The sequence below is a fragment of the Propionispira raffinosivorans DSM 20765 genome (assembly GCF_000381065.1).
Classification (GTDB): Bacteria; Bacillota; Negativicutes; order Selenomonadales; family Selenomonadaceae; genus Propionispira; species Propionispira raffinosivorans.
Genome location: NZ_KB905839.1, coordinates 230,686 through 346,028, shown reverse-complemented (window position 1 = coordinate 346,028; position 115,343 = coordinate 230,686). Strand labels below are relative to the sequence as shown.

The window sequence follows — 115,343 nt, the reverse complement described above, 5'->3', positions numbered from 1 at the left end:
TGTGGAACCCATTGCCGATGAAGCTGCCAGTATGGCATTCATCAATAAAATTAAAAAGCAATATTTTGATGCCAGACACAACTGCTCGGCTTATGTCATTGGGCAAAGCACTTTACAAAAAGCAGATGATGATGGTGAACCTAGCGGGACTGCTGGCAAACCTATTCTGGAAGTCATCAAAAAAAATGAACTCAGTGATGTGGTCATTGTTGTAACTCGTTATTTTGGCGGCATAAAACTCGGTGCTGGCGGTCTCATTCGAGCTTATGGAAAAGCCGCTACTCTAGGTTTAGAAACTTGCGATATTGTCCTTCGTACCCTATTCATTCGTATTCGCATCGATATCGACTACACATTACTTGGTATATTAGAAAATAATTTTTACAAAAAAGATATCTTTATTGAAGATAAAATTTTTACTGACCAAGTCCAACTTTTTATTCTTATAAAAAAAGAAGAAACCGACACGTTGATTCAAGACATTACAAATTGGACTGCAGCTGCTTGCAAAATAACGAAACTCAATGAAACCTACAAAAACATGCCAATCTAAAAAAGGCTGCATTCCCTTAGCAAAAGGAAATGCAGCCTTTTTTAGACCAAGCAGTTTTAGCGTGCTTCTTTAAATGGCGAATACAATGTTTTATATTCATCGGTCTGCTCAATTAATTTATATACATAAACGTGCACACCATTCGGATCATCCACTACAAAGCTCCGTTCTCCCCATGGTTTATCCTGTAAAACCTGGCAGATCGTAATTTCTTCGTCTTGAAATTTTTCATACTCAGCATCGACATCTTCAACTTCAAAGGATAATATCATACCCCTGCCACCAAAAATTTCGCCTTCCTCTCGCTGCGGTAACGTAAAACTAATACCAGCATCTTCTGTCTGCGTGGTCAATTCAATATACCAATCGCTTTCATAAGCGAGTTTGAAACCAAAATATTTCATGTAAAAATCCTTCGATTCTTGCATTCGGTCCGTACTAAATGTTGTATCTATACGCTTTATTTTCATTTTATCTGCCTCCAAAAGTAAATCAACTATCAATTTTCTAAGTTTATTCAATAATTTTCTCGCAAACCTACACAAAATTTTTTCGTGCACATGAGACTTCATTTTATTTTTTTATATTAAGTGATTTGAAATTTATTTTTTAAATAATCGCCGATAGTTTGTCCAATAATTTTTTTACCTTCCATGTCTGGATGTAGTCCATCCGTCGTCAAGGATTCAGATAACCAGCCCCGCCAGTCCGTAAGCCGAGGTGTCACATCCACGTAAGCTGGTTGCTGCCTAACCCAGTTATTGATTTGCATTTGTTGATACTCCCATCCCGTGGTTGGAATCAGACCAGCAACAGTTGTCATAAGTCGAGGGTTAATTGGGGTAACCGTAACAAAAACTGGTGTAATCTTATTGATTAAACATTTATCACGAATTTGGCTCAACGCCTGTATAACCTGTCCTGCCGAATCTCCAGCACGAATGTTGTTAACCCCTCCCATAATGACAAGGAATTGTGGTTTAAATGGAAGGACGTCGGCGTCAAAGCGGGCCAGCATTGACTCAACGGTATTTCCGCTAAACCCAAGGTTCAAAATCGGCACACCAGTATACGTTTCCCAATTGTACATTGTATAGCTCGGTGGATTTGATACAGCTCCGCCGCCATGTGTAATGCTATCGCCTAAAGCAGCTATTTTTATATTTGTATTCGTAACTATAAAATAGCTTGCCGTTGACCAATCGCTAATCGGCTGAGATACTGCATTTTCAGCACGCACTCGCCACCAATATGTACCAGGTTTCGCATAGGCTGTATCATCATAGTAATCATATTTTTTAGGATCCGTCACCCAATCCGTCTTAAGTAATTGATCCGGTGTTTTGGGATTATTATCATCATCAAAAAAAACCTGTATTTCATATGCATTGGCCTTCAGATAAGGTATCCATGAATATACTGGATACAATGGTGTATAAGCCATTTTATCAAATTGTGTAGTTACTTTCGGTGCCGTAGGATTTACTTCCTGCAGGACCAACGGTTTTAATTCTGTAAACCGTGAAATAGGAATTCCATTGACATCCATCGCACGTACCTGCCAATGCAGGTCGTCCCCCGCTACATTAAAAACAGCTGTAGCTAGTTCATAACCATTTGTATAAATTTCATCTTTCGTTGTTACTATATGATCTTGTACTGGTGATTTCCCCTTGGTAATCACCAGTTGATACATAACTGCATCAGCAACCTGGTTCCAAGTAATGCGGACTTTATCAATCATTTGTGGTTCACTCACTGGACTGTTTATTACCAAAGTTTTAGCAGAAGGCTTCGCCGTCTCTGCTAAAGCCTCGCTGTGTTTAAGTGTAACTTTATAAGCTTGAACCGTTGTACTTTTGAGTTTCACTGCTGATTCTGTCTGCACTACAGATTTCATTTCACTATGTCGTGCCTGTGCTTCTTGTAAAAAGCCGCCTTCTATGCATATACAAATAAGCAGACAGCTCCACGCACAGTATACTCTTTTCATCATAAACAATACCTCTATAAATAAGAATGTGGAATAAGTCTATAACCCATTCCACATTATACCACAATCTTATACAATTATATCTCAAGTTTAAATATTTTTCACGCTGCATTTTCGGCTTGTTTATTCTTTTGTAATAATTCTGCCCAAACGAGTGCCTGAAAAGAAATTCCACATCCATTTTAAAGCAACGGTAATATTCGTATGTGTACCCGCCAAACGCATCAAATGAACCACCATCCAAGCACACCAAGCAAAAAAGCCTTTCATCTGCCATGTACCTTTAAACATAACCGCATCGCCACGACCAATTGTTGCCATACTTCCTACATCTTTATAGGAAAATTCATCCAATACAGTTTCTCCACGAATCAGTTTTATGATATTACCAGCTGTAAGAAGTGCTGCCTGCGTCGCCACCGGAGCAATGGTCGGCAAAGGGCTTCCATCCTGTATAAAACAAGCATTATCACCAATAGCAAAAACTTCTGGATGATGGATTAACTGTAGTGTTTTTTGTACGACAACCCGCCCAGATCGATCCAAGTCCTCACCTAGCTTAGCAACAATCGGTACCGCTTTTACACCCGCAGCCCAGATAACTGTCTGTGTCGGAATCACTTCACCATCTTTTAAAGTCAGTTTTTGACCATCATAGTCTAGCACCTGTGAATTAAGACGTACATCCACTTTTTTGCGTTGCAGAACATGGATCGTTTCTTCTCGAAGATTATTTGGCATCATCGGTAACACTTTATCAGTAGCTTCAATTAATTTAATATCGACTTGCGAAAAATCAAGATTATGATATTCTTTCGCCATCACATGGTAGATAAGTTCCGATAAAGACCCCGCCTCTTCAATGCCAGTAGGACCACCACCTACACAAATAAATGTCAATAACTGCTTGCGTTTTTGCGAATCTTCTTCTTTATTCGCTTCTTCAAATATATTCAAAATATGATTACGAATTCGCACGGACTCTTCCAATGTTTTCATACCCATACAATGTTTTTCCAGCGTATCCATGCCAAAATAGTTTGTCATCGACCCAGCTGCTATCAGTAAATAATCATAAAAAACAGGGCCATGATCCGTGATAATTTTTTTTGCGCCAAGATCAAAATCAATAACTTCACCTAAAAAAAACTCTACATTGTTATTTTTTTGAAAAAACGCCCGAACCGGATAGGCAATCTCAGCCTCTGCTAAAATTGCTGTTGATACTTGATATAAAAGCGGCTGAAACAAATGAAAATTATTTCGATCTACGATTGTAATGTCTACGTTTTCATTTGCTAAACTGCGTGCTGCTTTCACACCACCAAATCCAGCCCCAATTATAACCACATGTTTTCTTTGCTTGTTATCATCCTGACTCATATAGATCCCCTCGCCATCCTATAGAATCTGGCCTTATAAAAAATTTTATAAGGATAAACAAAAGCTCCTGTACTCTAAATATTCTTATTTTTCCATTTATTAAAACGATATCCACTAAGAAACAATATACGTACAAAGCATGGAGCTTGCCTCTATTATATGTGAAAGTTCAAAAAATAACAATTGTTTTTTAATATACTCTATATAGGAATTAATACCTTTTTCGTTTCACAGATGACAGAAATCCAAGCTGTTCCCGATACTTCATCACGGTCCGTCTTGATATATTCATATTTTTCGCTTTCAGCATATCACTAAGCTGCTGATCACTAAATGGCTTTTTACAATCCTCTTCTTCAATCATTTGTTTTAGCATCATTTTCACTTGACTGGCAATAAGTTCTTCGCCTTCCATCACACTACCCAAATTTGCGGTAAAAAACTTTTTCAGCGGAACCACACCATGCGGTGTCTCAACATATTTATTGGCAACCGCTCTGCTAACCGTCGATTCATGGACATTAACATTTTCCGCAATCGTCTTCATCAGCATGGGGCGTAAATAATTTGTTCCTTTATCGAAAAATTCTTTTTGCAGTCGTACAATCTCAGTAACTACATTAAATAAAGTCATCCGGCGCTGCTCGATGCTCTTTATGAGCCAGGCTGCTGAATTCACTCTCTGTTCAATATATTTTTTCGTATCATGATCAAAATTCACACCATTTTTATAGGTTGAACTAATATTCAGTTTAGGTGTTCCATATTGATTCACTAAAACAATATATTCATCATCTATTTTTCGAACCACAACATCCGGCACAATATAATCCGATTGTCTCCCGCCATAGGAGCTCCCTGGTTTAGGGTTAAGTTTACGAATAATATCAACTGCTGCCTGCACATCATTTGGTGAACAATTTTCTTTTTCAGCAATCATTTTAAACTGTGCACTTGCAACTGCATCAAGATGTTTATCGATAACAGCCGCGATAAGACCTTGATATATATCTTGCTGTTTCGCTTGTATCATTAAACATTCTTTTAGATCACGCGCCCCTACACCTGCTGGGTCAAAAGTTTGAATTATTTCTAATATAATCTCCACCGCTGCTTCATTCACTTGCATAGCTATGGCAATTTCAGCGCATGAAATACGCAAATACCCACAGTCATCAATTGAGCCTACAATATACTCTGCAATTTGATGTTCTTCTTTTTTCGAAAAAGTAAAATTTACTTGCTCAATCAATATGTCCACCAGTGAATTTTGTGAAACCTCCATCACTTCAAAACTTTGGTTGGTATCATCACGTATAACTTTTCCTGGTCGCTCATCACCTAAATAATTTGCTAAATTTGCTATATCTTCAATGCTATACCGATCTGTCGTTTTTTCATCTACATCCGTTTCAGAAAACGATTCATCCATTTCTAATGCCGGATTTTCTAAATATTCATTTTCTATCATGGTACATAAGTCTTGTGACGAAAGCTGCAAAATCTGAATAGCTTGTTGTAACTTCGCTGTCATTGCTAACTTTTGTCCAAGATTCAGACTTAAACTCTGTTCCATACTAACAACCTCAATCAATCCTTATACTATAAGAACCGGCCCGATAAAACCAAGCCGGTCCGCTTATAATTTTTAGTCTTAGAAAATTTAAGTCACGGGTTCAATGGCACTTGCAATAGCTGCCCCGAGACCTGATCCTCCATTTTCCAGCACCGTATCCAATGCCGAAGCCTGTTCACCAAGTATATCATATAAAGCTTTTTGAATCGACTCAACACATAAAGGCATCTTTTCATAAAGAGAACCATCAACCGCTATGTGCTGCTTTCGAACTGTATCACCATCAAGATGCCAAATGATACCAGCGAAAGTAGCCGCCACAAGTCTGGCAGATCGAACCACAATTGCTTCGGCGAGTGCTTTAACCCATTCACACTCTTCTTGCAGAATGGTTCGTTCCAGTTTGACTTCCATAATTTTTTTTACATCATCTAATGCGGTCGTTTTGTCAGACAAAATCGCCGACAAATCAATACTCGTAAAATCATAAGATTTATTACTTGCTCCAAAACCATTGGCAATCACCAACCCAAACAAGACTCCAAGATAGCGTCCTGATACCATTTTTTCCAAACGCTGCTCATTCGGTTTTTCTGACTGCTCATCTAAAATCTTATCATATGTATTCGGCGCAATTTTATTGAATGCTCCTGATTCCAAATTAATGATCATCCGAGCCTTCGCTTCACCTTTATAAGGTTCCAAATAACAGGTATTATGACCTGTTGCATAAATCGAACCAATATAAGTCGAACTTTGTTTATAGGCCGCCGCTAAAAGCACGGCAACCGTATCATTGATCACAGCCGTCGGGCGAACATTGCCCACACCATTTCGCACGAGTGCCTCACGCAAAAGATCATTGACAACTTGACCTTCTACACCTTGCGTGGCAAACTCTTTGGTCCAAATAATTAACTTGGCATTGTATAAATTGGTTTGTTCAGACGGAAAAGAAAAGGTATGTCCAAGCAAAAATTCTTGCTCATGATTTTCATCGATAGCCTCATCCACAAGTCCTGCAATAAAATCAAATAAATCTTCAGCTTTTGCCTGGGCATCAATAAAATCATAAATACCCTGAACGCGCAAAGGTTTAGCGACCTTTTTCAATATTTCAAATTGACCATGTCCATGCAGCTTAATCCGTAAAACACGAATATTCGTCCCCCCAAAATCAAGTGCCAAAAATTCACCTTGTTCAGTGCCTGCTGGCAGACCCACATAAGATTTAAGCATACGCAATGAAGATGTCTGCTCATCAACCAATCCCATTTCTATATCACGTCTAAAAGCAGCCGAAATTTGCTGAAGTTCTTCTTGATTAACCGTAAATTCATCAATCATGCACTGGAATTTTTGTTTGTTCAAAATAATAACCCCCTCCTTATCATGCAACCATTAAAAATAAAAAATCTTCTTATATTGTACCATAAAAAAGTCCGATGGATAAGTATTATCCATCGGAAAATCAATGCTGCTAAAAATACTAACTCTGTGACGCATGATCCTTCGGTATCACTTCTAACCAATATCCATCTGGATCAGCAATAAAATAAATCCCCATTTTTTTATTTTCATAGCAAATACAGCCCATTTTTTCATGCAAGGCGTGAGCAGCTGCAAAATCATCCACAGAAAATGCCAAATGAACTTCATTTTCACCCAAATTATATTTTTCCGTACGTCCATGAATATAGGTTAATTCCAATTCATGCGACGTAGCACCATGATCACCTAAATACACTAAAGTAAAACCCTCACGATCAAGCCGTCTCACCTCTTCAAGTTCCAAAGCTTTTTTATAAAAATTGAGTGACTTATCTAAGTCCAATATATTAAGATTATTATGCAAAAATTTAAACTTCACGTATCCCGCCTCCAAGTTAATTTTAATTCGATTTTCTCTATAAAATAATTTCGCTGCCAAATGTATTTATCCTGCTTATTTTTGTTGTTCTGCTATATCTTCTAAATACGCCCAACGCTCCATAAGTGCATCTAGCTTGGTCTGCAAAAGCTGTTGCGTTTTTGTAAGTTCATTTAATTTTCCATAATCAGCACCAGCTGCATTGATTTGCTGTACCACAACGGACAGTTCACCTTCAGCACTTGCAATAACTGCTTCAATTTCAGCATATTCACGTTGTTCTTTAAAAGTCAGTTTCCGGCTACAGATTACAGGCTGTTCTTTAACAAACTTCTCCTTCGCATCGGACAGTTTGTTTTTTTCTTCATGAACTGCGGCCGTCTCCATCGCAGCTTTATAATAAGAATATCCGCCCAAGTACTGTGTCAATTTACCACCTTCACCGTAAACAAAAACTTTATCGGCTAAACGATCAACAAAAAAACGATCATGTGACACGAAAATAATTGCACCATTAAAATTATCAATAAAATCTTCCAATATAGTCAATGTCTGCAAATCCAGATCATTCGTCGGTTCATCAAGTAAAAGCACATTTGGCTCACTCATTAAGATCCGAAGCAAAAACAATCTTCTTTTTTCACCTCCAGATAATTTGGCAATTGGCGACCATTGCAAATCACTGGGAAATAAAAATTTTTCCATAAGCTGTGTCGCACTAATCTTACTGCCATCGGCCATTGTAATAAAATTAGCCACTTCACGTATATATTCTACGGCTCGCAGTTTTTCATCCATTTCGATATTCGTTTGAGCAAAATAACCAATTTTCACAGTCTGACCAATGATTAAAGTACCAGTTGTAGGGATCAGTCTACCCGCAATTAAATTTAAAAGTGTTGTTTTACCTGAGCCATTTGGTCCTAAAATACCAACACGGTCATTACGCAGCAAAATATAAGAAAAATCATCTAAAATTGTTTGATCATCTATCCTATAACCTGCATGTTCAATCTCAATGATTGTCCGTCCAAGCCGGCTGCCACCAAGACCAATTTCCACTTTGCCCTGATCCAGGTCCACTTTATTATTTTTCAATTCTTCAAAACGATCAATTCGCGCTTTTTGTTTCGTTGAGCGAGCTTTTGCTCCACGCTGCATCCAGGCAAGTTCTGTCCGCAGCAAATTTTGCCGTTTACGCTCAGAAGCACCTTCACGATCTTCGCGTTCAGCTTTGAGTTCAAGAAACGCTGTATAATTACCTTGGTACGTATAAGCTTTTCCCTTGTCCAGTTCCAAAATTTTAGTAGCCACACGATCAAGAAAATACCGATCATGCGTTACCATCAAAAGAGCACCCTTCACTTTATGCAGATATTCTTCCAGCCAGCCAATCGTCTCACTATCAAGGTGATTGGTCGGTTCATCCAATATCAATAAATCACAGGGATGGATCAGTGCCGATGCCAAGGCCACTCTTTTTTGCTGCCCGCCTGATAATTCGCCAATTTTCAACGTGAAATCAAAAATGCCAAGTTTCGTTAAAATAGCCTTTGCATCACTCTCGATCTGCCAACCATCCAATTCATCGATCCTTTGCGTAAGATTCATAAGCTTCGTTTGAACTGCAGTATCTTCCTGATTCTCCATTAAAACAATTTCATACTCTCGTAAAACTTCCATAATCGGCTGTGTTCCTTTGAATACTTCCATCAGAACTGTATGATCCAGTGCAAGATCATGATCTTGCGACAAATATTCCACCTGAATGTTTTTCATTGTAATAATATTACCCGAATCCGGTGTAACTAAACCAGCAACCGTTTTAATAAAGGTTGATTTTCCTGTACCATTTACGCCAACGATACCAATTTTATCACCATCGTCGATACCAAAACTGATCTTTTCAAAAAGTGTTTTTTCACCATATGTTTTCGTTAAATTTTCTATTGATAAAATCATAAAATATTAACCCCTAATTTCAATCTTTAAGCTTTAATTATACCTTGTTTCACACAAAAAAAACAGTCTGCTCAATATTTATCAAGCAAACTGTTCAATCTATGAATTTAGTTGGTTGTTTCTACAGGTTCAATATCTTCATTGACCCATAATTCATTATGATGTTTGGCATCATTTACCCGCATGGTTCCATCACCAAACATACAAACGCACTCTTTCCAATTATAGATACTAAGGACAATATGTCCACAAACAACACAAACCGTTAGTCCTAAGCCCACAATTAAATGAATTAAATCCGCATAAAAAGCAATTTCTTTTGGTACCATCGGAAGTGCTGCATATAAGATCCAGCCAGTTACAACAACAAGAATTGTACCAATAAACACCATAATACCCATCATCTTTTGTCCTGAATTCATTTTGCGCATAGGTGGAACCGGAACAATTTTACCCAAAAATATTTTTTGCGGATAACCACCGGAAACTTTCATCCACGCAACATCATCCTTCGTCCAAGTGAATATTTCTCGCCAAAAAGCCACAACACGTTTATGTCTAAAGATAAAAAAGAGTACGCAAGCTAACGATAAAACCCATGCACCGGCAATATGAACCATCATCAATACATTCATCATATCTCCACTAAACGGCTTCAGCCATATTGCGATGCCTGTAAACGCTGTCGGCAAAAAGCCTAAGATTAGCCCCCAATGGAATAACCTTGTACCTGCTTCATGTTTTAACACGACTGCATTGTCATCATATTTTGTCATCTATATATCCTCCTTTTAGCCTAATTTCGTCCGATCAACATATTTGGTATGAAATAACTCTTCTGCTACTGGACTCAATGGCTTATTTGCTAACTTCGCATACATATCCATTAAACTTTTATTTTTATGACTTTGACGAAGCGCACTTTCTTCATCATCTTTATAAAGACCGGCTGTACGCAATTTAATATATTTATTGCGATCTTCGACCACATCTGTAATTGCATAAGCACCAGACCAAAGAATCGCAGCTGCCACACCTGTCAACGCGACAAACTCACGCCGCGTTACTTGAATTGCTTTTTCAATATAATTATAAGTTGCCATGTTCATTTAACCTCCTATTAAGACCAAGGGAATATAGCTTTGGTTTTACCAAGCCATGACGTTCCCATTGGATTGATGGGCTGACCACCGCCATTGACACAGCCCGCTGGACAATTCATCACTTCGATAAAATGATAAGGTGAGGTTCCTGCTTTAATATCAGGAAGAAGTGCTTCAACATTTTTAGTACCATGCACCACAGCGACTTTGAGAGTGATTTCTTTATCCGTTCCTTTGACTTTCATCAAAACATCTGCATATTTCACAAACTCCAGACCACGTACTGGTTTATAGGAAAGATCTGCCATCTCTTCACCAGTAACCACAAAATAAGCCGTTCGAAGCGCAGCTTCCATAACGCCGCCAGTTGCACCAAAAATTGTTCCTGCACCAGTATATTCCGCTAAAGGATTGTCTTTTTCTGTAGCTGGTTCAACCGTTTGCAAATCAATGCCTTTTTTCTTGAGCAGACGTGCCAAATCGCGTGTCGTTAAAACAACATCCGTATCCGGATAATCAGCACTATGACCATGTTCTTTCCAATACTTTGCCGCCGAATGAAATTCGGGACGTGAAGCCTCTAATTTTTTGGCCGTACAAGGATACACTCCAACCACATAAATTTTTTCTGGTTCGGTATGCCAAACTTCTGTAGCACCATATGTTTTCACCACTGGACCTGCCATCCCTTGCGGTGATTTAGCTGTTGATAAATGATCCAAAAGATCCGGATGATTTAATTCTATGTAACGTACCCAAGCTGAACAACAAGATGTGAACTGTGGTAGTGCTCCCAGATGATGCGTAGTAGGAAAACCCAGTACATAATGCTTGATTTTTTCAACCAGCTCCATGCCTTCTTCCATGATCGTATTATCCGCAGCAAAATTTACATCCATAATTTTAAAACCTGCTTTTTTTAGTGCCCCATACATTTTTTCAGTCACCAAAGATCCCGGTTCCATACCGAATTCTTCACCCAAGGCAACACGTACTGCTGGTGCAATCGTTGCGACAACAGTAATATTAGGATCATCGAGTTTTTTCATGACTTCATCAACTGCATCCACTTGATCTTTGATGGACCCAAACGGACAATTCACTAAACACTGACCACACTGCAGACATTTTGTTGAATCAATATGATGTATTGCACCATATTTACCATCAATCGCATCGGCTGGACAAAATGATTTACAAGAGTCGCAGCCCTTGCAAATTTTTGGATCAATTTGAATGATTTCAGTTAATTCATGTTCTTGATAAGATTTTATAATAATCTCCCCCAGTCTTAATAAGGACAGACATCAATAAAAAAATCACTTTAATAATCAACAATTCTATCAACAATCAAAAAATTTTATTACTTTAATATGCCCTAACACCTTGAAATAGGTAGCACAATTCACAATAAAATGCAGTTTACACTATAAATCCATCTCATTCCAATAAATACACATATTAGTAGAAGGATATCATCACTAAAATATCCCTTAACATATCCATTAAAAATCAACACGCTCTCAGCAAGCTGCATAAATCATATGAATTGATATGATAAATTTTATCTTTTATACTGAAATATAAAAGAATGTTTTCATTTTTGAAAAAACACATGCCACCTCTATCAAATCAATGATCATTCGATTATGCACTACACTATTTATATTTATTATACACTACGATACCTTAGAAAGTACAGTGTTATATATAAATATGATGCATAATTTTCCCAATAATCATTAATAATATTTATCATATTATAATTAAAAATAAAACATGTACTACTTTTTTTACTTTTGTACAAAAATCCGCCTATCATGTAAACTTTCACCAATTATTTGCTTTTAATGAAAATTACCTACGCAAAAACAGACAGCAACAATCTGCTAAAAAGCGGACTGTGCTGTCTGTAAAAAAATCATTTATTATTCAATATCATCGGAGTCTCGTTCCAATATATAATGCAATTTAATCAAAACACGCGTAATTCGCATGTGATCAACCTCTTCAACAAAAAACTGATCACCATGATAGATAACTTTATGACCCACTTGAGGTGGTATTTCTATTCTTGAATAAAGCCATCCGCCAATCGTATCAACATTGTCTGGATCAAGATCCATTTTCAACTCATCATTAAGCTCTTCAATAAGCAGCCGTGCATCAACAGAATACGTATCACTTGATCGCTGTTCAATCATCGGTCGATCTTCATCAAATTCATCTTGAATCTCACCGACAATTTCTTCAACAATATCTTCAATCGTTACAAGTCCAGCAGTTCCTCCATATTCATCAACCACAATAGCAAGCTGCGAACGAGTCTTTTGCATGAGTTTTAAAAGATTACTAAGTGACATGGATTCCGGCACCACGGATGCTGGTCTAACTAATGTACGAAGTTCTGGTTTTTCGCCGACATAAAGTCCGCGAAGCAAGTCTTTAATATGCAAAAAGCCAATAATGTTATCTTTATCTTCTTCGCAGATTGGATAACGCGTTAACTTTTCTTCCAAGGCAATTTTTACATTTTCTTCAAAAGAATCCTCTGTATAAAGACAAATCATATCTGTACGCGGAATCATAACTTCACGTACATTACGCTCCGAAAAATCAAAAACATTATCCACAAAAGTAAGTTCCGTTTTATCAATATAACCTTGCCTATGGCTTTCTTCCATTAATATACGTATTTCATCTTCAGTATGGGCAGCATCACCCGCATTCGAAACTTCAATACCAATGATTTTCCGCAGAACCCAGTTTGCCACATGATTCAACATCCAAACGATTGGGTACATCACTTTATGAAACAGAATCATTGGTAAGGCCACACCTAAAACAACAGCCTCCACTTTTTGAATGGCCAACGATTTTGGAGCTAACTCTCCTAAAACAATATGTAACGCTGTAATAAAAGAAAAGGCTATCACAAACGCTACTGTGTGCCCAACTTCAGCCGGAATTCCGATAAATACAAGCAGTGGATTAATAATTACTGCCACTGCTGGTTCACCTACCCAGCCAAGGCCAAGTGAGGCCAGCGTTATACCAAGCTGCGTCACTGAAAGGGATGCATCTAAATGATCGACCAGTTCTTTTGCATATTTTGCCTTTGTATTTCCTTCTTGTATCAACATTTCAATTTTGGAAGAACGCACCTTTACAATAGCAAACTCTGCTGCCACAAAAAATCCGTTCAAAAACACCAAAAAGAAAACAATTGCCAAATTAAATACAGCCGTCAAAAAATCCAACCACGTCCTATTCGCTCCCTAAAATAGCTAGGGAGTAATAGGTTCACCTCCTAAAAATTCTCTCATACTTTATTTCCAATGTTTTGGTTTCACCATAAAATCAACAATTTTTCCATTCAGCATTTTTTTTGGCACAAATTGTAAATTTAGTTTTTTACCAATTTCTACAAAATGAGTAACTTCTTTCGAATCCACAAGTGACACTGCAATGCCAGTGGCCCCTGCTCTACCGGTTCTACCAGCCCGATGCAGATAAATCCCCTCATTTTCCGGTATATCTAAATTAATAACATAATCAATATCCGGTATATCCAGACCTCTTGCCGCTAAATCTGTTGCTAGCAGCAATGTGACTTTGCCCTTTGTAAAATCGTCAATTGCCTTTTTACGAGATAATTTATCAGCATCTCCCGTAAGAGCAGCAACTTTAATATCATTATATGTTAGATTTTCCATAGTTTTCCCAAGATCATACATTTTATTAACAAAAACCAAACCGCGCTTCACTGGGAAAAGTTTCGTTAATTTACGTAATACTTCTATTTTATCACGAAATGTTGTAATAAAATAGAAATTTTCAATCTGTGGCTGCAAAATCAAATCATCGCCTAATTTTACGATCGTTGGATTTAGAACAAAACTTGCCCGTTTCATTGTTTTAGCAGCAATCGTTGCTGAAAAAAGAAAATGCTGGCAATCTTTTCCGATACATTTCAAAACCTGCTCAATTGACTCTTGATTTTGATCATCCAGCAAACGATCCACTTCATCCAAAACCAAAAACTTAACTTGCTGCATTTTCAGTTTTCCTTTTCTTTGCAGCTCATTAATACGTCCCGCTGACCCAATAACAATTTGTGGCTTTTTTTTCAGTTTTTCAATTTGTCTGGTAACATTCGCACCACCAATCAAAGATAAAGATGTAATCTTCATTTCCGCTTTCTGAACCACCAACTGAACCTGATGAGAAATTTGCATAGCAAGTTCATAGGTTGGTGCCAAAATAACCGCCTGCACGGCGGAAGATTCCAGATCGATTTTTTGCAGAATTGGTAATAAGTAAGCTAAGGTTTTACCAGTGCCTGTAGCTGAGCGCCCCACAATATTATCACCTTTTAATGCAGCTGGAATCGTTTGTTCTTGAATTGGTGTCGGCTGCAGAAAATTCATTTCATCTAATGCCTTAACTAAATCAGGTTGTAATCCCAACGCCAAAAATTTTTCACTCATATGAATGATCCCCCTTATATATAAGTATCTTCTTTTATCTGTTACGTATTAAGCTTCGGTTTCCCATTTTCATCATCAAAAGTAGCGGTACAGCGAGGATACTGATTACATCCCCAAAAAAATCCATTGCGCCCATTCATACGCCGCAAATTTCCCGTTTGACAGCTAGGACAATGCACAGAGCTGACTGGTGCGGATTTTTCCATATGTTCTAGCACGTTGGCTGATTTTCCTCTTTTTCCCGGTTCATTCTTCATCTGTGCAATCATCGCCTGCGCGGATAACATAGACGGCAAACCAACTGTTGAATTATTCGAATTCACACTATAACTCTGCCGAACGAGTTTTGGTTTCCCATTTTCGTCATCACAGCTCATATGGCAGCTTGGATAATTTGAACAGCCCCAAAAAGAACCATTTTTCCCCGTACGCTGTATCAGTACTCCTTTTTTACAACGCGGACAAGGATGCTCTCCTTTTATGGGCAAATGAATATCATTTGCCTTTAAGCAAAGCAATTTTGTAAACTCAATCTGTGCCGTTAAAAAGTCATTTAATTCGCCATCACCATCCGCCATCGAATGTAAATGGTCCTCCCAAATTGCCGTTGAATCGGGGTAGGTCATTTCATCTGGTAAAGCATCAACCAAAAGATAAGCAGCAGCCGTGGGAAACAAATATTTTTTTTTGCCCTCTGAGTTTAAAAAACCACGTTTGATTAAATCATCAATAATCGTAGCTCTTGTTGCCTCGGTACCAATACCATAAACATCTTTAAGTTTTTTCTTTGCTTCTTGATCTTTCACATATTTATGGATTTCCTTCATACCAGCCAATAAAGTCGCCGCTGTAAAGCGTACTGGTGGTTTCGTGGCTCGATTATCGATTTTAGCATCAATATATTCTACCACGTCTTTTTTTTGCATAGCTGGTAGGGCTGAAACAGCATCCTCGCTTTTATCATCATCTTCTACCATCGAAGAATACAAGGTTTTCCACCCCACTTGTTTGATGACACGCCCGCTGACAGCAAAAATTTCTTTTTTATATAGAACCTCAACTCTTGTCTGATCATAAACATGCAACGGAAAAAACTGTGCAATATAAACTTGTGCAATGAGAAAATACAAATTTCGTTCCGTTTCACTTAAAGAAGCCAATTTAACCTTTACTTGGGTTGGTATAATCGCATGATGGGCTGATATTTTTTTATCATTCCAAGCACGACTCTTGATTTTCAGATCCGTACCTTTAGCCCACTGCGCTAAAGCAGAATCATCGATCTGAGCTAAATTAGCCAAAATAATTTTCGCATCACTCAACTGATTTTGCGGCAAATAATCACAGTCGGAACGAGGATATGTCGTCATCTTTTTTTCATAAAGTTTCTGCGCTGTATCTAAGACAAGCTGGGGTTCATAACCAAAGCGTTTTCCTGCCAGCACTTGCAGTGACGAAAGAGAGAACGGTAAACGTTGTGCTTCTTTTTTTTCGGTTGTTTGATACAGTGAAACCTGTCCAATTGTTTCCGGCTGCGCAAAATCCTCCACGAGTTTTTGCGCGACTTTCTCATCCAATAAGCGTCCTTCTGCATCAAGTCCAGCCTGCTCATCATTCGGTTTCCACACAGCTGAAAAGTTTCCATTTTCATGGGAGAACTCTGCTTTTATTGTAAAATAATCCACAGGAACAAATGCCTTTAGTTCACGTTCCCGTCGAACTACTAAAGCCAGTGTTGGTGTTTTCACCCTTCCAATCGGCAAAACCACTTTATGTCCAGCCCGTCGTGCCGCTAAAGTATAAGCGCGTGACAAATTCATACCAATCAACCAATCCGCTCTCGCTCTTGCCAACGCGGATTGTTTGAGATTGAAAAAATCACGATTATCGCGCAGCGTTGCATTCGCTTTTTTGATACTTTTTTCATCAAGCGCATTCAGCAAAATGCGCTTAACAGGCTTATTATTTTCTACATAATCCAAAACTTCATCAATCAAAAGCTGCCCTTCACGATCCGGATCTCCAGCATGAATGATTTCATCCGCTTTGTCAATCAGGTTTTTAATAATGTAAAACTGTTTTTCACATGATTTATCAATCAATAATTTCCATTTTTGCGGAATAATCGGTAAATCTTCCGTTTTCCACATTTTATATTTCGCATCATATTCATCTGGTTCGGCCTGTCGTAAAATATGGCCGAACCCCCACGTAACCACGCCGTCTTTCGTAACAAGGTACCCGTCATGCCTTGCAATTGGACCAGTAAGGCACTTTGCAATCTCAGCTCCCATGCTCGGTTTTTCGGCAATATATAATCTCACTAAATTTACACCTCATCAAAATCCCCTATTGTTTCATTAGCAATGAATATATGACCCAGAAAATAAATACCATCCAAGTCACCAGAAAAACAGCCAAAGCAAAAAAAATATAGGGTAACTTCCGTCCTAAGCGCTGCGCCTTCATTTCACTATCGTGCCGCACACCAGGTGGAAGTATTCTCATAATAAAATAAAGCAAGGCTGGAACAATAACTATATCATCCATAAGCCCTACTACAGGTATTGTATCAGGAATAAAATCAATCGGACTAATCAAATAGCCAACTGCCAATAAAAATAAAACTTTTATGCTTCTTGAAGTTGCCGGATTTCGCACTGCAATAAATAAAACCAACAAATCTTCACGAAACATTTGTACCCAGCGCCAAATTCTCATCCACATAAAAATTTTCTCCTTATAACAATAAATATTACTTTTATTTTATCACAAAAAAACGCCTAACCCTAATTATTTCGTTAAAAATCAATGTTTCTTCAATTAAGAAGTCGAAAAAGATCCGCTATGAAGCAAAAAAAACGTACATATTTTTCACAATGAAGATTGATTCTAATTTTCAATTGACACTTATCTTGAATATTGTTATAATACATACCAATATAATATTTACATATTTACAGATAGAGGTGCGATAAATCAATAGTACCTATGCAGAGTTACCAACGTTGATGTATAGGAAAAGGGATTATCGCCGAAATAATTTTCGAATGGTAAAGGAGAATTATTGGTCTTGGGTTGAATAAACACCAGACTGTCATACAAACGTATGGAGTGCTATCTTGCATGCTATAAATACGTAGCGATTTGCGAGAAGCTTTCTTTCGAATCGCTTTTTTGTTTCCGATAAGTATGTAAAATCAATTGGAGGTATTATTAATTTATGGCTGAAAAAATCTTCCCAATTTCACAATCTCAACTTGAAAAAATTATTCAAAAATATCCAACACCTTTTCATATTTATGATGAAAAGGCTATTCGCCTCAATATGCGCCGCTTATTCAAAGCTTTTTCCTGGGCACCTTCTTTTCGTGAACATTATGCCGTAAAGGCAGCACCGAATCCGCGTTTATTGCAAATTCTTGCTGAAGAAGGCGCTGGTGCTGATTGCAGTTCCCTAGCGGAACTAATCTTATCCGATAAAGCCGGAATCAACGGTGAAAAAATCATGCTCACATCCAATGATACACCAGCGGATGAATTTCAAAAAGCAATCTCTTTGGGTGCAATTATCAATCTTGATGATATTACCCATATTGAATATTTAGAAAAAAATGCCGGGTTTCCAGAAGTATTATCCTTCCGTTACAACCCTGGATCATTAATTGAAGGAAATGACATTATTGGTAAACCTGAAGAAGCGAAATATGGTTTGACAAAAAATCAATTGTTTGAAGCCTACCAAATCTGCAAAGATAAAGGCATAAAACGTTTTGGTCTGCACACTATGGTTATTTCGAATGAATTAAACCCCAATTCCTTTATTGCAACAGCGGAGCTTATGTTCAACCTCGCTGTTGAAATTAAAGAAAAGCTTGCCATTAATCTGGAATTTGTAAATTTAGGCGGCGGTGTTGGAATTCCCTACCGCCCAGAAGAAACTGCTATTGATTTAGAATATATTGGTGCTGGCATTCATACAGCATACGACAAAATCATCCGCCCGGCAGGTTTGGACCTGGCCATTGCCATGGAACTTGGTCGTGCCATTACAGGACCTTATGGGTATCTTGTTTCTACAGCACTTCATGAAAAGAAAACCTACAAGAACTATATGGGGCTTGATTCTTGTATGGCGAATCTGATGCGTCCGGCACTCTACGGTGCTTATCATCATATTACCGTAGTTGGCAAAGAAAACGCTCCTTTAGACCATACTTATGATATTACAGGTTCACTTTGTGAAAATAATGATAAATTTGCAATTGACCGTCAATTGCCAGCCATTGACATCGGCGATCGTATTGTGATTCATGATGCTGGTGCCCATGGCCATGCTATGGGATTTAATTATAATGGAAAACTTCGTTCGGCTGAACTCTTATGGAAAGAAAACGGTGATGTAGAACTGATTCGCCGGGCCGAAACACTGGATGATTATTTTGCTACACTTCACTATGATGGTTCCGTATTTTAAATACGAACTATAAAAACTCAACCAAAACTCCTACTACAAGAAAGCCCCCGCTGCGTTTTACGCAGCGGGGGCTTTCTTTTTCTTTTATGCTAATACACGAGCTAAACGAATCAATTCCGGATCCAGGGTCTTTTGATTATGTACCGCATCGTTGAGATCAATACTAACCACTTTCCCTGCATCAAAACCAAATACTACATTTGATAACCCAGAAATTAATGCCAAAGCAGCTTTTTCACCGAGCATGCTTGCTTTAATGCGGTCTTCAACACTTGGTGATCCACCGCGCTGGATATGTCCTAAAACCGACACTCTTGTATCAATGCCTGTCTTTTCGCCAACTTCTTTCCCAATTTCAATAGCACTGCCAGCGCCTTCAGCAACAACAACGATGCTGTAACGTTTACCACGATCATAAGCTTCCTTAAGTTCCTGGCACATATCATCAATATTATATTTTACTTCTGGAACCAGAACATATTCTGCCCCACCGGCAATCCCAGTTGTCATTGCGAGCCAGCCAGATTTACGTCCCATAACTTCAATAAGGATAATGCGACGATGTGCTGAAGCTGTATCTCTAAGTTTATTGATGGCATCCACAATCGTATTGGCAGCTGTATCAGCACCAATCGTGTAATCCGTTCCCCATACATCATTATCAATGGTACCAGGAAGACCGACAATCGGCATCCCCAATTTGCTCAACAACGCACCGCCCGTTAAGCTTCCATCACCGCCGATAATAACCAAACCCTGAATCCCATGTTTTTTAAAATTGGCCATGGCTTGCTTACGGCCTTCTTCTGTTTTGAATTCAGGACTGCGCGCTGTCCCCAAAAAAGTACCGCCTCTCTGAATGATATCTCCTACGGAACGAGATTCCAGTTTATACATATCATCTTCGATAGCACCTTTATACCCATTGTTAATTCCCCAAACCTCAACACCTTCATAAAGTGCCGTACGAACAACGGCCCGTGCTGCCGCATTCATCCCTGGACTGTCTCCGCCGCTTGTCATAACTGCAATACATTTTAGCATAGAATAATTCTCCTTATCTTTTGAAAAATATTTGTCCGTTTCCATTTTAACTGAAACAATTTACAAATAAAAAACTTATTTTTACTTAGTTATAAGGATTGAATATTTTATTTTGACTTATATTTGCTTAAAATTTATTAAACAATCCCCTACATTTATTTTAAAGACTCTAGTGAAAAATGTAAACCCCTTAGGGTGCAAAGTATATTTATTTTTTTACATCTTTAAATTTAAATAGACAAAAAAGGCTATTATAAATAGCCTTTTTTGTGGATTGATTATTTTAAAATACCTAACCCATAACCAATGATACCAACAGCAAATAAGCCGAAGATAATCCAAATTGCATTTACTTTATTTTTCATCAATCTCATGCAGATGAAAGTTAAAATCAATGGAATCAAACCTGGCATTAACTGATCTAAAATCGTTTGAACCGTAGTCGTAACTACTTTTCCATCCTGCATCGTAATCTGCGATACAACTAGAGGAACATTTACCGATGTCCATTTATTAACCAAAGCACCCATTACAAACAAACCTAAGATCGAAGCACCTTCTGTAAGTTTCTGCAATTTATTGCCGGCAACATCTTGTACCACATCTGTACCTTTTGTATAGCCATATTTAATACCATACCATCTAACTGCTAAGCGAACTGCATTAAATAAGACAAAAAACAGAATTGGTCCACCAACACTGCCAGTAAGTGCCAAAGATGCACCAAGAGCCGCGGTAATTGGTCTTAAAGTACCCCAGAATATAGGATCACCAACACCAGCTAAAGGTCCCATCATACCAACTTTAATACCGTTGATAACACCATCTGGAATGTCTTTACCATTGGCTCTTTGTTCTTCCATTGCAGCGGTAATGCCAATGATTGGTGCAGTTACAAACGGCTGTGTATTATAAAATTCAAGATGTCTTTTAATTGCCTGTTTAAGTTCATCACCTTCATACAGTCTTTTAAGAATTGGCACCATCCCAAAGCAATATCCTAAAGCCTGCATTCTTTCCATGTTCCAAGAACCCTGTGCAAAATTGGAACGGACAAACGCCCAGAAAAAATCACTTTTCGTAAGCTTTTTCATTATTAATCTTCCTCCCTTAAATTCTTCTTAAATTAATCGTCCAAATCGTCATCTGAATCACTGGATCCACCAGCTGCCGAAGCTGCTGCCATTACCTGATATTTAGGATTTAATTGGATGTATACAATAGCGATTACAAGACCAATTACACCAAATGCTACCAGGTTGAAGTTTGTGAAGGCTGCGAATACGAAACCCAAGAAGAAGAAAGGCATCAAATAAGATACGCCCATCATATTAATAACCATTGCGTACCCAACTACTACGATAAATCCGCCGGCTACCTGAAGCCCGCCAGTGATAACTTGTGGAATTGCCGCAAGCAAATCCTGTACAACTCCAGTGCCAATATACATAGCAACAAGTGTAGAAGGAATAGCCACACGAAGTGCCTGAATACCGAGAGCGCCAAGATGGCAAATATCAATTCCTCTTAAATTCCCCTGTTCACCATAACTATCCGCTTTATGCTGAAAAAACACGGTAAGTGTCCGGCAGATAATTGTCAGAACCTGACCTGCTGCTGCAAGCGGCATAGCAATTGCTATCCCGGCACCAACACTCTGATGACCTGCAACTACCAGAATGGTTGAAATAACCGAAGCAAGTGCTGCATCCGGAGCCATCGCGGCACCGATATTCATCCAGCCCAAAGCGATCATTTCAAGTGTACCACCAATAATAATACCTGTTGTCATATCTCCAAGAATAAGGCCTGTAACTGTGCAGGCGATCAAAGGTCTATGTGTTTGAAATTCATCCAAAACACTACCCATACCAGCCACACAAGATACAATGAAGATCGCAATAATTTGCATACTACTAAGATCCATTATGTTTCCCTCCATTTTATGATATATATTTTTTGTGAAACCATTTTGAGAAAACTTGCCTAATCATGAAACGAATGCATTTTATTATTTTAAAACATCCATCAGCATTACCTTTTTATCTGTATCTACTTTTCTGATTTCAAGTTCAATCCCTTTTTCATTTAATTTTTTAAAGGATTCAACATCCTGATCATTGACAGAAACAGCACCCGTAATCTGACGTTTGCCTTCTTTGAAACTCATCCCGCCGATATTGATTGTTTTGATATCAACACCGCCTTCAACCATTTGCAGTACACTGGTTGGATTGGTAAATAGAAGCAAACATTTCACCGCTTCGTATTTAGGATTATTATAAACACGAATCGCTTTTTCAATATCTACTACACTCGATTTAACGCCCGGTGGTGCTACTTGTTTTAATAAGGTAGCACGAATCGAATCTGCCGCTACATCATCATCACAGACGATAATACGTTCACATTCAGTTCGTTTAGCCCAAACAGTTGCAACCTGACCATGGATTAAACGGTCATCAATTCTTGCTAATACGATATTCATTATAAATCATCCTCCTCATCTTCTTTGATTGCACTGGCATGAAATGTCTGTGCGCCGGCTTTTCCAGCTTCCACTGCTTTATCCATAACTTCTTTAATGTCTAAATGCTCATCCGTAAGCTGTATACCAACCAGTTCAATAAGCATTGGCAGACTAACACCTGTAACAATACCATATTTTTCATTGTTGATTACAAGCCGACAAGCTGCATTATATGGACTACCGCCAAATAAATCATTTAAGAAGATTACCCCTTCTTCTGTATCCATTTCAGCGATTGCAGTTTCATATTTTTTTACTACATCATCCGGACTTTCTCCCGGTACTAAAGTAATTGCTCGAACATTGGTTGTCGCACCGCAAATCATTTCGCAAGTTTTAACAAGTTCTGTTGCAAAATTACCATGTGTCCCTACTAAAATTGCTAGCATGTGAACCCTCCTCAATATAAGTTCCGTTATTGGTGAATAAAATATATAAATGCTAAAACACTTTTTTCTCCACGCCAATATATAATGCAAGCCCCGTGCCAACATTGTGTATCAAAACGAAAGTGATTGATTATGCTTGCTTTTGCTTTTATTTTTTAGTATATAATACTCTACTGGCGTAAAAAATACTCTATATTTTTTTATTAGATACACTCTTTCCATTTATAAAAAAATACACTACTTCGATTTTTAGCCAAAATAGTGTATTTTTAATACTATATCATATCTGTCATATAATATATTTCATCCTCTGTAAGCTTGATTTTTAAGCTTCTTTCAAATACGCTAGCGGCTTCTGTGATACAATTAAACTTTTGTGTATCAACATTTTGCCGATTTCCGGTATAAACAAGTCCATTATGGATTACCATCCGTTCCAATGCACAACCACAATGGACAATAAGACGGATTTTAATTGGATTGCTAAACTTCTTACCCATTTTCTTTTCCAATACACTGTCAAATTCAAGTAATACACTCATTACCTTAATTGGATTTAAATACGTTAAGAATTTTTGCAAACTTTCTTCACAAAGTTTCTGTACCACAACATTCTTCTTTTCTTTTTCCACAAATTTAACATTGCTTTTTAGTAAGCGACGTAAAATCGTTTCACCATCACCTTCAATTAATTTTTCCAAAGGAATAAATGGTATATTATAATTTGGTTTGATCATACCGATAGCAGCAACGATTTTATAGTTAATAGCAAGTTCGCGAATGACATGATCCAAGTTTTTTATCCCCACCGGAATCACCTCAACCTTGCGGTCTACTATATGTAAGAGTATTTCTTCTATCATCTCTTTCAACTTAACAGCAGCCCCGGCACCAGATGTACAAATTGTTACAATCACCTCGCGTCCACCCTCATCTTTATTCCGATTAAACTCTACTACCTCATACCCTTTAAAATTCAATAACGACTCATAAATACTGCTTAAATCCATTCCTACAATATCAGCTTTACGCATCGCTTCCAATATAAGTGGAGTAGATACCATATCAATCGTCTTGACTTGTACTTTAAGGCGTTCCATAATCATAGAACCGAGATTACATAGTGAACCCATATCTGCCAATACTAATACACCCTGTTGATAATTCATTTCCTGCAGCCTTGAGATCATTTTCTCCAAAGTTTCCTGTGGTTTTACCTCTAGCGGCATATCAATCGCAATCAGATTCGGATCATTCGTACTAAAAAGTTTCTGTGCCACTTCCACCATGGATGTGGCTGTACTTTTTCCATGAGTCGCAACCATAATAATTACTTTTTCTTCTTTGTCCTCATCTTCCACCGACTCTAACAGAAGAGCAAAATATTCTATCTCCGCCCTGGGTACTTCAATATGATAATGTTCTTCAATTTTCTCTTTGATCTCCACAGCTACTTGAAATGCCAGCGAATCACGTGGAATAGCACCTTCTATTTCACTGTAGGCCAAATCATCTTTAGATTTAACTCGTTTTAAAAAAGCACTTAAATGAAGGCTGAAGGCATATAAGAACCGATCTTTAAACCCACGATTCATCCTATTTTGCACTAGAAGGCTGATTTCTTCCGTAAAATCAACCAGCGTCTTATCGACAATCTTAAGCAGACGTTCTCTCGTTGACATATGTACATCCTGTTTATTATAGAAAGATTTGATATACACATTCACATCGGTTGCCACAATTTGCTTGATTAAGTCATCACTAATGCCTTCACCTTTCAAAAGATCCACTTTATCCTCCACTATTTGATACAGATTAAATGGTTCTTTCTCCAAATCTTCCGTTCCCAGAATAACTTTCTCCCCTGGCGGTGTAAGCAGCAGTGGTTCATTAATATATTTACTTAGTTCTGCAAGATCTTTACGATTGGCACTGAGCGTTAAGAGTCCATTTTTTATTTTGGGTGGCAGCATCTTGAAATCAATCTCAATATAGTTTGGATTGTCGATCCCATTTAAAAAAGCTTTGGCACAAAGTAATTTGATATTCGATTTAAGCTGACCAACATTGCCATTACTAATACTACCAAGAAGGGCTTTAATTGATTCCACACTAATCTTTACTGGTTTATTAATTCGCTGAACTTCGTCCGTCAACAACAATTTAATAATATCGACTTTTTCTTCCAAAGAACGTTCCATCAGCGGACGAATGGTAATGATATTCGGAATACGCCGCACAAAAGTCTTCGTAAGGGCGGAATTCGGATCTTCGGTCGTAGCACCAATTAACAGTACCTTGGCCTTTCGTTCCCGCGTAGTTTCCCCTAGCCGGTTAAAGGTTCCTGTGTCTATAAAGTAGAAAATCATTTCCTGCCCTTCCGGCGGCAAACGATGAATTTCATCTAAAAATAAAACACCTTTATCAGCAGCTTCCACCAAGCCTTCTTTTGCTGTATCAGCACCAGTAAAAGCTCCTTTAATATGTCCGAATATATGTGAAATCAAAAGCTGCGGGTTATTATAATAATCAGCACAATTAAACGTAATAAATGGGCCACCTGTGGGGAACCGATTCATCGTTTTCCCATATTCATACATCATATGCGCAAATAATGTTTTACCTACCCCCGTCTGACCAACAATAAGTGTATGCAAGCCATCCGGCGGATATAAAATAGCCGCCTTGGCTTGCTCGACTTGTTTTTTCAGACTCCGATCCGCGCCAATCAAACGGTCAAAGGGACCTTGCCCTTTGACACCAGTCATTTTTACACACTCTTCAATTGTATTAAATTGGCAAGGCCCCTCAATTACAGCCCCACAAAGTGATTCTACCGTCTGTTTATCAAAATATAGTACGGGACGTCCAATAATTTTAATGATTTTGTCCTGCCGATGCAGTGCATTGAGTTCCATGCTGACATTATTCCTCAATATTCCCAGTTCATCGGCAATTTCTGTTGCATCTACACCAATTCGTCCCTTAAGATTTTCTAAGGTATAAACACTCGATTTCTGTTTAATATATTCATAAATCTTATCAATTCGTTTCACCAGGATCAATCCTCACATTTTTTATCTACTTTCAAGCTTCACTTTTTTGGTATCCATACTATGTTCAAAGTCTGTTTTTATACTTGTTAAATTATGAAGCGTTGCTTGAATCGGTGTAAAATCGCTTGTATTCGTTGAACATATAAAGCTTCCTTGTAAATTTCCGTCAACTGAATAAACATCTTCTTGCAGGTTCACATGAAAAGTATAATGTTCTTTTTGCAGCTGTTTCACACTAACAGCTGCAAATACAATACGATCACACCCCGCAGCGGCGGCTTTTACAATTTCTTCTTCAAACGATCCGCGTTTTCCCAGACCAAAGACACATCCCGGCAGCCGATGCCGAAAAACGTCTTTCACTGACTCTTCCATATAATGTCTATCCCCTAAAACATAATCATCTAAAGTCATAGAAAGCGGTGCAATATAAGCCTTTGATTTTGATGTTTTTTGTGTTGGCTGAGCTTCCACATCAAATCCCGCTTGCTGTGCCGCTTCTTTTTTATCATAAAAATTGCGTAAAGCTGCATCAAGATAAACTACCATAGCATGTTTGAACTTATCTGAATTTCGATTTTCCTGCCATATTTTCGCCTCACCAAATTGAGTGTAACCACCCGCCAGACCTTGTAAAGAACTTTTCACCGGATCACCTTTTATAACAATACGATCTAGTGAAATTGATTTTCCATAAAGGTCAGCAAAAGCTTGATTTCCAATGGCAGGCGCACCAAATGTGATGACTGCTATTTGCGCAGGATTCACTCCCATAGACTGAAGCCGTGCTGCAGCAATCGTTACCGCTGCCCCGCCCAGACTATGGCCAATTAAATAAACTTTGCGATTTGACTTTTGCTTAAGTAGTTCCGCCAAATATTCACCGAATGTATTACCGCCTTTACCTGGCGTAAAAAATATCGATTGTGTATATTGATGAAACCCTCGATGAATCATCGGATCTGAACTAACCAAATCTGTTTTTTTTGCCGCTTCCTGAAACGATTCCGGTGAATTTCCACCAAAAAAAGCTTTATTAATATTCAAATCCATCGCAATATCTTTTTTTGATTCCGTTCCAGTAACGGCAACTAAATAAACCTCTTTGCCCGCTTCAAAATCATTATTTTCAATAAAAAAAACCTTTTCCACATCCTGCCTAGACTGTTCATTGATAACCTTCATATCCCAACCGGCATCACTCAATTCACTCTGAACGATTCGTCCGATACGATCATTATACGTTCCTAAAGCTACCCAGGCACTAATATATTCGACCCTTGCTGTTTGATATGCTTCTAAGTCATTCGCATATGCAGGTGCCGTATAAAATATCATGGTTAATAAAATAAGACCCGCCAATAGGCTTTTTTTCATTTTGCACCTCTTTCAATTATAGTAATACAGTTTATTCTTAATTATACAAGAGTGTATTAATATCCTGCCTGAAAACATAAGTCTTGCTAAACCCAGCCAAAAAGTTTTAGTTTTATTTTACCAAATTCCAGCTATCAATCAACGTTCCATCTTGTTGATACACGTTCACAGTAAACGTATTGCCATTAACTTTTACTACATTGAAAGTCGGCTGTGCCGGGTCCAGATAAACAGCATCCCAATCTTTTGCCTCCATCGTATTATAAGATTTTGTCCCACTGCGTCCAGCTGTCATATAAACCGTTCCAGGAGCTTGTACCATACCAGCTTTTAATCCCAGTGTATGTTTATTCACATGATCATGACCGGAAAAAACGACATCTACACCATACTGATCAAAAATTGGTACAAAGGCTACCGTTTTCGGATCAGGCAGTGACTCTGCCTGGCGATTGTGATATGCCGGGCGATGAATAAAAACAAATTTCCACAACTTATCTGTTGCAGCCAAATCTTTAGCCAGCCAAGCCTGCTGTCGTTCTAATGAATCTGGTAAAAACTTACGTTCTTCACCGATTTGGCTATCTAATATGACAAAATGTGCATTCCCATAATCAAAAGAATAGACTTGTCCCTTTAATCCTTCCGGCCCATTTTGCCCGACCTTGAATTGCTGCGTAAAATAAATTGGTAAAGAAAAATTTTTTTCAGGAATCAGTGTATATGTTTCATGATTCCCTACAACCGGAACGACAGGAATTTGATTTGAATATCCTGAAATCGCAGCAAACCACGACTTCCACTGTGCATATTGTTGACCATTATCGACTAAATCACCTACATTGATAAAAAATTTAGCATCCGATGTTTGCAATACTGCCTGTCCAAATGTTTTGCTCCATTCATTATAATCACTGCTTTGTGAATCACCAAATAATAAAAAAGTAAAAACATTCGTCATAGCAGTTTCTGTTTGGAAGCTGCCTTCTTTATTCCAATTATCACCATCACCTATATGATAAACATATTTATGACCCGGAATGAGATTGTCCAGCGTTACACTATGGATATAATACAAGCCCTCATCTGTATAAAAAGGATCCACTGTCCCCCGCACTTTATGCAGCATACTGGCTGTTTCTAAAACATCTTTATATTCTAAAAATTGCTTGTCATCCACAGTTCCTGTCTGCCATGTAATCGTCTGTGTAGTCATCGGATCCTGACTCCACGTTAAATGCAAAGCTTCCACCGTCTCAGACTCTGCTCCCTCGGCTAAATTACAGGAAAAAAATAAAACCAAGCTCAAAATCAACCACCAGGGAATATTGATTTTTCTCATTTGATTACATTTTGCAAAGAACCGAAACATCATATACCTTTGCAACTCCCTTACATTCAAAATTTTTGATACGTTCATTTCCTTCATTATACACTATCTGAATCGTTCAACTTATATATGCACACAAAAAAAGAACTGCACTCCATTTTGGAATTTACAGTTCTTTCTGCCAACCCTATATAAGTTTAATGTGCTGTAATAATTCTTCCCAAACGAGTCCCTGAGAAGAAATTCCACATCCATTTCAAAACAACCGTAACATTCGCATGAGTTCCTGCTAAACGCATTAAATGAACGACCATCCAAGCAGCCCAAGCAATAAACCCTTTGCTCTTCATAATCCCTTTAAACATTACAGCATCGCCAGCACCAATTGTCGCCATACTGCCGACATCATGATATTCAAAATACTCGAGATCTTTCCCTTCAATCGAGTTCAAAATGTTATTAACACAAACAACAGCCTGCTGCGTTGCTACTGGTGCAATCGTTGCCAAGGGTCTTTCTCCCTGCATGAAATGAGCATTATCACCAATTGCATAAACTTCAGGATGATTTGGCACCTGTAATGTTTTTTCCACAATTACGCGGCCAGCACGATCCATTGCAACACCTAGTTTAGCCATAACCGGAACAGCTTTCACGCCCGCCGCCCAAATAACAGTTTCCGTCGGTACGACTTCACCATCTTTAAAGGTGATTTTCTCACCATCATAATCCATGACCTGCGTATTTAAACGAACATCTACTTTTTTACTGCGCAGTACGTTCACTGTTTCATCACGCAAATCTTCTGGCATCATTGGGAGCACCCGATCCGTTGCTTCAATTAATTTAATATCAACATCCGAAAAATCAAGTTTATGATATTCCTGCTTGAGCACAGAATAAATGAGTTCTGAAAGGGCTCCAGATTCTTCAACACCGGTCGGACCGCCACCTACACAAACAAAAGTCAACAATGCCTTGCGTTTTGCCGCATCGGTTTCTTTATCGGCTCTTTCAAATAATTGTAAAATATGATTTCGAATTACAACCGATTCATCTAATGTTTTCATTGCAAAAGAATTTTTTTCTACGGACTCCATGCCAAAATAATTCGTTGTTGCGCCTGCAGCCACCACCAAATAATCATAGCTTACCGACCCTTGATCGGTAATAACCTTTTTCTGTTCAAGGTCAAAATCTGTAACAGCACCTAAGAAAAAATCTACATTTTTATTTTTACGAAAAAAAGCCCGTACTGGGTAGGCGATTTCTGCTTCGGCTAATACCGCTGTAGATACTTGATATAAAAGCGGCTGAAATAAATGATAATTATTGCGGTCAATTAAAGTAACATCCACATTCTTATTCGTAAAAGATTTAGCTACCTTAACACCACCAAATCCTGCTCCAATAACAACTACATGAGGTCTTTTTTCACTCTTTACATTTTTCATCTTAACTCTTCCTCTCCCCTGGATGTACCTTATAATACATCAACACAACGTTCCATAATATGTGAACTAATTCACGTTTCTATCTAAACTTAGACCAATCAAATTGCCTCTAAGTATAACTTTCACCTCTAATATTATATAAGTCTTGAATTTAACTAAATTTTCGATAAATTAAAAAAACTTTTCATTATAAAAATATACTATCATTTTCCCATTATTTCTTTTTTCAAGACTGTTTAAGTGATTCATTTCACATATATTAAGTTACTACTTTCACGTTCATTTGTCAAGTGAATTTTTTATCAATCTAAAAAAAAAACTACATATTGTTACAATATATAGTCCGTTGACTTGCAAAGAAAAATATAAGTCAATCACCATCTCGTGTAGACGTACTTACATTCTTTTAAGCAGGTCTATTGTTTTTTATTTGCCATTCGTATAATGATTCAATTACACTTAGCAATACCTAAAAACACTATAGTGAAAACTTTTTTCAATTCTAACCAGCCAGTTTTCTTTGCACCAAACGAAGCCTAAAGCCTAATAATACTGCTCCCACTGCAATTCCAATTATAAGTCCCATCCAATAGCCGTATGGACCATATGAAAAATAATTTGCTAAAATATAACCAGCGGGCAGGCCAATAACCCAATATGATAAAACCGCCAAGAAAAACGTGATTTTTACATCTTTATAACCACGCAGCGTTCCTTGTATCGGTGCACTCACTCCATCTGAAACCTGCAAAAAAATAGCATAAACTATAAAACTTTGTACGAGCTGATTCACCACTTCATCATTTGTATAAAGCATTGCAATCGCTCCCTTAAACTGAATTAAAACAATTGCCAGCGTTGATGCCACAAGCATCGACAATACCACCCCCATATAACTGTATCTTTTGGCATCTTTAAGGCGCTTCGCACCGATTTCAAAACCAACCAGAATGGTCAATGTCATACTAATGCTAAGCGGAATCATATATACCATCGTTGTAAAATTTAGTGCCGCCTGATGCGCTGCAATAACACCTGTACCATAAACCGTCATAAAAATCCCGACTGCACCAAAAATACTCTGTTCGCAAAACATCGCACTGCCAATCGGCAGGCCAATACATAATTGTCTTTTCCACTGGGTCAACGATGGTTTACAAAATTGAGAAAATATATGATATTCTTTAAATGGACTGAGTCTACGCACCACCAAAACATTAAGTCCAAGGACTACATAAAATGTAATTGCCGTTCCAACCCCTGCACCAATTCCACCAAGCTCCGGAAAACCAAATTTGCCAAACATAAATAAATAATTCATAAAAATATTACATGGTACTGCACAAATTGTTATGAGCATCGTAAAACGTGTATACCCAAAAGCATCCATGAAGTTACGAAAAACACCCGCAGCAAAAATAGGACAAACACCAAACGCCATCGCCGTCAAATACATTTTCGCTATATAATCAACCCTTGGTTCCAAATTCAAAAGTTCAAAAATAGGCTGTATAAAAGCCGCTGCCAGCAAAATCAAAACAATCCCAATAATTACGGATAAATACAGCCCCTGGATAATGACAAATGGAATTTCTTCTTTCTTTCTTGCACCATACAACTGAGAAATAACGGGGGTTAACCCCGAAATCACTCCTAGGATACTGCCAAATACAGGCATAAACAAATTTGCCCCCACAGCTACTCCTGCTAAATCCTGTTCACTCACGTGACCTGCCATAACCGTATCAAAAAAGCCAGTGGATATTAATGATATTTGTGTGATGAAAATTGGCAGCAGCACAATAAAAAATTGCTTTATTTTTTCCAACGAAGAATGTGTCTGTTTCATAAAATCTATAAATTTCCTTTCTCTAACAACATTATATACCAATAGCTTAAAATATAATTTGTTCAAATCCGAATAAAGAAAGAGACTGCTTTTATACAGTCCCTTGTTTAGAATAATTTCTATATTTCTTTATTTAAACAACACTTTTTATATTTTTTTCCACTGCCGCAAGGACAAAGATCATTTCTCCCTACGACTGAGCTGCGCGGCACAAATTTCACTACATTATTCGGCAGCTGCTTGGCAACAATAGATGCTGCGGTTTTTTTCCCTACGGCAAGTTCACTCGAAACATGTCCTTTCAACAGCCACTGACGAGATGAACTATTAAAATCCACTAAAAGCTTTAATAGAACCTCTGCCATCTTTTTGTCTTCCATCGTTATAACGGACTCAATATACTCAATCATCTCACCGATTTTTCCACCATTTTGCAAAATAATATAAATTTCGCCAACAACATCGGCGGCTTCTAAAACTGGTAAGGAATGTACCGTCATAAAAAACTGTGCTAAAGCTTTGTATTGATCCGTAGCTTCAATATAATTCATTTCACCGGCTTCATAAACCTCTGTATAAGACAACTCCACAAAATCAATATCCTTACGCATAATCTGCTCACTTGCCAACTTTTCAGGATCCATAACTGTATAATAATGCATTCCTGCTTCAACGTTAATGACATTTCCCTGCCAGCAGCCTGCATTGATCATTACCCCCATAAAATCGACAAATTCAAGGTGATCTTCTTTATCCATAAGAGCCATAACTTTATCATAAAGCTGCTCATACGTTAAATAACCATAATAAAATAAATAACCTGTTGCTAATCGTGAAACTTCATCATTAAGCGAAACTGCTTTCTTATATTCTGCATTATCCAATTTTGTATAAACAGACAATAATTCATCCGGCAGATACCACGCTTGTTTGCCCTCATGTTCGCCATTGAAGATGATTCCTAAACAGCGCATATAATCCATACGAATATCATTTTCATCAATATTCGTAGCAAGTCCATAATTTTTACTCAAATTCGTCAAAATATTATATTGTTCGATTCCAATCGTAACAAACCACTTATGCGAAAACTCTTCAATCACAGGAGCCAAAGCTTTGGTAAGTTCATCTTTTTTTAAAGAACTGATACCCTGCACACATAAATTATAACGAATATCATCGAGTTCAGCCTTCGTCATCGTTGCCAAAGCATCAACCATCCTGCGGTTTTGGGGAATCTGGTGACGCAAAATTGATTTACGACGCTTTTCCAGCTGCCCTTTCCATTCATGATTCATTTGTTGATTGAGTTGATCTCTTTCATTCATTTTACCATCATTCATCTTCTGCATACCTCACAATTTTACAAAACAAAGCCTTATTTGTGCATATTGCGACAAATAAGGCTCTTACTCATCAAAGTATATCTTTTCTTATTCTAATACGAAGTGTCCTCAATCGTCAAGGTCTTCATCCTATACTTTTTAATTATGATTCATTGAAAATAACGACAAATTCCATTATAAATTCCCTGTGCCGCTTTTTTAACACCATCTATAGAATTTAGCAGCTGGCCTTCCCCCGGGTTTGATACAAAAGCAACCTCTGCCAGAGCCGCAGGCATAGTTGTATGTTTGACGACATAAAAATTGCAAGTTTTCGTTCCACGATCCTCCGTACCAAGCTGTTCAATAATTCCGGATCTGACAAGATTCGCCAAGCGTTGGCTCGCTGGCGTGCCTTTTGCGTAATAATACGTTGATGTTCCTTTTGCGTCACTACTAGAAAAAGAGTCCATATGTATACTCAAAAACAGATCCGCCCTAGCCCGATTCGCTACATCGACTCGTGCCTGCAATTCTTCCACCGCCTCTGCCGACGGACGAGCCACGTCAACATCACTCGTCCGTGTCATAATGACTTTGGCTCCAGCATCCGTGAGTAGCCCCTGCAACTGTTTCGAAATGGCTAAAGTTATATTTTTCTCCATAATACCTTTGGTACCAACCGCCCCCGAATCACTGCCCCCATGTCCAGGGTCAATAACAATCGTCTTGCCTCTTATTCCCTTCATTGCATTGGGTATAGGTATTATCGGTGGTTGGACACTATTGGGTATCGCTACCGTTGGAACTATCGGTGTTGATGGAGATTCTTCGACCACTGCGGGTAAATTTTTCTGCCCATCACCAAAATCAAACACAATTCGATAAATAGATGTATTTGCATTTGCTGGTAGAGAAAAAATCTCATAGCCATTTTGGCTAACGTTTGTCTCAATAACAACTCGCACTGTATCTGCATCAAACTGTCGCACCCGAATTTTCCCCACACAGGAACTATCAACCAGTGTTTCTTTGATAATATCGGGACTAAGCCAGGCTCCTTTAATGTCAATCGCCACCCGATTTGGATTTGAAAGAACAAATGTTTTATAAGAAACCGGCTTTGATGCATCTAAGACAATGCGAACTTTTTCATCCGCCGTACTGATACGAATTTGTTCAATTTTCGACATCGTATTCACTCGATCACCAAAACTCGCCGCCTGACCGATCACCGGGAATACAATGAAAATCAACAAACTCAAAAAGACAAATATACTTTTTTGCATAATATCCTCCATGCATTTCAGGTATCGCATCATATTTCTTTATATTATTATCACCGCTGCAGAAAAAAAATGCAAGTCCCAAGCAAATAATGAGCGAAAATCGATCTAAAAAAGAATGCCGTCATAGAGCAATGACTCCACAACGGCATTCTTTTATATCTCTAATTTACTGGTGACATTCCCAAAACTCTTCCATCTCTTTACGCGTTGGATAAGAAATTTGAGTACCACGTTTCATAACACTAAGTGCCGAAAAAGCACTCGCTTTTCGGATAGATTCCATTACATCTTTAGTCTTTACATAATTGTCAGCAAAACAGCCAATAAAAGCATCCCCAGCTCCAGTTGTATCGACTGCATTCACTTTATAGGCAGGTATACACTCTGTCTGTTCTTTCGTCAGCCACATAGCCCCACGCTGTCCCATCGTAACAATTACATTTTTCAATCCCTGCTCTAACAAAACATTGGCTGCTTGTTGAATTTCTGCTTCTGTTTTGACCTGCATTCCTGTAAGAATAGCCAATTCCGTTTCATTTGGTACAAAAAAATCGCATTTACAAGCCATGGCAATATCTAGATCTTTTGTCGCTGGTGCCGGATTTAAAAGGACCGGAATCTGATGGGTATTCGCGAATTGAATCGCATAATATACTGTTTCCAAATTGATTTCTAACTGCAAAACAAATAAAGAACACTCTTTCAATGAATCTGCTGCCTTATCTATATCTGCTGGCAGCAAACATTTATTAGCACCTTTTATAATAAGAATACTATTTTGTGAAGATTTATCAACAAAAATTGGTGCTACACCACTAGACATATGTGAAACTTTTTCCACAAACGTCGTATCCACTTTATATTTTTTAAAATTTTGAATCGTATTGTCACCAAACATATCATCACCGACTTTCGTCAGCATAAGAACATCCGCACCAAGAGTAGCTGCTGCGACCGCTTGATTTGCCCCTTTGCCGCCACAACCAATTGAAAAATCTGGAGCTTCTAAGGTCTCTCCTGGTGCTGGCATTTTGTCAATATATGAAATCAAATCAACCATATTGGAACCAATTACTGCTATTTTCATAAAAATACATCTCCTATTTCTTGCCAGTTATTACTAAAAATACACGCTGTTCACCAGGTTCGAGTAAAATCAGCGACTTTGCTTTTTGTGCGGCTGTAAAGCCTTCGGGACGACAAGTCCCTGGCAGAACAAATGCTGCGACCTGCTGATCGCCATTATATAAAATCCATCGCGTTGCATACTTAAATTCTTGCGTTGAAAACTTCGTAAAAAAAGTATAACCTTCAGGTGAGGCAATTTCAAACTCTGCCAAATCTCCATACTGCTCGATTTTATCAGCCATAAATACAATTTCAGGATCATACATATACGGCTGATCAAGTTTGCTTAACGTCTTGCCTGCTAGCTGCATTTTTTTAATTTCTTCATTATATTCCAGCCACAATTCTGTAGGTTTGACATGAGCTGGGATGCTTTCCCGCAGTTTAAAAGCCATATCAGGCAAATTTGATGAAATTATACCATCTGCTACATAAGCATAATTCATATGACACATATATTGAAGCGGCATAGGAACGGAAGCTAAATTTTTGACTTTCATCCCGATCTGAATATTTGCCATCTTACTTGCTAAACGAACGGATGGGCTGGCAATATAATGATGACCAAAACCTTGTGCATACTCAACATCACCACCAATAACAACTGCATCATCTTCAAGTTCCAGCCAAGCATGGTCCATCGTTTCACAAGGCATTTCACCATGCAGCGGATGTGTATCTTCTGGAGATGGACAACCATTGGCCAGTAACCCTGAATGAAAAGCAAAACAGCCGTACGTATCAACGATACATTCTACTGGTTTAGGCTGACGAAACATATTTTTCATTTTCAGATTAACTGCATCAAATTCCACATCCCAAATCATCTGTCCCATAAAGGGAAGCACGATTACCTTGCCACGTGAATTCTTGATTTCAAGCCCCTCTATGTTCGATTCGTACTTGAAAAGAGTTACCGTAAATTCATTGTTTTTTAAAATAACAAATGGTTTTTCCGAAAAAAAACTACGTTCCAAATTTATTTTGTAGTTCATGATACGTCCTCCTCAAAATTTGCTTCTCATACTACTTTTTCACGTTTCACTTCATCATAGAAATATTTACCAACTGCCAAGAAACAGAAAAAATTAACCATAAAGGAAAGCTGCATAGATCCTGTCAAATCAGAAACAAGCCCTTGAATTGCTGGAATACATGCACCACCAATAATTGACATTACAATCATAGCACCGGCAGTTTCCGTATATTGTTCATCCACTGATTCCAATGTTTTTGCATAAATAGTTGCCCAGCAAGGACCAAACAAAATACTGACAGCAACCGCTAGATACACAGCACTGATATCAGGAACAAACGAAATATAAAGTAATAGCAGACTACCAATTACGGAGTAAACGAATAATACTTTGTTTGGTGAAAACTTTGCCATTAAGAAATTTGCCACAAATTTCCCAACAAAGAAACAAATAAAGCTATAAATCATAAAGTTTGCTGCCAAACGTTCATTGATATTCGGATCAATCGTAAGCGCAAGCCGAATCGTAAACGACCAAACCGCTACTTGCATCCCAACATATAAAAACTGCGTAAGAATGCCTTTTTTAAAATGCAGATTTCCTACCAAATAAGACAACGTTTCACTAAACCCTGGAGTCTTGATAGCAGACTCTTCTGAATTTTCTTGCGCTGCAACTTTACATTTTGGAAACTTTGTAATCGCAAATAATATAAACACCGCTGCTAATACATAAATGATCATATGATACGGTTCTAATGTATGCTGCAGCATCTCAAGCTTAAATGCTTTAGCCTCTTCGATTGTCATTTGGGCTAACTGCGAAGCTAAGCTTCCACCATCTTGAAAGACTAAATATTTACCTAAAAGAATACCTGACATAGCGCCAATCGGATAAAATGTCTGGCTAATATTCAACCGCAGCGTCGCATGTTTACGAGGACCAAGCATCGTACTATAGGTATTTGCTGCGGTTTCTAAAAAGCCTAACCCAATGGCAATAGAAAATATTGCAAGCAAAAACATATTATAAGTTGCCATATGAGATGCCGGGAAAAATAGAGAACAACCCACTATATAGAATAAGAGGCCCGCTAAAATAGCTGTTTTGTAAGTTGTTTTGCGGATAACCATAGATGCTGGAATAGAAATTAAAAAATAACCGCCGTAAAAGGCACTTTGCACCAAGGCACTGGCAAAATCACTTAACGTAAATACACTTTTAAATTGTGTAATTAAAATGTCATTTAAGCTGGCAGCTGCTCCCCATAAAGGAAAAAGACACGATAATAAAATAAATTGCATAATTGGCGTTCGGCTCAAATAGCCATCAGAATATTGTTCGATAGCACCCGTAGCAGACTTTGTCTCTTCACACACAATTTCACCAACTAAATCTGCTTTATCTATTTTTTCCATAACACTGCCCCCTATATTTCTGATTATTTCAATTATTTAAAATATTTTTATAGTACATACATAAAACTAACGTATGTACTATATTTTTATTATCCATTTACAATTTCAATGCCATGACTTGTTCCGATACGAGTTGCCCCAGCATTAACCATCGCAGCTGCATCTTTTTCTGAACCAATACCGCCAGAAGCCTTGACCCCCACCTGACTACCAACTGCTTGGCGCATTAAAGCAACATCATGTACTGTCGCACCACCAGTAGAAAAACCAGTCGAAGTCTTAACAAAATCAGCCCCTGCTTTAACAGCAAGTTTACAAACCCTTACTTTTTCCTCATCCGTAAGCAAGCAAGTTTCAATGATAACTTTTGTCAATGCTTTTCCTTTCGCAGCATTCACAACACTACGAATATCATTTTCTACCGCAGCATCTTCACCACTTTTTAATAAACCAACTGGAATAACCATATCTACTTCCGTTGCCCCATTTTCGATTGCATTTTTGGTTTCAAATATTTTCACGGCTGTTGGAGTAGCACCTTGAGGAAATCCAATAACTGTACAAACGGCAACTTCTGTACCTGACAATTGTTCAGCTGCATATTTTACCCACAAAGGGCTAACGCAAACAGAAGCAAATTTATACTGCTTGGCTTCTTGGCATAATTTCGTCAGCTCTGCTTTCTGTGCATTTGTTTTCAATAAAGTATGATCAATAATACTGGCATAATCCATAATTTTTCCCTCCATATATTTTAATTAAATTGTCTAATTATTCTTAGAATCTGACATGTCATTTCATGTTTTAAGAATAACACCTCTATGAACATTTGTAAATAGTATTTTGAGAAAATGTTCATAGGGGTGTTATTTTTTTAATATTTAATTTTCAAGCAGAAAAACAGGCTGTCTATTTAAAATAAACAACCTGTTTTAGAAAATCAAAGCAAGGCACGACCTGTATATTGATCCGTAATCAATACATTCGCATACTTACCAGCTAATGCTGCCTTAATTCCTTCAATTTTTCGTTCTCCACCAGCAACCAAGATACTTCTTTCTTTTTTTCTCAGTTCTTCTAATTTTATACCAACGGTACGGTCATCCAATTCTTGATTACAAATTGTTCCTTTTGCATCAAAAAAACGTGAACAAATGTCACCGATTCCCGTTCGCTGAATTTTTATTTTATCTGCCGGACTTATATAACCTAAGCGAAACAATAACGCATCATCTTTTACTGAACCAACTGTAAACATAGCAATATTAGCCTGTTTGCCTAATTCCATAATTCGATTCATATGGCGATCCTGATCTACCATTTCCTTGATTTCTTTCGATTCAAAAATAACCGGAAGCGGCAGATACCTGGCAATTGTTGAAAAGGCATTCGCAAAGCGTTCTACGATTTCATCGGCATAGGTATTGCTTTTAGAATGTGTCACCCCTCCCTTAAGCTGAACAATCTGTGCACCCTTCAATGGTTTTGCTTTTAGCTGGCAGGCAACTTTGTACATTGTCGTCCCCCAGCTAATTCCAATGATATCACCATCTTTCGTTATATCATTTAGATACTCAGCACCTTTTACTCCCAACTGCTTCTTTATTTCTTCCGATGCGTTCAATGGTGAATAAGCGATCCGTACTTCTTGCAGACCATATTTTTCTATTAAATGTTCTTCTAAATCGCTCATATCATCAATCGGATCCGCAATTTGGATCTTCACATACCCTTGTTCTTTTGCATACTGCAAAAGTCTGGAGACTGTAGGACGCGAAATACCTAACTGTGTAGCAATCTGCTGCTGGCTATAATCAGATTTATAATATAAGCGTGCTACATCAATACACAACCGCTGCTTATCTTGCTCCATAAATACGTTTTCCTCCTAAATATAACCTATCAATTCTATATATATGAACATTCGCCATAAAAATATAATCTTCCTGCACATTTGTTCATGATAAAAATAGCATCGAATCATAATCACGTTTATTGATTGTACTATATAAGTTGCATTAAATATTCTATATGTCAATCGTCAGAAATGGGGTATAGGGTATAGGGTATAGAAAAAGTCCCCGATGGGACTTTTTTATAACATGTTTTGTAAAAATGACTTGGTACGCAGTTCTTGCGGATTAGCAAAAAGCGACTGAGGATTACCTTGTTCGACAATCTCACCGTCTGCCATAAATATGACTTTGTTGGCAACTTCTCTGGCAAAAGCCATTTCATGGGTTACAACAATCATCGTCATATGTTCTTCGGCTAATTGACGCATAGTTTTTAATACTTCACCTGTCAACTCTGGATCAAGGGCTGATGTAGGTTCATCAAAAAGCATGATATCCGGCTTCATAGTCAGTGCTCTTGCAATCGCTACACGCTGTTTTTGTCCGCCTGACAGTCGTGAAGGATACACATCTCTTTTATCCAAAAGGCCTACTTTCGCCAAAAGCTGTTCCGCTACCGGAATAATATCTCCCGACTTCATATTTTTAACCAGAATTGGAGCTTCAATCAGATTTTCCAACACTGTCATATGCGGAAATAAATTGAACTGCTGAAAAACCATTCCCATTTTCCCTAAGATCATTTTAGCCGTTACTGCATCCGTATAGGTAGTAATACTATTTTTTTCTTGAACTAAAAACTCACCTTCGACTTCAATCGTGCCCTTTTCAATCGTTTCCAGACGATTTAAGCACCGCAGCAACGTCGATTTTCCAGATCCGCTTGGTCCAATAATAGCCAAAACTTCGCCCCGTTTAACTTCAAGATCAATCCCTTTCAATACTTCTAGCTGATTGAATTTTTTATAAATCTGATTCATACGAATCATTACATCATCACTCATCGTAAATCTCTCCTACTCATCATATTTGGCATAACGCGCTTCTAATGTATTAAACAGCCACGTTAAAACAAATGTCATCGCTAAATAAAATACCCCAGCAATAACAAATGGTGTCATATCGAATTCACGCTGCACAATCGTCCGAGCTACACGCAAAAGATCATTCATTGCCAAAATATAGATAAGAGAAGTATCTTTAACCAAGTTAATGGTTTCATTGCTGATTGGCGGTAAAACTCGTTTTAACATCTGCGGAATAATAATGCGCCGCATGGTTTGTATATACGTCATTCCCAAAGTCTTTGCTGCTTCATATTGACCGCGTTCAATGGATTGAATACCCGAGCGAAAAATCTCGGCAAAATACGCAGCATAATTTAATGTAAAAGCCAATAAAGCGGCTGCTAAATCAGGCAGCAAAATCCCCACCATTGGCAAAGCAAAATAAACAAATAAAAGCTGTAACATAAGCGGTGTACCACGCATCAGCCAAATATAAACCTCCATCGCAAATCTCAAAGGACGAATCCCAGATATGCGTGCCAATGCTACCAAAAGCCCCAATGGCAGTGATAGTGCCAGCGTAATAAAAAAGATCTGTAACGTTATACCGCTGCCATCTAACATCGGCATAACCATTCCTATAATTTTCTCCATAAATCCCTCTCCTAAACCTGCTCTTACTAAAAATACACGAAACTCATTATATTAGTGTAGCAAGTACACCTGTATTCTGCAATACATTTATAAAAACTCAATATTATATACATTCTATTTGTGATCACAACAAAGGATAAGACCGATTTTTCACCCTCAGCCTTATCCTTCATAGAAACATACGTTTATTTTATAATATTTTTACCAAACCATTTTTCCGATATTTTTCCGCTTGTTCCATCAGTTTTCATGTCATCCATTACTTTTTGTACTTCATCGCGAAGTGCCTGATCGTCTTTACGGAAACCAATACCAAATGAACTAACCGGTCCAACGGGTGCTTCTAAAGCAATAAACTTATCTGGGTGTTTACTCATATAATAACGGCCGGTAATTTCATCAGCAATAATCGCTTCTAGACGACCATTTTCCAAATCCATGAAAGCTGAAATATAATCGGAATATTTTTTCACTTCTTTCATACTGGATTTAAAAGTATCATTACCATCGATATATTCTTCGGCAGAACTGCCGCTTTGTGTACCAACAACTTTGCCCTTTAAATCAGCATCGCCCTTAATAACCGACCCCACTGGAATGAAAATAAGCTGTTTGTTATCCATATATGGATCACTGAATAAAATGTTTTCTTTACGCTTATCGGTAATATCCAAACCATTCCATAAAACATCAATACGTCCGCTTTTAAGTTCGGCTTCTTTGCTCGACCAGTCAATTGCCTTAAATTCCACTTCACGACCCAAGCGTTTTGATGCTTCTTTTGCTAAATCAATATCAAAACCAACAATTTCATTTTTATCATCTTTAAACCCCATTGGTGGGTAATTATCATCCAGCCCAACAATAATCTTTTTCGCAGCACCATCTTTTTTTGCCATATCACTGCCACAACCGGCAAAAACTACACTGAACATCAAAACCAGCAAAACAGCTGCTATGATTCTCTTCATCATAAAAAGCCTCCATCCGTCATTGTAATTCTTTAAAATATTATAAATATGATTATACTTTAGTTCGTTAAAATAGGAAACCTTTAAAATGGTGCATTTATAAATTATAAATTGATATTTAGCTTTATTTTCTCGTCAGATCACTGTTTTTCGCTTAAATGCAGACTTTTTCATAAAATGAACTTGCTATGAAAAAAACCAATTCTATTTGACTGAAAAACCAGCTACTGGTATATTTAAAGAAAGAGGTGTTTTGATGAAAAAATTTTTTATAATAACACTATTTAGTCTGCTTCTTTTAACTAGCCCTTGTTATGCAACAATCATTAAAGGATACGACACCTTCCACGAGGGAATATCTATTGCAAGCGCTGTTAATATTGAAAATGAAAGCATCTTAAAAAAACTGTATTTTCAAAAAACAATTCAATTTGATTCTACTCTTTATGCGATATTAGCCTATAATGCAAATTTCAAAACCATTTTAACGCCAGACACAAAATTAACTTTAACCTTCAACAATACCGACGTAATCGAACTAACAACAACCGTTGTTTCCAAAAGATTGAATAACTATCCATTTGACCATTCGACGGTCAGACTCACCGAAATCCTTATTCCTCAAGAATTAGTTCCAACCATTGAAGATGCCTCCTCCATTTGTCTCACTTTTTATTTAAACGACCAAACGATTGCTGTCTATAACCTGCCTGCTTCTGCTTTAGCAGAATGGAAAAAAGTAATCCTTTTAAACAATTAAATATACCAATTCATCATTCCTTCTATGCCACAAGTCCTTTTTTCCTAGGCATATTGTTTCATATTACGTAACTTAAAACAATTTGGTAGGAAAATCTTTTCACTGTGGAGAACATAAGATATATTGTCAAAATCTCGCTGCGTGAAATTTTGCATTTTTAATTTTCTTATAAAAAATTCTAGTACTTTAGAGGAGGGTCACGATGAAGAAACTCAATATTAGCAAATTACAGCCAGGAATGGTTTTGGCTCGGACAATTATCAATAGTCAACTAATTGTTGTACTCGCAGAAAATACGATGCTAACCAAAGCACATATTACCCGCTTAACATTTTTGGGTATTGATTCAGTCTTTGTTAAGGATGAATATGAACTTGATTCAACCTATCAGCATGTCGCATCTATTCTAAATCGCAGCAATGCGTTTGTGTCTGAATATGAAGAAGTCTTGCATGTCGCAAGTGAAATTTTTAATGCAGCCGCCAAAACAAAAGACATCCCCGTCGAAAAAGTTGAAAAAATGGTTAAAACATCTGTTGTTCCGCTTGTTAAAGAAAGCGGCGTCATAGATTATCTTTACAAATTAAAACATATGGATAATGAAGCCTATAACCATTCGTTACGTGTTTCAGTCTTATCAGGTGTATTAGGCAAATGGATGAATTTTTCTAAAAATAAAATTGAAGATCTTGTGCTCGCTGGTTTCTTACATGACATCGGAAAAACACAAATGGAACAACGCGTCCTCGATAAGCAAATTGAAAACTTAACCGAAGAAGAATTCGATATTTATATTCAACATACTTTAAATGGCTATCATTTGCTCTCAAAAAAAGCTGAACTTTCCGAAGGAGTAAAATCGGCCGCCTTGCAGCATCATGAACGGATGGACGGATCTGGTTTTCCATTTAATGTAGCAGCAAACGATATCCATGAGTACGCCAAAATTGTTGCTGTGGCTGATTTATATGATACAATCACGACAGAACGTGAAGGATTCCTGAAGCAAACACCATTTTCTGCTATCGAAAAAATAACCCATGAAATGTTTTCCACACTAGATCCCCAAATCTGTATTCCTTTTCTAAATAATATACAGCAAGTATTCATCGGATCTCAGGTTTTATTGTCAGATCAGCGTAAAGGTAAAATCATTCAATATCCAAAAGATTTTGCCGCCTTACCGCTCATTGAAATGGAAGACGGTGAAATCCTCAATATGAATCTTCATCCTAAAATTAAGGTAATTGAATATAATCCTGAATAAAAGCATATTCAAACAAACATAGCAATTATATAGACTATTCGTCTCAAATTAGTTGTTTTCTAATGCAATTCAAAGAAAGATGGTTTATAATGGTGAGTAATCAAAAAATAGGAGGATTCTTCATGAAAAAAAGTATTTTAACACTCACCGCGCTACTTGCTTTAAGTGCAGGTACGACTGTATTTGCTGCTCCAATCAATAATCTGAGTCCAACTGGCACAGCTATTGGAATCGGTACAAATGAGTCTTACATTGAACATAAGGTTTCTGATAATTTTACACTTGGTTATCAATACGTCGATCGTGATGAATATGGTGGTATGAACGACATTTACGGTCAGGTCAATGTCGTTGATCATGTTCGTGTTATTGTTGGGGATCGCAGCAAATTGCCGGGTGATAAGAGTAATTTTTATGGCGGTTTAGCTGTTAATACACCAAATGTAATGGGTGCTGAAGGTTATGTATCTTATGTAGCTGGTTCTGATTTTAACGAAACTCAAGTCGGTGTCAATGTTGCTTTAGTTGCGAATGTTGATCTTAACATCAACTATCATTCTTTCAATCCAGACCATGCCCATAATGAAAATGGTATCGGTATTGGTGCTACCATGAAATTTTAATAACTACATAACAAAAGAAGCCGACCTATGAAGGTCGGCTTCTTTTTGTATCTATTATAAGTTGTTGCATGAAATAGGCTAGATGTATCGGCCTATAAACCATTCTTATTCATAACGAAGTGCATCAATTGGATCTAAAAGAGCTGCTTTTCTGGCCGGATAAATGCCGAAAAACAAACCAATTCCAACCGAAAAACCAAACGATAACAAAATTGGAGCAACTGTAATTACCGTTGTAAAGCCGCCAAATTTAGAGATTGCCATCGCCGCCAGGCAGCCAAAAACAATGCCAATGATTCCGCCAATTACTCCGATAACTACCGATTCAATCAAAAACTGCATCATAATATTTTGAAATGTAGCCCCTAAAGCTTTACGTATACCGATTTCTCTCGTTCTTTCAGTAACCGACACCATCATGATATTCATAATGCCAATTCCGCCCACAAGCAGTGAAATAGCAGCAACACTCCCCAGAAGCAGTGTAATCATCGTAGTAGTCTGCGTCATAGTTTCCATAAGACTAGTTAAGTTTCGCACAGTAAAGTCATCGTCTTTATCACTAAGAATACGATGTCGTTGTCGCAGCAGTGTTTCAATTTCACTTTGTACCTGATCCATTTTCTCCGGATCAGATACCTGAATATTAATTGACTTCACATACGTAATTCCCATAAGACGCTCCTGCCCCGTAGTAAGTGGAACAATCACAATATCATCCTGATCCTGTCCCATGGAAGACTGCCCCTTGCTTTCGAGAACACCAATAATTTTATAAGGTGTATTGTTAATGCGGACATTTTGCCCGACAGGATTCATATCGCTGAATAAATTTGAAGCAACTGTTTTTCCAATCACGGCAACTCGATTTCTAGAAGTTAAATCCGCATTTGTAATAAAGGACCCCGATCCAACTGTCAAGGAACGAATCAGCAAAAACTCCGGTGTAACCCCCTGTACAGTCGTGTTCCAATTCTGATTACCATTTACCACCTGATAAGAACTGCTTACCGTTGGCGATACATAATCTATATTTTTAATTTTATTTTTAATCGCATCTGAATCATCTAATTTAAGTTTTACATTTGACCCCGCAGCACCTCGAACCCCACCCGAAGAAGAAGATCCTGGTGAGACAATCAACATATTGCTGCCCAAACTGGCAATGGAAGTCTGAACTTGCTGCCGGACTCCCATGCCAATCGATACCATGGCAATGACTGCACCAACGCCAATAATAATCCCCAGCATGGTCAATATAGACCGTAATTTATTCGCCAAAAGAGCCGTAATTGCTATCCGGATACTTTCACTAAACAACATCCATAACAACCCCCTTACCCTCATCGCGTGTAATTTTACCATCACGCACTAATAGCTGACGACTTGCATAGGTTGCTATTTCTGGTTCATGTGTAACTAAAATAATCGTTTTCCCCTCTGCATGAAGCTTGCGAAATATCTCCATGATTTCCGTACTGGATTTCGTATCCAAATTCCCTGTTGGTTCATCTGCCATAATAATCCGCGGATCATTTACCAACGCCCGAGCAATTGCTACCCGCTGTCGCTGCCCCCCCGAAAGCTCATTTGGTTGATGATCGCGCCGCGACCCAAGACCAACCGCATCTAAAAAATAAGCTGCCTTCTCCATGCGTTCTTTTTTGGGAACGCCTGCATAAACGAGTGGTAACGCAACATTTTCCCAAGCACTAATTCTCGATAAGAGATTGAAATTTTGAAATACAAATCCGATTTTTTTATTACGCGTCACAGCCAGTTCATCATCACCAAGTTTAGCAACTTCTTCCCCGTCGAGTTCATACGAGCCAACCGTTGGACGATCAAGACAGCCTAATATATTCATCAGCGTTGATTTACCAGAACCAGACGGTCCCATTAAAGCGGAAAATTCACCTTTTTTTATATGCAGATCAATGCCATCGAGCGCAGCTACAGTCTGATCGCCAATTTGATAAATCTTTTTGATGCCAGAAAGACGAATTGTCATAATTTATTTCTCCCCCCTACTACATTGGCGGCGGTCCTTGGCTTGATGACTTTTTTGTCGTTGTTGCTGCGCCTGCTTTATATTCGATCGACACCTGGTCGCCCTCATCGAGCCCATCGACAATTTCAACAAATTCATCGCTGTAAATGCCCGTTGTTACCGTTCTATTTTCAGTTGAGCCATCTGGCTTTACCAAAACAACATACGAGCCGCTATTGTTTGTTTTCAATGCGGTTAATGGTACAGCCAATGTATTTTCTTTGTCTGCTGTATTAATTTCAACTCTGGCAGTCATCGCCGGTTTTAATAAATTATCTGAATCATCCACATCCAAAGTAACACTGTAATAAATTACACTGGCTGTAGTCGAAGATGACGAGGTTGTTGTACTACTTGATTCCGTATCCCAAGTATCACTCGTATCGGTTTGTGAAATTTTAGCCACCGTACCCGTGAATGTTTTTCCACTATACGCGTCTACGGTAAAAGTTGCCTTTTGCCCAATTTTTATATTACCGATATCTGTTTCATCAACTTTAGCATTGATTTGTTTCTGTGACAAATCAGCAATCCGCATAATCACAGTTGGGCTGCTATTGCCCTGAACAGCCATCGTACCTGGCGTTTTTGGCTGACCGACTACCATCCCATCCATCGGTGCTACAATAATCGTTTCATCAATATTATATTGAACACCCTCCAGAGCGCTTTGTGCCGTCTGATAATTATATAGGGCATCTTCGAGATCCTCATCAGACTTTGCACCAATCGATTGTAGATAAGAAATACGTTTATATTTTGCTCTTGTATTTGTCACTTTATATTCCGCTTCGGCTTTTTCTGTTTCGAGTTCTTTATCTTCCAGTATTGCTACCGTCTGTCCAGCGGTTACTGAATCATTTTCTTTGACCGGAACCGACTTGATACGAGCCGTAATCTTGGGACTAACCTCTACTGATTGAACTGGCTTTATAGTGCCGGTTGCCGAAACCACGGACTTCATATTCATTCGTGCAACAGCTACCGTTTCAACTGCCAAACTATTTTTAGCTGCCAGCTGCTGTTGATAATAATAATACCCGCCAGCACTTATTATAAGCAAAATCAAAACAAGAATAACAATCCACTTCAACTTTATTTTTTTCATCATTTTGTCACCCCATCACGTAATCCCATAACATTTTCCAACGTTGCTTTATATCGTGCATAATCATATTGGGCACTTATATAGTTGAGTTGTGCTGTTGATAATGCCAGCTGCGCATCAATGATATCCAGCATTAAACCTTCACCAGCTTTATATTTTTCATTAGCAATATAATTGTCTTCTTGGGCCTGTTTTATTGCATTCGCAGTAGACGTGAAACGTTTTTCAGCTTCTTTCATATTTAGGTATGCCTGCCGAACGGCAAGATCCACATCATCTTGTTCTTTTTCCAGTTCAAGTGTTGCTTCTTCCACCGCAACTTTTGCTGCTTTTATATTTGAATTGGTTACGTTGCTATCAAATAAATTCCAGCTTGCTGATACACCAGCTGTATAATTATAATCACTAGAACTCGGCAGAACCTGTTTATCCCAGCTCGTGCTAACCGATACGTCAACTTGCGGCTTTTTATCCGCTGCGGCGATATCAATATCCCGTTCAGCTACACTAACTGCAAGCTTCGCCGCTTGCAGATCTTTACGATTTACCATAGCATAATCCAAACAACTATACAGGTCTTTATCAAAAACACGATACGAAAAGTCATCCGTAAGACTTAGCGGTTCATCGCGATCCATCTTGATTATATTTTTTAATGTACTTACAGCAATGTCATAAGAATTTTGGGCCTTGATCAAAGTTTGCCTGGCATTAGACAATTCTACATCCGAACGAAGTACTTCCACCCGCGCTTTACTGCCAGCCGCATAAAGCTGCTGTACATTCGTTAGATGAGCTTGATAATTGTCGACAGATTCTTGATCCACATCTACTGTTTTTTTTGCTTCAAGAATATCATAGTATGCCTTAATCGTATCAAGTACGATATTTTCTTGAGTACGCGCCGTATTTAGTTCACTGGTCGTAATCGCATCTTTCTTGCTATCAATATTTAGTTCATTTTTCCCGCCTGTATAAAGCGGCATAGATGCGGTAATACCATTGCTATTTCCATTGGTATAAATTTGATCAGCACCATCACTGATGCTAAATTTACTGCTGGCTGAAATAGAAAATCCATTCGCCCCTTTGGCAGCATTCAGATTAGCCGCTGCTTTTTCTTCCCCTTTGGCGGCAATCTTAATTTGTGGATTTTGATTCAATGCCATGGCTACCGCTTCATCTAATGACAAAGCTGCACATGCACCTAATGATATATTCCACAAAAAACAACCCGCAAATAAAAGCACGACTCGTTTTAAACATGATTTCCTCATCATCTTTTCTTACACCCCTTCACTTCCCGTTTACAATTACCAATACGCTACTATTTTAAAGCGTATTTCTTTGAAACGCCTTTGAGCGTTATTAGAAATACTCATAAAAATTGCAATGTAAACTGAACGGATTACATTGCCTGTTAAAAATATTTGTTCTGCTCTTATCTACTCTTTCTTACAGTATAATACAAAATCAAGCATCCGGCTACAAATTAGAAGGTTTCTGCTATACTAATAAAGAAATAGATACTATAGAATACATTTTAAAAAAAATTGTGGCTAGCTTATCAGTCTGCCAAGAATGGGATATAGGTATGCCCCCTTCCTGACGATTGCCATATATAATATTTAATGTAACTTGTATATATACATAAAATAGAAAGGATGTTTTTTACATCTATGCTTAAACAAGCTCTTACAATCTTAAAGAAATTCTATGGTTATGACGCCTTTCGTCCCGGTCAGGAAAATATTATAGTCAATTTGCTGCAAGGTAAAGATACTGTAGCGATCATGCCTACCGGAGCGGGAAAATCAATTTGTTTTCAGATACCAGCCCTGATCCTGCCCGGTATTACACTCGTTGTATCACCTCTCATCTCACTAATGAAAGATCAGGTAGATGCACTCGCTCAGCAGGGAATCCCGGCAACCTATATTAACAGTTCCCTTGCCAGCAGCGAAGTCAGCCGCCGGCTTTACGATATCAGTGAAAATAGATACAAACTGGTTTATGTAGCCCCGGAACGCCTTTCTACTGATTATTTCCAATCCATTTTAAATAAAATAACAATCAGCATGCTGGCAATCGACGAAGCGCATTGTCTTTCGCAATGGGGCCATGATTTCCGGCCCAGTTATCAACAAATCACCCCCTTTATCCATTCCCTCAAAAGTCGACCAATCATCAGTGCTTTTACAGCGACAGCTACCCCTGAAGTAAAAGACGATATTATTATGCTGCTGGGTTTGGATCACCCTAACGTACAAGTTAATGGTTTTGATCGCCCCAATCTGTATTTCAGCGTATTGCGCGGTGAAGATAAAAAGAAATATATTATTAACTATGTCAAAAACCATGCCGATCAATCCGGCATCATTTACGCGGCTACTCGCAAAGAGGTCGACTCTATCTATGAACTTTTGACGCAAAAAGGATTAAAAGCCGGTCATTACCATGCCGGAATTTCCGATATGGAACGGACTCGCCAGCAAGATGATTATCTCTATGATAACATCCAGGTTATGGTTGCGACCAACGCCTTTGGTATGGGCATTGATAAATCAAATGTGCGCTATGTCATTCATTATAATATGCCAAAAAATATTGAGGCCTATTATCAAGAAGCAGGGCGCAGTGGGCGTGACGGTGAACCTGGCGAATGCATCCTGCTATTTAGTTCCCAAGATACGATGACACAAAAATTTCTTATTGATGTCTCAACTGAAAACGAAGAACGTAAGGCACATGAATTTGGCAAGCTGCAAACCATGGTGGATTATTGTCATACCCCTGACTGCTTGCGTAAATTCATAGTCCAGTATTTTGGCGAAACAAAAGCACCTGACACTTGTGATAATTGCAGCAATTGTAATGATGAATCAGAACTCGTAGACATCACCGTTGATGCCCAAAAAATTTTCTCTTGTATCTATCGGATGAATGAACGTTTTGGTATCACCATGATTGCAGATGTATTAAAAGGATCACAAAATAAAAATGTATTAAAATTCCACTTTGATGCAATCTCCACATACGGGATTCTCAGTGAACGCACCGTAAAAGATATCAAACTCATTATTCAGCGCCTCGCTGCCACACAATATTTAACCTTAACAGAAAGCGAATACCCTGTTGTCAAATTGACACAAAATGCCTATGCTGTCATGAAAGGTCAATCCTCGGTATGGCAAAAAATCAGTAAAGAACGCAAAGCCAATATTGATTCTTCTTTATTTCAAACCCTGCGTACACTGCGTAAAGAACTGGCTTCCAAAGACAATGTTCCACCTTATCTTGTATTTTCTGATGCTACATTGCAGGACATGTGCAGCCAGCTTCCCCTTACCTTACAAGATATGCGTCAAGTAAAAGGGATTGGCGAACGTAAATTAGAAAAATACGGCGACCTTTTTTTACGGGTTATTATAGAACAAACATCGGCTGAAACAGTTTCCAATTTGCAGCTTCCCCGCCACAATGAAATTAACACCGAAACAAAAAAGGAAAAGACCGCCACGAACAAACAGGAAAAAATATCTACGTATGAACAGACTTATGCTTTATATAAACAAGGCTTCACGGCTGAAGAAATAGCCGCTTCCCGTAAGCTAAAACTCGACACAATCATCCAGCATTTTTGTCGATTATCGCTTGAAAGACCCGAAGAAAACATCAATCTCGATCAATTTATTCCTGAAGGATCAGAAATAAATATCCTCAATGCCATCAAAAAAATCGGCTCAATAAAAGCCGTATCCGCTATTAAAACTGCTTTACCCGATACATCGTATGGTGCGATTCAAGCAGTTATCGCAAAGTATAAAATCCATTAAAATACAGGTATCAAATGTTTAATGAAGCTTATATATGGCATTAAACATTTGATATGGCAGTCGTCAGGAATGGGATTAGGCCTCCGTGGCGTTACGTAGGAAGCAAACGATGCCTTAACCCCATTTCTGGCAGACTGATAGACTGGATGTAATTTCTTTAATGCGTTTTCTATACAGTAAAAATGAGACGCGATATTCTTATTCGCGCCTCATTTTTATATGATTTTTTAATTTTCAATCCCCAGGCGAGCCTGTATCCCTTTTGTATAATAATGCTTAATCTCCTGCATTTCGGTAACGAGATCGGCTCTAGCTATCAGCCATGCTGGAGCATTACGCCCCGTCATGACAATCTCTATTTTCGGCGGACAAATTAGTAAGAACTGCTCTACCGCTTTACGTGAAAGAAGCTTGAAAAAAAGAGCTACATTGATTTCATCCAGAATTAACATGTCATATTTCTTTGCCAGTGCTGCTTCAACTACTTCTTGAAAGCCTGCTTCCATTAATGCAATATAATCAGCTGGCGGTTTTCCTGCCGGGAAAATGACCACTTCATCACCCCAGTCCTTTTTTTGTTTCTCTGACAGCATGCCTTCCTCGGCAATAAAAAAAGGTTTTCCCGTTGTCTTCAATACCAGATTTTTCGAAAGATTTTTTAGTATATTCTGTTCACTATAAGCCAGACCCTTCATGAACTGCATAAAAAAAATCCGTTTATCAGCTCCAAGAGCACGAATTGTAAGACCAATAGCAGCAGTCGTCTTCCCCTTGCCAGTACCGGTATAGATTTGAATCATAATTCTTCTATCTCCCCAAAAACGACGCTTTCTTAACGAAAACGTCGTTTTTTTTTTATTATGATACTTTATTTTCCCTAGCGGATAATGTGCACAATATCATCATTTAAACAAACCGCCCCAGGTGAACTAATCGCTTCTTTATAACCAAAAACACCTGCACACAAAGGAGTATACAACGGAGGAAGACTAATTTCATCCACAATTTCTTTGCCTTCCTGCGAATCAAATAAAATTTTCAGTGAATGAGTCCAACACGAACCGATGCCAAATTTCTCAGCAGCGAGCATCATACTGCCAAAAACAGTGTTGGCGGCATCCTGCGCATATTTGATATCATTTTTACCAGAGATAATGAGCAAGGTCGGCGCATTCTTTAGAAAATTAAAAGGCTCTTCACTTTGCCTGTCTTTAAATAAATCATGCCCATAAGCCAAAAAAGCCTCACTATTTTTGGCATTGATTTTACTGAGTACACTTTTATTTTGAATCACTGTAAAATGCCATGGCTGATTTTTTACTGCAGTTGAAATTAATTTACCCGATTCCAGGATTTCTGTAAGTTCCTCGTCCTTAATCTGTCGCGTATCAAAACTATGAATGCTGCGTCTGGTCAATACATTTCTCAATAAATTATTCATAAAAATCCAACTCCCATACTCTTCAAACATCCCATAATATGATGCAAGAAACCCCCAGCAATGTTTCACGTTCCTATAGAAACATTATACTATAGAGCTTATTTAATGAAAAGATGTATTCCCTATCCTGGCATGTAAAAGAAAAATTATTTCACCGGTTATCTACACGATCCATCCCCATCAAATCATGCTGTTTAAAACGATCCCAGGCTAATGCTTCATACTTCGTTCCCATTTTTCCATAATTTGCATACGGATCAATCGAAATGCCCCCGCGCGGCAAAAATTTACCCCATACCTCAATATAACGTGGGTCCATTAATTTAATCAAGTCTTTCATGATAATATTCACGACATCTTCATGAAAATCTCCATGATTTCGAAAACTCACCAAATACAATTTAAGTGACTTGCTTTCCACCATTTTTCGCTCAGGAATATATGAAATATAAATCGTAGCAAAATCCGGCTGCCCTGTAATCGGACAAAGGCTTGTAAACTCAGGGCAGTTAAACTTGACCCAATAATCATTCATCGGATGTTTATTATCAAAAGTTTCTAAAATCCCTGGCACATAATCATATCCATATTGCACATTTTTTTGTCCTAATAACGTAATGTCAGGCATCTCTTCTTTTTTTCTCTCTACCATAAGTCTCGCTTCCTCTAAATTACTTTTACTTTTAAATTTTCTTGATCAATAATAAATTTTCGGACAAAATCCGCTTTAGGTGCCGGTCGACCAAATAAATAGCCCTGAATCGTATCTGCCTTGCATTGATCAAGTAAGAGCTGATATTCTTCCTTCTCTTCTACACCTTCAATACAAACAGTCATACCAACACTATGACATAGTTTAACCGTATATTCAATCAACATTTTATCAAAATCATTTTGTAAGATTTTCTTCACAAATTCACGATCAATCTTCACAATATCCGTTGATAAATTTTTAAGATAACTAAGTGATGAATAGCCTGTTCCAAAATCATCCATCGCGATATTAACACCTTGTTTGCGAAAAAAATCAAACTCTCGATTCACAAATTCCCAATCCGAAACAATACAGCTCTCCGTAAGTTCTAATGTAATCGACTTTGCTGCTATATTGTATCGAGCCATACAGTCTTGAACAAATTCCTTGAAGGTAACATCCTTCAGTTGCTCATACGATACATTAATGCTCATCGTAATATCGGGCACTAATTCTTGCCACTCTTTGCAAACCTTCACAGCCTCTTCAAAAACCCATTTTCCTACTGGAATAATTAGTTTCGTCTCTTCCAGCAGTGGTATAAAATTCATGGGAGCCACCATCTTCCCCCGGCTATTATGCCAGCGCAGCAAAGCTTCCGCACCTTTTAAAGTACGATCAACCGCATCAACCTGTGGCTGGAAAAATAATTCGAATTCTTTGCAGCCGTTTTCAACACTCACTTTTAGTTCATCCCGAAGCGAAATTGATTTAACCCATCGATTGTAGGTTTCTTTTGAGAAAAAGCACAGTTTGTTTTTACCGCTTTGTTTTGCAAGTTCCAAGGCCACCTCAGCATGTTTATGCAGTGATAAATAATTTTTTCCATCTTTTGGGAAAAATACAGTACCGGCTGAAATTGTACAAAGATATTTCCGTTTATCAAGCTCATGCTGACTATTGGTATAGCGTTGCAACGACTGAAACAAATCCACAACATCCACGTTGATGGCTTTCGAATAAATAATCGCAAACTCATCACCATCCAGCTTATAAAGTTTAACACCCGCGGGCAGGATATTTTCAATCTTACGACCAATTCGATTGAGCACCAGATCACCAAAAAAACGATTATACGTTTCATTAATGATTTTAAAATTATCAACACCAAATATCACCAGTGATCCACCTTCACCTGTGTTCCGAAAACTATCTAAGGCTGCTTTGACATCTATTTCAAACTGATACTTATTTAAAAGTCCGGTTACTATATCGGCCCGACTTCTCCGTACCAGCCGAGACAATGTCCCAACAAATAGGGCACGCTCTCCAGATGAGTCACAGATCACTTTACCATGGCAATGCATCCATACATATTCATGCTGTCTATTTTTAATACGATATTCCAGCTTATATTCATCCGTCTTATGTTCTAGAATTTCTCGCGTACTCGTTACGTAATTCGCTACGTCATCAGGATGAATCAACTGCGACCAAGACTTGATTATATCCGGCAAAATGTCTCCTGGCAAATCAAACTCTTGCACTAACTTTGGTGAAAGCATTGTAATATTTGCCTTTGCATCATAAGCGAAAAGATATTCTTCACAAGTTTCTTTTAAAATGTCAAATAAGAATTTACCTTTTCCCAGCATGCTTTCAGGCGGAATTTTTATATGCTGTTTCATTTTTTATTCCATCCATGTTCTGATTTTTTTCTAATCATTCAAACAAAATCAATTGATCCTATTTAAATAATATACAAAATCCAGCCTTTATTCAATCATATAATTAAAATAATTGCCATACAGCTTTAAATACAGCAAAAATAAGACTATCATCCTAAGACAATAGTCTTGCTTCATATAGTATTATCAACTGTTTTCATAGAACTATAAAATCATTTCAATAAATATAAGCCATTTTACCCATTATTTAAAATGACAAATACTCAACTATAGACCCATTGTCAACATTCATAAGAGAATCTTCTATCTTTTGTCCATTGATAGAAACATTTTTAAAGCGCAGTCCCTTTACATTACGCAAAACAGATTTTTTCTCAACCCCATCCAATACAGCATCTTCAATCGTAACATTTTCAATCGGGGAGTTCGCAAAACCTTTTAAGTACAAAGCATTTTCAGCATCAATGCTGCCACCTGCGGCGGTTTTTATATTTGATAAGGTAATGTTTTTCAAACTTGGCATAAATGTACCGTTTTCACCTTCTTCATAAAAGAAATCCGCATATACTACAGCAACTTTTGATTTATTCACTACACTGTTTTTTATGTAAATATTTTCCATATATCCGCCTCGTTTTGCATTGGTTTTAAAACGGATTGGATAATCAAGTTCCGTGCTATCAAAATAATTATCATGCGCAAAAATATCATGCACGCCACCCGAAATTTCACTGCCAATCGTAATCCCGCCATGACCATTGCTAAAATGATTATTACGGATAATAATATTTTCTGTTGGCACCGCAATCCTTCGGCCTTCATTATTACGTCCAGATTTTATGGCAATGCAGTCGTCACCAGTTAGAAACGAACAATTTTCAATAATCATATTGCGGCATGATTCAGGATCAACGCCATCATTATTATATAAATCTGTATCGATAGAAATATGTCTTATCTTGATATTTTCACATAATACGGGATTAATTTCCCAAAATGGTGAATTTATTATATTAATATCTTCGATTAATATATTTTTTGATTTATAAGGCTGAATAAAAGGCGGACGCAGGGTTGAAATATTTTCCTCGAAAATACGTTCTGTTTGCGTATCACGACCCAGTTCGCCCAGTTCAAAAAGACGTTCACGTTGAATCTGTTGATCCGTTTGACCAAAGTAGGCAAATTTCCATGGCATCCAGTTAAATTCATCTGCCGCACCATCCAGCGTACCTTTGCCGGTAATTGCAATGTTTTCCTCTTCATAACAATAAAGAAACGGTGAAAAGTTCATGCATTCGACGCCTTCCCAGCGACTGTAACGCAAAGGATAATATTCATTGGTTTTATTGCGGACAAATTTCAACACAGCATGTTCTTCAATATGCAGCTCCACATTACTTCGCAGATAAATCGCACCCGTATAATAACAGTCCTGCCCATTATCCGGCACTACGACAATGCCGCCCCCAGCTGCACTTGCTTCATCAATAGCTGCCTGAATGACTTCACCATAATACGAAATCATATGCGCATGTTTTTTTAACTTTTTCTGATTATAAACAAGATCCGCTTTAAGCTCTGCTTTCGTTCCCGGATAAGGACCATCTGGATGTGTAAAATAAATTTCCGTGATTTTTCGAATAAGCTTTTTGTATTTAGCATCCGTTATGCAATATATCTTTCTGTCTTTAAATTCCGGCATTGCCCGATCTACCTTATTGTCAATTTTTGCATACAAATCTTCATTCCACTCAAACTGCATCACTATTTCCTCCCCATTTATCTGCCAATCAACGAATCAGAGTGTTACACCATCTTTAAAAATTACCAGCTCATGCTTATCAAGCGCTTCCGATTTAGCCCGTTTTGTGCCGGATGCGATCTGTAAAACAAACTCAAAAAAGTCCGTTTCTACCTTCGTCATTTTTTCACCTTGTAAAAGCACCCCTGCATCAAAATCAATCCAATTCTTTTTAAACTTTGCCAAAGCTGAATTGCTGGAAATTTTGATCGTTGGTACCGGACAGGCAAATGGTGTTCCGCGGCCAGTTGTAAAAAGAACCATATGCGCCCCGGACGCAGCTAAAGCATTCGCTGCCACCAAATCGTTTCCTGGCGCCTGCAATAGATTAAGGCCCTTACTGGTCAGAGTTTCTCCGTAGCCAAGGACATCTTCAATCACGGCACTGCCGCCTTTTTGGACACAGCCCAGCGATTTGTCTTCCAACGTCGTAATCCCGCCTTCTTTATTTCCTGGGGATGGATTTTCATTGATTTTTTCACCATAATGCATAAAATATTCTTTAAAATGATTAATCAGCTGCACAGTCTTATCAAAAATGGCTTGATCTTTACAGCGATTCATCAGAAGTGTTTCCGCACCAAACATTTCCGGCACCTCAGTCAAAATAGATGTGCCGCCTTCGGCGATAATCTGATTCGACAGCTGCCCCACAAGCGGATTCGCCGAAATACCCGAAAAGCCATCCGACCCGCCGCATTTAAGACCAATAACCAACTGATCTACACTGCAAGATTCACGTTTGAACGAAGCCGCGTATGCACAAAGTTCTTTCATCACCGAAAGTGCGGTGGCAACTTCATCTTCATGTTCCTGACAGACCAGGAACTTTACACGATTATCATCATAATCACCCAGTATTTCCTTCATCGAATCAATTTGATTATTTTCACACCCCAAGCCCAAAACAAGCACTGCGCCAGCATTTGGATGTTTAATCAGACCACTCAAGATTTTTTGTGTATTATGATGGTCATCCCCCAGTTGTGAACAGCCATGCGGATGACTGTAAGCATAAATCCCATCAATTGTATCGGTCATAAATTCCTGCTGCGCTGCTGTTTCAATACATCTGGCAATCGCATTGACACACCCCACTGTAGGCACGATCCAAACTTCATTACGGATACCCACACTGCCATTTTTACGTTTATAGCCCATAAACGTATGTGACTTTTGTTTTTTTATCGTTTCAAAGTCAGGTGTATAATGATACTCTAAAATTTCTCCCAGTCCTGATTTCACATTATGGGTATGAACCCATTGGCCAGCTCTGATATCCTTTTTGGCAAAACCAATCGGCGAACCATATTTGACAACCGGTGAACCCGCATCAATCGGCAGTAAAGCCATCTTATGTCCTGGCAAAACCACTTCTTCTGCCGTAACATTAAAACCATCCACCTCGATTTTTTCACCCTGTTCTACTGCCTGTAACGCTACAGCAACATTATCTTTGTCATGAATACGAATCATTTTTTTCATAAAGACATCCCCTTAAAAAACTCATATACTTGTATCTAGACTTTACATGACTTACTTTAATAATCGGATATTAGCAAAAACCAAACATATTTTTTGTCGACAAATCCCCACTCTCCCAATGGTACATTGTTTCAATCGTTGTACGAACAAGCGTCTTTTTGCAATTAAAATAATACTTGAACCAAATGTGAGTCTCATGAGCGATAGTATTGCCGAAGGCTCTTGAAACTGTTGACGAAAATCATCAGAACTTTTCATAGTCAATCGACTCCTTACTAAGTTAAATTTGGATCTTTCATTTCATAAGGTTTGAAACCATAATAATGCCGCAAAATTGCTTTATCGCAAAATATTCTGTCATTGTTAATTCTTATATAAAACAAGAAATATGATAATGAATATTTATGTAAAATATATATTTATGTCTTGTTTGTAATTGCTTACAATTCATTTTAGCATTTGTAATGTATATGTCAACATAATTTGTATTGATTTAAAAGTTTTCATTTTCACATTCTTTTATAAATATATGATACCCCTTTCTTTTCCTTCAAGCTCAGTATTTATTGACTATTTACTATAATTTTAATCAAATTACCTTCTTTTATGTAAGCGCAAACAAGAATCTTACATTTTCTATTGCTATTGTATAAAAATTCGCTATACTTAAATATATACTAAAACCAGAGGTGAATTATGACTATTTACGATATAGCAAAAGCCTGTGCCGTTTCGATTGCTACGGTTTCACGCGTTCTAAATGGCAGTACAAAAGTCAGTCCTAAAACACGTGAAAAAGTCTTAGCAGCCATGAACGAGCACAACTATAAACCAAACCCATTTGCCCGTGGACTTGGCTTAAATTCGATGAAAATGATCGGTATCCTCTGCACCGATGTATCCGATGCATTTTTTGCCAAAGCCGTGTCTTTAGTTGAACATGATCTCAGAAAACGCGGACTTGATGTTATTTTAGGCTGCACTGGCAATGAATTATCAGACAAAAAAAAATATTTGCAATTGTTTCTCGATAAACATGTTGATGCCATTATCCTAATCGGCTCACCATTTCGTGAAGAACAAGATAATTCGCACATTGAAAAAATCACGAAACAAATTCCAATTATTACAATCAACAGTCTTTTGGATGTACCAAATATTTATTGCGTCCTCTGTGATGAAAAAGAGGGCATGCAAAAAGCCATCGAGCTTTTGGCGAAACAACACTGTGATAATATTTTATATCTGTATGATTCATTATCTTATAGTGGACAGCAAAAACTGGCTGGTTACAAAGCAGGGATACAAGAATATAATTTAAAGCAAGTACCGTACTTAATCCAAAGAATACCGCGAACACTCGAAGCAGCAGAAGCCATTACAACGAAACTCCTGGATAGTGGTATCGAACTTTCTGCCATTACCGCCTCAGAAGACCTGCTCGCTGTTGGTGCACAAAAAGCTCTATCGGCACGTGGAATTATTTTACCAGTCATCGGCTTTAACAATTCAATTCTAGCTGAATGTTCTACACCTTCACTCACAAGTATCGATAACCGCTTAGATGTACTATGCCCAGCGGCTGTCACGATTCTGGCACAAATCCTCAATGGTGATTTTGCTGCTGCCCCATCAAAAACAATTTTTCCTTCCTTACTCGTTGAACGAGAAAGTTTTTCACACAATAAACCGAATAAAAAAGAAGCTGCCCTATAGTAAATATGCAGCTTCTTTTTTTGTAAATTCGAAAATTTTAATTTCATTGATACAACCGTCTTGATCTCAGCCCTCATTCGGCTTTAACCGGACGTAAAAATAAAGAAAGCAGTTCACCTTTTATATCTTGACTACCCTTAAGGATCTTGTAAACAGCCTGACAAATCGGCAATTCAATTTTGTATATCCTTGCTAAATCCATCAAGGCTTCTACTGTGTATACACCTTCAGCCAGTGTATCCGAAACTTCACCTCGAACAAAGTCTTCACCAAAGCGTCGGTTGTTGCTATGCAATGAAAACAAGGTTGCCTCATAGTCGCCTAGATGACTAAGCCCATAAACCGTCATAGGATCCCCACCCATGGCTTCAATCAGGCTGGATAGTTCTTTGGTCCCCCGTGCCATAAGCGCCCCTTTTAAGCTGGTATATTGAAGACCGTCTAACATCCCCGCTGCAATTCCCACGACATTTTTCGCTGCCGCACCAATTTCAATGCCAAGCAAATCTGTCCCATAATAAAAACGAATCAATTTACTGCTAAATTCATCAACAATCTGCTTTGTTACCGCAATATCATCCGAGCCAATTACCATGCAGTTTGGTATTCCTTTTATAAAATCCTGTACATGTCCGGGTCCCACCCAAACAGCCACCTTAATACCTGCTCCAAGTTCTTCCAATAATATTCTGGATAGCCTTTCTCCTGTACCAATTTCCAAACCTTTCATGCAAAGCACAAAGGTTTTATTCTCTATATTGCCTAATGCATGCAATTGTTTGCCTAAAGATCGCAGCGACTGCGAACTAATAGAAATAATCACAATTTCACCAAACGAAATCGTTTTCTCTAGAGAATGGCTCAATGAAACCTGCTTTGGCAGCATCAAAAAATCATTTTTACGTGTATCTTGTAACTGTTGGTATCGTTTTGATGTTTCCCGACCCCATACCATGACCTGATTTCCCAATGACTCCGTATACCATGCCAAAAAAGCAGCCCAGCGGCCACATCCCAAAACCGAAATTTTCAAATACTCAACCCCGTTCAAAAAGGATGGTGTGAACAATATTTTCCCACCATACCAACTTTCACATTTTATTCTGCAATCAAATCTTTGATTACTTCACCAGCGATAATAAGTCCTACAACCGATGGTACAAAAGAAACACTGCCAGGAACAGATCGGCGCGCATCACAATTACGCGCACTGCCCGGCGGGCAGATACATTCTGTGCCACAACCGCCTAGTGCAGTCGATTTAATGGGCTGTTCTTTTGAATATACCACTTTCAATGATTTTATGTGGCGCGCTTTTAATTCTTTACGCATCACTTTAGCCAGCGGGCAGACACTCGTCTTGTAAATATCAGCAACCTGAAAAGCCGCAGGATCCAATTTATTTCCCGCCCCCATGCTGCTGATAATTGGAATATTTTTTTCTTGTGCTTTTACCACTAAATCAATTTTCCCCGTTACGGTATCAATCGCATCCACAATATAGTCATAATCATCCATAATAAACTCTTTGGCATTTTCCGGCAAATAAAATTTTTGAATCGTAGTAACCTCAACATCCGGATTAATATCCAGTATTCGTTCCTTCATGACTTCAACTTTAGGCCGACCAACCGTCTTACTTGTCGCATGAATCTGCCGATTGATATTTGTTAGACAAATCGCATCATCATCGATCAGCACCAAATTACCAACCCCGCTGCGGGCAAGCCCCTCAACAACAAAAGAACCAACACCGCCTATACCAAATACTGCAACTTTACTATGGGTTAATTTTTCTAAACCACTTACCCCTAGCAAAAGTTCTGTGCGTGAAAATCTATGTAACATAAAATGAATCTCCTCTATTTTTCAACTTAATCATGTGTCTATATAACGAATCAAAACCTTGATACATTAGCAATTCTCGATAGCGATGTTTTTTATTCGTTCTATATATTTTAATATGAATAGCCATTATCTGCAACCATAGGTAAAAAGCATATCCATTCATAAAAATAAACTAAATGAATATGCTTGCTGCGGCAGAAAGCTTACGCGATCCTAGGTTTTAGAGCGATGAAAAATCGGGATTCTCTCTGCTAAATCCACTGAAGCAAATTTAGGCACATCCATGGTTTCAGCTTTATGCACAAACAGCTCCTCCTGATTGCCCAATACTTTACCACCACTCACAAAATCTGTTGCTATAATTGTGGCTCGAACCGTATCACCTAAAGTATCATCAATGACTGTCCCAAAAATAATATTCACATCCGGGTGCGTATGTGCATAAATATATTGCGTGGCCTCATTCACTTCATACAAGCTCAAATTATCACCGCCACTGACATTCAAAATAATGCCGCGCGCCCCCTCTAAGGACTTTTCAATCAAGGGACTCGAAATAGCCTGCTGCACAGCTATAATTGGACTGGAATCCCCCTCCCCAATACCAATCAGTGCCTCAGGACTCGTACTTTGCTGAAAAATTGACTTCACGTCAGCAAAATCCACATTGATGACGCCGATTGTCATAATTAATTCTACAATGCAGCGAATGGCCTGTTTGAGTATACCGTCGGCTGCGGCAAATGCATCTATCAATGATAATTTTTGACTGCCGGTCAGCCTTAATAAATTATCATTTTTCACAGAAATCAAAGCATCAATATGCTCCTGCAATTTTTCTATACCGATCTGGGCAATTTTTTTCTTGCGTGATCCTTCAAACGAAAATGGCATAGTCACAACACCAATTGTCAATGCACCCATTTTTTTAGCAATCGCCGCAATAACGGGCGCGGCACCCGTACCCGTTCCACCGCCCATAGCAGCCGTAATGAAAACCAGATCTGCCCCATTGAATAGTTCTTTGATCTGCTCTTCATTCTTTTGTGCAGCAAGCTCGCCCAATTCATGTTTCGCCCCAGTGCCGAGACCTTTCGTTAAGGAAGCACCAATCTGCAGCGTCTTTATATTAAATGCTTTTAATTTTTCTAATTGTTTCGCATCCGTATTTATACCAATCAATTCTATATTTAATAACTGTTCTTGGGCGATTCTTTGTAAAACACTATTACCACCGCCGCCGACACCGATTACTTTGATCTTGATAACTGCTTCATTTATTGCATTTTCCGCCATAAAACCGCGTCCTCTCTCGTTATATACTGGGATCTTCTTTCTCAGCATGTAATCTAAAAAAACAAAGCATAATGATATTATTATTTCAAGATTCGTCGGAGTATTCCTTCTATTTATTTTCATATTATCTATAAAAAAAATACAAGGTCTTTATGGACATTACCCCACAAACCTTGTATTATAAAAATCCGAGTCAATTGGGGGAAGATAAAACTCCGCCAGCAGCAAACTGAAGACTGTAAAACATCCACTATACCAATTTTGACTCTACATAATATTTAGAAATAATATAGATAGACACACGAGAATAATTTTGACACCATCACTCTTCAAAAAAAGCACTCCTTTAATTATCTATAAAACATCTATTTTTATTATACGCTCTTCTGCTATTTTTTCAATAAAATCGGAATGCAAATTATTCAGAATATACTTCAAATTTTTAAGTTTTTTTGCTTTTCATTTGAATGTAAGGGAAAAATTTAATATCCTCTCGTAGTAAATGACCAAGAACCACATCATCGACCAAAAAAGAAAAAAACACAGATGCTTTAATATCGCCCCGACTATAATGTTCCTTGACTTCCAAAACTTTTTTTACCAGCTTCTTATGCACCAAGGCATGCTCATGTGCCTTTCGATATGACATTTTTTCTAAAAGATGCTCTTCACAAGCAAAGTGGTAGACAATATGTTCAACTAACCGATCCAATTGCTGCAAAATATTTGACGACTGGAGTTTTGTAAGCAGCGTCATCGTCATAAGTCCTTGCGATATTTCCAATAATTTTTTATGCTGCCGATCAATTTCCAGATTACCACATTCCCAATCTTCTATCCATTCAATATGCACAGATGCAATTGGCTTTGAATTTTCACTAGAATGAGCCACCTGATTCCGACCTAGCTCTTTCGCACGATACAAAGCTTCATCTACCCTTTTATACCAGAACTTGAAAGACTCCTTTGCCTTTCGTTCCGCAACACCAAAACTTGCCGTAATACTTCCAACGCCATGAAACATCTCACCTTCTATCGCAGCACGAATTTGTTCAGCCGTTTCAGCCGCCTCTTGCATTGATGCATGCGGCATTAAGACGATAAATTCATCGCCGCCAAACCGAATCAACATTGCCGTATTAGGAATCGCTGCCCGCGCAATTTTAGCAGCCTGTTTCAAAACATCATCGCCAACTGGATGTCCCCAGGTATCATTTATATCTTTAAAATGATCAATGTCAAAACTAATCATCGAAAATTTTTCTTTATGAAGATCTGCATAGTTCATCTCGTTGTCTATTTTTTGCTCAAAAAAGCAACGATTGTATAAACCCGTCAATTCATCCGTAATTGCCAGCAGTTTAAGCTTATCGTTTGCTTTTGCTAAGTCTTCATTGATTTGTGTTAAATCTGTCGCACTACTAATTGTTGAAAACATAGTCTGTTCCTGCTTGAGAAGAATCATCGCACAAGCATCTTTAATCAACGGGACAAGCAAGACCTTCTGTAATGTTGGAGAAAAACCAAACGACATCTCAGAGTGCAAAATTTTATTACACAAAACAGCCTCACTGCAAAGCTCTATCCACTGCTGTATTGGTTCTGTATGCACCCTATATATTTGCGTCAGCAGCTTATTCTTGACAGATGCAGCTTGTAATCCAGAAGCTTTAGAAAAAGCTTGATTGATTCCTAAAATTTTTACGTCCTGTACCTGACCTTTTGCATCACGAAAAAGCTCCTGCACCAAATAAGGAACAGGTGATTTTATAAATAACGCTTTCCATAAAAGTGTATTCATTGGTCTGACTCCTTTCCGCCATAATTTATATAAATTGCCAGCCCCGCAAATTCACCTGAACATTGCCATAATTAAACCAGCAACAAACAATACCAAGTTAAAAAACCATTCGACACGGCGTCCGTTCTTCCCTGTACCTTTCTTAAAAGATCGTACAAAAACACGTTACCTATAACAAATTAAAAATTCGACCAGTATCCTTGTTAAAAATGACTTAGTTGTAAACCACAAATAAATATGATACGATGAGTTAAATAAAAAAGTCACTAGGGGAGCTGGAAAAGCTGGCTGAGATATAGATCTAATGAAATCTATGACCCTTTAACCTGATCTGGATAATGCCAGCGTAGGGATGTTGCATGGTTTTTGTGTCTTGCAAAAGCGCATCCTTCGGGGTGCGCTTTTATTTGTATAAATTTCATTACAAGGAGTCGATTAAAAATGATACATAACAAAAACACAACCCTGGGATTTAATCATTATTTGTTTTTATGGTTTGGTGCCGCGGTTTCAATTGCTGAAATATTGACTGGCGGCTTGTTAGCTCCACTTGGTTTTCAAACCGGCGTAACTGCCATCGTACTTGGCCATATCGTAGGTACGATTATCTTAATAGCAGGTGGCATAATTGGTACCGATGAGCGGATTCCCGCTATCGTATCCACACGTATCTCGTTTGGCCAATATGGCTCTTATATCTTTTCCATATTAAATGTATTACAGCTCGTCGGCTGGACAGCTGTCATGATTCTTGCCGCTTCCCGATCCGCAAATGAAATCAGTAAAGTGCTCTGGGGATTCGATCAGCAATCGCTTTGGAGCCTTATACTAGGCGGATTAGTTCTTTTATGGATTGCCCTCGGACGCGATGGCGGCTTAAAAAAAGCCAATATGGCTGCCGTTTTCCTTTTATTTGGCATCACTCTTGTATTAAGCCAGGTTGTATTCAAAGACACAAGCCTCCTCAGTGCACCAGCACGGGGTGGAATGTCATTCGGTGAAGCATTGGAGCTCAGCGTCATCATGCCGCTTTCCTGGCTGCCATTAATTGCGGATTACACCCGCTTTGCCAAGGACAAAAAAAGTGCTGCCTTAGGCAGCGGAATTGGGTATTTTGTCGGCAGCTGCTGGATGTATATCATTGGACTTGGGGCTGCCATTGCTGCCGGAAACCCAGAACCATCCGCGATGATGTTAGCCGCAAATTTAGGACTAGCCGCTTTAGGCATCGTTGTGCTGGCAACCCTGACAACGACGTTTCTCGATGCCTATTCAGCCGGAGTGAGTTTTGCTAATATTTTTCCCAAGCTCAATGAAAAACACGTTGCTTTAATTATGACCATAATCGGCACACTCACTGCCTTATTCGTCGATATTGAACAATACGAAAACTTTCTGATCGCCCTTGGTTCTGTTTTTGCACCATTATTTGCGATCTTGCTCACCGAATATTTTATAATCAAAAATCGTCGTCTGCGCCCCGAACTGCTTGTGAATTGGCGTGCTTTTGCAGTTTGGCTGCTGGGCATCTACTTGTATTATCAATTTATGGACATACAATTTATCCTAGGTGCCACCATACCTGTCTTCGTTATTACGAGTCTTCTCTATCGAAGTATTTTGGTTTATACAAAAGAATGGTCGTACTGCCTAAATAACAAATAAAAAAGAAAAGACGATGCTTACTGATTGGGTAGTATCGTCTTTTCCTTTTTTTTGCAAACCTCCATAGCCTTTATAAAATCCTGCGGAAGTGGAGCCTGCACCTTGATTTCAGTATCATCCTTCAATCGCCGAAACGTAATACAAGTTGCATGTAAAGCCTGCCTTAACATCCCAGGAAAACGAACTCCATACATGCCGTCGCCAAGAATTGGATACCCCAGATGGGCCAAATGCAGCCGAATCTGATGCGTTCTACCCGTATCTAAGTTGAGTTCCACCAAAGAAGTATCCGTATAATGCGCGACGGTTCGATAATGCGTAATCGCCGGCGCCCCTAGTTGATTGATCGCACGTCGATTTGGTTTACTTGGATGAGCTCCAATGGGTGCATCAATCGTTCCTGAAGCAGGACCAACGATGCCGCTGACCAAGGCCCAATAGGTTCGTTTTAATGTTTTTTCCTTTAATTGCTGTTCCAGTATAAATTGGCTTCGCGAATCTTTGACAAAAATAATACACCCGGAAGTTTCTCTATCCAATCTGTGCACAGGACGAATTGTCGTCACAATATTACGTTTTTGCAGTTCATAGGCTAGATAATTAGCCAAAGTTCCACTCGTTGTTTGACCCGTAGGATGCACGAGCTGCCCGGCTGGTTTATTCAGTACCAGCATGTATTCATCTTCATAAAGTATCTCAATATCCCCTGCTTCGGGCTCAACTCCATAAGCAGCATCTTCGAAATTCAAAATTCGCAGTGTATCGCCAAATTTCACTTTTTTTTGCAAAAAAACAGCTTTTCCATTTAATAAAATACCTTTTTTTCTGGTTAGTTTTTGAATTTTTCTGCCGGAATACTGTAACGTCTGTTTCAAGTACGTTTCCAGTACAAAACCATCCTGTTCTTTTTCGATTTTATATGTTGTAAATTTTTTCATAAAGTACCCCGATCCTTACTTAACCACCTAAACATTTCATCCCGCAAAATGTCATAAAGTGCATAAGACCCATAATAAACTATATAAAGCATTTTGACAAATATATAGAACTCACGTTCGTGGCGTTGCTTTAATAGATTGCACCTGCTATCATATAATTTATAAGAAAAATACAAAAATAATACTAAAAATGAGGGAAAATCATGGGTCTAGATCATACATTGGATGAGCAAGCGCCCAAACATCAACGACGTATTCGCTATAAAGGCACTCACCCCCAAAAATTTAAAGAAAAATACAAAGAACTGCACCCTGATCAATATAAGGATGCTGTGGCAAAAATTATCGAAAAAGGTAATACACCTGCTGGGATGCACATTCCCATTTGTGTGAAAGAAATATTGGATTTTCTGCAAATAAAAGCCGGTCAGACCGGCTTAGATGCAACACTCGGCTATGGCGGTCATAGCTTGGCAATGCTTCAATGTTTACATGAAAAAGGACGCCTATATGCAATTGACGTAGATCCTATTGAATTACCGCGCACCAAAGAACGTTTAGAGCAGCTTGGTTATGGTTCCGAAATTTTAGAAATCCAGCAAAGGAATTTTTCTCAAATAGATCAAATCACGACAAAAACAGGCAATTTTCATTTTATATTGGCAGATTTAGGTGTTTCCTCGATGCAAATAGACAATCCAGACAGAGGTTTTTCCTTTAAAGCGGAAGGCCCGTTGGACTTAAGGCTAAATCCCCAAAAAGGGACCTCTGCCGCAATTCGTCTAAAAGAAATGACGCAGGATGAATTACAAGATATGCTAATTGAAAACGCAGATGAACCGCATCATAAAGCAATTGCACAAGCAATTGTTTCTCAGCTAAAAAAAGGCAATGCTATACAAACAACAACCCAGCTTAGAAATATCATTAAAGATGCTTTAATTAACATTCCACAAATCACAGAAGCCGAAATTAAAAAATCCTGCCAACGATCTTTTCAATCCTTACGTATTGACATTAATAATGAATTTGAAGTCTTGGATTTATTTTTAGAAAAGCTGCCAAATGCTCTCGCCAAAGGCGGTCGGGTTGCCATACTTTCATTTCATTCAGGCGAAGATCGCCGCGTTAAAAAATCTTTCAAACGTTTTTTTGGTGAAGGTGTTTACCGCGAAATAGCACCCGATCCGATTCGTCCATCAGCAGAAGAGTGTCATGTCAATCCTCGTGCGCATTCTGCTAAATTGCGTTGGGCAATCAAATCGTAAAGTATGTTTGCCTGACGAATTCTACTTAAAAACAAAAGCCCAAAACCAACGAAAACAGGTTTTGGGCTTTTACTTATTTTCGGCAGCTGACAAGTACTATATAAGTTGCATTATATATATTCAATGCAATTTCGAAAAAAATGTTTCCAGCTCCTCCATAAGGGAAAGAGCCGCCGCCGACATATGACGACCTTTTCGATATACAATGCCAATCGTTCTTTTAATCGGGATATCCAATAGTGGTATTGATTTTATACTGTGCCTGCACATACTACGTACATAGAGCCGTGGCAAAACACTGACTCCAATATTTTTTTCTACCATTTCACGCAAATCGTCCATTTCGCTTAGTTCAATCGTTGGCGTAAAATCATACCCGTTTTCCTGACACGCCTGATCAAACATTTGTCGAACCAAATATTTTCGTGACATAAGAATCAACGGCACTTCTTTCAACTGGGCAAAGCCAATTCGCTTTAGCTGTGCCAATTCATGGGTCTGTGAAGTCACAAAAACCAAAGTCTCCGAATAAAGGGGAATACTCTCGAGCTCTTTATCGGCCAGAGGCAAAAATACAACGCCAAAGTCCAATTCATTTTGCAGCAGCTTATGCCGAATTTGTTCTGTTGACAGCTGCTCAACCGCAATTTGAATTTTAGGATAACGTTGATGAAAATCCATAACGGTCTCCATTGCTAGATACGTCCCCAGACAAGCTATTTTTATATGACCGCGTTCTAGACCCTTCAGTTGACTAATATCGGTTGCCGCTTGTTCCAAAGTATCAAAAACTCGCATGCTATATTTAAACAGAATCTCTCCTGCCTCGGTGAGCAAAATCCGTTTTCCAACACGATCAAACAGCGGCGTGTTGACTTCCTGTTCCAGTACATGAATCTGTTGACTGAGTGTCGGTTGCGCAATACCAAGGCTTTCGGCAGCTTTGGTAAAATGAAGATGTTTACAGACAGCAACAAAGTATTGTAAATGCCTAAGTTCCATTATTTATCCCCCATTCATAGTCTATGCCTATTATAATAATTGAAAAATCGCAATTGAACAATCATTTTTTGCATGATATAGTGAATTTAAAAGTAAATCGAGGTGTTATATATTATGCAAACTTGGATATTTCTCTTACTCTGTAATTTGTTATGGGCGGGTAATTTTATTTCCGGCAAAATTGCTGCTGGTGAATTTCCGCCATTTTGGATAAGTCTACTACGGTGGAGCATTGCTGTGATCATTTTGCTTCCCCTTGCCTTTTGGGCAAAAAAAATAAATTTAAAATCAATTGACCGGAAAACCTGGTTGAATCTTGCTGGCATGGGGATTTTTGGCATTGATCTTTTCACCCTCTTCACGTATTCAGCACTCCAATATAGTTCTCCCGTCAATGTATCACTGATTAGTACATTGACACCAGCCTTTGCGATGCTGTTTACCGCCCTCTTCCTCAAAGTCCGCACGTTCCCTCGGCAGTACTTAGGACTACTGCTCGCTATTATCGGCGTATTAACAATTATATCGCAAGGCAACCTTACAAGTATCGCATCCATCCAATTCAACAAAGGAGATCTCTTAATGCTGCTGGCTGATATGTCATGGGTCCTCTATACTGTAACCGGGAAAAATGTCACCACACTCCCACCGCTTATGACAACAGCCCTTTCTTCCTTGCTTGGCGTACTTTTTCTGCTTCCTTTTGCACCTTTTATCCCGCTTCCCACAGAAGCAATCACCAGCGCCGGTATTTCCAGTATTATCTATATCAGCCTTGGTGCTTCAGTTTGTGCTTTTATCCTATGGAATTTTGCCCTGCAGCGCGTTACAATAACGGCGGCAAGCATTTCAATGAATCTCATTCCGCTCTATACGGTCGTGATTTCACTGTTTCTCGGTCAATCCTTCCAAATGTCACAGCTCGTTGGTGGAATTCTCGTTCTCGGCGGCATTTGCTGCATTAGCTTGCCACAAAAAAAATCAATGCCATTGCCGACTATTGAAGTAACTGGTAAAAACATCCCATTATCTTCGGTGAAAAATTTAATTCAAACAGACAATACCCTATAATTCACTTTAGAATGTGGCATTGTAAGACTGTAATGTAGTATAATAAGCATAGCTTTTAAGCAACAGCATAGAGACTGCTAAATTTTAAAGGATATGAGGTATAAAAATGAGTATTAAATCACTTACGCCGCTAGAAGGACGCTATGGAGCCATCACTGAACCTTTGGAAGACTATTTTTCGGAATGGGCTTTAATAAAATACCGGATTCATGTAGAAGTAGAGTGGCTTATTACAATGGCCAGCAACCCTGCTTTTGGTGAAATTCGTGAATTCACAACAGAAGAAATCGCTTTTTTACGCAATATCGTCAACAATTTTGATGAAACCGCTGCCCTTAAGATCAAAGAAATCGAACGCACAACCAATCATGATGTAAAGGCAATCGAATATTTTCTCCGCGAAACCCTGGGAGCCATGTCACTGTCTGACGTACTCGAATTCATCCATTTTGCCTGTACTTCAGAAGATATCAATAATCTTTCCTATGCGCTGATGCTGAAACATGGTATTGAAAAAGTCTGGTTGCCAGAAGCAGAAAAACTGATTGAAAACGTTACAACGATGGCCGAAGAGGAAAAAGCCATACCGATGCTTGCTCATACACATGGACAATCCGCTTCACCAACCACTGCCGGCAAGGAACTCGCCGTGTTTGTCTATCGTTGGAACCGCCAGTTAAAACAGCTTCGTTCGCAGGAATATCTGGGGAAATTCAACGGTGCTGTCGGCAACTTTAACGCCCATAGTATCGCCTATCCAGAAATAGACTGGGAAGCTGTTTCTCGTACATTTGTTGAAAGCTTAGGATTGACTTTCAACCCGCTGACCACACAAATTGAATCCCATGACTATGTCGCTGAAACGTTCCACACGCTTACGCGTTTCAATAATATTCTACTGGATTTTGATCGTGACATGTGGCTTTATATTTCCCTTGGTTACTTCAAACAAAAAGCCGTTGCGGGAGAAGTTGGCTCTTCTACTATGCCTCATAAAATAAATCCAATTGATTTTGAAAACTCAGAAGCAAACTTAGGTTTAAGTGATGCTATCTTGGATCATCTGGCAAACAAGCTGCCGATTTCCCGTTTGCAGCGTGATCTCAGCGATTCTTCTGCACTGCGCAACATCGGTACCGGGATTGCTCATTCTCTTATCGCAATTACCTATACCTTAAAAGGTCTGCGTAAAACAGGGGTCAATCGTGAAGCTCTGGGCGCAGATCTGGAACATGCTTGGGAAGTTCTCTCCGAAGCCGTACAGACTGTAATGCGTAAAAACGGTCATGCAAATTCCTATGATAAACTGAAGGCCATTACCCGCGGGAAAGGCATCAGTGAAGAAGACATCAAAGCCTTTATTGAAAGTGTAGCTTTACCTGAAGCAGACAAAAAACGCCTGCTCGCCCTCACTCCAGCAACATATGTTGGTTTAGCACCAGAATTAGTAAACCATATAAAATAAGTACACTATGAACTCAAAAAACGTCCTGCTAAATTTAAAAATTTAGCAGGACGTTTTATTGTGTACCGTTAACAAGGATACTTCTCTATATAACAGGTCAAACCTCCTTAAATCAGTATATGACCTCCATCCACATGCAAAACAGTACCACTAACAAAACTGTTACTAATCAGATATAAAATGCCTTTTGCAACATCATCCGCTACGCCTACCCTTTTCACAGGAAGTTTATTTGCTATGCCCATATAAAATTGGTTACGCGCCACTTCAGACATTTTACGCCTTGAAGGAGTATCAATAATACCTGGTGAAATTACATTAACTCGCAGTGGAGCAAGTTCCAAAGCCAGTGTCTTGCCAAGAGCTGCTACGGCTGCATTAATTGCACCAAGAGTCGCAGATCCAACCATGGATTTGTAGGCTACGATACCAGAGAACAGAGTAATAGACCCTTCAGGAGAAATAGTTTTCGCACCATATTTTGCCGCATAGTACTGTCCCCAAAATTTGTTATCAAACATTTTCTTATCCATTTCTGTGTCTGATGAAAGAAATGGCCCACCTGATGTTTCAGCAGCCGTAACTACTAAATGGTCTATAGAACCGACATGGGCAAAAAATTTTTTTACTTGTTCTTCCTCAGCAATATCTAAAACATATGATTTTGTTTTTTTGCCAAGTTCCATTTTTGCATTTTCCAGTTTGTCCGAAGAACGACTCGCTATAATTACTTCTGCCCCTTGTTCTAATATAAGTTTAGCTGCTGCTAATCCAATGCCAGAACTCCCACCAATGATTACTACACGTTTGTTTTGAAACATTTGAAATCCTCCTTCACAGCCCTTCTGGGCTTGTGATCTCATTTTAATTCCATAACTTCATATTGTAAAGTAGTGTATTTTTATTCATATAGTTTCCCTAAAGAAAGTTTTTTATTTATCGATATAATTCAAGTCATTAAATTTTATATCGTTGATTTTTGACCATAAATCACTACTATAAATCAACTTGTCTTGAAAGATTTCAACGTCAAAAAAACTGGCTACAGCATATACTATAACCAGTCAGAACATGATTTTATAATATTATTAAATTTACAGCATCAAACCAAAGCGTTTCATCTCAACCATGATTCCGCGCAATTTCTTTCCTTTCTCAGTTAGAGAGTATTCAACTCGTGGCGGCACTTCTGCGTATGCCTTCCTTGTAATTATATCGTGTACTTCCAGTTCACGTAGACGTAGAGAAAGCGTCTTAGGACTAATCCCTGGCATTGATTTCTGTAGTTCACTAAATCTCATAACTTCCTCAAGCATCAAATCTCGAATAATCAAAAACATCCATTTTGTTCCTAGTATATCTAACGTTTTAGCTATCGGGCAAGGTTCCCCTGGTATTCCCTTATTTAAAACAATGATTTCTGTATTTTCCATACCGATTTCTCCCTCTAAATTCTGCCTGACTTCTTCTCTTTATAATATCACAGAATGTCTTTATCAGCGAGATCACCGGACTTACATATTCACTTTTACAGTCTTTCAAGAGACTCTCTTTAACACTTAGTACATCAACGCACCTAATGCCATGATTAAAACTGATACAGCAAAAAACTGGAAGCTAAAATATTTACATTTTTTGAAATATGCTACTACAATCGGACTGATGATCTAACCGAAACCATAGACCGTAATTAATTCTCCGATCTCCTACAAAAATACAATGCAGCCCAGACCATTATTTTAGTAAGAGTCCATGTTGCATTTTCAATTGTAAAAATAATTTATTCATATAAAGACTTGAAAAAAGGCCCTGGCCGTTCCCTATATATAAACAATGAATAATTTTTCCCAGCAATACACAAAAGCCCTACAAGGATTATCATTAAAATCAGGACAGGGATGTAGCCAAATTAAGACTTGGCATCCACCAAATAAAAAAAACAAGTTAGCTTGGTTTACCTCGATACTGGGCTGGCGTTGTGCCTAATCGTTTTTTAAATAACTGGCAAAAATAAGAAATATTACTGATTCCAATCCGGTCGCAGATTTCCTGTAAAGATAGAAATGTTGTTCTGAGCAGTAGACAGGCTTCCCGCAAACGACGATAAATAAGATATTCCGTTATGGTACTACCGGTGGCTTTGTGGAACAGATGCGATATATGAAAACTTGAAAGATGAAGTTCCTTTGCTAAAGCAGCCAGCGTGAATTCCTCATAGTAATGGGACTCGATCCATTGCATAACGTGTTCAGCATAGCAGATATGGCGAAGTTTACTCTCTTTGTCAGCTTGATTTTTGGCAGTCCATTGCTCTTTTAGTGTAGTTAAAAACAACATAAAGAATAACGCAAAAGCCTCCGTATTCATTAATTCTGTATCACGCGGACAGTAGAGCTGAAATAGGATGTCAAATTGTGAGGGGTTCGCCACTTGAATAACCTGGCAATCAAGGTTACTCTGACGCAAGTATAAAAAAAAACGTTGTAGGATTGTAAATTGTTCCAGGTAAGGCTCTATAACCGATGGCTCTAACAATAGCTTTGACCGAATGTAAGAGCCTGTTTCAGGTATTTCAGCTTTTACCCTATGAAGCTGGAAGGGTTGAAAATACATTAAAGAACCTGGTTGGAAGGGATAGATGACTTGGTCAACGATAGCCGAACCTTCTCCCTCGTGAACGTAGATGAATTCCACTCCCGGATGGGAATGAAATTTATCCCACGGGTTCTGAGCTGGGGTGGTATGACGGTAGATAAATTGATGGGGATGTGCTGTTAGTTTAAAATCAAAATCATTTATCATTGATAAATCAATCACTCCCAAATCGCAATATAACAACATTTTATCACAATATTCAATCAATACAAGTAGTGAAAATTATATTAAACTGGAAATATAATGGATAGTAGGAACTATGTATGTTGAAATAGACTTTAGAGTCCTACAAAAAAGGAGGAATTTTCTTGATTATAACCAACACAGATGTACAAATTAAAAAAACAGGTGACAAAACATCACAAAAGGTCCTCGTAGCCGGAGATAAAATTATGATGGTAGAATTTCATTTCGCTAAAGGTGGAGTTGGTGCTTTGCATAAGCATGACGACCATGAGCAAATTGGTTATGTTGCGAAAGGAAGCTTCGAAATTACTGTAGGTAACGAAATAAAAGTTGCAAAACCGGGTGATTGCTATTATGCTGCCAAGAATGTCTGGCATGGCGTTGTGGCCTTGGAAGACGATTCAATTCTGACAGATGCTTTCACACCGTTACGGGAGGATTTTCTCACAACCCATGAGGCATAACTGAATAAACCATGTAACGAACGTAAGAATCGGTATTAAATTGTATATGGGGAGTTGATATTTTGGAAGATTCAAAAGGACCTGCACCAATTCAGAAAAAAGGAGTAAAGCATGTAGTAAATTTACTTCTACTTATTGATAAGGCCTTTGAAGAATTATCAAAGATAATGCTGCTAACAATGATTGTGATTGTATGTTTTCAGGTATTCGCCAGAAAATTGTTCAGTTATACACCAACTTGGTCTTTAGATGTCACAATATTCTTACTTATATGGTTTTCATTTTTAGGCATTGCGATGGGTTTTCGGGAAAGAATCCACCTTGCTTTTACTTCGATCCATTTTAGTGATAAGGCGAATTTTTATATTGAAAAGCTCATCTCGCTTATTGAAATTCTCTTTTCACTAATATTAATTATTTATGGAACAAAGCTTACGCTCAACGACTTTGGCCAAATTATTCCTACAATGGGTAATTTGCCGATCGCTTACAGGACTCTCGCTGTACCTGTATCGGGTGTTCTTATTCTATTTTATGGAGTGTTTCAATTTTTTGGCGTTGATTTGAAAAGACATAAAGGATTGGGGGGGCATTAATGGATCATACTACGATTGAAATTATTATCCTTACGACAACATTTATTGGATTAATGCTAATACGAGTACCAATTTCTTTGTGTATTGTCGCCTCAACACTATCCGTTTTTTTAATGGAAAATTTTGGTCTTGACTTAATTGCGCACAAAATGATAGACGGTCTCAATACCTATGCATTACTTACCATTCCGTTCTTTATTTTGGCTGGTCAAATTATGGGTGAAGGCGGGCTAGCGAAACGACTCATACGATTTGCTTTACTAGGGTTTGGTCGCTTTCCCGGTGGTCTCGCTATGGTAAACTGCCTGGCTTGTCTATTATTTGGCAACATATCCGGCTCAGCTAGTGCGGATATGGCCTCTGTTGGTACCGTTATGATTCCACAGATGGTAAAAAAAGGGTACAGCAAGGAATTTGCCACAAGCCTTACGATTTCAGCTTCTGTGCAAGGTGTTGTTGTTCCACCAAGTCATAATTTAATTTTGTATGCGCTTGCTTATGGCGCAGCAGCTCCATCGATCAATGCTCTTTTTTTAGCGGGTGTTTTCCCTGGTTTCGTTATATGTGCAATCTTAATGTTTGCTGGTTCATTTCTAGCGGTTAGGCACGGTTATACAATGAAAGAAATCATACCGAAGGAAGAACGCTTGAAAATTGTTTTCGATGGAATATTTTCTATTATGCCTTGCATTATAATACTAGGGGGTATTTTTACCGGTTGGTTTACAGCCACTGAAGCGGGAGCGATTGCTTGCTTATACGCTTTCATTGTTACCTTCTTCTTTTATCGGGATATTCTCCTTGAAGAGTTTTGGCCAATTATATTAAAAACATTAAGAATCTGCTCCCTTGTGTTTTTCTTAATGGCAGCGTCTGCTGCATTTAGCTATGTTTTAACAATCTTGCGTATACCAGAAATGATTACTCATCTTCTATTAGGAATATCCAGTAACCCACTCATTTTATTGTTTATCATAGCTTGTCTGTTGATTTTACTGAGCGCACCGATGGATATGGCACCATTGATTATGATTATGACGCCAATCTTAAAACCAGTTATACTTAGCATGAATATAGACCCTATCCATTTCGGAATTATTATGATGCTCAGCCTGGGAATTGGTTTGACGATTCCACCTCATGGATCTGTTTTATTTATAGGGTGTGCCTTGACAGATACACCTATAGGAAAAGCTGTCCAAAGCATGCTCCCGTTCTATCTCATCTTGTTTGTTTGCTTAATGGTAATTATATACATTCCCCAATTATCTCTATGGCTGCCACATTTCATGCATTAAATCTTCTATATGGCAATCGTATCCCCGTTCTGGCAGCCTGATAAGCTAGACGTAATTTCTTTAATATATATAAAAGGAGCGAAAAAAATGAAAAGAAAATTATCCGTTCTAATCTTATCCCTGCTATGTGCTGTTTTATTGACAGCTTGTGGCACAACTACAGAAAAATCGAGTGGAGGAGCCACCGAAATGACTATAAGACTGGCTGATATTCAGCCAGGAGACTATCCTACAGTTGACGGCGACAAGAAATTTGCCGAGCTTGTTAAAGAAAAAACAAACGGAAGAATTAATATTGAAGTTTATCCCGGCGGAACATTAGGGGATGAAAACTCCGTTGTAAGTCAGGTTCAATCAGGTGGTACAGTTGATATGACAAGAGTCAGCAGTGCTGCGCTGGCCTCCTTCAACCCTAAAATGGGATTGTTTGCTCTTCCATATTTATTTAAAGACTTAAATCAAGAATGGGCATTTTTGAATAGTGCTAAAGGGCAGGAAATGTTAAAAGACCTGCAATCATCCAATATGATGGGATTAGCATACTATGATTCTGGCGCTAGAAGCTTCTATTCTAGAAAACCACTTACGAAACTTGCTGACCTGCAGGGGCAAAAAATACGCGTACAACAAAGTGCAATTACGCTTGATATGGTTACTGCATTAGGAGCAAACCCTATCGTAATGCCATATGGTGATGTATTTGGCGCATTACAAACTGGTACCATTGATGCTGCAGAAAATAATATGCCTTCATTTGACTCAGCAAGCCACTATACCGTTGCGACGAATCTTATTTTAGATGGACATCAACGTGTTCCGGAAGTACTTCTGATCAGCTTAACTTTGTGGAATAAATTATCACCAGATGATCAAAAAATTCTTCAAGAAGCTGCCACTGCTTCCGTTGACACAGAAAGAGACGCTTGGGATAAATATGATGAAAAATCTACCGCAAAGATTAAAGCTGCTGGCGTTACCATTACCTCGGTTGACAATATCGCTGATTGGCAAGCAGCTGTTAAACCAGTACTTGAAAAAGATGGTGCCCAATTTAAAGATCTTATTGATTATATACACACTTTAAATTAATAAAAAAGTTAAATATGTTTGCTATATTAAATATTTCACATGGCAATCGTCAAGAATGGGGTAGGGTTCAGTAGCGTTACGCACCTCTGGCAGACTGATAGGCTAAATGTAATCGCTTTCATGCATGATGTAAAATTAAACCTTGTAGTTAAACAAAAATCCTGTCCACTTATCTTACTACAAATGGACAGGATTTTTTCTCTAATTACCAGTGATACTTCTCGCCCCGATTAATTTTAAAGGCCCGGTAGATTTGCTCCACGAGCAGCAGTCTTACCATTTGATGGGTAAATGTCATGCGTGAGAAACTGAGTTTTTCGGCGGCGGCTTGGCGGACTTCTTCAGACAAACCAAAAGCGCCACCGATTAAAAATGTAATATTACTTTGCCCCTTGAGCCCTAGCTGGGCAATATTTTTAGCAAGTTCTTCGGAGGAAGATTCTTTGCCATACACATCTAAAACAATGAGGTAGCTCCCCTCTGGTACTTGCTTCAAAAGACGCTCACCTTCAATGGTGAGCGTCTTTTTCTTTTCTGCTTCGGATGGGTTATCCGGCATTTTTTCTTCATGGATTTCAATGATTTTAAGATTCGCAAACGTTGTCATGCGTTTGGTAAATTCAGCGATTCCGGCTGAAAGATATTTTTCTTTAATCTTGCCTGCTGCGACAATGTTTATCTTCATTGGCTATCCGGCATTTCTTCAAGTGCCACATCAACGCTGTGTTTCTCACCATTTCGAGTGAATTCTACTTTCACTGTGTCACCCACGTTGTAGTTAACGATGGCTGTTCTAAGGTCAACCACCGTGTTGGTTTCCGTATCTGCTATCTTAAGGATGATATCACCTTTTTGGATACCCGCTTTTTCACCAGGACCGCCTGCTGTCACTTGTGCAACATAGATGCCTTTATCAATATTCAAAGAATAGCCCTGACTAGCCGCTGTTGCTTTATCGAAAACACCCACGCCTAGATAAGGACGCACTACATGACCTGTTTTAATAATATCTTCAATAATCGGCCGTACTGCATTAATCGGAATTGAAAAACCCATACCTTCAACCCCAGCTGCTGAAACTTTTGCACTATTGATGCCAATTACCATACCATCAGCGTTCACAAGTGCTCCACCGGAATTGCCCGGATTGATTGCCGCATCCGTCTGAATCAATTTAAATCTGCGTTCACCGATTTCCATACTACGATTCAAGGCACTGATTACCCCAGCTGTTACACTGCCTTGAAACTCCAACCCCAATGGATTACCAATGGCAAGTGCTGGTTCACCGACCATAATATCATCTGAATTGCCAAATGTTACCGTTGGCAGACCTGTTGCATCTACTTTGACAACAGCAATATCCGTAACCGGATCGGTACCGACAATTTTCCCAGCCAGAGTCCTGCCATCAGAAAGTGCTACGGTGATTTCTTTTGCCCCATCGACCACATGATTATTCGTTACAATATAACCATTACTGTCAAAAATAACGCCCGAACCAGTCCCTTGATTGATCATCACCTGATGATTAAACCAATCACGTGCCACAGCTTTATTCGTTATACCAACAACAGCTGGTCCTACACTTTTAGCAGCTCTGACAAGCGCTGTATTTCTTGCATCAGAAAGTTTATCATTCGCGGCCGGAGGCGTTAGATTCGATGTACTCTCCTGCGCTTTTGCCGCAGATTCCTGTTTATTGCCAAAAGCTGTGCAGCCTGCAAACAATGCTGAAACAACCAGCAAAATACTTATCATCACCACAAAATATGGATTCAAATTTTTATATAATGCTTTCATAAAAAAAACCTCCTACAGACTTACAATTTCATTTTGTTTCGTCAAACGTATATCCAAATCAATGCCCAAGTCATAACCTTGCTGCTCCACGATCCCACAAACCGTAGCATGTGCAACATGCGGATCATTATTTTCAGCACTTAAATGTGCTAAAAAAACTTTCGTTTTTTGTTTTTTCATACGAACTAAAGCCCACGCAGCATCCTCATTCGATAAATGACCGCGATTGCTCAAAATACGTTGTTTCAGATACCAGGGATAAGCACCTTTTTTCAATAACTCTGTATCATGATTGGCCTCCAATACCAAAACATCCGAATAATCCAAAGCTGCCTGTACACTGCTGGTAACAAATCCCAAATCTGTTGCCACCGTACATTTTATATCCCGATCCAAAATCGTGAAACCAACCGGGTCAGCCGCATCATGCGAAATATTAAATGCCCCAATTTTAAGATTGCCAATACAGAAATCCTCACCAATCGCATTGCAGCACTGATCAGGAATTGTATCACGACAATACATGGATGCAAAAGTATCAGACCGTGTATAAATCGGCAAACTGTATTTGCGGGACAACGTCGTTAGCCCGCCAATATGATCACGATGCTCATGCGTAATTAAAACCCCATCTAATTCCTCAATCTCAACCCCAATAGCAAAAAGACTTTTTTTGATTCGAAGAGCACTAATTCCTGCATCCACTAATATTTTTGTGCCATTCATTTCAATGAAGATTGAATTGCCTTTACTACCGCTTGCCAATACCGAAACCTGCATATATTTTTCTACCTCATTTATATCCAATACATTCCACACGAACACATGAACTCTGCTCTTTTGCCCAAACAAGTTTCTATTTATAAAGTTAGCAAAGAATCCTGTAAAGCATCTGAAATCATAGCAAAATTCTATTTATATCATACTATTCTTTATCCCTAAAAACAACAATCCACTGCAACAAACACAGCTGAAATAAAAAAAATCGCAAACCCCCTGTATTCTCACAGAACATTTGCGAATTATCAACCGTTGACAACACATAGAAATAGAATTAGTGCATTTTCCCTGCTTTCGACTGGCACTCAGGACAAACTCCATAAAAATAGAACTGCTGACCTGACAGGCGATATGCTGTTTGTTCACTGATCTGATTCACATAAGCTGATTCATCCACACCGTAAATATCATCAACCCGATTACAAACTAAGCAGCGTACATGCGGGTGTGTATCCGTATTCGCATCATAACGAAAACTTTCTTCACCAACATTTAAGATTTGAACCAATCCTATTTCTTTTAAAATTTCAATTGTTTTATAGACCGTTGCCAAACTCATCGTCGGATAAAATTCCTGCAATTTACTGAATATCATTTCAGCACTCGGATGTTCCGTTGTGTTACTTAACACATTGTAAATTGCCAAACGCTGTGGCGTTACTTTAAAGCCTTTTTCTCTTAATAATGCTGTTACTTCTTTTGCATCCATTACAATCCGCCACCTTACATGAACATTTCTTCGTCTACTCATTCATAAAAAATAAACTAGATTCGTTCTTTATTCTTATATATTCCTAACAAAGCATAAATATATATAGATATTTATTATTCTACTGATTAAAATGATTTTTGTCAATGTATCTATTGCAGTAATTAAGAACTCGTATTGTGCTAAGAATTCTTTTCTATAATTCTAATTTTTAAAAAGTATTAAATATCAACAGTATTTAGTATATAGACCCAGATCCATCTTTGTCAAGATTCAATTACGCTTTTTGTTTTTTTAACTGCATAAGCTACAATTATATATGTTATATGACAATCGTCAATAATGGGGTATACCCTACACCCCATTATTGGCAGGCTGATAGGCTGGATGTAATTTCTTTAATGCGTTCTATATGCATCTTTTTATCCATTTTAGCAAACGTTCGAATTTATGCTATAATATTTGAAGGCGAAACGATTTTAAATTTACATTAAAGACTATGTTTCTGAAAAATAAAGAAAAGTTGGTGACTTCATGATTTTAGAAGAAATTGGCGCTTATCTTGCCAATGAACTGAAAGTTAAAAAATATCAAATTGATGCAACGATAAAATTATTAGATGAAGGAAATACGGTTCCCTTTATATCGCGTTATCGAAAAGAAGTAACTGGTGAACTCGATGAAGAACAAATCCGTACGACTGAAGAACGACTTGCTTATCTGCGCAATCTAATCAAAAGGCAGGATGATATACTAAAAAGCATTGAAGAACAGGGGAAACTCACGCCCGAATTAAAAACCGCTATTGAGCGTACAATAAAGCTCCAAGATCTCGAAGATTTATATCTTCCTTATAAACAGAAAAAACGTACCCGTGCTCAGATTGCCCGTGAAAAAGGTCTTGAACCATTCGCCGATCTGATCATGGCACAAGAAATCACCAGTGGAAATCCACTAGAGTACGCAACACAATATATAAATGCAGAAAACGAAATTGATTCTACTGAACTTGTTTTTGCGGCAGCGATGGATATTATCGCTGAAATAGTCTGTGAACGAGCTGACATCCGTTCAATGCTGCGAAAATACCTATGGCAAAATGCCCGTATCCAGGCCGAACTTCCTGAAGAAAATGAAGCCAGTCAGGCATTTTTAATGTACAAAGAATACAGTGAACCCCTCAAAACATTACCATCTCATCGCATATTGGCAATCAATCGCGGTGAAAAGAAAAACTTTCTCAAAGTTCGGCTTGATACCGACCATGAAAAAAATCTCAGCTTGATTTTAAATAAAATTATAACAAAGCCATCAATTTTTAGCGAAATCATAACCGCCGCCGTTTCTGATGGTTATAAACGCCTATTGTTTCCGGCACTCGATCGTGAAATCCGTTCTCTGTTGACTGAAAATGCAGAAACCCAGGCTATTCATGTATTTGGTCTGAATCTTAAACAGCTTTTGCTCCAAGCTCCATTATCGGGCAATGTCGTTATGGGACTTGACCCTGGCTATCGCACCGGCTGTAAAATGGCTGTTATTGATGCAACTGGGCATGTACTCGACCATGGTGTTCTCTATCTTACAATGAGCGATGACGCTAAAGCAAAAGCCGCTGAAACGACACTGGCTCTAATCAAAAAATACAATGTTACCCTTATTTCAATCGGCAATGGTACTGCCTCTTATGAAACGGAAGAATTTACCGCAAACTTGATTAATGCAAATCAACTCAATGTCCATTATATTATCACGAACGAAGCTGGCGCTTCGGTTTATTCAGCTTCCAAACTAGCAAAAGAAGAACTGCCTGACTATGATGTCACCATTCGCGGCGCGGTATCCATCGCCCGGCGGGTCCAGGATCCATTAGCAGAACTCGTTAAAATTGATCCACAATCCATTGGTGTTGGTCAATATCAGCATGATGTGAACCAAAAAGGACTAACAACAACCCTTGATCATGTAATCGAATCCGCCGTGAACCATGTCGGCGTTGAGCTAAATACCGCTTCGATTGAGCTATTAAAACATGTTTCTGGAATCAATGCCACCGTAGCCAAAAACATTGTTACGTACCGGAATGAAAATGGTGAATTTACAGCACGGAAAGAACTCTTAAAAGTAGCCCGCCTTGGTCAAGCAGCTTTCACGCAATGTGCCGGTTTTCTCCGTATCGGTATGGCAAAATCACCACTGGACAATACCCCTGTCCATCCTGAATCTTACAAACTAGCAGAAAGTATTTTAGCAAAACTCGGTTTTACGCTGCAAGACTTGAAAGATAAACACCAGCTTGAAATTTTGCAGGCAAAAATAAAGTTGATCGATATCAATCAGTTGGCCGCCAGCCTTGATGCTGGTGTACCAACCATCCGTGATATCCTTGATGCCTTAGCAAAACCTGGACGTGATCCACGTGAAGATTTCCCCGCTCCGCTTACGCGTAAATCGATTGTAAAGTTAACGGATATCGCTGTCGGCACAATTATGCGCGGCACAGTTCACAATGTAACTGATTTTGGCGCTTTTGTTGATATCGGCATCAAGACAGCCGGACTCATCCATCGCTCCGAACTCAGCTATAAACGAGTCAACCATCCACTTGATGTAGTATCCGTTGGTGATATTATTGATGTAATGGTCATCAGCATTGATGCCGATCGTCACCGGATCGGCCTCAGCCTAAAACAAGTACCCAAAGAAGCCTAACAGGGAGGATCGTATGAATTTACTGACACAAACCATAAAAAACATTAAACCCCTCGATGAAAAAGCAATACACGACGTACAAAAAAAACTATCTGATACAATGACCAATGTAGAAGGCTTGGGGTATTTGAAAAGTATTTTATTAAACTATGCCGGCATCAGTGGTGAAAAAATTCCCAGTGAGCCAAAAAAATGTACGATTATCAGCTGTGCCGATCATGGTGTTGCCGAAATGAAAGTCAGTGCCTATCCACCTGAAACAACCGTACACATGACAAAAAACTATCTGATTTCAAAAGGCGCCGTAGCCAATGCCCTCGCTAATTTCTCAAAATCCCATATGGTGGTTGTCGATATGGGTATCGCAGCTCCGATGGGTAAAATACCGGGGCTGCTTGATCGCAAGATTGCCCTTGGAACAAAAAATTGTGCAAAAGGAGCTGCCATGTCAAGGCTTGAGGCACTTCAGTCTTTGCACACCGGAATTGAACTTGTACAAAAATATACTGCGCAAGGTTATCATTGCTTTTTACCTGGTGAAATGGGAATTGCCAATACCACATCAAGTGCTGCTATAGTAGCTTGTCTATGCGATCTAAGCCCTGAAGAAGCGACCGGCCGCGGCACCAACATCTCGGATGAACGCCTTAAAGTCAAAATTGATGTCGTTCGTCAAACTCTGGCAGTCAATCAGCCAAATCCAGCTGATGGAATCGATGTCCTCATGAAACTCGGCGGATTTGAGCTCGGCTGTATTGCAGGCATCATCTTAGGTGCAGCGGCAAATCGTGCTTTTGTTGTCCTCGACGGCTTCAATACTGGTGCAGCCGCCCTTATCGCAGCTACACTCTGCCCCACGGTAAAAGAATACCTGATGGGGTCACATTTAGCAGCAGAACCCGCCCATCAAGCAATCTTAGAAAAGCTCAACCTCCAGCCTTATATGGATATGCATTTTCGCCTTGGCGAAGCGACCGGTTCCTCGATTATTATTAATCTGCTGGATGGCATGCTCCTCGCCTATACAGCGCTCACAAAAGACCATATACCCGATCTTTTTTGCTGTCAGTCAGAAAAAACTCTGTTACCCCTAACCACACAAGAACTGCAAGAATACAATGACACCATCCGCCCCTTGCATCTATCTTCGATGGAAAAGTGTCAGCTGCGTATTGATAATCTCTGCAAACCAATTTACAGCCTGGGTCGATTAGAAGAAATTGCTGTAAAAATTGCCGGCATTACAGCCTCAGCAAAACCGAATATCTTGCAAAAAAGAATTCTGTGTTTTGGTTCAAAAGCCAATATGTCAAGCACGCAGCAAAAACTCACGGCAGCATTTGCCCAGCATGCAAATGCTAAGGTCACTCTGATTGAACTGCCTAAACCGTCACAAGATTTATTGACGGCGATCAAAGGCGGTATGCTTTTGGCTGAGAAAGAAATCCGACAAGGTACTCAAATCATTGGGATTGCCACAACTGAAAACCAGCGACATGATATATGTGGAACGAAAGTAAAACAAGCACTGCAAAAACTTTTGACCACAAATTATATAGAACTGACAATCTTCAAAGATCGTCTGCTTAAGCCTCATACCCCAGCTTCCGAAACACCTGCGGCCAACGATATAGAATTGGCATACATGATTGGTCTCATTTTGGGTGCAGCCCACGGTGGGGCACTCATCGTACTCGATAATTTCATTTCTGAAATTGCCGCAAAAATTGCGATTGATCTGGCCCCCAATGTAAAAGACTATATCTTACGTACGGAAACACCACCTGCTTCTGCCTTGGATTGGGATATTCCATCTTATCTAAACCTCAATATGACGACAGGTGGCGGCTGTATTGCTGCCCTTGGTATGAAACTAGTCGATGCCAGTCTACATATGCTAAACGATATGAAAACCTTCACAGAGGCTTCTGTAGCAGTTGCCAATGATGGGCCAGGAGCTGGACGGCAAAAAATATAAGAAGAAATAAAACAACCTATGACAAAAACTGCCAAATTACAGCAGCTCGTCATAGGTTGTTTTATTTTACTCATCTAAAATTAAATCAACAAGACATTTTGTTTTAACAAGCAAAACCGATACGCGCTCATTGAGATGTGCCTTAAGGTCACCCTGCTCACGTATTAAGTCAATATTCGTTTGATTGAGCATCATACTCCCCTGTAACGCAGTATGGCAGTTTAGCGCTGCAAACCGTATATCACAAACCAGATTAGGCTCAGCCAGTTGAATCATATCCTTGGCAATGCCCATTGCAGCAAAGCAGGCATCTGCTGTCGCAAAAGAAACCGACATTGCTTCAGCAAGTAAGCGATTCCACTCCTTCGTCTCAAGCTCAATAGGGCTCAGAAAAAGCGGTAAAACTCGTTCCATCACCACAGCATCCTCATCGATCAATTTCTCTAAGGTTTCTTTTATCGATGCCAATTCGTCTTGCCAACGCTGAATTGGTGGCTCACTATCATATTTACTGTTTGCTGAACATAAATGCAGTGCTAACATCAAAAGGCTTACACCACAAGCACCAACTAGTGCAGCGGCACTGCCGCTTCCCGGTGCTTTTTCACCCGATAGTTTACTAAGGAACTCCCCCACTGATAACTCTTTCAACATCACTTCATCCTCCTAAAAACTCAAACTATTTTACAAGTGGCTGCATATTTCTAACATTTTCAGCTAGAGACTGCTCTTTCTTATAGAGCTTTAGTGCCTGCAGACCCGACTGCATATCTGGTGTCTTCAAATTGGCAACTCGATCACCTAAAAGTTCTTGTACCTGTTCTACTACAAGGACGAGATTTTTACTGTTTGGCAAAATAATGTACTGCTTAGCAAAATCGCTATGCACAGCATTCACAAAATCACCAACAGAAGGATTCATGCCCTTGCCGCCAGTGATGATTAAACCTGCACCAGCTTTTTTCATTTTTTCAGACATAACTGCATCAGAGGCAACGGCAATAATCGCAAGTGCTTCTGCCTGTTCTGTCATAACAGATGATTCGTGGTATTGTGCCATATTATCAATTTTCACATCGTGCAAGTTTCCCCAGCCGACAGCCTGTTCAATAATCAAGCCGGGATGATCTGTATGCAGATGAACACGCGTATTATTGCCATGTTTTTGCACAACAACAGCATTACCTATTTTTTGCAGGATTCGCTCCACATCATATACATCCACTTTTGAATGTTTGACCAAAAAACTTACACAATATGGCCGCACCAAATCAACTTCTGGCTTCGGAACCTGATTAGAGGTTTTAAAATTCGTCGACAAGCTAAGGCTTGGCGAAACAAAATTACCATCAAGCCCCTTCATACATCCTGTAAGTAAAACCATCATTCCCTGTCCACCGGCATCGATAAAACCATACTGAGCCTTCGTTCGCTGGAGTTCTTTTTCACCTGCAATCAGGGCTGCTTCTAAAATTTCGGATATCGGCAGATTGGCCCTTACCGCATAATAGGCCCCCTTTGCCACACCTTTTGCCACTGTTATAATCGGACGCTCTTTTGAATCCGGAATACTGCGATGTGCATATAAGATACCATACTGGAATGCTTTACCTATATCAGAAGATCTCGCATCATATTTACCAGAAAGACCTTTACTTAAGCCGCGGAAAATCTGCGATAGAACAACCCCTGAATTACCTCTGGCCCCCAAAATAGCACTATCAGACGTACGTTTTGCCAAAGGTCCAATACCTTCTTCTTTGGCATCCACAAGTGCTGCCGCTGCCGCGCCCATCGTACGCAGCAAGTTTGTACCTATTTCACCACTATCGGACAAAGAAGCTGCATTCAATTGATTCAAATTTTCATATTCAAGTAAAAATTCACTATAAGCACCGGCAATCATTCTTCTAAAATCACTGCTGGTAATAATTTCTTTATTACTGGTCATATTTACCACTACCTATCTTATTTTTCCTGTTATTTACTATATTATACTCAATTTTTCAATAAAAAAGCAATTCGGCAAATTTTCTCTATAATTAAACATGTTTTTTCAGCCGGAAAAAGGATTCTTTCCTAAAACCAGCGAAATATTACAAGTAGTATTGTTTTATTGAATTCTTTATTGTTAAGGAGATTTCCTATGGCTACAAAAAATAAATTATTATTTTCTTTGGATATCGGCACCAGAAGTGTCATTGGTATTGTTGCCGAACAAAACGGCAGCCAATTAAAAATCATTGCCACCGAACGGAAAGAACATCGCACCAGAGCCATGCTTGATGGACAGATTCATGATGTACCACAAGTTGCAGCCATCTTGGAAGATGTTAAAAATGCTTTGGAGGTCAAAACCGGACCATTGAAACAAGTTGCCGTCGCTGCAGCTGGACGTGCTTTATATACAATGACTTCCGAAGCGGAACTTGAAATTAACGAAGTCATTACAGCAGAAACGGAACGAAGCCTTGATTTTATTGCTATCCAAACCGCACAGCACAAATTGGCCACCTCAAATACAGTTGCCGACCCAACTCTATATTATTGTGTAGGATACAGTACCGTCAAATATACATTAGATGGTACCCAGCTTAAGACGCTAGTCGGTCAACGCGGCAAGCTGGCAACAGCTACTGTTATTGCTACATTTTTACCGCGTCAAGTCATTGATTCGATGCAATCAGCACTTGATACAGCAAAGCTGGAAATGAGTGCACTTACATTGGAACCGATTGCCGCAATCAACGTATTGATTCCACCAACCATGCGTCATTTAAACCTTGTCTTAGTCGATATTGGTGCCGGTACTTCCGATGTAGCTGTAACAAAAGATGGTTCCGTGACCGGATATGGAATGGTGCCACTTGCCGGCGACGAAATAACCGAAGCCATCTCCCAAAAATATCTGCTGGACTTTAACATTGCCGAAACCGTAAAGCGCGATATTTCCGCTGACAAAGCAGGAAAAGTAACCTTCCAGGATATTTTGGGCGTTGAATATAAACTGAGCCCCAAAGAAGTCATTGACAGTGTCATGCCCAATATATTAGATCTTGCACAGGCGATCGCTAAACAGATTTTAGAATTAAATAGTGGTGCGCCACAAGCCGTACTTTTAGTTGGCGGTGGTTCCCTAACGCCTGAACTGCCTGAAATGGTCGCGCAGGCACTGGATATTCCGTCACCACGTGTAGCTGTTCGTAAGCCTGAGACGATTGAGGGAATTGAAAGTATCCCCGAAGAACTAAAATCTCCCGATGCCGTTACCCCGCTCGGCATCCTCAAAATAGCTTCACTCAATGCTCTACACTTTTTAAGTATAGCCGTAAACGAGCAGGAATTCCGTCTGTTCAACTTTGGTCATTTAACGGTATCCGATGCACTTTTGACCGCCGGTATCAATCTGAAAAAGCTCGGTGGAAAACCAGGTCTCGGCCTGATGATTACATTAAATGGCGAAAAAAAATATCTCGCCGGAACCATGGGAACAAATGCTAAAATAACGCTAAATGATGAAATAGCTGCCCTCAAAGATCCGATCAAAAATGGTGATAAAATAACGATTGAAAACGGCTTTGACGGCACAGCCCCCGAAGTTAAACTGCAAACAATTATAAAACCAATGCCTCCTGTCACGATTTTTATCAATGGCAGTAAAACAAGCATTCCGCCGACAGCTCTCATCAATGGTCAATCCGCTGATATGCAGCAGCTTTTGGTCGACCATGATGAAATCACTTGGCATGAAACAAAAAATCTCGGTGAAGTCTTACTAAAAGCTGGCTACACTCCCACTGCGCGCAAATTTAAATATCTTCTAAATGGAGCACAATCCATGTTCAGCGTATCACCGACCATCACCATCAATGGAAATCCAGCCACTCTTTCCACTGAAGTTTTTCCAAATGATGAAATTGATTTCATTGAGCCTACATCGCCAAAGCTCGGCGACGTCATTAAACTATCGGAACTGGATACCCATATGATTATCTACTTCAATAAATCAGAATGTAAGATGCCGGCTGCAAATTGTCAAATGACAGTCAACGGCAAATCTGCTACAGCTAATACAATTGTCTATGATGGCAGTGAAATAGAATACACTCTGTCTGAACGCAAAACAACGATTGTCAGTGATGTACTTCTTGCAGCAGATTTTCATCCGCCAAGTGCCTTAAGTCAGGTAACCTTTAAAATTCTCGTCAATGGTCAAAGTGCCGAATTCATCACACCAGTTAAAAATGGTGACAAGATTGACGTTTTGATTACACCGATTGAGCACAAAGTGACTATTTAAAATAAAGTTCTTATAAAAAAACCTCCAAGCATAGATGTAAATCTATACTTAGAGGTTTTTTGTTATGTCATCTTTTAAAAAACAATTCTCAAGGTTTTACATTTGCTTTAAAAGTTTGTTTGCCATCAATCATTTCAATAACAACCGCGCTTTTAATTGCATCATGTGTTTCATTTAAAGTAATCGCTCCCGTTATACCATTGAAATCTTTAGTCACAGCCAGTGCTTCCGTTATTTTTGCCGGATCTGTACTATTAGCCCGTTCAATCGCATCAATCAAGACTTTCGCTGCATCATAACCAAGAACCGCTAACGCATCCGGTTTTTGTCCATATTCTTTTTCATAAGCCTCAGCAAAAGCCTGTGCTACAGGTTCTTTGGAATCAACGGCATAATGATTCGTGAAAAAAGTATGGTTCAGTGCATCAGCACCTGCTATTTCAGCTAGTTTAGGAGAATCCCATCCATCAGCACCAATCATGACTGCTGTAATACCAAGTTCACGAGCTTGTTTGACAATCTTGCCAACTTCTTCATAATACCCTGGGATATAAACAATATCTGGATTTAATGTTTTTATTTTCGTTAAAATTGCTTTAAAATCCTGATCTTTTTGCAAATACGCTTCTTCACCCAAAATTTCGCCACCACCCTGCTTCATGGCGTCCTTAAAGAAATCCGACAACCCCTTGCTGTAATCACTACTATTATCAACCAGAACAACTGCTTTTTTTAAATGAAGATTATTCAAGGCAAAATTAGCTGCTACGGTTCCCTGAAAAGGATCAATAAAGCAAACCCTAAATACATAATCATTTACTTTACCCGTTTTTTCATCCACTGTAACTTTCGGATTCGTCGCTCCCGATACAAGATAAGGAACTTTCGACGCAGCAGCTACACTTGCAGCTGCAATTGCATTGGAACTCGAAAAAGTTCCGGTAACAGCCACTACTTTATCTTGCGTAACCAGTTTTGTCATAGCATTAGAAGCTTCAGCCGGCTCCGATTTATTGTCGGCCACAACTGCCTCAATTTGTTTGCCTAAAAGACCGCCCTTGTCATTATATTCTTTAAAAGCCATTTTCGCACCATTTGCCGAAGATGTGCCGAGTGTTGCATTGCCGCCTGTCATTTCATTTAATAGACCAATCTTAATCGTGTTTGATTCGCCGCCACAGCCAGCTAATGTTCCCATCAAACCTACCAGCATCATAACAATCATTGCTTTAAACTTATTACGCATAAAAAAACCTCTTTCCAACCATATCATTTTCAATCTCCAGTAAAAAATATATGACGAATTGAAAAATCTGCTAAACCCTCAATAAAAAAGAGTCAAATCATAAATGATTTGACTCTGGATATCAAAAATTGCATAGGCAAAACAGACTTCAACAATCGAAAATTCGCTTGTTAAAGCATGCCTGTCTCTGTCCATTTGCCTGAGAGATTTACAGATTACAATCCGCTTTCACCTTCGGCGTCTCAATTAAGAGCACTCTCCAGAGTCCCGTCCACTTGCGGTTCTATTCACACCATTGTGAATGCCTGAGAGTGTTACTCCTTCGGCGGGCCTTGGCCTCTCTTCCGCAAACTTCATTCGGTATACATATGTTTTTTTAAGGCGTACTTGAATGTACATTATTATAACTTACAATCTTTTAATTGACAAGCTTTTTCTTAGGTAAATATTGCTTCTCACCTTTTATTTCGTCATTGCTGCCACTTTTGCGAAAGCAATGGCTGCAGCCTGTATTGTTTTTTCAATATCAGCATCGCTGTGAGCCCCAGACATAAATGCAGTTTCAAATGGCGATGGAGCTAAATATATGCCCTGTTCCAGCATCGATTTAAAATAAACCTTAAAAGCTTCCGCATCCGAAGCCGCGGCTGTTTCATAGTCATAAACTGGATTTTCATTAAAGAAAATACCAAACATAGAGCCAGCCTGATGAAATTGCAATTTTAATCCGGCTTTTTTCGCTTCGGCTTGCAAACCTAAAAGTAGTTTTTTCGTTTTAATAGTCAGCACACGACTATAATCCGGCTGACCATCTTCCGGTATTGCCGTCATAATTTTTAACGTTTCAATCCCCGCTGTCATCGCCAAAGGATTCCCGCTAAGTGTTCCTGCCTGATAGACTGGACCTGCTGGTGAAATTTGCAGCATGATATCCTTACGTCCGCCATAAGCTGCAACGGGAAGACCACCGCCGATAATTTTACCCAGACAAGTCAAATCCGGCACGATGCCATATGCAGCCTGCGCACCGCCCAAAGAAGCACGGAACCCACACATAACTTCATCAAAGATCAACAGAGCTCCGGCCTCTTCCGTCAAAACTCGAAGCTCTTTCAAATAGCCTTGTTTTGGCAAAACAAGCCCCATATTCCCCGCAACTGGCTCAACAATAATCGCCGCAATCTCCTTGCCGCTTTCCGCCATAACCTTACGGATGGCTTCAACATCATTATACGGAACCGTAATCGTATTTTCTGCCACACTTTTCGGCACGCCAGGGCTGTCAGGAACACCAAACGTAGCCATACCAGAACCGGCTTTTACCAGTAAACTGTCATGATGTCCATGATAACAGCCAATGAATTTTACGATTTTTTCCCGTCCGGTAAAGCCACGAGCCAAACGCAACGCACTCATCGTTGCTTCTGTACCCGAATTTACCATGCGGATCATTTCAATCGATGGCATAATATGTTGGACCCGTTTTGCCAGTTCTGTTTCCAAAAGCGTTGGCGCCCCATAACTTGTTCCCAGTTCCACGGCCTTTTGGAGAGCCTTAACAACCGCTTCATGCGCATGCCCAATGACCATTGGACCCCAGGACCCAACATAGTCTATATATTCATTACCATCAATATCATAAATTTTACTGCCCTTTGCCTTTGCAATAAACGGCGGATCACAATCCACACTCCGGTAGGAACGCACTGGACTGTTTACCCCACCGGGCATATATTGTTTCGCTTCAGCAAACGCTTCGGCTGATTTCGCTAAATTAAGAGCCATCTCAAAATCCTCCTTTTCTAATTATATAGAACGCATTAAACATTTTATATGGCAATCGTCAGGACACCATAACCCCTATTCTTTAAGCCATCTTGCAGCATCAATGGCATGATATGTAATAATGATATCTGCTCCCGCCCGTTTCATACTCGTCAGAGTTTCCAAAACGATGCGTTTTTCATCAATCCAGCCATTTGCAGCAGCTGCTTTGACCATTGCATATTCGCCACTTACATTGTATACAGCAATCGGATGATCAATATTATCACGAACCTGACGCACAATATCCAAATACGCCAAAGCTGGTTTTACCATAATAATATCGGCACCTTCAGCAAGGTCAAGTTCTACTTCCTTCATCGCCTCGCGAGAATTGGCCGGGTCCATCTGATAAGAACGACGATCGCCAAACTGCGGTGCAGAATCTGCTGCATCACGGAATGGGCCATAATATCCCGATGCATATTTTACCGCATATGACATAATCGATACATTGATAAAGCCCGCCGCATCCAGAGCCTCACGAATTGCGGCCACGCGTCCATCCATCATATCCGATGGTGCGATCATATCTGCCCCAGCCTCAGCCTGACTTACCGCAACTTTGGCCAGCAGTTCAAGTGTAGCATCATTATCGACATATTCGCCGCACAATTTTCCGCAATGTCCATGGCTTGTATATTGGCACATACATACATCACCAATAATAACAAGTTTTGGTAATTCTTTTTTTATAGCTTTCATGGCTCTTTGTACAGGGCTCGTCGCATCCCAGGCACTAGAACCTATTTCATCTTTATATTCAGGCAGACCAAATATTTCAACCGCTGGAATCCCTAATTCGTAAATTTCTTTGGCTAATTTAACCGCATTATCGACCGATAAATGATAACAATTTGGCATGCTAGGAATTTCTGTTTTGACATTTTCGCCCGGCACAACAAAAATCGGATATACAAAATCTTTCGCCGATAATGTCGTTTCCTGTACCATGGACCGTACACCTTCTGAAATACGCATTCTGCGTGGTCGTAATGTTTGCTTCATCATTTTTTCCACCCCATATATTATATTTATCTAAAAATCTAGATCATGCTTTCGCTGAAAAATCGGCTTCAATCGCTTCCACAAGCCCAGCAACTGTATACGTTTCAGCAATAATTGCCGGATTGATCGTACGTTCCAAGCAAGTCTGCGCCGTAATTGGACCAATACAAGCTGTTTTAACTTGACTGACCAAAGCTGAACCATCCGGTCCTAAAATATTGAGCAAATTTTTCACCGTCGATGAACTAGTAAACGTAACCAAATCAATTTCACCATTTTTTAACATCGTTTTGATTTCTTGACCATTCAAGTCACCTTCTATGGTTTGATACACAGGCACAACCGTGACAACAGCTCCCAGTTCACGCAATTTTTCTGGCAGGATTTCACGTGCTTCCTGCGCGCGTGGAATAAGTATCTTCATGCCTGCTGTAATCTGCTCTTTGACTGCTTCAATAATACCTTCAGCTCTAAACTCAACGGGTACCACATCCGCTATAATCCCGTATTCACGAAGTTTTTGCGCCGTTGCTGCACCGATCGCTGCAATTTTAGCGGTTCCCAAACGACGTGTATCAAAGCCCTTGGCAAAAAGTCGATCAAAAAAATGTTCGACACCATTTGTACTTGTAAACATCAGCCAATCATAGCCTGCCAAGTCATCCATTGCCTGATCGACACCACGATAAGCATCGGCTGGTGCTGCCATTTTAATGGATGGCGCCTCGATACAGCGTGCCCCCAGTGCTTCTAATCGACTCGTTAATTTTGAAGCCTGCTCACGAGCTCTCGTTACCAATACCGTTTTACCAAACAGTAAGCGATTATCAAACCAGGCCAATTTTTCCCGTAAATTGACCACATCGCCCACAATAAAAATAGCTGGCGGCTTAAGATTGTTCTTTCGCACCGCTTCGGCAGCTTCACCAACTGTCGTTACAAGTACACGCTGCTCGGGTTTGGTTCCCCAGCGGATCACCGCTGCCGGCGTATCGGCTCCGCGACCATTTTCAATCAGTTTTGCCGTAATATGCGGCAGATTTTCGACCCCCATCAAAAATACCAGTGTATCAACCGCTGTCGATAATTTATCCCAGCGCATACTGGAATTTCCTTTTGTTGGATCTTCATGCCCGGTAATAACAGCAAATGAAGTTGCAACCGCACGATGTGTAACGGGAATTCCTGCATAAGCCGGCACAGAAATCGCTGATGTAATCCCTGGTACAATTTCAAAAGGCAGCTTATTTTCATATAGCAGCAATGCTTCTTCACCACCGCGGCCAAACACAAATGGATCGCCGCCTTTCAAACGAACAACAACCTTACCTTCTTTGGCTTTATCTACCAATAGTTGGTTAATATCATCCTGTTTCATGGTATGCTGACTTGATGCCTTACCAACATAAATAAATTCTGCGTCCTTTGGTGCATAACTTAAAATTCTTTCATCCGCTAAACGATCGTAAACAACCGTATCGGCATTTTTTAAATATTCACAAGCCTTCACACTAATCAATTGATAATCTCCAGGACCTGCTCCGACCAAATACACCATACCTGCCATTATATATCCTCCTATAAATAAGAGGCTGCCTCTCGTTTTCTGCTAAAAAAACAGAAACTCGATATTGAAGCACCCTCTTTATAAAAAATTTTACAATAAAAGTCCTAATTCCTGCATAATCTGCCGACCACCAGCATCTAACAGGCGCTGTGCCAAAGCAAACCCAAGTTTATCGGCATCGACACCAGCGCCCGTAATTGAATCACGAAGCAAGCGTTTGCCATCTACCGAGGCAATAACTGCTTCAACATGCAGCTGATTTTCTTTTATGTGTGCATAAACGCCCACCGGAACCTGACAGCCACCTTCGACCGCCGCTAAAAAAGCTCGTTCCGCCGTAGAATTCTGGACAGACTCTGCGTCATTTAAAAAAGCCAGAAGTTCTAAAACTGCTGCGTCTCCGGCCCGTGCTTCAATCGCCAACGCACCTTGTCCAACAGCCGGTAAACAAATTTCCGGCAAAATAATATCCGTAATCAAATCGGCAAGCCCCAGTCTTTTTAGACCAGCCGCTGCCAGTACAATCGCCGCAAAATTTTCTGTTTCAAGTTTCTTTAACCGCGTATTAACATTACCGCGCAAATCACAAATATTGAGATCTGGGCGAACATGCAAAAGCTGAGCCTTACGTCTAAGGCTCGATGTGCCAACTTTGGCCCCTTGCGGCAGTGCCTGTAGCGTTTTATATTTGGGACTGACCAAAGCATCTCCTGAATCAAAACGTTTCGTAATAACAGCAAGACAAAGGCCATCCGGTATTTGCGTCGGCATATCTTTTAAACTATGTACAGCAAAATCAATATCACCCGCCAGCATTTCCGTTTCCAATTCTTTCGTAAAAAGCCCCTTACCGCCAATTTTAGCCAGCGGTGTATCAAGTATCTTATCCCCCGTGGTCATGACATGTTTCAATTCAACCGTAAGGCCCGGATATTGTTTTTTCAAGCAAGCTGCGATATGCTCTGCCTGCCAAAGCGCCAGCTTACTGCTGCGCGTACCGATAATGATGTTTTTCTTCACTGCTCTGCTCCCTTACCGTATCAAGTTTAAATAAATTGCGCATTGCATCAATATAATACTGCTCATTGGCACTACCCGCTGACCCATTGATTTTTGTCATCGGTTCCCGCAGCAATTTGCGTACAATCATTTTCGTCATATTTTCCATGACTTTGCGCTGATCTGGTGTAATGTCCGAAAGTTTTGCCATAGCTCGTTTCACTTCACGACAGCGAATCCGATCCGCTTTATCCGCCAAAAGTGCCATAACGGGACGAAATGACAAATAACGGAATTTATTGACCAATTCATATACTTCTTCTTCGATAATATCACGCGCCTGTTCTGCTTCTTGTTCACGAACTTTAATATTCTCATCAACAACGGCTTCCAGATCATCAATATTATAGAGCTGCACACCTTTGATATCAGCAACTTCTGGTTCCACATCACGCGGTACAGCAATATCGATAAACACGATTTGACGACCTTTCCGCTTTGTCATAAGCTGCTGAGTTTCCCAGGTATTCACAATATAATGCGGCGCTCCTGTTGATGTAATAATAATATCAACCCCCACAGCCTGCTTCATAGCCTGTTCAAACACAACTGGTTCGCCATGAAATTTCTCCGCCAGTTCTGCGGCTCTTTCATAGCTGCGGTTGGCCACATAAACTTTTTCAACGCCTTTATCCACAAGATGCTGTGCGGTAAGTTCCCCCATCTGGCCGGCTCCCAGCAAAAGTACCCGTGCCTTCGTAAGATCGCCAAAAATATTTTTGGCCAGTTCAACCGCTGCATAACTGACGGAAACTGCATTATAGGCAATCCGTGTTTCTGTTCGAACACGTTTACCAGTTGCAATCGCCCTATGGAATAATGTATTTAAAACGGTACTCGTTGTTCCCTCTTCACGTGCAATCGCATAAGCTTTTTTGACCTGACTCAAAATCTGGCCTTCACCAATCACTAAAGAATCCAGACTGGATGAAACTTCAAATAAATGTGAAATGCACTCTTCACCGCCATAATAAAATAAATAATCATCAATATCTTCTTCATTGCCCGCCAAATCAAATAAAAACTGTTTGAGCATCGGCAAATCTTCATCTGCATCTTCCACAACCGCATACACCTCACTGCGATTACAAGTCGAAAGAATGACTACTTCATTCATTGCATCATATTCATCGATATGTCTGAGCCCCCTCCGGATTTTCTCTTCCGGAATCGAAAAACGTTCACGCACATCCACTGGTGCCGTCTTATGATTTAGACCTAAAACTATCAATTGCATTTCTAACTTCAGCCTCCGCCTCTTCTAACTTTCCTTGTTTCACAAATGCAAGGATCTTTGTATTCATCGCTTGCTGCCAAAACGTTTCTCGCGCTTTACTTTCGCCTAGAACCATTTTGAGTTCCAACCGAACTTTTTCAATAATATCCAATAATGTTCCATATGTATCACCATACTCTTTTTCGAGCTCTAGACGCAGTTGCCGCGCCAATGCTGGCGATTTTCCACCCGTTGAAACCGTGAGCAGTAAATCGCCCCGGCTAACTTGTGCTGGTACCATAAAATCACTGGGAACAGATTGATCCACTACATTGACTAAAACATGCTTTTCTTTCGCTTCTTTGGCTGCCGCAGCATTGACCAAAGAAGAATCCGTAGCGCAAACAGCCAAAAAAAATCCTGCCATATCACCATACACATATTCTTTGGATTTATAAAAAATCGCTTCAGCTTTTGCCAACTCTGCTAAGGAAGCAGTCAAACTCGGTGCAATCACCGTAACCTGTGCCTGTGCCTTCAGCAATGTCTTAACTTTACGCATTGCCACTTTGCCACCGCCGATAACTACACACTTTTTACGTTTTAAATCTAAATTAATCGGATATAGAGACAATTTTTTGCACCTCTTTAAAACCTATAACCAACTTCGTTTACTCTATAAGTAAGAATGAAAGTTCATCAAATACGAATGACATTCACTTTCTCTTACCATTATATAATATAATTCTCCTAAATTCCATTTTTATCGTCATATTTTCAAAAAAACACATAAAATAATTATACACTGCTTCTAACACATTGCAAATGAAAAAAGCTCCCAAATTTTAATTTGAGAGCTTTGCCTTAATCTAATGTCATGATTTTATTTTTAAGTACATAAATTAAGGCTTGGGTACGATCATTCACATTGATTTTACGAAAAATATTCGTCAAATGATTTTTAACTGTTTTTTCACTCACAAAAAGTGCCTGTGAAATTTCCTGATTGTTAAACCCTCTTGCAATACAACGCAATACGTCCATTTCGCGTGTTGTTAATCGTTCTGGACGAAATTGCCGCCACATTTCACGAGCCTTCTCATTAACATCATCATCTGAATTCAAATCACCAAATAATTTTTCTTCCAATTTTGGATAAACAAAAGTATTGCCTGCATAAACGACATGAATTGCTTTTATCAGCATAGAAGGTTCTACATCTTTCAATAAATACCCATCCGCACCACTTTTTAAAAGTTCAATTACATAATTATCGCTATCATGAATCGTAAGCACAATGATTTTGGTTTTCACCTTAGCCATCTGCAATTGACGTGTCACATCAAGACCGCTCAAAATCGGCATATTCAGATCCAAAAGCAAAATATCCGGCTGTAAAACCATTGTTTTTGCCAAAGCATCCTGACCATCTTCGGCTTCACCAATCACCTCTAAATCCTCTTCAAAATTCAAAACTTTTTTTATGCCTTGTCGTAAAAGCGCATGATCATCTGCTATTAGTATTTTTATTGCCATTTTTACACTTCCCTGTCAATCTACAATATGTGCAGTCAAAAAGATCATCACTTCCGATTCACTTTTGCTCTGCTTTTCATTTCGAAAAAAACGTCCCAAAATTGGAATATCCCCTAAAAAAGGAATCTTACTGATTGATTTTGAGTCTTCACTGCCAATCAAACCGCCAATCACCATAGTTTGACCATCTTTAAGCCGGATGTTCGTATCTGCGGACCTTTTACTGAATCGGTAGGCTTTTAAATCTTCCACATACATCGGTGAACTCACCTCAGTATGAACCTCCGCTGTAATAAACCCATCTTTATTTATCCGCGGCGTATAACGTAAAATAATACCTGCCTCACGATACACAATCGACGTAGTTGTCGTCGAATTCGTTGTAGATACCGTTGGCACAGGAACTTCACCACCAATATTAATTACAGCTTCTTTTCCCTGAATCGTCATAATATTTGGCCTTGCCAAAACATTGGCTTTGCCATCACTAATCAGTGCATTGAGTGTCGCCGCATAATAAAATTCAAATGGATGTCCCTCCGGGCCATGACCAAATTTAATAATTCCCGGAATTGACTCACCATTTTTCCATTGTCTCTGCACATTCTGCTTAGGAATATCCTCCGTTATTTTCTTCAGTGTCCCATCAGGCAAAACAACCGTATTTTCTAAAGTTTCATATTCCGTCGTATAAGCAGGATATTGCGGCACTTTAGACCACTCCCACTCCACACCGAGGTTCTTCGCCGCATCTTTATTGATTGCAATAACTTTGGCTTCCAATGAAACTTGCTGTGCCGGTATATCAATTTTTTCTAACATCTGCATAATATTTGCTGCCTCTTCATCCGTTCCATAAAAAAGCAGTGAATTGGTTTGTTCATCAATCATTAAACGTTTACTTATTCGATTTTTTGCATTATCTACTTCATGCACATTATTTTTTGCAATATCTTTAGTATTCTGCATAATTGGATTGATTCCTGCTTCACCGAGTACTAAAGTTGCCGCCTCCCCTGCACAGCGCCAATCGATAAACTTTAACTTCATAACATGCAATGTGCCAAAATTATTTTGCATCGTATCCTTTTTGCCAACAAGAATAACATTGCCTTGTTTTTGATAGACCAAACCTTTCATTTTTGTAATAACATTCAGAGCCGTGTCAAAATCTATCGACTCCATCTGCACCGTAATCTTTCCTGTCACTAAATCATCCGCTACAATATCAACATGTCCCAATATGGCCAATGACGTCAAAACATCGCGAACTTCACCATTATATACATTTAGAGAAATTGTTTCGGCAGCATAAACTGGACTGCCTAGCAAAAATAAACTAAAACAAAGCAGCAAAATCTGGATCTTATTTCCAGACAGCATCATGTCATCTCCTGTTTCTCTTTTTGGGGATAATTTTTATTGTTCAAGCTGCAGCAGCTGCTCTCCATCAAGCCCTTTAAGTCTTACAGCTGTATCCGTAATTGCCAAAACTTCATAATTTTTAATGATTGTACCAATTTGGCAGGAAAAGCTTTCTTTACCTGATTCAATTAAAGCAATTTTTTGCTCAGATCCAGCTAAAATCCCTTTTAAGACAAGCTTATCTGCCATTACCTTTTTCTTTTCTATAATCTTTTTTATACCCGGCAGCTGCTCCATAACGTTTACCGTAGATTTACCTAGATTAGAAATTTTTGCTACATTGTCAACCAATTCCATTTTTCTGTCTTTTTCTGCTAAAGTAAAGGGATCGCGCCCCTGCATTTTTTCTTCACTGCCCTGCACGGCCTGCACCAGATTCTTTTGAACCTGACTATGTTCGCTATCTTTTGATCCGTTATATGTACTATTTGCTATCGTCTCGTCTGTATTTCCCCAGCCTGCATATAAAAGCACAAGCAATAAAACGAGCAGGCAGCCTTGATTTTTACGGATACCGAAAAATTTTTTCAATTCTATCTTCATATACAGTCCACCTTTTTTCAGATTCTCATAAAAATGATTAAGTATACTCTTCTCCTTAAATAAAAAAAATCCTGTCGAATTCCGACAGGATTTAAAGTATATATTTTATTTATTTTTAAGAGCTTGCAGTTTAGGTCCCATAATCCGTTTATACCCTTCAACCCCCGGCTGATTAAATGCATCAACATTGGCAAGTTCGCCTTCATACGCAATGGACATTGCCAGCATATAAAGCAGTTCACCCAAATGATATGGCGTGAGTTCTGGTAAATTAAATACGGCACTAAAACGCTGATTCGACGCCAAAGCATCTGCATTAGACTGCAACGCTACATCTAAGGCTTGACTCATCGTAACGCCCGAAATATCGGATAATTTAGGTGCGGATGGAAAAGCATCCGGGATAACAGGATCAACATCCCATTTTTGGATACGAATAAATTGAACGATTTTATTGAGTTTGCCTTCTTGATGCTGCTGTGTTTGTGCATGCATATCCGTTGTTCCCACCGCAACAACTGGCGTTCTCCCATAACAAACTTCATTGCCCTGTTTATCAAACTGTTTACCAAGCGATTCAGCTAGCAGTTGAATATACCATTCTGAAACAGATTTCAGATAATCACCATATGGCATCATAACTTCAATATCACGACCATGTTTTTCTGATGCAATAAATTTAAGTGCTGCATTAAGCATTGCTGGATTCTGCCAGATATCATCATTTTGACAAACCTGGTCCATTGCTTTTGCACCAGCAAGAAATGCTTCAATATCAAAACCAATGCAAGCCGCCAAAGTGAGACCAACTTCACAAAAAACAGTGAATCTTCCCCCAACACCATCAGGAACACTATACGTAGGCCATTTTTGTTCCGTGGCCAATTTCTTTAAAAGTGTTGGCTGTTTTTCATTCGGATCTGTTACAGCAATTACTTCAACTTCAACTTCAGGATTTTTTTTCAGGGCTTCATAAATAACCATGAAATTAGACATCGTATCAAGCGTACCGCCAGACTTTGAAATCAAAAGCAGCATAACATGGTATGGACGTTTTTCGCCATGGCAGCTCGCCACTTTAGCCGAAGCATTAATATGTTCGATCAAATCGGTAGTCCTTCTTGGATCAATATTATTGCCACTAAAATAAACTCTTGGGAATCCGTCACGTTCTGCTTTTGATTTACTGTTCCAAAACTCACCGCAATGAACATCAAACAAAACTTTATTGCCGAGGAATGAACCGCCTATACCAAGCGACACAACCGCATCCACGCGATTTTGTACGGATGCAGTTAGCTTACTTAAGCGAGCGATTGATTTTGGTGAATTCAAATGACCCTCTTCAATATAAGGAAGTTCACTAAATAAAACCTTCTCCGGTTCCCCGTCTTTCGAAAGATGACCAGCAACAAAACCAGTTTTACGCATCACTTTCATTGCTTCATGTGCCTTTTTCAAATCTGCTTCAAAATCCTTCAGATCTGCTGCGGTTACTTTACCTTCACCAAATAAATTTTCATAATCAAATGAAAATCCAGATTTTAATTCTAAACTCATTTATTACACCTTCATTTTTAAAATTTATGAAACACGCAACACCGCAAACAATCGGTGATATAAAATATTATAGCACGCAGACGTTTGACTGTTAAGTCCGATTGAAGATTATTCCTTATGGTCTTCATCGGCCAGTTCGGAATGTTTTTCCAGAAGTGGTCCGACCGTCTTAACCATATAAGCCAAAAAACGATCCCTAAGTTCCGGTCTTTTCAATGCATATTCAACCGTTGCTTCGAGAAAACCTTCCTTATCTCCAATATCATAACGCCGTCCATAAAAATTATACGCATACACACGCTGAATTTTTGCCAATTCTCCGATCGCATCTGTCAATTGTATTTCACCACCACGACCTGGTTTTGTATGTTCCAGAATTTCAAAAATTTCCGGTGTCAAAATATAGCGGCCTAAAACAGCTAAATCAGATGGTGCTTCTTCGATTGATGGTTTTTCAATTAATTTAAGTGCCTGCCAAACATTTTGTTTAATAGGAGTCGGGTCAATGATTCCATAATTCGGCACCTGTGATTTAGGTACACGCTGTACGCCAAGCACGCTGCCGCCCAAATCATCATAAACATCGATAAGCTGCGCCAAACAAGGAACTTTTGCATCGACAATATCATCCCCCAGCATAACAGCAAAAGGTTCATTGCCCACGAACTGTTTGGCACAAAGAACCGCGTGTCCCAGCCCTTTTGCTTCTTTTTGCCGAATAAAATGAATGGTAATATTGGATATTTCTTCAATCGTACCCAGTAATTCATATTTTCCCTGCTCTTTTAACTGCATTTCGAGTTCAATTGAGCGATCAAAATGATCTTCAATGGACCGTTTATTACGTCCGGTAATGATGAGAATTTCTTCAATTCCAGAAGCAATTGCTTCTTCAACAATAAATTGAATTGCTGGTTTATCAACAATCGGCAGCATTTCTTTTGGCTGAGCTTTTGTCGCTGGTAAAAACCGCGTTCCCAGTCCCGCTGCCGGAATAATGGCCTTGCGAATTTTCTGCATAAAGTTTCATCCTATCTATAATGAATTCATTCAGCCGCGAATAATTGCTAATAATTCATCGGTTTTTTCTTTTAATAATGCTGCATCTTCCCGTGTTTCAACATTCAAACGAATAACCGGTTCTGTATTCGACATGCGAAGATTGAATCTCCACTGTGGATATTCAATACTGAGTCCATCGACTTTTGTAACCGTACCACTTGGACCATATTGTGCTTCGATTTTAGCAATAACAGCTTTGGCATCAACGACCTTGCTGTTAATTTCCCCACTGATCGGATAACGATTCATGCGTTCTGACATCAAATGCGAGAATGGTTTGCCAGCTCGCGAAATCAGTTCCAATACCAAAAGCCAAGGAATCATACCACTGTCACAATAGGAAAAATCTTTGAAATAATGATGGGCTGACATTTCACCACCATAAACAGCGCCTTCTTTACGCATCCGTTCCTTAATAAAAGCATGACCGCTCTTACACATTACCGGTGTACCGCCATCGGCTTCGACAAGTTCAATGGTGTTCCAAGTAAGGCGTGGATCATAAATAATCTTCGATCCAGGCAATTTGCTTAAGAAAGCTTTGGCAAGGAATCCAACCATATAATACCCTTCGATAAATTCACCGTTTTCATCAAACATAAAACAGCGATCAAAATCACCATCCCAGGCAATACCAATATCCGCTTTCGTTTCACGAATCACCTTAGCCGTTGCTTCGCGATTTTCTTCGAGAATTGGATTTGGTACACCATTCGGGAAATTGCCATCCGGTTCATTAAACACTTTAATAAATTGAAACGGTAAATGTTTTTCCAGTTCATTAATAATCGGTCCTGCCGCACCATTGCCAGTATTTGCCACAATTTTGAGCGGTTTCAACGCACTGATATCAACATATGTAAGCAAATGTTTGATGTATTCCGGCATGATATCAACCGCTTCAACAGTTCCGGCAGTAACACCGATCACTGGCTCAAACACACCTGTGATCGCGCGTTCTTCAATATCTTTAAGCCCTGTATCACTGCTGATTGGTTTTGACTGTTCACGAACAAGTTTCATGCCATTATATTCTTTCGGATTATGACTGGCTGTAATCATAATGCCGCCATCAATTTTCAAATAAGCTGTAGCAAAATAAATCATTTCCGTACCACACTGACCGATATCCACTACATCGCAGCCCATTTCCGTTAAACCACGTACCAAAGCAGCTTGCACGCTTGGACCGGAAAGACGAATATCATGACCGACCGCGACTTTTTTAGCTTTGAACAATTCAACAAAAGAACGTCCGATACGATACGCCAGTTCCTCATTGACTTCTTCTGGATATTTCCCCCGAATGTCATAGGCTTTAAATGCATCCCGTTTTAATTCCATATAAATCACTCCATTTTTCATATTTTAAAATATTACACTTCTTACTATCTCATAAACTTATTCGTTATATAAAGCGATTTTTCCTTTTTTATGAAAAGGAAAAAAAGAGAAAGCACGACTAAATGAATTGCTCAAACGCAACATTTAATAATGCTTTCTCTAAAAAAGAGGGTAAATGATTTATTGTCTTGCAGCTTTCACTGCATTAACAAACTCAATGGCCGTTGCTGTTATTTTAGCAAAATCACCAGTTTTCGCAGCACCAGTCAGGCTGCCGCCGGCACCAACTGCCACACAGCCTGCATGAAGCCACTCGGCAACATTCTCAACTGTAACACCACCTGTTGGCATTAACTGTGCCTGTGGAAGCGGCCCTTTAATCGCTTTAATCATCTTGAGTCCGACAATCTCACCTGGGAAAATCTTAATAATATCCGCACCAGCTTCCAAAGCCATAACCACGCCATCTAACGTAGTCGTCCCCGGCATACAGGCTACACGATATCGGTTACAAAGACGAATCGTTTCTAAATTAATGGATGGTGAAACAATAAATTCAGCCCCGTTCAGCATAGCAATCCTTGCCGTTTCAGGATCCAGAACTGTACCAGCACCGATAACAACTTCTGGATTATCTTTATATTTATCCGCCAGCACCTTGATGGTTTCCTGCGCTCCAGGAGTTGTAAAAGCAACTTCAATCGCTGTCACACCGCCTTTGATACAAGCCTCTGAAATTTTAATGCCATCTTCTGCATCCTTGCCGCGAATAACCGCTACAACACCTAATTCTTTGATTTTTGCAATAATTTTTTCTTTTTCCATAAAAAAACCTCCCAATTTGTATTGATACCAAACGAAAACTACTTAGCTCAAACTTAGCTAAAATCAACCATGAGCCTGTTTCATCCCCGGCATCACCTTGTCTTGCCGATTTTTCGATTTTCCATTAAAGTGGTTACACCAATAGGCTGTAATAATTGGTACTATGATCGAAGTAATAATAACCGCCGTTGCCACAAGTGCAGTTGCCGCGGCTACAATCGGTTCAAACGCCGGAACCATTTGTGCAATAATAACTGGATTCGTAACAGCTGCCCCAGCCGTACTTGAGGCCGCCAGTCCCGCACCGCCATGCCCGCCGCCAATGTATTTATCTGCAAGTATCAAAGGAATACCTGTTACAATTATAACACCAATTCCCAAACAAATCCCGAGCAATCCGGTCTGCCCAAGTACTGCCAAATTAATTGTATTTCCTAAGGCAAAGCCAAAGAAAGGAATCATCGTCATCGATGCACTGCCAAAAAATACACGTAGTTCTTTATCCAGATTACCTAAAGCAAAGCCAATAACAAAAGGCAAAACTGCACCCACAAATAAGCGTGGTTCAAAATATGCCGCTCCTGTACTTCCTAAAATCATCATAGTCACCAAAGGACCCGATTCAATGGAAGTCAATACAAATGCACCAGCTTCTTCTTTTGTCCCATACTGTTGCATAATGGAAGCATACAGGCCGCCATTCGTCATATCCATCGAAGTAACAATCGCGAGCGTGGAGAGCCCCGCAAAAAATCCCGTCTGAATCATACCTTCAGGCATCAAGCTGACACAAATCATACCCACAAGCCAGGCAACCAATATTTTCGTCAAAACAATCGTTCCCGATTTACGTAAAACTACTCCGGTCGATTTGATATCGATACCAGCCCCCATACAAAAAAACCATACAGAAAGAATTGGCACGGTTCCCGTAATTAACCCATTCGTAAAAGAACCAAAATACTTACCGGCTTCCGGTGTAAATGTATGACATAAAGCTCCCAGAAATAATGGAACTAACATCAATCCGCCAGGAATGCGCTCTACGGTTTGTTTAATTTTCAATGGAATCGCCCCTTTAATTATTATAATTTTCCAACAATTAAGAATGTTATAATTTCAAATCACAGCTCATTTTAGACAATATGTCACCATTGGCAAAAATTTTTTTTAAATTACACTGACTGGTTTTCCCAGTCAGTGCCAAACTTTACTTTACGTTAACCTTACCGTGCCAGCCAGCCGCCATCGACTGCAATCGTATACCCACTCACGTAATTTGCTGCATCCGATGCTAAGAAAACAACCGGACCAGCTAAATCAGAAGGTGTTCCCCAGCGGCCAGCTGGAATACGATCGAGAATTTCCGCATTACGTTTTGCATCCGCCCGCAATGCTGTCGTATTATCCGTAGCCATATACCCTGGTGCAATCGCATTCACGTTGATGCCATGTTTAGACCACTCATTGGCTAAAAGTTTTGTCAGACCCATTACAGCACTTTTACTAGATGTGTAGGATGGAACCCGAATCCCCCCTTGGAATGACAGCATCGAAGCAATATTGATGATTTTCCCGCCATTACCTTGTTTTATATACTGTTTGGCCACCGTCTGTGACAAAAAAAACAAGGTTTTCAAATTGATATTCAGCACATCATCCCAATCCTTTTCCGAAAAGTCAATCGCATCATTGCGGCGAATAATACCTGAATTGTTTACTAAAATATCAATATGTCCAAACCGTTCAACAGCTTCATCGACAATTCCCTGAACCGGACTGAGCGTAGCGAGACTTGCTTTGATTCCATGAAACTGGCGGCCCAATGCTTTGACTTTATTTTCTGTATCCGTATAATCACTTGTAGCAACACTGACAATATCAGCACCAGCCTGAGCAAGCCCCAATGCCATGCCTTGTCCCAAACCTTTTGTCCCGCCTGTAACAATAGCAACCTTGCCTGTTAAATCAAACATACCCATTTTCTCTGACCCCTTTTCTATTTACTCTCTGCCTAAATAAAACAAAATGGTTTTATCGTAAATCGGGTATTTTAATATTGTCCATATCATCAAATTCCTGATTTTCACCAACCATACCCCAGATAAATGTATAATTATGGGTTCCTACGCCAGCATGAATGGACCAGCTCGGTGAAATAATTGCTTCTTCATTATGCATAACCACATGGCGTGTTTCTTGCGGCTGTCCCATATAATGCATGACTACATCGGTTTCCGGTAAATCAAAATACATATACACTTCCATACGGCGTTCATGTGTATGACAAGGCATGCTGTTCCACATATTACCTGGTTCAAGTGCTGTCATTCCCATTACAAGCTGACAACTTTCTACGCGCCCTGGAATAATATACTGATAAAGATTACGTTCATTTGATGTTTCGATACTGCCCAAATGACGTGGTGTGATTGAGCTGCGTTCGATTTTGACAGTTGGATACGTTTTATGAGCCGGTGCACTATTGAAATAGAATTTCGCCGGGTTTTTAGTATCATCACTGGAGAAAATAACTTTTTTCGCTCCCATACCAACATACAAGCCATCCGTACGTACTAAATCATAAACGGTGCCATCTACATCTACTTTGCCACTGCCGCCAATATTGATAATACCTAATTCTCTTCTTTCCAGAAAATATGAAACGCCCATATTTTCACCAGCTTTTACTTTTAGTTCACGCGGTGAAGTTGGTGCTACACTGCCTTGAATCATACGATCTACATGGCTGTAAACCATCTGAATTTCACTTTGAAATAACCCCTGAATCAAAAATTCATCTCTGAGTTCATCTGTTGTAAAACGTTTAACATCTTTAGGATTTACTGAATATCTTACTTCCATTTTGAATTTCCCCCTACGTATTTATTATTTTTATTTATGAAATAGTCTGAAATAACAAAATTAGTTTTTGTGCTCACGGAAGAATTTATCAAGTCCAGCCACAGTTGGCAGCCCTTCATTATCTCCCGGTGACATGACCGCCAGAGCACCGATTGCCGAACCACGTCTAACTGCTTCTTGTAAGTTCTGTCCTTCGAGTAAAGCACTCACCACACCTACAGCAAAGCCATCACCAGCACCGACCGTATCAACCACATGATCAACTTTAAAAGCTGGCATCATAAACTTTGCCGCTTTGGTCTTAACAAAAGCCCCTTGGACACCTACTTTTATAATAGCTGCTTCCACACCCTGCTTTAGATAAAAATCGGCAATCGTTTCCGGATCATCTGACCCTGTCAGAATTTTACCTTCACTGACCCCAGGCAGAACAATATCAGCCTGTATCGCCAAAGAATTAATCACCTCTACCATTTCCGCCTTATCTTTCCACAGCGCCAAACGTAGATTTGGATCAAATGAAATACGAACCTGCTCTTTTTTTGCAGCTTCAACCAAAGCATAAATGCTTTGACGGCAGGATAAAGATAATGCTGGTGGGATGCCGGTTACATGAAGATGTTTAATTGTACTCCAGTCAATGGCTTCAATATCAGCCAGACTAAGATTCGCAAAAGCTGTATTTTTGCGAAAATTAACAACTTCCGGATCTCCAGATGCCACTTTTGCTTTAAGCTGCATCCCTGTCATATGCTCATCATCAAACCCTACATAACGATTATCAATCTTGTTTTCCACTAGAAAATCCTTGATATGTTTACCAAAGGGATCGTTCCCAATTTTGCTAACATAGGCTACTTTATGTCCAAGTCTTGCCATACCCACCGCAAAATTCACCTCCGCGCCACACACATAACGCGTAAAATGCTCCACCTGCTCCAGCGGCTTGATTTCATCTGCCACCAATAGCCCCATGGGTTCTCCAATCGTAAGTACTTCAACCATAATTTTACCTCCTTAGATAATGTATATTCACAAAAATTCAAACTATAAATTGCATCCAGCCTATTAGGCTCAGGAATTGGGTATAGGGCATCGTTTGCTTCCTACGTAACGCCACGGAGCCCTATACCCAATTCCTGACGATTGCCATATAAAACATGTAATGCAACTTATATAACAATTCCGTTTATCGGTTTCTATTATAAAAATCAAGTTGAATTGCGAATCACCAGCTCACAGGGAAGTTCAATTCTCCGCGGCGCCGCATTATGATTGCGATGCAGCCTGAACATCATTCTCTTTACACACTCACGTCCAACTCTATAGGATGGCTGCGCCACCACTGTAATCCCGCCATCCACTAAATCTGTCCAATCCCAATTATCAAAACCACAAATACCAATCTCATCTGGAAATGAAATTTCCATTCGCTTCAATGTCTGAACAACATACAACGTTGCTATGCCATTACCAGTGTAAACGGCCATACGCTGTCCACGATTTTTCTGCCTAAATTCTTCTAATAGTACATCACCAGTTTGAGTATCCGTTTTATCGATAATATAAACTTGCGGCTCTATGCCAAAAATCTCATAACAGGCATCTTGATAAGCTTGGCAGCGTCTAAGCCGCGTACCATTTTCTAAAGGCTCAGAAAAAAAGCCAACGCGTGTAAAACCACGCATTTTCAAATGCCGTAATGCCGTAAACGTGATCTCTCGATCCGCCGTGCGAATTACATCAAATATATGAGTATCAATCGGACGATCTGCCAAAATAATGGTGACGCCAGACTGGGCTAATTGCTGTAAAAATTCATTGTTTTTGCCAGTTGTATTTAAGATAATACCTTCCACACGCTGATCCAGCATGGATAAGATATAGTCCCGCTCTTTTTTCGGATTATCATCTGTATTCGTAATCAGCACACCATAGCCATATCGTTCACAGCAGTCACCAATGCCTTTCAGTAAAATTGCTGAAAAAGGATTCGTAATATCCGAAACAATAACACCAATCAGTCGGCTGCGTTTCGATTTCAAACTGCGAGCCAAATTATTAGGCCGATAGGCGAGCTCCTCAATGACTTGCGTAATCTTATTTTTTGATTCATTCGACATAAATTCAAATTTACCATTTAGATATCGAGAAATAGTGGTTTTTGATACACCCGCTTTCGCAGCAACATCAACAATGGTAATATTCCTTTTTTTTTGATCCATAAGCAAGACTCCCAGCATAAAAAAAACGTATCAAACTATCTCAGAAAAGAGATTCTTGTATTTCAGGATTCGTTTTACGAAATCGTTTTACATATTTAAATAAACTTAACATTCACAATTCTTATTTTAGATTATTTTGTATTATATGTCCAGTATTTTTTGACAATTCTTTTATATGAATAAATGGTGATTTTTGCAACTTTCATAAATAAAATTTATAAAAAAGAGGCTTTGCGCCCCTTTTAATTTTCTAGATATTTTGTCACCAACGTTCGCAGTTTCTCCTGCAAAACCATTGCATTCGCCTGCAAAGCCCCAGCTGATGGACTCAATTTATTATAGTGAAAAGCATGTTCCCGATTCACCATATAATCTGTCGGGAATGGTTTCACTACAACATTTTCTTTTTGGAAATCTAAAACCGCTCGTTCCATATGAAACGCCGATGTCACTAAAATCGGCTCCACCAACATATTTTTTTTTAAAATTTCATGCGAAAATTTTGCATTTTGTCGTGTATTGAGGCTCTGATCTTCAACCAGAACATCGCTCTCTTTAACACCCAAGCTCAAAAGCATCCGTTTGGCAATTACAGCTTCCCGACCACTATCTGCATACACCTGTCCACCGGATACCAGGATCGGCACATGCAGCCGATTATATAAACGGACCACAGTCAGCAATCGATTTGCCGGGCTGCCAGACAGGCCCCCAGCTCCATCCAAATCTGGTGTATCCTTGGTCGCACCGCCGCCTAACATAATAATAACATCGCCTTTAGGATCAGATGGAGGATCATAAATGCTCTCCAAATTCCCCAGCAAAGAATCGGCCACTAAATTTGTTGACAATAGATAAAATACAAAGGTTAAACCTATAAAAGCACTGGCAATTGCATGCTCGTTGCGACGCCATAAAAAAATCGCCAAAATTATAAAACTAAGAAAAAATATACCGGGCGGCAAAATAAAACTTGCACCAAATTTCAATAAATAAATCATTCTATACTCCTTTTTCTACAAAGGTATTTTTTAATCATTCGCGAAATCTATACTATATAGAAGTTGCATTGAAATATTTCATACGACAATCGTCAGGAATGTGGTATACCCTATACCCCATTCATGGCAGCCTAACAGGCTAGATGCAATTTCTTTAATGCAGCTTATATAGAATCAGAAATAAGGGAGATCGATTATAAATGGCATTACTCAACGAGAGAAAAATTTTAGATTGTGAAAAAAAAGCTGGCGGCAAAGGACATGTTCTCATTGAACCACTGCTTGGCGAAAAAGAACTAGCAGGGCAATGCGGTCTTTATGCCAAGGTAATTCTTGAACCAGGCTGTTCACTTGGCTATCACTTTCACCATAGCGAAAGTGAAACCTATTATATTCTCGCGGGTCAAGGTACATACAACAATAATGGGAAGAATATACCGGTCAAAGCAGGCGATGTAACATTTTGCCCCGACGGTGAAGGACATAGTTTGGAAAATACCGAAAAAACAGGAAATCTGATTTTTATGGCCCTCATTATCAAAAATAAAAACTAAAAACTGCTGAGCCGTTGTTTTTGATT

99 protein-coding genes and 3 riboswitches (1 of these 102 running past the window's edge) are annotated in these 115,343 nt (G+C 39.1%); of the genes, 19 read left to right on the top strand and 80 right to left on the bottom strand.

Annotated features, from left to right (window positions below):
* Positions 1-553 carry the 3' portion of a YigZ family protein gene (locus F606_RS0101555; protein ID WP_019552103.1) on the top strand. It extends 77 nt beyond the left edge of the window, so only the last 553 of its 630 coding nucleotides appear in the window; its start codon lies beyond the left edge, outside the window; the stop codon is at positions 551-553.
* A 56-nt stretch (positions 554-609) separates the two neighbouring features.
* Here the strand turns inward: F606_RS0101555 and F606_RS0101550 are convergent, their stop codons facing one another.
* The 14 genes from F606_RS0101550 to F606_RS0101485 all read right to left on the bottom strand — a co-directional run bounded on the left by F606_RS0101550 (position 610) and on the right by F606_RS0101485 (position 17,657).
* On the bottom strand, positions 610-1,023 hold the full coding sequence (locus F606_RS0101550; RefSeq protein WP_019552102.1) for a VOC family protein: 414 nt from the start codon (positions 1,021-1,023) through the stop codon (positions 610-612).
* 116 nt (positions 1,024-1,139) lie between these two features.
* The gene (locus F606_RS20335) at positions 1,140-2,549 is read right to left on the bottom strand and encodes an SGNH/GDSL hydrolase family protein (protein ID WP_019552101.1); all 1,410 of its coding nucleotides are present in this window, start codon (positions 2,547-2,549) and stop codon (positions 1,140-1,142) included.
* 120 nt (positions 2,550-2,669) lie between these two features.
* On the bottom strand, positions 2,670-3,929 hold the full coding sequence (locus F606_RS0101540) for an NAD(P)/FAD-dependent oxidoreductase (protein WP_019552100.1): 1,260 nt from the start codon (positions 3,927-3,929) through the stop codon (positions 2,670-2,672).
* A gap of 211 nt (positions 3,930-4,140) precedes the next feature.
* Entirely contained in the window at positions 4,141-5,505 is a 1,365-nt protein-coding gene (gene rpoN, locus F606_RS0101535) for an RNA polymerase factor sigma-54 (RefSeq protein ID WP_019552099.1), read from the bottom strand.
* A gap of 87 nt (positions 5,506-5,592) precedes the next feature.
* On the bottom strand, positions 5,593-6,876 hold the full coding sequence (locus F606_RS0101530) for a hexokinase family protein (RefSeq protein WP_019552098.1): 1,284 nt from the start codon (positions 6,874-6,876) through the stop codon (positions 5,593-5,595).
* Between the two features lie 118 nt (positions 6,877-6,994).
* On the bottom strand, positions 6,995-7,375 hold the full coding sequence (locus tag F606_RS0101525; protein ID WP_019552097.1) for a VOC family protein: 381 nt from the start codon (positions 7,373-7,375) through the stop codon (positions 6,995-6,997).
* A gap of 75 nt (positions 7,376-7,450) precedes the next feature.
* Positions 7,451-9,337: an ABC-F family ATP-binding cassette domain-containing protein gene (locus F606_RS0101520; protein WP_019552096.1), complete on the bottom strand. Its 1,887-nt coding sequence runs from the start codon at positions 9,335-9,337 to the stop codon at positions 7,451-7,453.
* 107 nt (positions 9,338-9,444) lie between these two features.
* The gene (locus F606_RS0101515; RefSeq protein WP_019552095.1) at positions 9,445-10,113 is read right to left on the bottom strand and encodes a cytochrome b/b6 domain-containing protein; all 669 of its coding nucleotides are present in this window, start codon (positions 10,111-10,113) and stop codon (positions 9,445-9,447) included.
* Positions 10,114-10,128: 15 nt separating this feature from the next.
* Entirely contained in the window at positions 10,129-10,440 is a 312-nt protein-coding gene (locus F606_RS0101510; RefSeq protein ID WP_019552094.1) for an iron hydrogenase small subunit, read from the bottom strand.
* Positions 10,441-10,457: 17 nt separating this feature from the next.
* Positions 10,458-11,672: a [FeFe] hydrogenase, group A gene (locus tag F606_RS0101505; protein WP_281166751.1), complete on the bottom strand. Its 1,215-nt coding sequence runs from the start codon at positions 11,670-11,672 to the stop codon at positions 10,458-10,460.
* A gap of 696 nt (positions 11,673-12,368) precedes the next feature.
* Entirely contained in the window at positions 12,369-13,700 is a 1,332-nt protein-coding gene (locus F606_RS0101500) for a hemolysin family protein (RefSeq protein ID WP_019552092.1), read from the bottom strand.
* 69 nt (positions 13,701-13,769) lie between these two features.
* Positions 13,770-14,930 carry a DEAD/DEAH box helicase gene (locus F606_RS0101495; protein ID WP_019552091.1) on the bottom strand — a complete coding sequence of 387 codons (1,161 nt, stop codon included), beginning with the start codon at positions 14,928-14,930 and terminating at the stop codon, positions 13,770-13,772.
* 41 nt (positions 14,931-14,971) lie between these two features.
* On the bottom strand, positions 14,972-17,254 hold the full coding sequence (locus tag F606_RS0101490) for a DNA topoisomerase 3 (protein ID WP_019552090.1): 2,283 nt from the start codon (positions 17,252-17,254) through the stop codon (positions 14,972-14,974).
* Between the two features lie 25 nt (positions 17,255-17,279).
* A complete protein-coding gene (locus tag F606_RS0101485) occupies positions 17,280-17,657 on the bottom strand; it encodes a YkvA family protein (protein WP_019552089.1) in 378 nt (125 codons plus the stop codon).
* A 229-nt stretch (positions 17,658-17,886) separates the two neighbouring features.
* Positions 17,887-18,058: riboswitch (Lysine riboswitch) on the top strand.
* Between the two features lie 95 nt (positions 18,059-18,153).
* Between F606_RS0101485 and F606_RS0101480 the strand changes: the two genes are divergently transcribed.
* The gene (locus tag F606_RS0101480; protein ID WP_019552088.1) at positions 18,154-19,407 is read left to right on the top strand and encodes a diaminopimelate decarboxylase family protein; all 1,254 of its coding nucleotides are present in this window, start codon (positions 18,154-18,156) and stop codon (positions 19,405-19,407) included.
* Positions 19,408-19,491: 84 nt separating this feature from the next.
* Here the strand turns inward: F606_RS0101480 and pfkA are convergent, their stop codons facing one another.
* The 20 genes from pfkA to F606_RS0101380 all read right to left on the bottom strand — a co-directional run bounded on the left by pfkA (position 19,492) and on the right by F606_RS0101380 (position 43,061).
* Positions 19,492-20,451 carry a 6-phosphofructokinase gene (gene pfkA, locus F606_RS0101475; protein ID WP_019552087.1) on the bottom strand — a complete coding sequence of 320 codons (960 nt, stop codon included), beginning with the start codon at positions 20,449-20,451 and terminating at the stop codon, positions 19,492-19,494.
* A gap of 278 nt (positions 20,452-20,729) precedes the next feature.
* The gene (gene manZ, locus F606_RS0101470; RefSeq protein WP_019552086.1) at positions 20,730-21,545 is read right to left on the bottom strand and encodes a PTS mannose transporter subunit IID; all 816 of its coding nucleotides are present in this window, start codon (positions 21,543-21,545) and stop codon (positions 20,730-20,732) included.
* A 32-nt stretch (positions 21,546-21,577) separates the two neighbouring features.
* Positions 21,578-22,378, bottom strand: a complete 801-nt coding sequence (locus F606_RS0101465) for a PTS mannose/fructose/sorbose transporter subunit IIC (protein ID WP_019552085.1) — start codon at positions 22,376-22,378, stop codon at positions 21,578-21,580.
* An 84-nt stretch (positions 22,379-22,462) separates the two neighbouring features.
* Complete coding sequence (locus tag F606_RS0101460; protein ID WP_019552084.1) at positions 22,463-22,939, bottom strand: mannose/fructose/sorbose PTS transporter subunit IIB; 477 nt, start codon at positions 22,937-22,939, stop codon at positions 22,463-22,465.
* A complete protein-coding gene (locus tag F606_RS0101455) occupies positions 22,939-23,370 on the bottom strand; it encodes a PTS sugar transporter subunit IIA (RefSeq protein ID WP_019552083.1) in 432 nt (143 codons plus the stop codon). The genes F606_RS0101460 and F606_RS0101455 overlap by 1 nt, the downstream gene beginning before the upstream one ends.
* A 275-nt stretch (positions 23,371-23,645) precedes the next feature.
* Positions 23,646-26,426: a sigma-54-dependent transcriptional regulator gene (locus tag F606_RS0101450; RefSeq protein ID WP_019552082.1), complete on the bottom strand. Its 2,781-nt coding sequence runs from the start codon at positions 26,424-26,426 to the stop codon at positions 23,646-23,648.
* 21 nt (positions 26,427-26,447) lie between these two features.
* Entirely contained in the window at positions 26,448-27,803 is a 1,356-nt protein-coding gene (locus tag F606_RS0101445) for a lipase family protein (RefSeq protein WP_019552081.1), read from the bottom strand.
* 112 nt (positions 27,804-27,915) lie between these two features.
* Entirely contained in the window at positions 27,916-29,145 is a 1,230-nt protein-coding gene (locus tag F606_RS20330) for a purple acid phosphatase family protein (protein WP_033368124.1), read from the bottom strand.
* A gap of 185 nt (positions 29,146-29,330) precedes the next feature.
* Positions 29,331-30,587, bottom strand: coding sequence for an NAD(P)/FAD-dependent oxidoreductase (locus tag F606_RS0101435; RefSeq protein ID WP_019552079.1), 1,257 nt, complete (start codon positions 30,585-30,587; stop codon positions 29,331-29,333).
* 502 nt (positions 30,588-31,089) lie between these two features.
* Positions 31,090-32,436, bottom strand: a complete 1,347-nt coding sequence (locus F606_RS0101430) for an MATE family efflux transporter (RefSeq protein WP_019552078.1) — start codon at positions 32,434-32,436, stop codon at positions 31,090-31,092.
* A gap of 119 nt (positions 32,437-32,555) precedes the next feature.
* Complete coding sequence (locus tag F606_RS0101425; RefSeq protein WP_026329185.1) at positions 32,556-33,788, bottom strand: YecA family protein; 1,233 nt, start codon at positions 33,786-33,788, stop codon at positions 32,556-32,558.
* 143 nt (positions 33,789-33,931) lie between these two features.
* The gene (locus tag F606_RS0101420) at positions 33,932-35,050 is read right to left on the bottom strand and encodes an N-acetylmuramoyl-L-alanine amidase (RefSeq protein WP_019552076.1); all 1,119 of its coding nucleotides are present in this window, start codon (positions 35,048-35,050) and stop codon (positions 33,932-33,934) included.
* Between the two features lie 166 nt (positions 35,051-35,216).
* Positions 35,217-36,137 (bottom strand): ribokinase, encoded by a 921-nt coding sequence (gene rbsK, locus F606_RS0101415; RefSeq protein ID WP_019552075.1) that lies wholly within the window; start codon positions 36,135-36,137, stop codon positions 35,217-35,219.
* Positions 36,138-36,150: 13 nt separating this feature from the next.
* Positions 36,151-37,173 carry an aldose 1-epimerase family protein gene (locus F606_RS0101410; RefSeq protein ID WP_019552074.1) on the bottom strand — a complete coding sequence of 341 codons (1,023 nt, stop codon included), beginning with the start codon at positions 37,171-37,173 and terminating at the stop codon, positions 36,151-36,153.
* A 26-nt stretch (positions 37,174-37,199) separates the two neighbouring features.
* Complete coding sequence (gene fucP, locus F606_RS0101405) at positions 37,200-38,573, bottom strand: L-fucose:H+ symporter permease (protein WP_019552073.1); 1,374 nt, start codon at positions 38,571-38,573, stop codon at positions 37,200-37,202.
* A gap of 89 nt (positions 38,574-38,662) precedes the next feature.
* Positions 38,663-39,307 (bottom strand): deoxyribose-phosphate aldolase, encoded by a 645-nt coding sequence (gene deoC, locus F606_RS0101400; protein ID WP_019552072.1) that lies wholly within the window; start codon positions 39,305-39,307, stop codon positions 38,663-38,665.
* A 206-nt stretch (positions 39,308-39,513) separates the two neighbouring features.
* The gene (locus tag F606_RS0101395) at positions 39,514-40,446 is read right to left on the bottom strand and encodes a DNA-binding transcriptional repressor DeoR (protein ID WP_019552071.1); all 933 of its coding nucleotides are present in this window, start codon (positions 40,444-40,446) and stop codon (positions 39,514-39,516) included.
* A gap of 222 nt (positions 40,447-40,668) precedes the next feature.
* Positions 40,669-41,433 carry an amino acid ABC transporter ATP-binding protein gene (locus F606_RS0101390; protein WP_019552070.1) on the bottom strand — a complete coding sequence of 255 codons (765 nt, stop codon included), beginning with the start codon at positions 41,431-41,433 and terminating at the stop codon, positions 40,669-40,671.
* 12 nt (positions 41,434-41,445) lie between these two features.
* Positions 41,446-42,090: an amino acid ABC transporter permease gene (locus tag F606_RS0101385; protein WP_019552069.1), complete on the bottom strand. Its 645-nt coding sequence runs from the start codon at positions 42,088-42,090 to the stop codon at positions 41,446-41,448.
* Between the two features lie 185 nt (positions 42,091-42,275).
* On the bottom strand, positions 42,276-43,061 hold the full coding sequence (locus F606_RS0101380) for an amino acid ABC transporter substrate-binding protein (RefSeq protein WP_033368122.1): 786 nt from the start codon (positions 43,059-43,061) through the stop codon (positions 42,276-42,278).
* Positions 43,062-43,269: 208 nt separating this feature from the next.
* Between F606_RS0101380 and F606_RS0101375 the strand changes: the two genes are divergently transcribed.
* The 3 genes from F606_RS0101375 to F606_RS0101365 all read left to right on the top strand — a co-directional run bounded on the left by F606_RS0101375 (position 43,270) and on the right by F606_RS0101365 (position 45,711).
* Complete coding sequence (locus F606_RS0101375; protein WP_211210006.1) at positions 43,270-43,821, top strand: hypothetical protein; 552 nt, start codon at positions 43,270-43,272, stop codon at positions 43,819-43,821.
* Positions 43,822-44,023: 202 nt separating this feature from the next.
* Positions 44,024-45,088, top strand: coding sequence for an HD-GYP domain-containing protein (locus F606_RS0101370; protein ID WP_019552066.1), 1,065 nt, complete (start codon positions 44,024-44,026; stop codon positions 45,086-45,088).
* A 122-nt stretch (positions 45,089-45,210) separates the two neighbouring features.
* Positions 45,211-45,711 carry a hypothetical protein gene (locus F606_RS0101365; protein WP_019552065.1) on the top strand — a complete coding sequence of 167 codons (501 nt, stop codon included), beginning with the start codon at positions 45,211-45,213 and terminating at the stop codon, positions 45,709-45,711.
* 105 nt (positions 45,712-45,816) lie between these two features.
* Here F606_RS0101365 and F606_RS0101360 read toward each other — a convergent pair whose 3' ends face one another.
* The 4 genes from F606_RS0101360 to F606_RS0101345 are packed head-to-tail and all read right to left on the bottom strand — an operon-like array spanning position 45,817 to position 50,149.
* A complete protein-coding gene (locus F606_RS0101360; RefSeq protein WP_019552064.1) occupies positions 45,817-47,034 on the bottom strand; it encodes an ABC transporter permease in 1,218 nt (405 codons plus the stop codon).
* Complete coding sequence (locus F606_RS0101355; protein WP_019552063.1) at positions 47,024-47,722, bottom strand: ABC transporter ATP-binding protein; 699 nt, start codon at positions 47,720-47,722, stop codon at positions 47,024-47,026. Before F606_RS0101355 ends, F606_RS0101360 begins: the two co-directional genes overlap by 11 nt.
* Positions 47,723-47,741: 19 nt before the next feature.
* Positions 47,742-48,869, bottom strand: a complete 1,128-nt coding sequence (locus F606_RS0101350; protein ID WP_026329180.1) for an efflux RND transporter periplasmic adaptor subunit — start codon at positions 48,867-48,869, stop codon at positions 47,742-47,744.
* The gene (locus F606_RS0101345) at positions 48,869-50,149 is read right to left on the bottom strand and encodes a TolC family protein (protein WP_019552061.1); all 1,281 of its coding nucleotides are present in this window, start codon (positions 50,147-50,149) and stop codon (positions 48,869-48,871) included. The genes F606_RS0101350 and F606_RS0101345 overlap by 1 nt, the downstream gene beginning before the upstream one ends.
* A 399-nt stretch (positions 50,150-50,548) precedes the next feature.
* On the opposite strand from F606_RS0101345, the gene recQ reads away from it, so the two are divergent.
* The gene (gene recQ, locus F606_RS0101340; protein ID WP_019552060.1) at positions 50,549-52,705 is read left to right on the top strand and encodes a DNA helicase RecQ; all 2,157 of its coding nucleotides are present in this window, start codon (positions 50,549-50,551) and stop codon (positions 52,703-52,705) included.
* Positions 52,706-52,932: 227 nt separating this feature from the next.
* On the opposite strand, the gene F606_RS0101335 is transcribed toward recQ, so the two are convergent.
* The 7 genes from F606_RS0101335 to F606_RS0101305 form a co-directional block, all read right to left on the bottom strand.
* Positions 52,933-53,505 (bottom strand): cob(I)yrinic acid a,c-diamide adenosyltransferase, encoded by a 573-nt coding sequence (locus tag F606_RS0101335; RefSeq protein WP_019552059.1) that lies wholly within the window; start codon positions 53,503-53,505, stop codon positions 52,933-52,935.
* 77 nt (positions 53,506-53,582) lie between these two features.
* Positions 53,583-54,146 (bottom strand): nitroreductase family protein, encoded by a 564-nt coding sequence (locus F606_RS0101330; RefSeq protein WP_019552058.1) that lies wholly within the window; start codon positions 54,144-54,146, stop codon positions 53,583-53,585.
* Between the two features lie 151 nt (positions 54,147-54,297).
* Complete coding sequence (gene queF, locus F606_RS0101325; RefSeq protein ID WP_019552057.1) at positions 54,298-54,798, bottom strand: preQ(1) synthase; 501 nt, start codon at positions 54,796-54,798, stop codon at positions 54,298-54,300.
* A 14-nt stretch (positions 54,799-54,812) separates the two neighbouring features.
* The gene (locus tag F606_RS0101320) at positions 54,813-56,528 is read right to left on the bottom strand and encodes a bifunctional diguanylate cyclase/phosphodiesterase (RefSeq protein ID WP_019552056.1); all 1,716 of its coding nucleotides are present in this window, start codon (positions 56,526-56,528) and stop codon (positions 54,813-54,815) included.
* Between the two features lie 247 nt (positions 56,529-56,775).
* Positions 56,776-58,293, bottom strand: a complete 1,518-nt coding sequence (locus tag F606_RS0101315) for a glycoside hydrolase family 28 protein (protein WP_019552055.1) — start codon at positions 58,291-58,293, stop codon at positions 56,776-56,778.
* Between the two features lie 36 nt (positions 58,294-58,329).
* Entirely contained in the window at positions 58,330-59,817 is a 1,488-nt protein-coding gene (locus F606_RS0101310) for a UxaA family hydrolase (protein WP_019552054.1), read from the bottom strand.
* 51 nt (positions 59,818-59,868) lie between these two features.
* Complete coding sequence (locus F606_RS0101305) at positions 59,869-60,075, bottom strand: hypothetical protein (RefSeq protein ID WP_019552053.1); 207 nt, start codon at positions 60,073-60,075, stop codon at positions 59,869-59,871.
* Positions 60,076-60,513: 438 nt separating this feature from the next.
* Here F606_RS0101305 and F606_RS0101300 point away from each other — a divergent pair, with 438 nt between their 5' ends.
* Positions 60,514-61,533, top strand: coding sequence for a LacI family DNA-binding transcriptional regulator (locus F606_RS0101300; protein ID WP_019552052.1), 1,020 nt, complete (start codon positions 60,514-60,516; stop codon positions 61,531-61,533).
* Positions 61,534-61,606: 73 nt separating this feature from the next.
* On the opposite strand, the gene F606_RS0101295 is transcribed toward F606_RS0101300, so the two are convergent.
* From F606_RS0101295 to F606_RS20325, 4 genes are all read right to left on the bottom strand, one after another.
* On the bottom strand, positions 61,607-62,566 hold the full coding sequence (locus F606_RS0101295) for an NAD(P)H-dependent glycerol-3-phosphate dehydrogenase (protein ID WP_026329179.1): 960 nt from the start codon (positions 62,564-62,566) through the stop codon (positions 61,607-61,609).
* Between the two features lie 65 nt (positions 62,567-62,631).
* Positions 62,632-63,381, bottom strand: a complete 750-nt coding sequence (locus tag F606_RS0101290; protein WP_019552050.1) for a tRNA threonylcarbamoyladenosine dehydratase — start codon at positions 63,379-63,381, stop codon at positions 62,632-62,634.
* Between the two features lie 213 nt (positions 63,382-63,594).
* Positions 63,595-64,677 (bottom strand): cell division protein FtsZ, encoded by a 1,083-nt coding sequence (ftsZ, locus tag F606_RS0101285; protein WP_019552049.1) that lies wholly within the window; start codon positions 64,675-64,677, stop codon positions 63,595-63,597.
* 442 nt (positions 64,678-65,119) lie between these two features.
* Positions 65,120-66,478 carry a diguanylate cyclase gene (locus F606_RS20325; RefSeq protein WP_019552048.1) on the bottom strand — a complete coding sequence of 453 codons (1,359 nt, stop codon included), beginning with the start codon at positions 66,476-66,478 and terminating at the stop codon, positions 65,120-65,122.
* Between the two features lie 258 nt (positions 66,479-66,736).
* A riboswitch (TPP riboswitch) is annotated at positions 66,737-66,848 on the top strand.
* A gap of 71 nt (positions 66,849-66,919) precedes the next feature.
* Between F606_RS20325 and cytX the strand changes: the two genes are divergently transcribed.
* Positions 66,920-68,143 (top strand): putative hydroxymethylpyrimidine transporter CytX, encoded by a 1,224-nt coding sequence (gene cytX / locus F606_RS0101275; protein WP_019552047.1) that lies wholly within the window; start codon positions 66,920-66,922, stop codon positions 68,141-68,143.
* 17 nt (positions 68,144-68,160) lie between these two features.
* On the opposite strand, the gene F606_RS0101270 is transcribed toward cytX, so the two are convergent.
* The gene (locus F606_RS0101270; RefSeq protein WP_019552046.1) at positions 68,161-69,081 is read right to left on the bottom strand and encodes an RluA family pseudouridine synthase; all 921 of its coding nucleotides are present in this window, start codon (positions 69,079-69,081) and stop codon (positions 68,161-68,163) included.
* Between the two features lie 203 nt (positions 69,082-69,284).
* Here F606_RS0101270 and rsmH point away from each other — a divergent pair, with 203 nt between their 5' ends.
* The gene (rsmH, locus tag F606_RS0101265) at positions 69,285-70,349 is read left to right on the top strand and encodes a 16S rRNA (cytosine(1402)-N(4))-methyltransferase RsmH (protein ID WP_019552045.1); all 1,065 of its coding nucleotides are present in this window, start codon (positions 69,285-69,287) and stop codon (positions 70,347-70,349) included.
* A gap of 120 nt (positions 70,350-70,469) precedes the next feature.
* Here the strand turns inward: rsmH and F606_RS0101260 are convergent, their stop codons facing one another.
* Positions 70,470-71,351, bottom strand: coding sequence for a LysR family transcriptional regulator (locus tag F606_RS0101260; protein ID WP_019552044.1), 882 nt, complete (start codon positions 71,349-71,351; stop codon positions 70,470-70,472).
* Between the two features lie 114 nt (positions 71,352-71,465).
* On the opposite strand from F606_RS0101260, the gene F606_RS0101255 reads away from it, so the two are divergent.
* Both F606_RS0101255 and purB read left to right on the top strand, forming a co-directional pair.
* Positions 71,466-72,422, top strand: a complete 957-nt coding sequence (locus F606_RS0101255; protein WP_019552043.1) for a DMT family transporter — start codon at positions 71,466-71,468, stop codon at positions 72,420-72,422.
* 106 nt (positions 72,423-72,528) lie between these two features.
* Positions 72,529-73,887, top strand: coding sequence for an adenylosuccinate lyase (gene purB, locus F606_RS0101250; protein WP_019552042.1), 1,359 nt, complete (start codon positions 72,529-72,531; stop codon positions 73,885-73,887).
* Between the two features lie 107 nt (positions 73,888-73,994).
* Here purB and F606_RS0101245 read toward each other — a convergent pair whose 3' ends face one another.
* The 3 genes from F606_RS0101245 to F606_RS0101235 all read right to left on the bottom strand — a co-directional run bounded on the left by F606_RS0101245 (position 73,995) and on the right by F606_RS0101235 (position 76,689).
* A complete protein-coding gene (locus F606_RS0101245; protein ID WP_019552041.1) occupies positions 73,995-74,708 on the bottom strand; it encodes an SDR family oxidoreductase in 714 nt (237 codons plus the stop codon).
* A 273-nt stretch (positions 74,709-74,981) separates the two neighbouring features.
* Positions 74,982-75,320 (bottom strand): winged helix-turn-helix transcriptional regulator, encoded by a 339-nt coding sequence (locus tag F606_RS0101240; RefSeq protein WP_019552040.1) that lies wholly within the window; start codon positions 75,318-75,320, stop codon positions 74,982-74,984.
* A 511-nt stretch (positions 75,321-75,831) separates the two neighbouring features.
* Positions 75,832-76,689: an AraC family transcriptional regulator gene (locus tag F606_RS0101235; protein WP_019552039.1), complete on the bottom strand. Its 858-nt coding sequence runs from the start codon at positions 76,687-76,689 to the stop codon at positions 75,832-75,834.
* A gap of 161 nt (positions 76,690-76,850) precedes the next feature.
* On the opposite strand from F606_RS0101235, the gene F606_RS0101230 reads away from it, so the two are divergent.
* The 4 genes from F606_RS0101230 (at position 76,851) to F606_RS0101215 (ending at position 80,175) form a co-directional block, all read left to right on the top strand.
* Entirely contained in the window at positions 76,851-77,192 is a 342-nt protein-coding gene (locus tag F606_RS0101230; protein WP_019552038.1) for a cupin domain-containing protein, read from the top strand.
* A 62-nt stretch (positions 77,193-77,254) separates the two neighbouring features.
* On the top strand, positions 77,255-77,788 hold the full coding sequence (locus F606_RS0101225; RefSeq protein WP_019552037.1) for a TRAP transporter small permease: 534 nt from the start codon (positions 77,255-77,257) through the stop codon (positions 77,786-77,788).
* Positions 77,788-79,086: a TRAP transporter large permease gene (locus F606_RS0101220; protein WP_019552036.1), complete on the top strand. Its 1,299-nt coding sequence runs from the start codon at positions 77,788-77,790 to the stop codon at positions 79,084-79,086. The genes F606_RS0101225 and F606_RS0101220 overlap by 1 nt, the downstream gene beginning before the upstream one ends.
* Before the next feature lie 87 nt (positions 79,087-79,173).
* The gene (locus tag F606_RS0101215; protein WP_019552035.1) at positions 79,174-80,175 is read left to right on the top strand and encodes a TRAP transporter substrate-binding protein; all 1,002 of its coding nucleotides are present in this window, start codon (positions 79,174-79,176) and stop codon (positions 80,173-80,175) included.
* 205 nt (positions 80,176-80,380) lie between these two features.
* On the opposite strand, the gene rlmH is transcribed toward F606_RS0101215, so the two are convergent.
* From rlmH to F606_RS0101195, 4 genes are all read right to left on the bottom strand, one after another.
* The gene (gene rlmH / locus F606_RS0101210) at positions 80,381-80,860 is read right to left on the bottom strand and encodes a 23S rRNA (pseudouridine(1915)-N(3))-methyltransferase RlmH (RefSeq protein ID WP_019552034.1); all 480 of its coding nucleotides are present in this window, start codon (positions 80,858-80,860) and stop codon (positions 80,381-80,383) included.
* Entirely contained in the window at positions 80,857-81,978 is a 1,122-nt protein-coding gene (locus F606_RS0101205; protein WP_019552033.1) for a S1C family serine protease, read from the bottom strand. The genes rlmH and F606_RS0101205 overlap by 4 nt, the downstream gene beginning before the upstream one ends.
* A 12-nt stretch (positions 81,979-81,990) precedes the next feature.
* Positions 81,991-82,758, bottom strand: a complete 768-nt coding sequence (locus tag F606_RS0101200) for an MBL fold metallo-hydrolase (protein WP_019552032.1) — start codon at positions 82,756-82,758, stop codon at positions 81,991-81,993.
* A 274-nt stretch (positions 82,759-83,032) separates the two neighbouring features.
* Positions 83,033-83,467, bottom strand: coding sequence for a transcriptional regulator PerR (locus F606_RS0101195; RefSeq protein ID WP_019552031.1), 435 nt, complete (start codon positions 83,465-83,467; stop codon positions 83,033-83,035).
* A gap of 534 nt (positions 83,468-84,001) precedes the next feature.
* Here F606_RS0101195 and F606_RS0101190 point away from each other — a divergent pair.
* Both F606_RS0101190 and cobT read left to right on the top strand, forming a co-directional pair.
* Positions 84,002-86,179: a Tex family protein gene (locus tag F606_RS0101190; protein WP_019552030.1), complete on the top strand. Its 2,178-nt coding sequence runs from the start codon at positions 84,002-84,004 to the stop codon at positions 86,177-86,179.
* 13 nt (positions 86,180-86,192) lie between these two features.
* Positions 86,193-88,157 (top strand): nicotinate-nucleotide--dimethylbenzimidazole phosphoribosyltransferase, encoded by a 1,965-nt coding sequence (gene cobT / locus F606_RS22560; protein WP_019552029.1) that lies wholly within the window; start codon positions 86,193-86,195, stop codon positions 88,155-88,157.
* A 66-nt stretch (positions 88,158-88,223) separates the two neighbouring features.
* Here cobT and F606_RS22115 read toward each other — a convergent pair whose 3' ends face one another.
* A complete protein-coding gene (locus F606_RS22115) occupies positions 88,224-88,811 on the bottom strand; it encodes a cyclodeaminase/cyclohydrolase family protein (RefSeq protein ID WP_019552028.1) in 588 nt (195 codons plus the stop codon).
* Positions 88,812-88,836: 25 nt separating this feature from the next.
* Positions 88,837-90,108, bottom strand: coding sequence for a DAK2 domain-containing protein (locus tag F606_RS0101175; RefSeq protein WP_019552027.1), 1,272 nt, complete (start codon positions 90,106-90,108; stop codon positions 88,837-88,839).
* Positions 90,109-90,303: 195 nt separating this feature from the next.
* On the opposite strand from F606_RS0101175, the gene F606_RS0101170 reads away from it, so the two are divergent.
* Positions 90,304-92,457 (top strand): cell division protein FtsA, encoded by a 2,154-nt coding sequence (locus F606_RS0101170; protein WP_019552026.1) that lies wholly within the window; start codon positions 90,304-90,306, stop codon positions 92,455-92,457.
* A gap of 88 nt (positions 92,458-92,545) precedes the next feature.
* On the opposite strand, the gene F606_RS0101165 is transcribed toward F606_RS0101170, so the two are convergent.
* The 20 genes from F606_RS0101165 to F606_RS0101070 form a co-directional block, all read right to left on the bottom strand.
* The gene (locus F606_RS0101165) at positions 92,546-93,703 is read right to left on the bottom strand and encodes an ABC transporter substrate-binding protein (protein WP_026329176.1); all 1,158 of its coding nucleotides are present in this window, start codon (positions 93,701-93,703) and stop codon (positions 92,546-92,548) included.
* 177 nt (positions 93,704-93,880) lie between these two features.
* Positions 93,881-93,976: riboswitch (glycine riboswitch) on the bottom strand.
* A 189-nt stretch (positions 93,977-94,165) separates the two neighbouring features.
* On the bottom strand, positions 94,166-95,488 hold the full coding sequence (gene hemL / locus F606_RS0101160) for a glutamate-1-semialdehyde 2,1-aminomutase (RefSeq protein ID WP_019552024.1): 1,323 nt from the start codon (positions 95,486-95,488) through the stop codon (positions 94,166-94,168).
* A 75-nt stretch (positions 95,489-95,563) separates the two neighbouring features.
* A complete protein-coding gene (hemB, locus tag F606_RS0101155; RefSeq protein ID WP_026329175.1) occupies positions 95,564-96,538 on the bottom strand; it encodes a porphobilinogen synthase in 975 nt (324 codons plus the stop codon).
* Between the two features lie 40 nt (positions 96,539-96,578).
* The gene (gene cobA / locus F606_RS0101150; RefSeq protein WP_019552022.1) at positions 96,579-98,102 is read right to left on the bottom strand and encodes a uroporphyrinogen-III C-methyltransferase; all 1,524 of its coding nucleotides are present in this window, start codon (positions 98,100-98,102) and stop codon (positions 96,579-96,581) included.
* 90 nt (positions 98,103-98,192) lie between these two features.
* Entirely contained in the window at positions 98,193-99,122 is a 930-nt protein-coding gene (hemC, locus tag F606_RS0101145) for a hydroxymethylbilane synthase (RefSeq protein WP_019552021.1), read from the bottom strand.
* Positions 99,085-100,398, bottom strand: a complete 1,314-nt coding sequence (hemA, locus tag F606_RS0101140) for a glutamyl-tRNA reductase (RefSeq protein WP_019552020.1) — start codon at positions 100,396-100,398, stop codon at positions 99,085-99,087. The genes hemC and hemA overlap by 38 nt, the downstream gene beginning before the upstream one ends.
* Positions 100,367-101,011, bottom strand: a complete 645-nt coding sequence (locus tag F606_RS0101135) for a precorrin-2 dehydrogenase/sirohydrochlorin ferrochelatase family protein (protein WP_019552019.1) — start codon at positions 101,009-101,011, stop codon at positions 100,367-100,369. The genes hemA and F606_RS0101135 overlap by 32 nt, the downstream gene beginning before the upstream one ends.
* 230 nt (positions 101,012-101,241) lie before the next feature.
* Positions 101,242-101,913, bottom strand: a complete 672-nt coding sequence (locus tag F606_RS0101130; protein ID WP_019552018.1) for a response regulator — start codon at positions 101,911-101,913, stop codon at positions 101,242-101,244.
* A 15-nt stretch (positions 101,914-101,928) separates the two neighbouring features.
* Positions 101,929-103,296 (bottom strand): secretin GspD/PilQ domain-containing protein, encoded by a 1,368-nt coding sequence (locus tag F606_RS0101125; RefSeq protein ID WP_019552017.1) that lies wholly within the window; start codon positions 103,294-103,296, stop codon positions 101,929-101,931.
* A 36-nt stretch (positions 103,297-103,332) separates the two neighbouring features.
* Entirely contained in the window at positions 103,333-103,881 is a 549-nt protein-coding gene (locus F606_RS0101120) for a hypothetical protein (protein ID WP_019552016.1), read from the bottom strand.
* Between the two features lie 105 nt (positions 103,882-103,986).
* The gene (locus tag F606_RS0101115) at positions 103,987-105,441 is read right to left on the bottom strand and encodes a phosphoglucose isomerase-related protein (RefSeq protein ID WP_019552015.1); all 1,455 of its coding nucleotides are present in this window, start codon (positions 105,439-105,441) and stop codon (positions 103,987-103,989) included.
* 108 nt (positions 105,442-105,549) lie between these two features.
* Positions 105,550-106,461 (bottom strand): UTP--glucose-1-phosphate uridylyltransferase GalU, encoded by a 912-nt coding sequence (gene galU, locus F606_RS0101110; RefSeq protein ID WP_019552014.1) that lies wholly within the window; start codon positions 106,459-106,461, stop codon positions 105,550-105,552.
* A gap of 30 nt (positions 106,462-106,491) precedes the next feature.
* Entirely contained in the window at positions 106,492-107,847 is a 1,356-nt protein-coding gene (locus tag F606_RS0101105; protein WP_019552013.1) for a phosphohexomutase domain-containing protein, read from the bottom strand.
* Positions 107,848-108,027: 180 nt separating this feature from the next.
* Entirely contained in the window at positions 108,028-108,672 is a 645-nt protein-coding gene (locus tag F606_RS0101100) for a bifunctional 2-keto-4-hydroxyglutarate aldolase/2-keto-3-deoxy-6-phosphogluconate aldolase (RefSeq protein ID WP_019552012.1), read from the bottom strand.
* A gap of 63 nt (positions 108,673-108,735) precedes the next feature.
* Positions 108,736-109,737, bottom strand: coding sequence for a 2-keto-3-deoxygluconate transporter (gene kdgT, locus F606_RS0101095; protein ID WP_019552011.1), 1,002 nt, complete (start codon positions 109,735-109,737; stop codon positions 108,736-108,738).
* 161 nt (positions 109,738-109,898) lie between these two features.
* Positions 109,899-110,654 carry a 2-dehydro-3-deoxy-D-gluconate 5-dehydrogenase KduD gene (gene kduD, locus F606_RS0101090; protein WP_019552010.1) on the bottom strand — a complete coding sequence of 252 codons (756 nt, stop codon included), beginning with the start codon at positions 110,652-110,654 and terminating at the stop codon, positions 109,899-109,901.
* Positions 110,655-110,706: 52 nt separating this feature from the next.
* On the bottom strand, positions 110,707-111,537 hold the full coding sequence (gene kduI, locus F606_RS0101085) for a 5-dehydro-4-deoxy-D-glucuronate isomerase (protein ID WP_019552009.1): 831 nt from the start codon (positions 111,535-111,537) through the stop codon (positions 110,707-110,709).
* A gap of 60 nt (positions 111,538-111,597) precedes the next feature.
* Entirely contained in the window at positions 111,598-112,542 is a 945-nt protein-coding gene (locus tag F606_RS0101080) for a sugar kinase (protein ID WP_019552008.1), read from the bottom strand.
* A 206-nt stretch (positions 112,543-112,748) separates the two neighbouring features.
* Entirely contained in the window at positions 112,749-113,762 is a 1,014-nt protein-coding gene (locus F606_RS0101075; protein ID WP_019552007.1) for a LacI family DNA-binding transcriptional regulator, read from the bottom strand.
* A gap of 242 nt (positions 113,763-114,004) precedes the next feature.
* Positions 114,005-114,763, bottom strand: coding sequence for a YdcF family protein (locus tag F606_RS0101070; protein ID WP_019552006.1), 759 nt, complete (start codon positions 114,761-114,763; stop codon positions 114,005-114,007).
* Positions 114,764-114,963: 200 nt separating this feature from the next.
* Here F606_RS0101070 and F606_RS0101065 point away from each other — a divergent pair, with 200 nt between their 5' ends.
* Entirely contained in the window at positions 114,964-115,317 is a 354-nt protein-coding gene (locus F606_RS0101065) for a cupin domain-containing protein (RefSeq protein WP_019552005.1), read from the top strand.
* The last annotated feature ends 26 nt before the right edge of the window (positions 115,318-115,343 follow it).

Bases quoted from the DNA above. Each gene is read 5' to 3' on its own strand.
- F606_RS0101550 (WP_019552102.1), bottom strand. From the start codon at position 1,023: ATGAAAATAAAGCGTATAGATACAACATTTAGTACGGACCGAATGCAA.
- F606_RS20335 (WP_019552101.1), bottom strand. From the start codon at position 2,549: ATGATGAAAAGAGTATACTGTGCGTGGAGCTGTCTGCTTATTTGTATA.
- F606_RS0101540 (WP_019552100.1), bottom strand. From the start codon at position 3,929: ATGAGTCAGGATGATAACAAGCAAAGAAAACATGTGGTTATAATTGGG.
- rpoN (WP_019552099.1), bottom strand. From the start codon at position 5,505: ATGGAACAGAGTTTAAGTCTGAATCTTGGACAAAAGTTAGCAATGACA.
- F606_RS0101520 (WP_019552096.1), bottom strand. From the start codon at position 9,337: ATGATTTTATCAATAGAAAATTTAACGAAAACATATGGTGAAAAAACA.
- F606_RS0101515 (WP_019552095.1), bottom strand. From the start codon at position 10,113: ATGACAAAATATGATGACAATGCAGTCGTGTTAAAACATGAAGCAGGT.
- F606_RS0101510 (WP_019552094.1), bottom strand. From the start codon at position 10,440: ATGGCAACTTATAATTATATTGAAAAAGCAATTCAAGTAACGCGGCGT.
- F606_RS0101495 (WP_019552091.1), bottom strand. From the start codon at position 14,930: ATGAGTGAAAAATTTTTGGCGTTGGGATTACAACCTGATTTAGTTAAG.
- F606_RS0101485 (WP_019552089.1), bottom strand. From the start codon at position 17,657: ATGTGGATGAGAATTTGGCGCTGGGTACAAATGTTTCGTGAAGATTTG.
- F606_RS0101480 (WP_019552088.1), top strand. From the start codon at position 18,154: ATGGCTGAAAAAATCTTCCCAATTTCACAATCTCAACTTGAAAAAATT.
- pfkA (WP_019552087.1), bottom strand. From the start codon at position 20,451: ATGCTAAAATGTATTGCAGTTATGACAAGCGGCGGAGACAGTCCAGGG.
- manZ (WP_019552086.1), bottom strand. From the start codon at position 21,545: ATGAAAAAGCTTACGAAAAGTGATTTTTTCTGGGCGTTTGTCCGTTCC.
- F606_RS0101465 (WP_019552085.1), bottom strand. From the start codon at position 22,378: ATGGATCTTAGTAGTATGCAAATTATTGCGATCTTCATTGTATCTTGT.
- F606_RS0101460 (WP_019552084.1), bottom strand. From the start codon at position 22,939: ATGAATATCGTATTAGCAAGAATTGATGACCGTTTAATCCATGGTCAG.
- F606_RS0101455 (WP_019552083.1), bottom strand. From the start codon at position 23,370: ATGCTAGCAATTTTAGTAGGGACACATGGTAATTTTGCAACAGAACTT.
- F606_RS0101445 (WP_019552081.1), bottom strand. From the start codon at position 27,803: ATGAAAAAAAGCCTATTGGCGGGTCTTATTTTATTAACCATGATATTT.
- F606_RS20330 (WP_033368124.1), bottom strand. From the start codon at position 29,145: ATGAGAAAAATCAATATTCCCTGGTGGTTGATTTTGAGCTTGGTTTTA.
- F606_RS0101435 (WP_019552079.1), bottom strand. From the start codon at position 30,587: ATGAAAAATGTAAAGAGTGAAAAAAGACCTCATGTAGTTGTTATTGGA.
- F606_RS0101430 (WP_019552078.1), bottom strand. From the start codon at position 32,436: ATGAAACAGACACATTCTTCGTTGGAAAAAATAAAGCAATTTTTTATT.
- F606_RS0101425 (WP_026329185.1), bottom strand. From the start codon at position 33,788: ATGCAGAAGATGAATGATGGTAAAATGAATGAAAGAGATCAACTCAAT.
- F606_RS0101420 (WP_019552076.1), bottom strand. From the start codon at position 35,050: ATGCAAAAAAGTATATTTGTCTTTTTGAGTTTGTTGATTTTCATTGTA.
- rbsK (WP_019552075.1), bottom strand. From the start codon at position 36,137: ATGAAAATAGCAGTAATTGGTTCCAATATGGTTGATTTGATTTCATAT.
- F606_RS0101410 (WP_019552074.1), bottom strand. From the start codon at position 37,173: ATGAACTACAAAATAAATTTGGAACGTAGTTTTTTTTCGGAAAAACCA.
- fucP (WP_019552073.1), bottom strand. From the start codon at position 38,573: ATGGAAAAAATAGATAAAGCAGATTTAGTTGGTGAAATTGTGTGTGAA.
- deoC (WP_019552072.1), bottom strand. From the start codon at position 39,307: ATGGATTATGCCAGTATTATTGATCATACTTTATTGAAAACAAATGCA.
- F606_RS0101395 (WP_019552071.1), bottom strand. From the start codon at position 40,446: ATGGAGCAAGATAAGCAGCGGTTGTGTATTGATGTAGCACGCTTATAT.
- F606_RS0101390 (WP_019552070.1), bottom strand. From the start codon at position 41,433: ATGAGTGATGATGTAATGATTCGTATGAATCAGATTTATAAAAAATTC.
- F606_RS0101385 (WP_019552069.1), bottom strand. From the start codon at position 42,090: ATGGAGAAAATTATAGGAATGGTTATGCCGATGTTAGATGGCAGCGGT.
- F606_RS0101380 (WP_033368122.1), bottom strand. From the start codon at position 43,061: ATGAAGAGAATCATAGCAGCTGTTTTGCTGGTTTTGATGTTCAGTGTA.
- F606_RS0101370 (WP_019552066.1), top strand. From the start codon at position 44,024: ATGAAGAAACTCAATATTAGCAAATTACAGCCAGGAATGGTTTTGGCT.
- F606_RS0101365 (WP_019552065.1), top strand. From the start codon at position 45,211: ATGAAAAAAAGTATTTTAACACTCACCGCGCTACTTGCTTTAAGTGCA.
- F606_RS0101360 (WP_019552064.1), bottom strand. From the start codon at position 47,034: ATGTTGTTTAGTGAAAGTATCCGGATAGCAATTACGGCTCTTTTGGCG.
- F606_RS0101355 (WP_019552063.1), bottom strand. From the start codon at position 47,722: ATGACAATTCGTCTTTCTGGCATCAAAAAGATTTATCAAATTGGCGAT.
- F606_RS0101350 (WP_026329180.1), bottom strand. From the start codon at position 48,869: ATGAAAAAAATAAAGTTGAAGTGGATTGTTATTCTTGTTTTGATTTTG.
- F606_RS0101345 (WP_019552061.1), bottom strand. From the start codon at position 50,149: ATGATGAGGAAATCATGTTTAAAACGAGTCGTGCTTTTATTTGCGGGT.
- recQ (WP_019552060.1), top strand. From the start codon at position 50,549: ATGCTTAAACAAGCTCTTACAATCTTAAAGAAATTCTATGGTTATGAC.
- F606_RS0101335 (WP_019552059.1), bottom strand. From the start codon at position 53,505: ATGATTCAAATCTATACCGGTACTGGCAAGGGGAAGACGACTGCTGCT.
- F606_RS0101330 (WP_019552058.1), bottom strand. From the start codon at position 54,146: ATGAATAATTTATTGAGAAATGTATTGACCAGACGCAGCATTCATAGT.
- queF (WP_019552057.1), bottom strand. From the start codon at position 54,798: ATGGTAGAGAGAAAAAAAGAAGAGATGCCTGACATTACGTTATTAGGA.
- F606_RS0101320 (WP_019552056.1), bottom strand. From the start codon at position 56,528: ATGAAACAGCATATAAAAATTCCGCCTGAAAGCATGCTGGGAAAAGGT.
- F606_RS0101315 (WP_019552055.1), bottom strand. From the start codon at position 58,293: ATGCAGTTTGAGTGGAATGAAGATTTGTATGCAAAAATTGACAATAAG.
- F606_RS0101310 (WP_019552054.1), bottom strand. From the start codon at position 59,817: ATGAAAAAAATGATTCGTATTCATGACAAAGATAATGTTGCTGTAGCG.
- F606_RS0101305 (WP_019552053.1), bottom strand. From the start codon at position 60,075: ATGAAAAGTTCTGATGATTTTCGTCAACAGTTTCAAGAGCCTTCGGCA.
- F606_RS0101300 (WP_019552052.1), top strand. From the start codon at position 60,514: ATGACTATTTACGATATAGCAAAAGCCTGTGCCGTTTCGATTGCTACG.
- F606_RS0101290 (WP_019552050.1), bottom strand. From the start codon at position 63,381: ATGTTACATAGATTTTCACGCACAGAACTTTTGCTAGGGGTAAGTGGT.
- ftsZ (WP_019552049.1), bottom strand. From the start codon at position 64,677: ATGGCGGAAAATGCAATAAATGAAGCAGTTATCAAGATCAAAGTAATC.
- F606_RS20325 (WP_019552048.1), bottom strand. From the start codon at position 66,478: ATGAATACACTTTTATGGAAAGCGTTATTTATAAAATCACCTGTTCCT.
- cytX (WP_019552047.1), top strand. From the start codon at position 66,920: ATGATACATAACAAAAACACAACCCTGGGATTTAATCATTATTTGTTT.
- F606_RS0101270 (WP_019552046.1), bottom strand. From the start codon at position 69,081: ATGAAAAAATTTACAACATATAAAATCGAAAAAGAACAGGATGGTTTT.
- rsmH (WP_019552045.1), top strand. From the start codon at position 69,285: ATGGGTCTAGATCATACATTGGATGAGCAAGCGCCCAAACATCAACGA.
- F606_RS0101260 (WP_019552044.1), bottom strand. From the start codon at position 71,351: ATGGAACTTAGGCATTTACAATACTTTGTTGCTGTCTGTAAACATCTT.
- F606_RS0101255 (WP_019552043.1), top strand. From the start codon at position 71,466: ATGCAAACTTGGATATTTCTCTTACTCTGTAATTTGTTATGGGCGGGT.
- purB (WP_019552042.1), top strand. From the start codon at position 72,529: ATGAGTATTAAATCACTTACGCCGCTAGAAGGACGCTATGGAGCCATC.
- F606_RS0101245 (WP_019552041.1), bottom strand. From the start codon at position 74,708: ATGTTTCAAAACAAACGTGTAGTAATCATTGGTGGGAGTTCTGGCATT.
- F606_RS0101240 (WP_019552040.1), bottom strand. From the start codon at position 75,320: ATGGAAAATACAGAAATCATTGTTTTAAATAAGGGAATACCAGGGGAA.
- F606_RS0101235 (WP_019552039.1), bottom strand. From the start codon at position 76,689: ATGATAAATGATTTTGATTTTAAACTAACAGCACATCCCCATCAATTT.
- F606_RS0101220 (WP_019552036.1), top strand. From the start codon at position 77,788: ATGGATCATACTACGATTGAAATTATTATCCTTACGACAACATTTATT.
- F606_RS0101215 (WP_019552035.1), top strand. From the start codon at position 79,174: ATGAAAAGAAAATTATCCGTTCTAATCTTATCCCTGCTATGTGCTGTT.
- rlmH (WP_019552034.1), bottom strand. From the start codon at position 80,860: ATGAAGATAAACATTGTCGCAGCAGGCAAGATTAAAGAAAAATATCTT.
- F606_RS0101205 (WP_019552033.1), bottom strand. From the start codon at position 81,978: ATGAAAGCATTATATAAAAATTTGAATCCATATTTTGTGGTGATGATA.
- F606_RS0101200 (WP_019552032.1), bottom strand. From the start codon at position 82,758: ATGCAGGTTTCGGTATTGGCAAGCGGTAGTAAAGGCAATTCAATCTTC.
- F606_RS0101195 (WP_019552031.1), bottom strand. From the start codon at position 83,467: ATGGATGCAAAAGAAGTAACAGCATTATTAAGAGAAAAAGGCTTTAAA.
- F606_RS0101190 (WP_019552030.1), top strand. From the start codon at position 84,002: ATGATTTTAGAAGAAATTGGCGCTTATCTTGCCAATGAACTGAAAGTT.
- cobT (WP_019552029.1), top strand. From the start codon at position 86,193: ATGAATTTACTGACACAAACCATAAAAAACATTAAACCCCTCGATGAA.
- F606_RS22115 (WP_019552028.1), bottom strand. From the start codon at position 88,811: ATGTTGAAAGAGTTATCAGTGGGGGAGTTCCTTAGTAAACTATCGGGT.
- F606_RS0101175 (WP_019552027.1), bottom strand. From the start codon at position 90,108: ATGACCAGTAATAAAGAAATTATTACCAGCAGTGATTTTAGAAGAATG.
- F606_RS0101170 (WP_019552026.1), top strand. From the start codon at position 90,304: ATGGCTACAAAAAATAAATTATTATTTTCTTTGGATATCGGCACCAGA.
- F606_RS0101165 (WP_026329176.1), bottom strand. From the start codon at position 93,703: ATGCGTAATAAGTTTAAAGCAATGATTGTTATGATGCTGGTAGGTTTG.
- hemL (WP_019552024.1), bottom strand. From the start codon at position 95,488: ATGGCTCTTAATTTAGCGAAATCAGCCGAAGCGTTTGCTGAAGCGAAA.
- hemB (WP_026329175.1), bottom strand. From the start codon at position 96,538: ATGATGAAGCAAACATTACGACCACGCAGAATGCGTATTTCAGAAGGT.
- cobA (WP_019552022.1), bottom strand. From the start codon at position 98,102: ATGGCAGGTATGGTGTATTTGGTCGGAGCAGGTCCTGGAGATTATCAA.
- hemA (WP_019552020.1), bottom strand. From the start codon at position 100,398: ATGCAATTGATAGTTTTAGGTCTAAATCATAAGACGGCACCAGTGGAT.
- F606_RS0101130 (WP_019552018.1), bottom strand. From the start codon at position 101,913: ATGGCAATAAAAATACTAATAGCAGATGATCATGCGCTTTTACGACAA.
- F606_RS0101125 (WP_019552017.1), bottom strand. From the start codon at position 103,296: ATGCTGTCTGGAAATAAGATCCAGATTTTGCTGCTTTGTTTTAGTTTA.
- F606_RS0101120 (WP_019552016.1), bottom strand. From the start codon at position 103,881: ATGAAGATAGAATTGAAAAAATTTTTCGGTATCCGTAAAAATCAAGGC.
- F606_RS0101115 (WP_019552015.1), bottom strand. From the start codon at position 105,441: ATGAGTTTAGAATTAAAATCTGGATTTTCATTTGATTATGAAAATTTA.
- galU (WP_019552014.1), bottom strand. From the start codon at position 106,461: ATGCAGAAAATTCGCAAGGCCATTATTCCGGCAGCGGGACTGGGAACG.
- F606_RS0101105 (WP_019552013.1), bottom strand. From the start codon at position 107,847: ATGGAATTAAAACGGGATGCATTTAAAGCCTATGACATTCGGGGGAAA.
- F606_RS0101100 (WP_019552012.1), bottom strand. From the start codon at position 108,672: ATGGAAAAAGAAAAAATTATTGCAAAAATCAAAGAATTAGGTGTTGTA.
- kduD (WP_019552010.1), bottom strand. From the start codon at position 110,654: ATGGGTATGTTTGATTTAACAGGCAAGGTTGCTATTGTTACAGGCGGG.
- kduI (WP_019552009.1), bottom strand. From the start codon at position 111,537: ATGGAAGTAAGATATTCAGTAAATCCTAAAGATGTTAAACGTTTTACA.
- F606_RS0101080 (WP_019552008.1), bottom strand. From the start codon at position 112,542: ATGGTTGAAGTACTTACGATTGGAGAACCCATGGGGCTATTGGTGGCA.
- F606_RS0101075 (WP_019552007.1), bottom strand. From the start codon at position 113,762: ATGGATCAAAAAAAAAGGAATATTACCATTGTTGATGTTGCTGCGAAA.
- F606_RS0101070 (WP_019552006.1), bottom strand. From the start codon at position 114,763: ATGATTTATTTATTGAAATTTGGTGCAAGTTTTATTTTGCCGCCCGGT.
- F606_RS0101065 (WP_019552005.1), top strand. From the start codon at position 114,964: ATGGCATTACTCAACGAGAGAAAAATTTTAGATTGTGAAAAAAAAGCT.